Raw genomic sequence first — 115343 nt, forward strand, 5'->3', positions numbered from 1 at the left:
ACCTTCCGCAACGTCCCCACGCACGTCCTCGCCCGCAAGGTCCCGGTGACCACCGCACACGGCGTCGTCGAGGTCGACCTCGCCGACTCCGGCGCCTGCTACGTCTCCGTCCCCGCCCGCGCCCTCGGCCTCGACACCACCCCGGCCTCCCTGCCCGGACTCGTCCGGGCCGGACGGGAGATCCGCGCCGCACTCCCGGCGTACGACGTGTACGGCGTCATCCTCCACGAGGACCTGCCCGACACCCCCCACGGCCCGCGCCAACGCAACGTCACGGTCTTCGCCGACGGCCAGATCGACCGCTCGCCGTGCGGATCCGGCACCTCCGCCCGGCTCGCGCTGCTCGGCGAGGACGGACGCCTCGGTCCCGGCGACACCCTCACCCACGAGTCCGTCGCCGGCACCGTGTTCACCGGCCGCCTGCTGCCCGGCGGCGTCACCGAGGTCACCGGAACCGCGCACCGCACCGGCACCCACGCCTTCGTGCTCGACCCGCACGACGACCTGGGGACGGGATTCCTCCTGTGACCGACCTGCTCCTCGTCGACGCCCCGACCATGACCCGCCTCCTGTCCCCGGCCGCGACGGCCGACGTCCTCGCCGACGTGCTGCGCGCCGGATTCGACCCCGAAACGGCGCCGCACCGCACCGCCGTCCCCGTACCGGCCGGCGAACTCCTGCTGATGCCCGCCGCGTTCGGCGGGTACGCCGGAGTGAAGATCGCCGGTGTGGCCCCCGGCAACCCGGCCCTCGGCCTGCCCCGCATCACCGGCTCCTACCTGCTGCTCGACGGAACGAACCTCAGGCCCCTGGCCCTCCTCGACGGCGCGGCCCTCACCGAGCTGCGCACCCCGGCCGTCTCCGCGCTCGCCGTGCGCCGCCTCACACCGGACGACAGGCCGCTGCGCCTGGTGCTCTTCGGCACCGGCCCCCAGGCGTACGGACACCTGGAGGCCGTCCTCGCCGCCCGCGAGCTCGCCGGGGCCGTCGTCGTCGGGCGCAACGCGATCGGCGCGCGCGCCCTCGCCGGATACGCGCGGAGCCTCGGCGTGACCGCCCGCGTCGGCACGCCCGCCGACGTGGGCGAGGCGGACCTCGTCGTCTGCTGCACCACGGCCCGCGCGCCGCTCTTCGACGGGACGCGGGTGGCGCCCGGCGCCACCGTCGTCGCGGTCGGTTCGCACGAACCGACCGCCCGCGAGACGGACACCGCGTTCGTGGCGCGCGCGGAGGTGTACGTGGAGGCACGCTCCGCCGCCCTCCGCGAGGCCGGCGACCTGCTCGTCCCGACGGCCGAGGGAGCCATCGGGGAGGACCACGTCGCGGGCGACCTCGCCGACCTCGTCACCGGCCGCCGCACCCCGTCCCCGGACCGCCCGCGCTTCTTCAAGAGCGTCGGCATGGCCTGGGAGGACCTCGCGGTCGCCGCCGCCGTGTACGAGGCCGCCCTCGCCGGCTGAACACGGGAGACGCCCCGGCCCCGCGCACGCGGGACCGGGGCGTCTCCCTTCCTCAGGCCGGCTCGGGGAAGTGGCAGGCGACCTGCCGGGCCTCTCCCGGGGTGGCGATCCGCAGCAGCGGCGCCTCCGTGCGGCAGACCGGCTGGGCCTTGGGACAGCGGGGGTGGAAGGTGCAGCCCGGCGGGGGAGCGGCCGGGCTCGGCGGGTCGCCCGGCAGCGTGATCCGTTCCCTGGCCCGCTCGGCCGCCGGGTCGGGCAGCGGCACCGCGGACAGCAGCGCCCGGGTGTAGGGGTGGGCGGGAGCCGCGTACACCCGTTCCTTCACGCCGATCTCCACGATCCGGCCGAGGTACATCACGGCGACCCGGTCGCAGACCCGCTTCACGACCGACAGGTCGTGGGCGATGAAGAGGTACGCCAGCCCGAGCTCCTCCTGGAGCCGTTCCATCAGATTGACGATCTGCGCCTGCACGGAGACGTCGAGGGCCGAGACGGGTTCGTCGGCGACGACCAGCCGGGGGCCGGTGGCCAGCGCGCGGGCGATGCCGATGCGCTGCGCCTGCCCGCCGGAGAACTCGTGCGGGTAGCGGTCGATGTGCTCCGGGATCAGCCCGACCAGATCCATCAGCTCCCGCGCCCTTCTACGGGCGTCCGCCGCCGAACTGCCCTGCACCAGCATCGGGTCGGCGATGATCCGGGCCACCGACTGGCGTGGGTTGAGCGAGGAGTGCGGGTCCTGGAAGACCATCTGCATCTCGCTCCGCACGGGCTTGAGCGCCCGCTGCGAGAGATGGGTGAGGTCCCGGCCGGCGTAGGTGACGGAGCCCGAGGTCGGTTCCAGGAGCCGCACGATCATGCGGCCGGTGGTCGACTTGCCGCAGCCGGACTCGCCGACCAGGCCCAGGGTCTCGCCCTCGGCCAGGTCGAAGCCGACGCCGTCGACGGCCCTCACCGGCGCCGAACGGCGGCGCCCGGGGAAGGTCATGGTCAGATCGCGCACCCGCAGCAGCGGCGGCGTGGAGGTGTCGTCCGGCGCGGGCGCCGGGTGCGGCGGTGCCGCCTGGGCGGTGGTCATGAGTCGACCCCTTCGTACGGGGAAGGCGCGGCTGACAGCGCCGGGAACGACGGGAAGTGGCAGGCGGCGGCGTGGCCTTCGGGTCCGCCGAGCCCGGGGCGCCGGCTCGCGCACCGCTCCCGCTCCGCCTCCGTGCCGGCGGCGGCCCGCGCGCAGCGCGGAGCGAAGGCGCAGCCCGGCGCCGGTTCGAGGAGGGACGGCGGGCTGCCGGGGATCGCCCGCAGCGGTACGTCGTCGGGGTCGTCGAGCCGGGGCAGCGAGTCGAGCAGACCGCGCGTGTACGGGTGCGCCGGCTCGGCGAACAGCGTGTCCACCGCGGCCTGTTCGGCCGCCCGGCCGCCGTACATCACGAGCACCTCGTGGGCCACCCGGGCCACCACGCCCAGGTCGTGCGTGATCATCACGACGGAGAGCCGGCGTTCCTGCTGGAGCCGGGCCAGCAGGTCGAGGATCTGGGCCTGCACGGTGACGTCGAGCGCGGTGGTCGGCTCGTCGGCGATGAGCAGGTCCGGTTCGCAGACCAGCGCCATCGCGATCATCACCCGCTGGCGCATGCCGCCGGAGAACTGGTGCGGGTACTCGCCCACCCGGCGCTTCGGCTCGGGGATGCCGACCTCGGCGAGCGCCTCGACGGCACGGGCGCGGGCGGCGGCCCGCCGGGAGCCGAAGTGCACCCGGTGGTGCTCGGCGATCTGCTCGCCGACCGTGTAGTACGGGTGGAGGCTGGACAGCGGGTCCTGGAAGATCATCGCCATCCGGCGGCCGCGCAGCCGGTTGAGCTCGCGGTCCGGCAGGCCGACGAGCTCGCGCCCGTCGAGGGCGACGGAGCCGGAGACCTCGGCGCCGGTGTGCAGGCCCATGACGGCGAGCGAGGTCACGGACTTGCCGGAGCCGGACTCGCCGACGATGCCGAGGGTGCGCCCGTGCGGCACGTCGAAGGAGAGGGAGTCCACGGCCCGGACGGGGCCGCGCGGGGTCGGGAAGGTGACCGTGAGGTCGCGGACCCGCAGCAGGGGTTCCGGTGCGGCCATCAGTACCTCACTCGCGGGTCGACGACGGCGTACAGCAGGTCGACGGCCAGGTTGGCGACGACGATGAAGGCGGCGGCGAGCAGCGTCACTCCGAGGATGACGGGCTGGTCGCCGGTGCTGAGAGCGCCGTAGAACAGGCGCCCGACTCCGGGGAGGCCGAAGAGGGACTCGGTGATGACGGCGCCCGCGAGGAGCCCGCCGAGGTCCATGCCGAAGATGGTGAGGACCGGGGTCATGCCGGCCCGCAGACCGTGCTTGACGACGACGGTGCGGCGCGGCAGGCCCTTGGCGCGGGCGGTCCGGATGTACGGCTCCGCCATGGACTCGATCATCGAACCGCGGCTCTGCCGGGCGTACATGGCCGCGTACAGCACGGCCAGCGCCAGCCAGGGCAGCAGCAGGTTGGAGGCCCAGGACAGCGGGTCGGTGGTGAAGGGGACGTACTGCGGGTAGGGCAGCAGTCCGGTGAGCCGGATCAGCCCGTAGATGAGCAGCACCGAGGTGAAGTACACCGGCAGGGAGGCGGCGGCGACCGCGCCGACCATGAGGACCCGGTCGGTCAGGGTGTCCTTGCGGAGCGCGGCCGTGACCCCGGCGGTCAGGCCGAGGAGCAGCCACAGCACGGCGGCGCCGACGGCGAGCGAGGCGGAGACCGGCAGCCGGTCGACGAGCAGGTCCCAGACGGCCTCGCTGTTCTCGTAGGAGTAGCCGAGGCAGGGGAACTCGCAGTGCAGGGCGTACCGGCCGCTGCCCATGGTGCGGCCGGTGAAGACGCCGGTGACGAAGTCGCCGAACTGGCGCCACAGCGGGGCGTCCAGGCCCATGTGGGCGCGGATCGCCTCCAGGCGTTCGTCGCTGCACGCCTTGCCGCACGCGGCGGCGGCCGGGTCGGAGGGCAGCACGTAGAAGATCACGAAGGTGACGGCGGCGATCGCGAGGAGGACGCCGACCACCCCGAGCAGCCGGCGGCCGAGGTAGAGGATCACGAACGGCCCCCTCGTGGGTCGAGGATGTCGCGCAGGGCGTCGCCGACGAGGGTGAACGCGAGCACGGTGAGGAAGAGGCAGACGCTGGGGACGAGGAAGTACATCGGGTCGGTGTCGTAGTAGGCGACGCTCTCCGCGATCATCTGCCCCCAGGACGGGGTCGGCGGGCGGACGCCGACGCCGAGGTAGCTGAGGGCGGCCTCGGTGGCGATCATGCCGGGGATCATCAGCGTGGTGTACGCGATGACGGGTCCGGCGACGCCCGGGAGGATGTCGCGGGCGAGGATCCGCAGCGGGCCGGAGCCGCCGACGCGGGCCGCGTCGACGTACTCGCGGTGCTTGAGCGAGAGGGTCTGGCCCCGGACGACCCGGGCCACGCCGGGCCAGCCGAAGAGGCCGATGACCAGGATCATCAGGAGGGTGCGGTTGACGTCCCGGGCCACCGACATCATCGCGATCATGAAGATGAGGGAGGGGAAGGACATCGTGAGGTCCATCAGCCGGGACAGCACCGTGTCGGTGCGGCCGCCGAAATAGCCGGCGGCGGTGCCGGCGGCGGTGCCCGCCACCACGACGATCGCGGTGGCGGAGAAGGCGATGAGCAGCGACACCTGGGCGCCGTGCACGACGCGGGCGAACAGGTCGCGTCCGTTGACGGGTTCGACGCCGAGCCAGTGCTCGGCGGAGACCCCGCCGAGCGGCCCGATCGGCATGCCGCCGAGGTAGGGGTCGACGGCGGACTTGTCGAACTCCTCGGGGCCCCAGCCGCCGAGCGCGCCGATCAGCGGCGCGGCGACGGTCATCAGGGTGAAGAGGGCGATGACGGCGAGGGAGACCTTCAGCGAGGTGCGGCGGCGCAGTTCGGCGCGGACCGTCCGCCAGGCCCCGCTGCCGCCGGTCACCGGAGGGGAGGTGGTGGTGAGTGTCATGGGAGGGGCGGCCTTCAGTTCGCGCTCTTCGACGGGTCCTTGAGACCGACGGTCGCGTAGTCGAGCTGGCCGCTCCAGGAGGTGTGCCCGAAGGCGCCGGCGACGTTGGTGCCGATGAGCAGCGTGCGGCGCTTCGAGGCGCCGGGGGCGACCGGGGCCTTGGCGAGGATCTGCCCGTCGAGCTCCTGCCACGCCTTGTTGGCCTGGGCGCCGTCGGACAGGGCGGCGATCTCGTCCATCCGCTTCATGGTGGCGTCGTCCTTGAAGATCGAGTAGTTGCCGGTGTTCCCCTTCTCCTTGATGAAGCGCCCGTCGAAGACGAAGGGGAGGAAGGTGGAGCCGGACGGGTAGTCGGGACACCAGCCGGCGTAGACGAGGTCCGTGCGGCTCTTGGTGTCGCCGATGGTGTCGTAGAAGGCCGACGGGTCGACGGTCTCGATGGTCACCTTGATGCCGGCCCTGCCCAGGGACTCCTGGACGGCCTCGCCGATGCGCTTGTCGTTCATGGAGACGGTGAGGCGGGTGGAGAAGCCGTCGGCCTTCCCGGCCTCCTTGAGGAGCTGCTTGGCCTTCTCGACGTCGCCGGAGAGCGGGATCTTCAGCGTGTCGGGCTGCTTGCCGCCGGTGAAGAGGGCGCCGGGCATGGCGGCGGTGGAGGCGTCGACGACCGCCGGGCCGCCGGCGGCGGTGACGATCGCCTCGCGGTCGAGGGCGTACTGCACGGCCTGGCGGACCTTCAGGTCGTCGAAGGGGGCCCGGCCGGTGTGCATCTGGACCATCTCGGTGCAGCTGCTGGACTCGGCGAGCAGCCGGGCCTTCACGTCGGCCTCGGTGAGCACCTTGGAGATGGACTCGGGGCGGAGCTGCGCCCAGGAGACGGCCGAGGCGTCGGCGCCGGACGAGGCGATCAGGCGGTCGTCGATCTGGTTGCCCTTGAGGCCCATGGTGACGACGATCCGGTCCGGGTACGCCTTGCGGACGGAGTCGGTCGCGGGCTCCCAGTGGGTGTTGCGGACCAGGACGAGCTGCTTGTCGCGGGCGTACGTCTCGATCTTGTACGGACCCGAGGAGAATGGGCGGCTGTCGTACTGGAGACCCTTGTCCCGGGACGGCGGCACGGGGGCGAAGGTCGGCAGGGTGGCGGCGAAGGGGAACTCCGCGAAGGCCGTGTGCAGTTCGAAGACGATCGTGCGGTCGTCGGGGGTCTTCACCGAGTCGAGGTGCCTGCCCTCGGCCGGGCCCCGGTAGCCCTTGCCGCCGACGAGGTAGCGGGCCGCGTAGTCGGGGCCGCCGGGCAGGTCGGGGGAGAAGGACCGCTCGACGTTGTGCTTGATGTCCCGGGAGGTGATGGGGGTGCCGTCCTCGTACTTCAGGCCGGGCTTGAGGCGGAAGGTCCAGGTCTTGGCGCCGTTGGAGGGCGTGCCGAGGTCCTCGGCGAGGTCGGGGACCAGTTCGCTGCCCTTGGCGCCGGGCTGCGCCGCGTACGTGACGAGGGTGCGGTAGAGGAGCCGGGTGCCGAAGTCCATGTCGGGCATGACCCAGTTGCGGGCCGGGTCGAGGTGGGTGAAGTCCTGGTTGGACAGGACGGTGAGGGTGCCGCCCTTCTGCGGGGTGCCGCCGAGGACCGAGCCGTTGGTGGAGGTCGCGGGGTTCTTGCCGTCCCGGGGGCCGTCGGCCTTCTTGCCGTCGGAACAGCCGGTCACGCCGAGGGTCAGGGTCGTCACCAGGGCGGTGGCCAGGGTGTACGTGCGCTTGTTCATGGGTGGTCACTCCGGGAGCAGCGGTTCGGCCAGCCGGCGACGACTGGAATGTGACCGGTAACATAGTAATGTGAAATTGTACTGACAACCCATCGGCGACTCCGTTATCCATCCGTGTCCGGCAGGTCGCCCGGAGTCGCGTGCGGGGGCTGCGATGCTCCGCTGGGGTCTTGGCAATGCCAGTGCCATGTGAAATATTACTGCCGTGCCCACGAGAAAACCCTCGGATGTCATCGTCGTCGGCGCCGGCGTCGTCGGCGCGGCCTGCGCCTACTACGCCGCCCTCGCCGGCCTCTCCGTCACCGTCGTCGACCGCGGTCCCGTCGCCGGCGGGACGACCGGAGCGGGCGAGGGAAACCTCCTGGTCTCCGACAAGGAGCCAGGACCGGAACTCGAACTCGCCCTGCTCGCCACCACCCTGTGGCGGGAACTGGCCGACCTGCTACCGCCGCAGGTCGAGTACGAGGCCAAGGGCGGCCTCGTCGTCGCCTCGGGGGAGTCCGGGATGCGGGCCCTGCGGGAGTTCGCGGCCCGTCAGGAGAAGGCGGGCGTCACCGCCCGGGAGGTCACCGGGGACCGGCTCCACGATCTGGAGCCCCACCTCGCTCCCGGGCTGACGGGGGGCTTCCTCTATCCACAGGACGCCCAGGTGATGCCCGCCCATGCCGCCGCCCGGCTGCTGCGCGCCGGCGGCGACCGGATCCGGCTGCGCCTCGGGGAGGAGGTCACCGCACTGCTCACCGGCCCGGCCGGCGAGATCCTCGGCGTGCGGACCACGGCCGGCGACCTCCACGCCCCGCACGTGGTCAACGCCGCCGGCACCTGGGGCGGCGCACTCGCCGAACTCGCGGGCGTGCACCTTCCCGTACTGCCCCGACGGGGCTTCGTCCTCGTCACCGAACCGCTGCCGCGCGTGGTGCGGCACAAGGTCTACGCCGCCGACTACGTCGCCGACGTCGCCAGCGGCTCCGCCGCCCTCCAGACCTCGGCGGTCGTCGAGGGCACCCCCGCGGGACCCGTCCTGATCGGCGCCAGCAGGGAGCGGGTCGGCTTCGACCGGACGCTCTCCACCGAGGTGCTGCGCCGCCTCGCCGCCGGGGCCACCGCGCTCTTCCCCGTCCTCGGCACCGTGCGGGCCATCAGGACCTACCTCGGCTTCCGCCCCTACCTGCCCGACCACCTGCCCGCCATCGGCCCCGACCCGCGCGCCCCCGGCCTGCTGCACGCCTGCGGCCACGAAGGAGCGGGCATCGGCCTCGCGCCGGTGACCGGCCTCCTCGTCGCGGCCTGCCTGACCGGCGCCGAACCGGCCCTGGACATCCACCCGTTCCGCCCCGACCGCTTCCCCGCGCCCACGCCCGCGCCCTGAGGCACGCGCACACCGTCACGAGAGGAGGGCCCGTGGCCCGCACCCCCGCCGACCTCGTCGGCGCACAACCCGATCCGCCGTTCGACATCACCTTCGACGGCCGGCGCGTCACCGCCCTGCCGGGCCAGACCGTCGCCGCCGCCCTCTGGGGCGCCGGCATCCTCGCCTGGCGCACCACCCGGGACGGCGGCCGGCCGCGCGGCGCCTTCTGCGGCATCGGGCAGTGCTACGACTGCCTCGCCACCGTCAACGGCGAACCCAACCGCCGCGCCTGCCTGGTCCCCGCCCGCCCCGGCGACGCGATCACCACCCAGGAGGGGCACGGCCATGACCACCTCGCCGTCTGAACCGGGCGCACCGCGGGCGCGGAACGCGCGGGACGAGACGTACGACCTGGCCGTCGTCGGCGCGGGCTCCGCGGGGCTCGCCGGGGCCGTCACCGCCGCCGGACTCGGCCTCTCCGTCGTCCTCCTCGACGCGTCCGCCCAGACCGGCGGACAGTTCTACCGGCACCCCGCCCCCGCCCTGGGCGCCGTCCGGCCCGAGGCGCTCCACCACGACTGGTCCGCCTTCTCCGACCTGCGGCGGCGCCTGGCCGCGAGCTCCGTCACCCATCTGTCGGGCCACCACGTGTGGTCCACGGTCCGGGAGGCCGACGGCACGTGGACCGTGCACGCGGTCACCGGCGTGGACGGCGCCGCGGAGCGACCCGCCCGTGTACGGGCCCGGGCGCTGCTCCTCGCCACCGGCGCGTACGAACGCCAACTGCCCTTCCCCGGCTGGACCCTGCCCGGCGTCGTCGGCGCCGGCGGCGCGCAGGCCATGCTCAAGTCCGGACTGGTCCTGCCCGGCCGCCGCGTCGTCGTCGCCGGCAGCGGACCGCTGCTGCTCGCCGTCGCCTCGTCCCTCGCCGCGGCGGGCGCGCGGGTGCCCGCCGTGGTCGAGGCCGCCGGCTACCTGCGCTACGCCCGCAGCCCCCGGGCGCTCGTGACCAACCCCCGCAAGGCGGCCGAGGCCCTGGTGCACGGGGCCGCACTGCTCAGGCACCGCGTGCGGGTGCTGCCGGGCCGCGCGGTCACCGAGGTGCACGGCACCGACCGGGTGGAGGCCGTCACCGTCAGCCGGCTGGACGACGACTGGCGTCCCGTGCCGGGGACGGGCCGCCGCATCGCCTGCGACGCGCTGGCCGTCGGACACGGACTCGTCCCCCAGATCGAACTGGCCGCGGCCGTCGGCTGCGCCACCCGTCCGCTGCCGGACGGGACCCTCGGCCTCGCCCTGGACGACCTCCAGGAGACCTCGGTGCCCGGACTGTGGGCGGCGGGTGAGACCGGCGGCGTGGGAGGCGCCGAACTCGCCCGCACCGAGGGCGAGGTGGCGGGCATCGCGATCGCCGCCCGGCTGCGGGGCCGTCGGGGGGCCGCGGGCCGGACCTCCGGCCTCCGGCGCCGCCGGGACCGGATGCGGGCCTTCGCCGACGTGATGGCCGCGGCGCACGCCCCCGGCCCCGGGTGGACCGCCTGGCTGGACGACGAGACGGACGTCTGCCGCTGCGAGGAGGTGCCCGCCGGGCGCGTCCGCGAGGCGGTCGCCGACCTCGGGGCGCGGGACGCCCGGACCGTCAAGCTCCTGACCCGGGCCGGCATGGGCTGGTGCCAGGGGCGGATGTGCGGGACCGCCGTCGCCTGCCTCGCCGCGCGTGACGGCGCGGCCGAACCGCCCGCCGAGCGCCGCCCGTTCGCCGTCCCGGTCAGCCTCGCGGCGCTCGCCGCGCTCGAACCGGCGGCGGACACCCCGCCCCGCGAAGCTTCCTGACGCCTGTCCGACAATCCCTGGCCCCGTCCAGCGGAGAGGCCCTTGACCGGGCCTCTCTCTTGGTCCCTCTATAAAATGTCACACATTACAGAAAGGTCGTCGACATGACCACCACCACCTGGAACACCGACCGCCCCTGGCGCGGCATCATGGTCGCCACCACCCTCCCCTTCCGCGAGGACCGCTCCGTCGACTACGACGCCTACGCCGAGCACGTGGCCTGGCTGATCGCCAACGGTTGTGACGGGGTCGTCCCGAACGGCTCGCTGGGCGAGTACCAGACCCTCACCGACGAGGAGCGCGCCCAGGTCGTGCGGACGGCCGTCGCGGCGGCGGGTGACGGGGCGCGGGTCATGCCGGGTGTCGCCGCCTACGGCAGTGCGGAGTCGCGGCGCTGGGCCGAGCAGGCCGCCGAGGCCGGCGCCGGATCGGTCCTCCTGCTGCCGCCCAACGCCTACCGCGCCGACGAGCCGGCGGTACGCGCCCACTACGCCGAGGTCGCCGGGGCCGGGATCCCGATCGTCGCGTACAACAACCCGATCGACACCAAGGTCGACCTCACGCCCGCGCTCCTGGCGGACCTGTACGCCGACGGCAGCATCGTCGCCGTCAAGGAGTTCAGCGGCGACGTCCGCCGGGCCTACGAGATCGCCGAACTCGCCCCCGAGCTCGACCTGCTGATCGGTGCGGACGACGTCCTCCTGGAACTGGCCCTGGCCGGCGCCGTCGGCTGGATCGCCGGCTACCCCAACGCCCTCCCGCGCAGCTGCGCCGAGCTGTACCGCGCCGCCGTCGCCGGCGACCTCGCCACCGCCGCGCCGCTGTACAAGTCCCTGCACTCCCTGCTGCGCTGGGACTCCAAGACGGAGTTCGTCCAGGCCATCAAGCTCTCCATGGACCTCGTCGGCCGCCACGGCGGCCCGACCCGCCCGCCCCGCCACCCCCTCACCGGGGCGATCGAGGCCGCCGTGCGCACCGCCACCGAGAAGGCCGTCGCCGACGGCCACCGCTGACGCCCGCTCCCGCCGAAAGGAGTTCCGTGCGTACGCGTCACGTCTTCCACGCCGTCGACCCGCACACCGAGGGCATGCCCACCCGTGGGGTCACCGGTGGTGCCGGGGTCGTCCCCACCGTCACCGGCCACGTCCGGACCACCGGCACCGCCCCGTACCACCTCGACCCGCACGACCCCTTCCCCGGAGGCTTCCTCCCGTGACCGACGCACTGCCCCTCCTCACGTCCCGGAACCCCGCCGACCCGACCGACGTGCTCCTGCGGATCCCCACCCCGGGCGCCTTCGCGGCCGTCGACGCCGTCGAACGCGCCCGTGCCGCCCAGCCCGGCTGGCTGCGCGCGGGAGCCGGCGCCCGCTCGGCCGCCCTCGGCGCGGTCGCCGCCGGCATCGAGGCGGCGGCCGACGAGCTGGCCGCCCTCGCCGTCCGCGAGGTCGGCAAGCCGATCGCCGAAGCCCGGGCCGAGGTCGCCCGTACGGTCGCGATCTGGCGCTACTACGCCCAGGCGCCCTTCGGGCCCACGGGCGCCGTCCACGAGACCGCGGCGGGCGCCGGGCTGCTGATGACCCGGCGCCGCCCGCACGGCGTGGCCGGTCTCGTCACGCCCTGGAACTTCCCCTTCGCCATCCCGACGTGGAAGGCCGCCCCGGCGCTCGCGACCGGGAACACGGTCGTCCTGAAGCCGGCCCCCGAGGCCACCGCGTGCGCCCTGCGGCTCGCCGAGATCGTCCGGGGGGCCCTTCCGGAAGGGGTCTTCACCGTCCTCCCCGGCGGGGCGACCGAGGGCAACGCGCTCGTCTCCGCCGCCGACGTCGTCTCCTTCACCGGCTCCACCCCCGTCGGCCGGGCCGTCGCCCGCGCCGCCACCGCCCGGGGCATCCCCGCGCAGGCCGAGATGGGCGGCCTGAACGCGGCGCTCGTCCTGCCGGACGCGGACATCGAGCAGGCGGCCGCCCACATCGCCGCCTCCATCGCCGGGTACGCGGGCCAGAAGTGCACCGCCACCAGCCGTGTCGTCGCCGTCGGCGCGGCCCTCGACCCGCTGCGCGAGGCGCTCTCCGAAGCGCTGCGGACCCTCCCGGTCGGCGATCCCGCCGACCCGGCCACGGTCTGCGGTCCCCTCGTCCACGAGCACGCCCGCGACCGGGCGGTCGAGGCCGCCCGGGGGCTGTCCGTCCTCGCCGGCGGCACCGTGCCCGACAGGTCCGGCTGGTACGCGGCACCCACCCTGGTCGAGAAGGTCTCCCCGGGGCACCGGCTGCTGCGCGAGGAGGTCTTCGGACCCGTCGCCTCCCTGCTGGCCGCCGACGACCTCGCCCACGCGATCCGGATCACCAACTCCGTCCCGTACGGCCTGGTCACCTCCGTGCACACGGCCGACCTGAACACCGCCCTGCACGGCCTCGACCTGCTCGACACCGGCATGATCCGGATCAACGCCCCCTCCACCGGCGTCGACTTCCACCTGCCGTTCGGCGGCTCCAAGGAGTCCAGCCACGGGCCCCGCGAGCAGGGCGCGGCGGCCCTGGACTTCTACACCTCGGGACGGACGTACACCCTGGCACCCGCGGGCCCCGCGGCGTGACGACGTACGGTGGTGATGTCGGACGGAACGAAGGGATCACCACCGTCATGGGGCACCTGACCCGGCGCGACCTCAACGCCTCCCGGGAGCGGCTGCGCGACCAGGTCGCCCACGCCCTGCGCGCCGCCCTGATCTCCGGCGAGCTGCGGCCCGGGGTGGTGTACTCGGCGCCGGCGCTCGCCGAGGACTTCGGCATCTCCGCCACCCCGGTCCGCGAGGCGATGCTCGACCTGGCCCGGGAGGGCCTCGTCGAGCCCGTGCGCAACAAGGGGTTCCGGGTCACCGAGGTCGACGAGCGCGACCTCGACCAGTACAACGAGATCCGGGCGCTCATCGAGATCCCGACCGTCGGCAGGATCACCGGGGTCGCCGCCCGCGAGGACCTGGAGGCGCTGCGACCGGTCGCCGAGGACATCGTGCGCGCGGCCCGCGCGCACGACCTCACCGGCTACCTGGAAGCCGACCGGCTCTTCCACCTCGGCCTCCTCGGCCTCGCGGGCAACGAACGCCTCGTCGAGACCGTCGGCGACCTGCGCAAGCGCTCCCGCCTCTACGGACTCACCGCCCTCGACGAGCGCGGCGACCTCCTCCCGTCCGCCGAGGAGCACCTGGAGCTCCTCGACCTCATGCTCGCCGGCGACGCCCCGGCGGCGGAGGCCTGCATGACCAGGCACCTGGGGCACGTCCGCTCCCTCTGGGCGCAGAGCGACGGCCCGTCCGTGAGGTAGCCCGCGGAGACGCGCGGGCGAGGGTGCGGCGGGACGGACCGGCGGTGCGGAGCACCCGGTCACGCCATGTTCCCTCCCACCCGTACGAGGGCCGCTCCCGCAGCGCCCCGGAAGGAACCCATGAACCCCGCGTACGCGACCGTCGACCACACCTTCACCGTCCCCCTCGACCACGGCGACCCCGCCGGACCCACGATCCGGATCTTCGCCCGCGAGGTCGCCGACCCGGCCCGCACGGGTGAGGAACTCCCCTGGCTGCTCTACCTCCAGGGCGGACCCGGCGGCAAGTCGCCCCGCCCGTCCGCCGGTTCCCCCGGCTGGCTGCCGCACGCCCTGAAGACCCACCGGGTGCTGCTCCTCGACCAGCGCGGCACCGGCCGCTCCACCCCGGTCACCGCGCGCTCCGCCGCCGCGTTCGCCTCACCGGAGCGGCTGGCCGGACACCTGGCCCACTTCCGGGCGGACGCGATCGTCGCCGACGCGGAGCTGATACGCCGCGAACTCTGCGGCGACGCCCCCTGGGAGACCCTCGGGCAGAGCTACGGCGGCTTCATCACCCTCACCTACCTGTCCCGGGCTCCCGAAGGCCTGCGGGCCTGCTACGTCACCGGCGGGCTGCCCGGTCTGTCCGCCACCGCCGACGACGTGTACGCCCGCACCTACCCCCGCGTCCGCGACCGGGTCCTGGACTTCTTCGCCCGCTACCCGCAGGACGCGGGCCGGCTGCGGCGGATCGCGGACCTGCTCGCGGACCGTGAGGTCCGGCTGCCCGACGGCGACCGGCTGACCCCGCGCCGGCTGAGGACGCTCGGAATCGCGCTGGGCACGGGCGACGGATTCGAGCGCGTCCACTGGCTGCTCGACGAAGCGCTCGACGCCGACGGCGGGTTGACCGACACCTTCCTCCACCAGGTGATGTCCCTGACGGGCTTCGCCGACAACCCGCTGTTCGCCGTCCTGCAGGAGACCCTGTACGGGCAGGGGGCCGGGCCGACCGGCTGGGCGGCCGAGCGGGCGCTGGCCGGGCTCCCCGAGTTCGCCGAGGACGCCGACCCCCTGCTGCTGACCGGCGAGATGATGTACCCGTGGATGTTCCGCGAGATCAGGGGCCTGCGCCCCTTCGCGGACGCCGCGGACCTGCTCGCCGCCCGCACCGACTGGCCGGCCCTCTACGATCCGGACCGGCTCGCCGCCAACGAGGTGCCGCTCGCCGCGATCGTCTACCACGACGACATGTACGTGGACGCGGGCCTCTCGCTGGCCACCGCGCGCGGGATCGGCGCCGCGCGCGTCTGGGTGACGAACGAGTGGGAGCACGACGGCCTCTCGGCCTCCGGCGACCGCGTCCTCGCCCGCCTCATGGACCTGGCGGCCGGCCGCGCCCCCAGCAGCTGATCCACGGCGCGCGGGGAGGGGTCCCACCGGCCACGACAGGGTGAACGAAAGGGGCGAAAGGTTCGATGTGGCAGGATGCGGATCATGAGTTCGAGTACGGCGGCGATGGCACGGCAGTGGACCACCTGGGGGCCGGTGGTGGCGGCGCTTGCGCTTGTCGCGGCCTGGGGGCGCGACCTTCCCGGCTTCGCCGTCGGGCTCATCGCCCTCTGCCTGTTCGCCGCCGTCCTCGCCGCGGTCCACCACGCCGAGGTCATCGCCCACCGGGTGGGCGAACCCTACGGCTCGCTCGTCCTCGCGGTGGCCGTCACCGTCATCGAGGTCGGGCTCATCGTCTCCCTGATGGTGGGAGGCGGCGAGAAGACCGCGACCTACGCGCGCGACACCGTCTTCGCCGCCGTCATGATCACCTGCAACGGAATCGTCGGCCTCTCCCTCCTCGTCGCCGCGCTCCGCAACCGGGTGGCGGTCTTCAACGCCGAGGGCTCCGGCGGCGCGCTCGCCACGGTCTGCACCCTGGCCACCATGACGCTGGTCCTGCCGACCTTCACCACGAGCCACCCCGGCCCCGAGTTCTCCGCCGCCCAGCTCGTCTTCGCCGCCGTCGCCTCCCTCTGCCTGTACGCGGTGTTCGTCGGCGTCCAGACCGTACGGCACCGGGACTACTTCCTTCCCGTGCCGCGTCCCGGCCAGGACTCGGCGGACGACCACGCGGACCCGCCGACCCGGCGCGACGCCTGGACCAGCCTCGGGCTCCTCGTCGTCGCCCTCGTCGCCGTCGTCGGCAACGCCAAGCTGATCTCGCCGACCATCGAGGACGTCGTCCAGTCGGCGGGCCTGCCCAAGGCGGTCGTCGGCGTCGTCATCGCCCTGATGGTGCTGCTCCCCGAGACCCTCGCCGCCGTCCGGGCGGCCCGCAGGGACCGCGTCCAGACCAGTCTCAACCTCGCGTACGGCTCCGCGATCGCCAGCATCGGACTGACGATTCCGGCGATCGCGCTCGCCTCGATCTGGCTGTCCGGACCCCTGGTCCTCGGCCTGGGCGCGCTTCACATGGTGCTGCTCGTCCTCACCGGTGTGGTGAGCGCCCTGACCGTGGTGCCCGGACGGGCCACGCTCCTCCAGGGCGGCGTCCATCTCGTGATCTTCGCCGCCTTCGTCTTCCTCTCGTTCAGTCCGTGACGGACCCGGTCAGCCCCTGACGACCACCACCCGCAGCGCCGGCGAGCGCAGGATGTCCTTCTCGCAGAACCGGGAGGTCACCCAGCGCTCGCCCGAGTACAGCCGGGTCTGGTCGCTGTGGTGCGGCGACGCGGGGTTCGACGACTGGGAGTACGAGAGCAGTGTGCGGGCCACCGGGCAGCGGCCGCCGTCCCAGCCCACCGCCTGCACATGGCTGGTGCCGTGCGCGACCTCGACGTAGCCGCCGCCCGCCGCGCTCCACACGGACTCGGTCTTGTTCCACACGCCCAGCGACTCGGTCCCGCCGCTCACCGGGATCCGCTGCCCGTTCCGTACGACGAACTGGTGCTGCCCGAGGGGCGCGTCCAGCGGGATGCCCGCCGCCCGCAGCTCGGCCACGGCGTCCGCGAGGGCCTTGGCGAAGCCCGGCGTTCCGGTGTCGACGGTGTGCGGGGTGCGGACCGGGTCGGCCGCCGAGAACGGCACCTTCCACAGGTCGGCCGGCTTCACCGCCGCGGTGAACCGCCGCCAGAACCGGTCGAAGAGCAGGGCGCCCCGGCTGTCCGTGTCCACCGTCCGGTCCCAGGCCCCGATCACCCGGCAGGCCTCGGGATCGTCCGGCAGCGCCGTCGGGCAGGCCGCGGCCACGTCGGCCGCCGCCAGGTCGCCGGCCGGCGACCGGTCGGCGAACTGCTGGCGCTGGAGGTCGGCCACCGTCAGGTCACCGCGCGCGGCCATCGCCGCCACGTCCTCGACGCCGCCCCGGGTGCGCAGCGAGCGGGGGGTGGCGATGGTGCCGAAGATCCGCTCGTAACCGGTCAGCGGCCGGTCGGCGTTGGTCAGCCAGGCGCTGTCGTTGGAGTTCTCCACGTACGGGGTGTCGCGGAGCACCGGCATCCGCGCCGGACCGAAGACCCCCGGCTGGATTGCGTCCGGGTCCGAGCCGAGCGCGCAGTCGGAGCGCGAGCCGTCGAGCACGGCGACGCCCGACGCGGGGTACGTGGCCCGGCCGAGCGCAGTGGAGCAGCGCTGGGCCAGCTCGTCGGTGATCCGGGGGAGGACCTGCGACTGGCTGAAGAACGAGTGCCCGGCGGAGTCGGCCGCGACGGTGTTCACCCACGGGAGTCCCTGGGTGCGGCGCAGGGCGTCGGCGACGTCCCGCGTCGAGCGGGCCCTGCCGAAACCGAGGGCGGTGTCGGAGCCGCGGAGGTTGGCCGCGTTGGGGTCGTTGAGCGCGTACGCCGTCGTGGCGGTCCAGGGCAGCGGGAGCTGCGCGCCGAGGCCGCCGACGACCGGGCCGTACCGCGTCCACCACTGGGTACGGGTGACGGGGACGCCGTCCTTCACCGGCACGGTCACCGTGCGCGGGGTCATCCGCTCCGGCCGGCCGTCCACCAGGTAGGACGTGGGATCGCCGGGCGAGAGCGTCAACTGGTGCAGGTTGAGCGGCACTCCGGTGGCGACGGTGTGGCTCCAGGCCACCTTGTCGTTGAAGCCGATGTTGACGACGGTGGTGCCGAGCAGAGAGGCGCCCGACACGTTCAGCTCGCCGGGAATGGTCTGCTGCGACTGCCAGAACCGCCGCCCACCCTGCCAGGGGTAGTGCGGGTTGCCCAGCAGCAGCCCGCGTCCGTTCGCCGTGGTCGCACCGGAGAACGCGACGGCGTTCGAGCCCATGGTGGCGTTCTCGGCGGCGAACAGCTCCCTGGCGGCGGCCGCGGCGTCGTCCGGATCGGGGACGGCGCCGGGCGCCGAGGCGGACGCGGACGGGGGAGCGGCCGGCGGCCGGGCGGCGGTGATGCCGTCGACGGCACGGCCCTGACCGCCGAGCACCGACACGGCGAAGCCGCGCCGGGCCACGTCGAGCGCGCTCACCGGGCGCACCCAGTCGGCGCCCACGCAGGCGGGGTCGGTGATCCGGTTCTTCCGCAGCCAGGCGTTGTAACCGGCCGCCCAGCCGCGCATCAGCTCCTTGAGGTCGCCGCTGGGCCCGGCCGGCGCCGGCGTCCTGAGCAGCTCCTCGACCGTCCCCGCGTCCTTCACGCCGCGGAAGTACAGATCGCTGGAGAGATTCGTGGCGGCCGAGGACAGCGAGCCGTCCGTGGCGGCGTCCGGGCCGAAGTACCGGGAGCGTTCGCCGGTGACGGTGAGGAATCCGTCCGCGAGGACGCAGACCTGGTCGGCGGCCTGCGCCCAGCCCGTTCCGAAGCCGAGGTTCGCGTAGTCCTTCGCCACGATGTGCGGGATGCCGTACTCGGTGTACCGGATGACGGCCGACAGGCCCCGGTCGGAGGGGTGCCGGCCCCGGTCGCCGGAGTCGGCGGCCGCCGCGCCGGGCAGCGAGGCGGTGACGACGGCGAGGGCCGCGCCGGTGAGTGCCAGGTGTTTCAGACGGGTGCGGAGGTGCAACGTGCCTCCCAACGGGTCGAAGTGCACTGCGGGTCGGACCATGCACGCAGTCCCGCGCCCCCATGTCAACATCCCGTTCGGTATCCGAGGTCCGGGCATCTGCGGCGCGCGACGCGGTACTTGACCTTCCGCCCGTGCCGCGCGGAGGATCACCGCATGGACCGACTCCCCAGCCGTACCGTCGACGGCGTCCTTCGCGCGAGCGCCCGGCGCGTCCCCGACCGGATCGCCGTGCGGTACGCCGACCGGGCCTGGACGTACGCGGAGCTGGACGAGGCCGTCACCACCGCCGCCGCCGTCCTGCGCGAGCGGCGGCACGGCCTCGCCCTGCCGGAGTACGCCCGGGTGGCGACGTACGGCCACAACTCGGACGCCTACCTCATCGCGTTCCTCGCCTGCGCCCGGGCCGGCCTGGTCCACGTGCCGGTCAACCACCACCTGACGGGTGATGACCTCGCGTACGTCCTGGAGCAGTCGGACAGCTCGCTCGTGCTCGCCGACCCCGCCCTCGCCGACCGGATCCCCGACGGCTTCGCGGTCAAGGCGTTGCGGGACGCGTCCGGTTCGCTCCTCGACGCGCTCGCCGAACCGGAGCCGTACCTCACCGACCGCGACGCCCGTGACCTCGCCCAGCTGCTCTACACCTCGGGCACCACCGCCCTGCCCAAGGGCGCGATGATGACCCACCTGGCACTCGCGCACGAGTACGCGAGCGCCGTCGAGGCCCTCGACCTGAGCGAGGACGACCGGCCGGTGCACGCGCTGCCGCTCTACCACTCGGCGCAGATGCACGTCTTCCTGCTGCCCTACCTGGCGGTGGGCGCCGAGAACACGATCGTCGACGCGCCGGACCCGGCCGTCCTGTTCGACCTGATCGAGGCGGGCCGCGCGGACAGCGTCTTCGCCCCGCCGACCGTCTGGATCGCGCTCGCCAACCACCCGGAGTTCGACCGCCGCGACCTGTCGGCGCTGCGCAAGGCCTACTACGGGGCCTCGATCATGCCCGTCCCCGTCCTGGAGCGGCTGCGCGCCCGGCTGCCCGGCCTCGCCTTCTACAACTGCTTCGGCCAGTCCGAGATCGGCCCGCTCGCCACCGTCCTCGGACCCGACGAGCACGAGGGCCGGATGGACTCCTGCGGCCGGCCCGTGCGCCACGTCGAGGCGCGGGTCGTCGACGAGGACGGCAAGGACGTGCCCGACGGCACCCCCGGCGAGATCGTCTACCGCTCCCCGCAGCTCTGCGACGGCTACTGGCGCAAGCCCGACGAGACCAAGGCGGCCTTCCGGGGCGGCTGGTTCCGCTCGGGCGACCTCGCCGTCCGCGACGCCGAGGGGTACCTCACGATCGTCGACCGGGTGAAGGACGTCATCAACTCCGGTGGCGTGCTCGTCGCCTCGCGGCAGGTCGAGGACGCGCTCTACACCCATCCGGGGGTCGCGGAGGCGGCCGTCATCGGCCTCCCCGACGAGCGCTGGATCGAGGCCGTCACGGCCGTGGTCGTCCCGCGCGGCGAGGTCACGGAAGCCGAACTCCTCGACCACGCCCGCGAGAAGCTCGCCCACTTCAAGGCTCCGAAGCGGGTGATCCTCGTGGACGCGCTTCCCCGCAACGCCAGCGGAAAGATCCTCAAGCGGGAGCTGAGGGACCGCTTCGGCGCCCGGTGACACGTCACGCGCGGGCGCCGGCCGACCCGTTCGCGGCCGGCGCCCCGTGCCTCCGCTGGGGTGTCAGGCCGACCGTTCCTCTATCACGCAGAGGATGTTGCCCTCACTGTCCTTGAACCAGGCACCCCGCATGGTGTCCGACTCGACCACGCCGTCGACCGTCTTGATGCCGGGCAGGTCGTAGTCCTCGAACGTGACGCCCTTGGAGCGCAGGGCCGACATCTCCGCGTCGAGGTCGGCCACCTTCCAGCTCGCCAGGGTGTGCTCGGCCTTGCCGCCGTAAGGCGTCTCGTAGAGTCCGATCATGGTGCCACCGCACTCGTACCTGGTGTCCTCGGCCGACTCCCTCGTGAGGGGAAGACCGAGGGTCTCCGAGTAGAAGCGCTTGGCCCGGGCCATGTCGTTGACCGGAATGATCGCGGCGATGGGGGAGTCCGACAGCATCGCAACCACCTCCTCCCCCCAGGCTACGCGCGCCGGGGTCCACCCTCCGCTTGATCTTGCCGGCGGCCGTTCCCCGGCTCCGGGAAGCGACGGTTCCCGTCCTCCAGGAGACAAGATCGTCACGCTCTGTGGCGTGTTGGCTTGACGGCTGAACTTTCCAGTCATCCCGGGGGGGGGATAACCGTGAACCGTCGAAATCTGCTGAGGAGTGCTGTCGCGATCGGCATGGGGGCGCCGCTCGCCTCCCTCGCCGCAGCCACACCCGCGCACGCGGCCGGCAACTACGACGTGCTCGTGACGGAGCAGGTCAAGAACAAGGTCATGCTGTTCCGCGCGATCAATCTGTGGACGCCCGAGAACCTGGGCTGGGAGTGGGCTGCGCCCGCCCAGACGGCCTGGGAGCGGCTCATCGACGCGCGTTTTCGCGAGACCGACCGCTTCGGCTGGGTGTGCATGGTCTCCGCGAGCGGCGGCAAGGTCGGCATGGTCAACTTCGGTGACGACGACGCCCTGTTGTGGTCGGCGACCCGGGCGGGTGCCCTCACGCGGTCGAGTACCTCCGCAGCCACGGCATCGTGGTCGCGGCGTCGTCATTGAAGGTGTCGTCCACGTTGGACTACGAGGGCTACCTGTCCGTGTACGCCCCCACGAACGCCGACGACCCCGCCACGCTCGGCTCCGAGCCGGTCCAGCGGATCGAGTTCATGGGCGCCCACGGTCTCTGGTGGGACGGCTCGCACCTGTACGCCCTGGGTACGTGGACGCTCGTCAAGTACCGCGTCACCGGTTCGCTGAAGAACGCCCGCCTCGAACTCGTCCAGAAGCACACGTGGGCCACCGAGTTCGGCGGCCACAGCCTCGACATGGACTTCAGCGACCCGAGCAAGCTCGTCCTGAACGGCGCCCAGACCATCTGGACCGTCGACAAGACGGACGTCAGGGTGCTCACGAGCATCCGGCCGCAGAGCCCCGGTGTGAAGTCCTTCTCCCGTGCCGTCGACGGCGAGTCCTTCTGGATGCAGCCCATCGACGTGACGGACCCGGTACCGGGCGAGAGTCGCCGGTGGAACGAGTACGTGCAGTTCTTCGATCCCACCGGGAAGCCGAGCTACCGCCGCGGGCTGGACTACTACGGGTACGAGGGCCGCTTCTACCGCTCCCGGATCGCCAGCATCAGGCTCTCCTGAACCCCGGGGCCGCCAGGCCCCGCCCCGACGGTGAGCTCGCGGGGGCGCCGTGCCGATCACACCGGCCCGATCGGGACGGCACCTCCTACGGCTCCCTGAGGTCCACGATCCGCTTGATCTTGCCGACCGAACGCTCCAGCGTCTCGGGGTCGACCACCTCGACCGCGACGGACACCCCGATGCCGTCCTTGACGGCCGCCCCGATCGCCCGGGCCGCCTCGGCCCGTTCCCCGTCGGTCGCTCCCGCCCGGGCCTCGGCCCGTACGGTCAGGGCGTCGAGCCGGCCCTCCCGGGTGAGCCGCAGCTGGAAGTGCGGGGCGACCGCCGGGGTGCGGAGCACGATCTCCTCGATCTGGGTGGGGAAGAGGTTCACCCCGCGCAGGATGATCATGTCGTCGCTGCGCCCGGTGACCTTCTCCATCCGCCGGAAGACCCGCGCGGTGCCTGGCAGCAGCCGGGTCAGGTCGCGCGTCCGGTACCGGATCACCGGCATGGCCTCCTTGGTGAGCGAGGTGAAGACCAGCTCGCCCTCCTCGCCGTCCGGCAGCACCTCGCCCGTGAACGGGTCCACGACCTCCGGGTAGAAGTGGTCCTCCCAGATGTGCAGCCCGTCCTTGGTCTCCACGCACTCCTGGGCCACGCCGGGACCCATCACCTCCGACAGGCCGTATATGTCGACCGCGTCGATGGCGAACCGGTCCTCGATCTCCTTGCGCATCGCCTCCGTCCACGGCTCGGCGCCGAAGACCCCCACCTTCAGGGAGGTCGACCGCGGGTCCACGCCCTGACGCTCGAACTCGTCGAGCAGCGTGAGCATGTAGGACGGGGTCACCATGATGACCTCGGGCCGGAAGTCCTGGATCAGCTGCACCTGCCGGGCCGTCATGCCGCCCGAGGCCGGGATGACCGTGCACCCCAGCCGCTCCGCGCCGTAGTGGGCGCCGAGACCGCCGGTGAACAGGCCGTACCCGTAGGCCACATGGACCTTGTGGCCCGGTCGGACGCCGGCGGCCCGCAGGGAGCGGGCCACCACGTCCGCCCAGGTGTCGAGGTCGCGGTCGGTGTACCCGACGACGGTCGGCCGGCCGGTCGTGCCGCTGGAGGCGTGGACGCGCCGGATCCGGGACCGGTCGACGGCGAACATGCCGAAGGGGTAGTGGTCGCGCAGGTCCGACTTGGCGGTGAACGGGAAGCGGGCGAGGTCCGCGAGCGTACGGCAGTCGTCCGGGGTCATCCCGGCCGCGTCGAAGGAACGCCGGTAGAAGTCCACGTTCGCGTAGGCGTGCCGCAGGGTGGCGCGCAGTCGCTCCAGCTGGAGTGCCGCCAGCTCGTCCCGCCCGAGCCGCTCGCCGCTGTCCAGCAGTTCCGTCATGCGCCGCTCCTCCGTTGCCGTAAAACGGACTACCGATCATTCGGTAGACACGTTCCGGCCAGTTAAGCCGCCGACACCCCCGCCTTGGCAAGGGGGCGGATGAAGTTTTCCGCCTCGCACGGGCGCCGAGGGCCCGGCTGTCAGGTCTGCCAGTGGGCGGGGCGGTCGAAGGCGTCGGGGAGGCGGGTGGCGGCGTTGCCGCGGGCCGAGTTCAGCTGGGGCTGGGTGAGGAAGAGCGCGCCGGTCAGGTCCGCGCCCGAGAGGTCGGCGTCGCGCAGGTCGGCGCCGATGAGGTCGGCGAGCGACAGGTCGGCGTCCGTCAGGTCGGCGGCGATGAGCAGTGCGCCGCGCAGGTCCGCGCCGCGCAGCCTGGCGCCGCGCAGCCGCTTGCCGATCAGGTCCGCGCCGCGCCGGCTCTTCGGCTTCCCGCCGGCCGCGGCGCGGACCAGCTCGCTCGTCCGGAGCAGCAGGGGGTTCACCTCGGCCCGTACGGGGCCCACGTCGAGCTTCTCCAGTTCGGTGGGCGTGCCCCGGGTGAGTGCCTCGACGCGGGCCAGCGCCGCGCGCAGCTCGGCGTGGACGGGGCGGGCGGCCCGCAGCGCGAGGGCCTCGGTGAGGTAGCGCAGCAGCTCGTGGAGCTGGCGGACCACCGGGAAGACCTCGTACATCTGCCGCGCGGTCTGCGGAGCCTCGCGCCAGGACACGCCGCCGAAGGTCACCTGGGAGACGTGCTGGCCGGCGCCGAAGCAGTCGTACACCGTGCAGCCCTGGAAACCGCTCGGCCGCAGACGGGTGTGGATGCCGCAGCGGAAGTCCTCCTGGAGGTTCCGGCAGGGGTCGCCGGAGGACTTGTCCACGGCGAAGTCGGCCGACTTGGCGAAGGGCAGTGCCACACAGCACAGGCCGAAGCAGTTCGCGCAGTCGCCGCGCAGTGCGGCTTCCCGGATCTCGGGCACGGGGAAACGGTTCCTTCGCAGCTCGGGGACGGTCCGTCCACCGTACCGCGCTCTCCGTGAAACCCGTTGCGAAGATCGTCCGACCACGGCGAGGATCGGGGCCATGCCCACCTTCAGGACGTACGACGGGACCCGACTCGCCTACCACGTGCTCGGCGCGGGAGAGCCGCTCGTGTGCCTGGCCGGCGGGCCGATGCGCGACCCCTCGTACCTCGGCGACCTCGGTGGACTCGCCGCCCACCGCACCCTCGTCCTGCTCGACGCCCGCGGCACCGGGGCGAGTGACGAACCCGCCGACCCCGGCACGTACCGCTGCGACCGTCAGGTCGGCGACGTCGAGGCCCTCCGCGCCCACCTCGGCCTGGAACGCATCGACCTCCTCGGCCACTCGGCCGGCGGGAACCTGGCCACCCTGTACGCGGCCGCGCACCCCGAGCGGATCCGCTCGCTCGTCCTCGTCACCTCCGCGGGGCGGGCACTCGGCGTCGGCACCACCGACGAGGAGTGGGACGAGGCCGTCACGGTCTTCGCCGACCGGCCCTGGTACCGGGAGGCCCGGGCGGCGCTCGACGCGCTCGGGCCCGAGACGCCCTTGTCCCGCATGCACGACGTCACGGCCCCCTTCGCCTACGGCCGCTGGGACGCGGCCGCACAGGAACACGCCGCCGCCCAGACGTGGCAGGTGCGCTGGGACGCGGCCGCCGCCTACCACGGCGAGGGCGCCTACCGGCCGGAGCGGACCCGGCGCGACCTCACGGCGCTCACCGCGCCGGTCCTCGTCCTGGCGGGCGAGTACGACGCGGGGCCGACCCCGGCGAAGGCCGCCGAGGCCGCGGCCTGCTTCCCGCACGCCGAACTCGTCGTCCTGCCGGGCGCCGGCCACTTCCCCTGGATCGACGACGCCGACGCCTTCGTCCGCCCGGTCGCCGCCTTCCTCGCCCCCGAGGTGCGCACGGTCACCGTCGACGGCGTGCGCCTCGCCCACCGGGTCCTCGGTCCCGAGGACGCCCCGCCGGTCGTCCTGGTCCACGGCCGCGGCGAGAACCGCACCACCTGGACGGAGATCGCCGCCGACCTCGCCGCCGACCACCGGGTGTACGCGCTCGACCTGCGCGGCCACGGACTCAGCGACCGGCCGGGCCGCTACGGCTTCGACGACTTCCGCGACGAGCTCGGCGGCCTCCTGCGCGCCCTCGGCCTCACCGGCGCCACCGTCGTCGCCCACTCGATGGGCGCCGGTGCCGCGCTGCTCCTCGCCCAGCGCGAGCCCGGTCTGATCGGCCGGCTGGTCCTGGAGGAACCCCCCGGCTTCGTCCCGCTCGACCCGCCCCGCCCGCCCCCCGAGCGCCCCGAAGGCCCCCTTGCCTTCGACTGGGAGGTCGTCCCCGCCACCGACGCCCAGCTGAACGCGCCCGACCCCGCCTGGCGCCACGAGCTCCCGGCGATCACGATCCCCACCCTCGTCGTCGCCGGCGGCCCGGCCAGCCACATCGCGCAGGACCTCATCGCCGGGCTGGCCGAAGGCATCCCGGGCGCCCGACTCGTCACGATCGACGCCGGACACCTCGTCCACACCGATCGCCCCGCGGAATTCCTTTCGGCGGTAAGGGAGTTCGGCCTCCGTTGAGCGGTCTGCCTCCCGCCGCCGGGGCCGTGCGACTCAGCCGCCGTGGCGCTCCTGCGCGGCCATCACCTCGTCACCGTGCTCGAACGCCCACGCGCCGAACGCGTCGATGGGGCCGAGCAAGGACCGTCCCAGGTCGGTGAGTTCGTAGGCGACGCGGGGCGGGGGGCCGGCGTCGGCGCGCCGCTCCACCAGGCCGTTGAACTCCAGCCGCCGCAACGTCTCGGTGAGCACCTTGGAGCTGATGCCACCGATCCGGCCGCGCAGTTCGCCGTGGCGGCTCGGACCGCCGCGGAGCGACCAGAGGACCACCGAGTTCCAGGTGTTGGCCAGCAGGTCGAAGGCGAGGCGGGCGCGGCAGTCGGCGAGGTATCCGTCGGAAGTCACGTACCAGATGGTGCCCGACCGGCTTCCTAATGTCGTTCTCGAGGCCCGGGAAGTGCCGGGACGGGGCGGCGCCGTCCGGCGGCGCGGAGAGAGGACGGGACGATGAGGATCGGCGTACTGGGGACGGGCGACATGGCGGACGCCCTCGGCACCCACTGGGCACGGGCGGGACACGAGGTGCTCCTCGGAGGCCGCGACGAGGGCGGGGCCCGGGATCTCGCGGCGCGCGTGGGGCACGGGGCCCGGCACGGGAGCCTGCGCGAGGCCGCCGGGTTCGGGGACGTGGTGCTGGCCGCGCTGCCCTACGGAGCCGGGGCGGAGGTCGTGGCGGCGGTCGCCGACTCCCTGACCGGGAAGGCCCTGCTCGACTGCTCCAACCCCGTGGGCCCCGGCTTCCGGCTGCTCACGGACGGCGGTCCCTCGGCGGCCCGCCGGCTCGCGGACGCGGCGCCCGGCGCGCATGTCGTCAAGGCCTTCAACCTCTGCCACGAGGACGTGTGGCGCATGACCCCGCCCGTCTTCGACGGCCGGCCCCTGGCGGTCCCGGTCTGCGGCGACGACCCCACGGCGCTCGACCTCGCGGGCCGCCTGGTGCGGGACGCGGGCTGTGTCCCCCTGTCCGGCGGCGGCCTCGACCGGGCCGGCCTCCTGGAGGCCACCGCCGCCCTCTACATCGGGCTGTGGGTCGCCGAGGGCGCGGACGTCCAGGCGATGGCCCCACCGCTCGCGTACGCGACGGGGCCGCGGGGCGCCTGACGGCCGACCGGGCCCGGAGATTTTCCGGACACCCCCAGGGGGTGTCTTGCCGGGCTCGCGGGGTCCGGCCTGACCGGCAGGACACCCCCTAGGCTGCACGGATGACGACCGGGACGGCATCGCGCCACACACGGACAGGCGACCCGGTGCTCCTCTGAGCACCGTACGGGCCGCAGCGGGCCCCCTGCACGACCGAAGGGCTCGCGCCGCGGCGCCATCGGCGCCGGCCGCCCCCCGGCGGACCGCATCTGACGTGCGCGGCCCCTCCGGGCCGGCTGACCACGGCCACGGACCACATGGTCGAGCAGCGCTCCTTCACGGACGGGAACACGGCGTGGGGGCACTGCACCGACGACACCGACTCCGTCGTCGTCCGCGTCGAGCCCGTGCCGGCCTGCTGCGCCTTCTGCGTGCTCCGTTCATGAGGAGACGGGAGGGAGGAGACCGGCGTACGGCACGGGAAGTGGCGGCCGTACCGGTCTTGCGGCACGGCCGCCACTCACGCGCGTACCTCCCCGCCGAGGCGGGGAGGTACGCGCGTGAGTGGGCGGGACCGAGGTGTCCGCGTGCGGAGTTCCGTCAGGTGCGGGGCGAAGCCGCGCCGGGCGTGCCGGACGCCTCGGCCGGGGCCGTCGAGAGGGGCTCGGCGATGTCCTCCAGGGAGCGGCGTTCCGCCTTGACCGCGAGGAAGGCCGCCACGATTCCGGCCGCGCACATGAGGCCGGCGCCGATCTGGAAGGCGAGGACGGTCTCCGACGGGATGCCGGACTCGGTGAGCTTGGCGAAGATCAGCGGGCCGCTGATGCCGCCGGCCGCGGTGCCGATCGCGTAGAAGAAGGCGATGGCCATGGCGCGGGTCTCCATCGGGAAGACCTCGGAGACGGTGAGGTAGGCGCTCGACGCGCCGGCGGACGCGAAGAACAGCACGACGCACCAGCAGGCCGTGAGCGTGGTGGCGCTGAGGACGCCGCTGCCGAACAGCCATGCCGTGCCGAAGAGCAGGAGGCCGGACAACAGGTACGTGGACGAGATCATGACGCGGCGGCCGACCGTGTCGAAGAACCTGCCGAGGAACAGCGGGCCGAGGAAGTTGCCCGCGGCGATGACGGCGAAGTAGTAACCCGTCCGGCCCGTGGGGACGTCGAAGAAGGTGGAGAGGATGGTGCCGAAACCGAAGGTGATGGCGTTGTAGAGGAACGCCTGGCCGATGAAGAGGGAGAGGCCGAGGACGGTGCGCCGCGGGTAGCGGCGGAAGACGGTCTTCGCGATGAGTCCGAAGCCGATGCTGCGTCGCTGGTGGATGGTGATCTCGCCGGCGGGCTCCGGCAGCGGGCGGCCGTGTTCCTCCTCGACCTCGCGCTCGACGGTGGAGACCAGTTCCTCGGCCTCCTCGCCGCGTCCGTGGATGAACTGCCATCGTGGGCTCTCGGGGACGTGCCGTCGGACCAGGAGGATCACCAGGCCGAGGACGACGCCGAGGGCGAAGCTGAGCCGCCAGCCCATGTCGAGGGCGAAGATGTCGGTGTCCAGCATCACGATGGAGAGCAGCGCTCCGCCGATGGCTCCGAGCCAGTAGCTGCCGTTGATGATGAGGTCGACGCGGCCCCGGTAGAGGGAGGGGATCAGTTCGTCGATCGCCGAGTTGATGGCCGCGTACTCGCCGCCGATCCCGAAGCCCGTCAGGAAGCGGAAGAGGAAGAACCACCAGGATTCCATCGACAGGGCGGTGAGGGCGGTGGCTCCCAGGTAGACGGCCAGCGTCACCATGAAGAGCTTCTTGCGGCCGTAGCGGTCGGTCAGCCAGCCGAAGAACAGCGCTCCGGAGCAGGCGCCGGCGACGTACAGGGCGGCGGCCGTTCCGGTCACCTGGGCGGCGGTGATGTCCAGGCCGCTGCCGCTCTCGGCGAGACGGCCGGCGATGTTGCCGACGATGGTGACTTCGAGGCCGTCCAGGATCCAGACGGTCCCGAGGCCGATCACGATCATCCAGTGCCAGCGCGACCAGGGCAGGCGGTCCAGTCGGGCCGGTACGGCCGTGGTCACGGTTCCTGTGGCTGCGGGTACGGACGTGCCCCGCCTCGTGTCTTCGGTCATGTCTCCCTTTCTCCAGGCGCCTTCCTGCGGGTGCCCCGCTCCGAAGGGGGCATGCCTGCAAGGATCCGGACGCCGTCTCCGGTACGGGGGTGTGCGGGACGCCCGCCCACGCGACCACCCGTGACGCGGGAGGCCCCGGGCCCGGAATCGGGCCCTGGTGAGGGCTGTCCGGATGGCGGACGGCCGGTTGTAGGGTGTCCGCCATGCCCTGCGTACTCGTGGTCGAAGACGACCCCAGCATCCGTGCCTCGCTGATGGAGATCCTCGCGGAGCACGGCCATGCGGTGCGCAGCACGGGCGATGGGTTCGGCGCCCTGCGCGAGGTCGCGCAGGGCTCGTTGGACGCGGTGGTGCTGGACCTCGGCCTGCCCGATCTGGACGGCGGCGACGCGCTGCGCATGATCCGCGGGATATCGAACGTGCCCGTGGTCGTCGCGACCGCCCGCGACGACGAGAGCGAGATCGTCAAGCTCCTGAACGCGGGCGCCGACGACTACCTCGTCAAGCCGTTCTCCGGGGCGCAGCTCCTGGCCCGGCTCTCGGCGGTGCTGCGGCGCACCGCGGTCCCCGCCGCGGTCGCCGGGCAGGCCCCACCCGCCGATCCGTCGAGTCCGGTGACGGTCGGTGAGCTGACCGTGGATCCGCCGGCGCGTTCGGCTTATCTGGCGGGGCGTGAACTGGTCCTCACCCGCCGGGAGTTCGATCTGCTGGCCTTTCTCGCCCGGCACGCCGGCACGGTGGTGTCCCGGCACCGGCTGCTCGCGGAGGTCTGGCAGGAGTCCTACATCGAGGACCAGACCATCGACGTGCACGTGTCGGCGCTGCGCCGCAAGCTCGGCGAGCGGGCCTCGGCACCGCGCTATCTGCGCACCGTGCGCGGGGTGGGCATCAAGCTGGTGGCGCCGCACTGAGGAGGGGCTCAGGAGGGAGTGCCGAAGTCCTGGGTCCACCAGGGGCCTCCGTCGGTGCTGACGCCGACGCCGATCTCGGTGAAGCCGCAGTTGAGGATGTTGGCCCGGTGGCCGGGGCTGTGCATCCAGGCGTCCATGACGGCGGCCGCGTCGGCCTGTCCCTCGGCTATGTTCTCGCCGGACCGTGACCAGGTGTATCCGGCCGCCTCGATGCGGTCCTGCGGCTGGGAGCCGTCGGTTCCCGTGTGGGAGAAGTTGCCGGTGGCGGCCATGTCGTCGGTGTACTCCTGGGCCGCCTCGGCGAGGTCCGCGTCGACCGTCAGGGCCTTGCAGCCCGCCGCGGCGCGTTCGACGTTCACGAGGCGTACGACCTCCTCGGCCTCGCCGCCGCCCGCCGGGCGCGTACCGCTGTCGGGCTCGGTGGCCGACGGCTTCGCGGTGGCCGGGGGCGCGGGCCTGGGCTTCCGCGCGCCCTGGGACGGGGAAGGTCCAGCCGCCCTGGCGGTGGCCGAGGGCGGTGGGGCGGCCGAGGGGGTCGTCGGCGTGGTGGAGAGGGTCGTCAGGGTGTGCGGGGCGGCCGACGGGGACGTCGGTGCGGTCGGCGATGCGGTGGGCGGCGGCCCGGTGGTCGGCGTCGGGTCGGGCGAGTCGCCGCCCATGGCGACGGATTCGGCCTGGCCGTGCGCGGAGCCGGCGAGTTCGGCGCCTGCCAGGCAGGCGCCGGCGACGGCCAGGACGCTGAGGCCCGCCACGGCGGCTGTGACGCGCGGGCGACGCGGGGCGCGGTGTCCGCGACGTCCGTGGGCGGCTCGGGAGCTCATCTCGGTTTCCTCCAGGGGGTGTACGGGTGCGGTGGCGGGGCCGGCCCGGGTCCGCGTCGGCTCGGGCGGGTTTCGTGCGGCGGAGAGGGTCCGCCGGCGCCGAGACGGGAGCGTAGGCGTGCCGAAGCTGCGAGAACGCCGTCTGAGGGATGCGCTCAGGAGGACCTGAGCAACAGCTCAGGTTCGTGACCGGCTCGGGGCGGCCGCCAGGTCGGGCCGCCGGTCGCGGCCGGCCCGTACGGGACGCGTGCGCCTCTCCGCGAGCGAGCGAGGGCGGGGTGGGTGGTGCGGTGGGCGTCGGCCACACTGATGCGGTGCCACGCCTCCTGCGCTATCTCCTCATATGGCTGTCGTGCACCGCGGCCAGCGTCACCGCGGTGATGCTCACGGTGTACTTCGTCGTCGGCCTGACCCGACCGACCCCGCCCGCCGCGCGGTCGGTCCAGGCGGTGTACCCCTCCCCGTCCGTGCTCGTCGGGTGCCGGCCTCGTCCGTCGCGACCAGGCCGAAGGCGCCCACCACCACGCCCGCGTCCCCCTCGTCGCCGCCGACCACCCGTACGCCCTCGCCGTCGCCCTCGGCCACGCGGGCGCCCGTCACGTCCACGCCCCGGCCGTCGGCTTCGAAGTGCAGCGGCGGTCCCGGGTTGCACACGGTCCCCTCCGAGGGGGGCAAGGTCACCGTCCAGTACGGCCGCGACAGCGTGTGCTTCGTCTCGGCCGTTCCCGACCCGGGGTTCCGCACGAGCACCGGTCAGAGCGATCCCGGCACGCTGGTGGTCGTCTTCACCAGCGACGACCACCGTTCGCAGATCACGGCGACCGTCGTGCCGACGGCGCAGGCCAGCGTGCGCGAGACCCGGTTGTGAGTCCTCGGGCAGGCGCCGCGGGCGGCCGGAGAACCCCTGGTGGAGGGCTCGCGGTCGCGAACCTGAGCAGTTCCTTAAGCGTGCCTGATGGGTGGCATCAGGACGGTCCAGGACGCGTTTTCGGCCCCTAGGCTCACGGGCGGTCAGGACGATCGCTCCGGCCCCGGCGGACAGGACGCCGGGCCGCGTCCTGCGCCCGCTCCGGCATCGGCCGCCTCCAGGCCCCGGAGAGCTCACCGACACAAGGGGTTGATCCGTCATGGCCGCACACCGGCGCAAACGACGCACCGCCGGCATCCAGGGCCTCGTCCGCTTCTCGGCCGTCTCCCTCACGATCGCCTCCGCCGCCGTCGCCACGGCCTGCGGAGTGGGCGGCTCGAAGAACGACGCGGCGCAGAACGTGTCCGTGGCGGCGGCCCCCGACGCGCCCGCCGACCAGGGCACCGGCGCCCCGACGCCCATGGAGGCGGCGACGGCATCCGCCTCGCCCACCGCCGCCGCGACGTCGGTCCCGCCGACGTCCCGGCCGAGACCTTCCGCCTCCTCGCCCGTGGCCGAGCGTCCCGCGGAGACGACGAAAGCCGCCCCCCGCCCCGCCAGGACGACCGCCCCTCCCGTCCCGACCAGGCCCGCCGTGGAGAGGAGCGCTCCCGCCTCCGGCTCCTCGGGCTTCACCAGCGGCTACCCGACCGGTGCGGACGCCCGTGGGGCCGTCAAGGCCGCGGTCGCCGCCGCCAAGGCCGACGGCAAGAAGGTGCTGATCGACTTCGGCGCCAACTGGTGCGGCAACTGCAAGGCCGCCGACCGGGTGTTCGCCACGAGCGGTGTGGGGGCGCTCCTGGACGCCTCGTACCACGTGGTCAAGGTCGACATCGGCAGCCAGGACCCCTCGGCCTTCGACCTCCTGCGCGACTACTGCTCCGGCGAGGGCGCGTACAAGATGCCCGTCCTGGTCGTCCTCGACGGCAACGGCGAGGTGGTGACCGAGACGCACTCGACCGGCAACCCCGAGCTGACCGAGACGGGCCTCGGCGCGTTCCTGCGGAAGTGGGCCTGATGACGGCCCGCGGCCACAGACGCGGCGCGTCGGCGACGGTCGCCCTGTTCCTCCTCGCCCTCGCGGCCACCGGCTGCGGCGGGGGCGCCGTGGCGGGGGCGGACGGCGGCGCGCCGGGAGCGGGCACCGCCGAGACCGCGGCGGTGCTGCCGGTCGCCGAACGCCCTTCCGCGCCCGCCGTCTCCGGCCGGGACCTCACGGGCCGGGACCTGGCGCTGCGCTCGTACCGCGGCAAGGTCGTCGTCCTGAACGTGTGGGGTTCCTGGTGCGCCCCCTGTCGCGCCGAGGCCGCCGACCTGGAGGCGCTGCGCGGTGCGGCGGCGCCGCGCGGCGTGGAGCTCCTGGGCGTCAACGTCCGCGACCGTTCCACCGGGCCGGCCCGGGAGTTCGAGAGGACCTATGGTCTGCGGTACCCGAGCATCCACGATCCCGACGGAAAGCTGCTACTGGCCTTCCCGCCCGCGCTGCTCAACCCGCAGGCCATCCCTTCCACCCTGGTCATCGACCGGCAGGGCCGGATCGCCGTCGCCGTCTCCGGGCCGGTCACCCGCGCGCGGCTGGAGCCCCTCGTCGACCGGGTCGCCGGGGAGGACGCATGACCGGCCCCACGTGGGCGACGCTCGCCGCCGGGCCGGCCGCCGGCGCGGTGTCGGGCACCCTGCTCCTCGCCGTGCCGGTGGCCGTGGCCGCGGGCCTGGTGTCCTTCCTCTCCCCGTGCGTCCTGCCGCTCGTGCCGGGCTATCTGAGCTACGTCACCAGCCTGTCGGTGTCCGACCTCGCCGAGGCGGACGGCGGGCGGCGCGGACGGATGGTCACCGGAGCGGCGCTGTTCGTCCTGGGTTTCAGCGGCGTCCTGGTGTCCGGGGGCGCCCTGTTCGGCTTCGTCGGGCGCAACCTGCTCGCCCACCAGGACGGCATCACGCTGGTCCTCGGCCTGTTCACCGTCGTCATGGGCCTCGCGTTCGCGGGCTGGCTGCCCGGCTTCACCCAGCGCGAACTGCGCAGCCACCGCCGGCCCTCCTTCGGCCTGGCCGGCGCGCCCCTGCTGGGCGTCGTCTTCGGCGTGGGCTGGACCCCTTGCATCGGGCCGACCCTGGCCGCCGTGCAGGCCCTGGCCTGGAACGAGGCCAGCGCCGGGCGCGGCGCCCTCCTCATGGTCTGCTATTGCGTGGGGCTGGGCGCGCCCTTCCTGCTCACCGCACTCGCCTTCCAGCGGGCCCTGCGCGCCTTCCGATGGGTCAGGAACCATCACGGGACCGTCATGCGGGCCGGCGGCGCGCTTCTGGTCCTCGTCGGCGTCCTGCTGGTCACCGGCCTGTGGACCGATCTGGTGTACGCGTTGCAGGTACGGCTGCAGGGCACGGCCGCGGCCCTGTGAGCGCCGGCACCCGAGTGCCACCGCCACGCGCCGGGAGGGCCCGACTCCCCCCGCGCACCGGACGGCTGCACCCCCCCGTACCCAAGAGGACCGGTCGCGCCCCCGGCGTGCGGCCCACCTCCCCGAAACACGAGAAGAACCCGGAAAGACGACATGAGACACCCCATGGCCTCTCCCCACCCGGCCCCCCGCCTCTCCCGCGCCGCGCGCACGCGCCCCGCCTGGGCCGCGGCCGCACTGCTGGCCGCCGCCTCGCTGACCGGCTGCGGCCAAGGGCCCGCGCCGTCGCACGCCGCCGCCGTGACGGAGTTCAACGAGAACGGCGTCACCGTCCGGCTGAGCGTGGCCGACTGGAAGTCCGACGCGGGGACCCTGGTCGCCACGTTCACGCCCGACGAAGCCGGCTTCCACCTCTACAGCACCGCGCTCCCCGCCGAGGGCGTCGAGGGGGTGGGGCGGCCGACCGGGGTCCGTCCCGCCGGTTCGGTCGCCACCGCCGGTGAGATGACGGTGGACAAGCCGGTCAAGAGCATCACGGTGCCGGGCGTGCGCGCCGCCGTACCGGTCTACCCCGACGGCCCCGTCACGGTGACGCTGCCGATCCGGGCGACCGCTCCGGGCGAGGCGAAGGTGCTGATCGGCTATGCGAGCTGCAGTTCGACCGGGGGGTGTACGATCCCGGTGGCCGACCGGGCGGTGTCCCTGCGCACCGGCGAGGACGGCCTGTCGTTCGGCACCTCCTGAGGGCCCGTCGTCCCGGATCACGGGGCCGGTGAGGGCATGCGCCACTCCCGGAGGACGTCGTACCGGGAGACCCTCCGGCGGCCCGTCGCCCGGACCCCGGACCCGCATCCCCCGACCGTGGCGCTGGGCGCACGGCTACCCGTTGGAGCGCTGCACCCGTGAACCGAGGGCCCCGAAGACGCCGCGCCGAGCCCGGGGCCTCGCGGTGAGGCGTTCCCTGGCGGGCGTGGCCCTGGCCGTCACCTCCATGGTGGCGCTGTCGTTCCTGATCCCGCTGGGGCTGCTCGTGATGTCGCTCGCCCGCGAGCAGAGCATCACGGCGGCCGAGCAGAGCGCGGCGGCGATGGCGCCGATCCTGGCCCTCACCACGGACGCGGCCGAGCTGCGCGAGGCGGGGGCGGGGCTGCGCGCGGCCGAGCACATGGTCATCCATCTGCCGGACCACAGCACGGTCGGCGGCGCGGGGCACGCTCCGCCGGATCTGCTGGGCCGGGCCGAGGAGGAACGCGAGTCCATCTCCCGGGACGTGCCCGGCGGCTGGATCTACCTGCAGCCGGTGATCCTGCCCCAGGACCGGGTGGCGGTGGTGGAGAACTTCGTGCCCGACGACGACCTGACCCGTGGTGTCGTCCTGTCGTGGAGCGTCATGGCCGGTCTGGCGGTCGTCCTGCTCGGCGGCTCCGTCCTGGTCGCCGACCGCCTCGGCTCCGCCGTCGTCACGGCGGCGAAGCGGCTGGCCGAGGCGTCACGCCGGCTCGGCACGGGCAACCTCGACACCCGCGTCCAGCCGAAGGGGCCGCCGGAACTGAAGGAGGCGGGCACGGCCTTCAACACCATGGCCGACCGCATGACGGACCTGCTCGCCGTCGAACGGGAACTGGTCGCCGACCTGTCCCACCGGCTCCGCACCCCTCTGACCGCCCTGCACCTGGCGGTCGAGCGGATCGCGCCGAGCGCCGACACCGGACGCATCCAGACGGCCGTCGCCGAACTGGAGCGGGAGCTCAACGCGATCATCGCCGAGGCTCGCACGCCGCTCGCCGTCGGCCCGATGGGCCGGGCGCTGCGGGGCGAGGAACCGCCCGACGGGCCGCGGGAGGGCGGGGACCGCTGCGAGGTCGCCGACGTCGTCCGTCGGCGCGCGGCCTTCTGGGCCGTGCTCGCGGGTCAGCAGGACCGTCCCTGCACACTGCAGATCACGGACGAGACGACCCCCGTCCGCCTCCCCGAAGCGGACATCACGGCCGTCGTGGACGCGCTCGTGGGCAACGTCTTCCGGTACACCTCCCGGGGCACCGCCCTGGAGGTCTCCGTGTGCCGCACCGCCCACACCGTGGAACTGATCGTTCACGACGCCGGCCCCGGCATCGCCGACCCGGACGGTGCCCTCGCCCGCGGCGGGAGCACGGGCTCCACCGGCCTCGGGCTCGACATCGCCCGTCGCGCGGCCCTCGCCGCCCGGGGCGCCGTCCGCATCACGCGCGGTCCCCTGGGCGGTGCCCGCGTGGCGGTCACGTTCCAGCTGTCGACGGACCCGGCGCCGGGGCGTCCGCGCTCGCGCCGCAGGGGTCGGAGGGCGGCCGCGGCTCGGACGGCGCCGGGTGCGGCGGGCGACTGACAGCTGCCGGCGCCGGGCCGGATGGGCAGGCCCGTGCGGGACCGGCACCAGGTCGTGAACGGTGTCTTGTGGAAGCTGTCCACCGGCGCCGCCTGGCGCGACCTGCCCGAACGCCACGGGCCGTGGAAGACGGTCTACGAACGCTCCCGGCACGGGCCCCAGGGGGTGTCCTGTCGATCAGGCCGGGCCCGGGGGCGTCGGGTCCGGTGACGTGTCGGCCTCGATCGCCACCGCGCGGGCCCAGCGGTAGTCGGCCTTGCCGCTGGGGGAGCGCTCGATGCGGTCGGCGAGGACGAGTTGGCGGGGGACCTTGTAGCCGGCGAGACGGGACCGGCAGTGGGACTGGACGGCGGCGAGGTCCAGGGGCGGTGCTTCGGGGCGGAGCTGGACGACGGCGGCGACGTGGTTGCCCCAGCGGGCGTCGGGGACGCCGGCGACGAGGGCGTCGTAGACGTCGGGGTGCGACTTGAGGGCCTGCTCCACCTCTTCCGGATAGACCTTCTCGCCCCCGGTGTTGATGCACTGGGAGCCGCGGCCGAGGACGGTGACCACGCCGTCCTCGTCGACCGTGGCCATGTCGCCGAGCAGGACCCAGCGCACCCCGTCCCGCTCGAAGAAGGTCTCGGCGGTCTTGGCGGGGTCGTTGTAGTAGCCGAGCGGGACGTGGCCGCGCTGGGCGAGGCGGCCGGTCTCGCCCGCCGCGACGGGGGCGAGGGTCACCGGGTCCACCACCTGGGTGCGTTCGTTGACGTGGAGCCGGAAGCCCCGGTCCGGTCCGGAGTCGTCGGTGGCCCGGCCGTTGGAACCGGACTCGGTGGAGCCGAAGTTGTTGAGCAGCAGCACGTTCGGCATGAGCTCCTGGAGCTGGGCCCGCACGGTGTCGGACATGATGGCCCCGGAGGAGGACAGGCTGAAGAGGGCGGACAGGTCGGTGCCCTTGAGCGGCCCCCGCAGCGCGTCCACGAGGGGGCGCAGCATCGCGTCGCCGACCAGGGAGATGCTGGAGACCTTCTCCTTCTCCAGCGTGCGGAGGACCTCCTCGGGCACGTACTTGCGGTGCAGGACGACCCGCTGGCCGTAGTCGAAGGCGATGAACGCGGTGAGGGTGGACGTGCCGTGCATCAGCGGCGGCGCGGGGAAGAACGTGATGCCGGCGCCGCCGGCCGCGACGCGTTCGGCCAGTTCCTCGGGGCGCTTGACGGGTTCGCCCGACGGGTCGCCGCCGAAGAGGCCCGCGAAGAAGAGGTCCTCCTGGCGCCACAGGACGCCCTTGGGCATCCCGGTGGTGCCGCCGGTGTAGATGATGAAGAGGTCGTCGGCCGAGCGGGGGCCGAAGCCGCGCTCCGGTGAGCCGGCGGCCTCCGCCTCGGTGTACGCCACGCAGTCGAGCGGCGGTGCCTCCTCGGGAGGGGTCCCGACCCGGACGAGGTGGCGCAGTTTCGAGGTCTGCGGCAGCGCCGCCGCGACCCGCTCGGTGAACTCGGCGTCGAAGACGAGCGCGGCGAGGTCGGCGTCCCGGTAGAGGTAGACGAGTTCCTCCTCCACGTACCGGTAGTTGACGTTGACGGGCACGATCCGGGCCTTGAGGCAGGCGAGCACGGTCTGCAGGTACTCGACGCCGTTGTACAGGTGGAGGCCGAGGTGTTCGCCGGGCCGGATGCCCGCGTCGATCAGGTGGTGGGCGATGCGGTTCGCGGCCGCGTCGAGCCCGGCGTAGGTGAGTCGGCGTTCCTCGCCCGTCCCCGGGTGGTCGACGTACACCAGCGCCTCGCGGTCGGGGACCACGTCGACCACCGATTCGAACAGGTCGGCAAGGTTGTACTCCACCGTTCCTCCTGACGCCGGCTCGCGCTGACTCGCATGGACGTGGCGGTCATTAGAGCGCCGACCGGTCACCGGGGGAAGGGGATGGGCAGAAGAATCTGACTGAGTGTCAGAAAACTATTGAACTGGACCCCCGGCTCCTGCAACCTGTTCCAGAACTGGAGACGGGAGACCCCCATGGGCGGTACCGAACACCTCAGCGTCCGGCGCGAAGGCGCCACGCTCGTCCTCACCTTGAACCGGCCCGAGGCCAAGAACGCCCTCTCGCTGCCGATGCTCGTCGGCCTCTACGACGGCTGGCTGGAGGCCGACGCCGACGACACCGTCCGCTCGGTCGTCCTCACCGGCGCCGGCGGCGCGTTCTGCGCCGGAATGGACCTCAAGGCCCTCGCCGGTCAGGGCATGGCGGGCGAGCAGTACCGGCACCGGCTCAAGGCCGACCCCGACCTGCACTGGAAGGCGATGCTCCGCCACCACCGCCCCCGCAAGCCGGTCATCGCGGCCGTCGAGGGGTACTGCGTCGCCGGCGGCACCGAGATCCTCCAGGGCACCGACATCAGGGTCGCCGGCGCCTCCGCCACCTTCGGCCTCTTCGAGGTCAGGCGCGGCCTCTTCCCCATCGGCGGCTCCACCGTGCGCCTGCCCCGCCAGATCGCCCGCACCCACGCCCTCGAGATGCTCCTCACCGGCCGCCCGTACACCGCCGACGAAGCCGCCCGCATCGGGCTCGTCGGCCGCGTCGTGCCCGACGGCACCGCCCTCGGCACCGCCCTCGACATCGCCGAGCGGATCAACGCCTGCGGCCCGCTGGCCGTCGAGGCCGTCAAGGCGTCCGTGTACGAGACCGCCGAGATGACCGAGACGGAGGGGCTCGCCGCCGAACTGGAACGGGGATGGCCGATCTTCGACACGGCGGACGCGAAGGAGGGGGCGAAGGCCTTCGCGGAGAAGCGGCCGGCGGTCTACCGGCGGGAGTGAGCAGCGGCCTCCCCCCCGTCCCCCCTGCCGTCCGCCACCTAGGAGCCCGTACATGACCGTCACCCCACCGCCGGAGATCCTCCGCGCGCCCCTCGTCGTCGAGTTCCCCTTCACCCGCTCCCTCGGCCCCGTCCAGTCCGCCTTCCTCACCGGCCTGCGGGAGCGGACCGTCCTCGGCGTCCGCACCGAAGGGGGCCGGGTGCTGGTCCCGCCCGTCGAGTACGACCCCGAGACCGCCGCCGAACTCCACGAGCTCGTCGAGGTCGGGGCCACCGGCACCGTCACCACCTGGGCCTGGAACCCGGAACCCCGCCGCGGCCAGCCGCTCCCGACGCCCTTCGCCTGGGTCCTGGTCCGCCTGGACGGAGCGGACACCGCCCTGCTGCACGCCCTGGACGCCCCCGGTCCCGAGGCCGTCCGCACCGGGCTGCGGGTACGGATCCGGTGGGCCGCGGAACGATCCGGCGCGATCACGGACATCGCCTGCTTCGAGCCGTACGACGGCGCCCCGGACACGGACCCGCACGACCACGACGGGACCTTCGAGGACCCCGTCACCGGCATCGTCGCCCCCGCCCGCCTCGACTACACGTACAGCCCGGGCCGCGCCCAGACCCGGTACCTGCACGCGCTGGGGGAGCGCCGCACCGTCGGCGAACGCTGCCCGTCCTGCGAGAAGGTGTACGTGCCGCCCCGGGGCGCCTGCCCCACCTGCGGGATCGCCACCACCGACCGGATCGAGGTCGGACCGCGCGGCACGGTCACCACCTTCTGCATCGTCAACATCAAGGCGAAGAACCTCGACATCGACGTCCCCTACGTCTACGCCCACATCGCCCTCGACGGCGCCGGGCTCGCCCTCCACGGCCGCATCGCCGGCATCCCCTACGACCAGGTCCGGATGGGCCTGCGCGTCGAACCGGTGTGGAGCGAGGGCGGGCGCTACCCCGACCACTACCGGCCCTGCGGCGAGCCCGACGCCGACTACGACACGTACAAGGAGCTGCTGTGACGCCGGACCGAGAGGTGGCCATCGTCGCCTTCGCGCAGAGCGACCACCTGCGCCGCACCGACGACCTCTCCGAGGTCGAGATGGTCATGCCCGTCCTCCACGAGGTGCTCCGGCAGACCGGCCTGAAGACCGCCGACATCGGCTTCACCTGCTCCGGTTCCTCCGACTACCTCGCCGGCCGCGCCTTCTCCTTCACGATGGCCCTCGACGGCGTCGGCGCGTGGCCGCCGATCTCCGAGTCCCACGTGGAGACGGACGGCGCCTGGGCGCTCTACGAGGCCTGGGTCAAGCTGCTCACCGGCGAGGCCGACACCGCGCTCGTCTACGCCTACGGCAAGTCCTCGCCGGGCTCCGTCCGCGACGTCCTCACGCGCCAGCTCGACCCGTACTACCTGGCTCCCCTCTGGCCCGACTCCGTCGCCCTCGCCGCCCTCCAGGCACAGGCCCTCGTCGACGCCGGCGCCACCGACGAGCCCGCCCTCGCCGCGATCGCCACCCGGAGCCGCGAGGACGCGCGGGGCAACCCGCACGCCCAGCTGCCCGGCGCCCGGCCCCAGGGCGACTACGTCGTCAGGCCCCTGCGCACCGGCGACTGCCCGCCGATCGGGGACGGGGTCGCCGCCGTGATCCTCGCCGCCGGGGACCGGGCCCGCGAACTGTGCGACCGTCCCGCCTGGATCCGCGGCATGGACCACCGCATCGAGGCGCACTCCCTCGGGGTCCGCGACCTCACCGACTCGCCCTCCACCCGCCTCGCGGCGGAACGCGCCGGCGCCTTCGACCGGCCCGTCGACACCGCCGAACTCCACGCGCCCTTCACCTCCCAGGAAGTCGTCCTCGCCCGGGCCCTCGGCCTCGACGACGGCGTCCGCGTCAACCCCTCCGGCGGCGCCCTCGCCGCCAACCCCGTGATGGCCACGGGACTCGTCCGACTCGGCGAGGCCGCCGCCCGCATCCACCGGGGCGAGTCCGACCGGGCCCTCGCCCACGCCACCTCCGGCCCCTGCCTCCAGCAGAACCTGGTCGCCGTCCTGGAAGGGGACCCCCGTGCCTGAAGAGCCAGTCGCCGTCGTCGGCATCGGCCAGACCAAGCACGTCGCCGCCCGCGGCGACGTCTCCCTCGCCGGCCTCGTCCGCGAGGCCGCCGTGCGCGCCCTCGCGGACGCGGAACTCGGCTGGGCGGACATCGACGCCGTCGTCATCGGCAAGGCCCCCGACTTCTTCGAGGGCGTGATGATGCCGGAGCTGTACCTCGCCGACGCGCTCGGCGCGGTCGGCAAGCCCATGCTCCGGGTCCACACGGCCGGTTCGGTCGGCGGCTCCACCGCCCTCGTCGCGGCCAACCTCGTCTCCGCCCGCGTGCACCGGACCGTCCTCACCCTCGCGTTCGAGAAGCAGTCCGAGTCCAACGCCATGTGGGGCCTCTCGCTGCCCGTCCCCTTCCAGCAGCCGCTGCTCGCCGGCGCCGGCGGCTTCTTCGCCCCGCACGTGCGCGCGTACATGCGCCGCACCGGCGCCCCCGACGCCATCGGCTCGCTCGTCGCCTACAAGGACCGGCGCAACGCGCTGAAGAACCCGTACGCCCACCTCCACGAGCACGACCTCACCCTGGAGAAGGTGCAGGCCTCCCCGATGCTCTGGGACCCCATCCGCTACTCCGAGACCTGCCCGTCGTCCGACGGCGCCTGCGCGATGGTCCTCACCGACCGTACGGGCGCCGCCCGTTCCCCCCGCCCGCCGGCCTGGGTGCACGGCGGCGCCATGCGCAGCGAGCCCACCCTCTTCGCGGGCAAGGACTTCGTCTCCCCGAGGGCCGGCCGGGACTGCGCCGCCGACGTGTACCGGCAGGCCGGCATCACCGATCCCCGGCGCGAGATCGACGCCGTCGAGATGTACGTGCCGTTCTCCTGGTACGAACCGATGTGGCTGGAGAACCTGGGCTTCGCCGCCGAGGGCGAGGGTTGGAAGCTCACCGAGGCCGGGGTGACCGAACTCGACGGCGACCTGCCCGTGAACCCCTCGGGCGGCGTGCTCTCCACCAACCCCATCGGCGCCTCCGGCATGATCCGCTTCGCCGAGGCCGCCCTCCAGGTACGCGGCGGAGCGGGCGAGCACCAGGTCGACGGCGCCCGCCGGGCGCTCGGCCACGCCTACGGGGGCGGCGCCCAGTTCTTCTCCATGTGGCTCGTGGGGGACACCCCGCCCACCACGTGAGCCCACCGGCCGGGACGGCGCCTACCCTGGCGCCCATGAACGCGGAACGTGATCTGACCCGGCTCCTCGCCGGGATGCGGCCGGAACTCGAACCCGGCCGGTACGTCTTCACCACGGTGGAGGGCCCCGCCCCGGCCGGGGTCGCCCCGGTGGTCACCGTCGCCGAGCGCGAGGGCCTCACCCTCGTCGTACGGCAGGAGGAGGCGGACGCCGCCGGTCTCGCGTACGACTACGTGGCAGGCTGGATCACCCTCCGGATCCACTCCGCCCTCGACGCCGTCGGCCTCACGGCCGCCGTGGCGGCCGAGCTCGCGGAGGCGGGCATGAGCTGCAACGTGGTGGCCGGATTCCATCACGACCACCTGTTCGTGGAACACGCGCGGGCCGAGGAGGCGTTGACCGCTCTGGGCCGACTCGCGCAGCGGTCGGGAAGCTTCCACGATTGACCGTCACATACGGTGCCAACCGGCGTACGCTGGGGCTTTCGCGGGGCCACCCGCCAGGCGTCCTCCCCTCGTGCGCCGGGCGTACGCCCCCGGTGTGGGGGTGGAACGTGGCACGACAGGGTGGCCGACCGGCCCGTCAGGGTTTCGGCCTCTTCGAACGCGAGGCGGCGCTCACGGCGGCCGAGGACGCGCTGGACCTTCTGACCGGCCTGTCCGACGACCCGCCCTGGCCCGACCCCGTCCCCGTGCCCCTCCCCGCACCCCGCGGCGCCCGGGGTCCCCACCTCGTCGCCGTCCCCGACACACCCGCCGCCCACGGCGACCGCGAGGACACCGGCCCGGGAGACGGCGGGCCGCCCCGGGGCGGCCGTCCCTCGCCCGACCGCGACCGCCCGGCGGAAGCGACCGGCCACCCCGCCGACCGGGCACCCGACCGCCCCCGTACGGCGCGCCGCGGCGGCATCCTCGCGTACGCCGCGCCCGCCGGGCTCGGCAAGACCACCCTGCTCGCCGAGATCCGGCGCCGCGCGGCGACCCGGGGATGCACCGTGCTCTCCGCGCGCGGCGGCGACCAGGAACAGCGGGTCGCCTTCCACGTCGCCCGCCAGCTCCTCCAGCCGCAGCTGGCCCACGCCACCGACGCCGAACTGCGCGAACGGCTCGGCTCCTGGTACGACATCGTCGGCCCCGCGCTCGGGCTCCGCGCCGCCGCCGAGGGCTCGCCGCCCGACCCGCAGGGCCTGCGGGACGGGCTCGACTGGGTCCTGACCCACCTCGCCGTACGGCGCGCCCCGCTCGTCGTGGTCCTCGACGACGTCCACTGGGCCGACCCCGAGTCCCTCGGCTGGCTCGCCGCCTTCGCGCCCCGCGCCGAGGAACTCCCCATGCTGCTCGTCGTGGCCTACCGCCCCGACGAACTCCCGGACGAGGGAGTCGAGTTCACCGGACACAGGTCCGGTCGCCGACCGCTCGGACTGGCCCCGCTCACCTCCGAGGCCATCGCCGACCTCGTCCGCGACCGCGTCGGCGCCCACGCCGACGACACGTTCTGCCGTGAATTCCGGACCGTCACCTCCGGCAACCCCTTCGAGGCGGTCGAACTCGCGGCCAAGGTCCGCGACCACGGCCTGGAACCCACCGCGGGCGGCGCCCACGAACTCCGCGACCTCGCCGCCGCGCTCAAGGGCAGCGGTCTCGTCACCCGTCTGGAACGACTCGGCACCCAGACCGTGCGCCTGGCCTGGGCCTGCGCCGTCCTCGGCACCGAGATCTCCCCGCAGCTCGCCGGCGCCGTCGCCGGCCTCGGCGGCGAGGCGGTCGCCGACTGTGCCGAGCGGCTGCGCGAGGCCCGCGTCCTCGCCGAGGCAGACGGCCCCGACGCCCCTCTCGAATTCGTCCACCCCCTCATCGCCACCACCGTCTACCGGTCCATCCCCGCCGCCACCCGCGTCGCCCTGCACGGCCAGGCCGCCTGGTGCGTCGTCGACGCCGGACTCGGCCCCACCGCCGCCGCCCGGCACCTCCTGGAGACCCACCCCGAAGGCGACCCCTGGGTCGTCGGCAGACTCCGCGCCGCGGCCGGCGAGACCCTCCGTGCCGGCGCGCCCGACGCGGCCCGCCGCTTCCTCGCCCGCGCGCTGCGCGAGCCTCCCGCCGCCGACGAGCGGGCGGCCGTCCTCTTCGAGCTCGGCTGCTCCTCTCTGCTCACCGAGCCCGCCACCACCGTCAACCACCTGCGGGCCGCGCTGGAGGAGCCCATCGCCGACCCGACGCTCCGCCACGGCATCGTCTACCGCCTCTCCCAGGTACTCGCCCACAGCGACCGCCTCGTCGAGGCGTCCGAGCTCCTGGGCCGCGAGGCCCGGCAGACCACCGACGCCCGCAGCCGACTGCGGATGCAGGCCGAGAAGTTCATGTGGGACGCCTTCCGCGCCGACGAACCCGAGTCGCCGGCCCGTTCCCGCCGCCTCACGGCCCTCGCGGACCGCCTCACCGGCCGCGACCTCACCGAGCGGTACATCATCGGCCTGCGCGCCTGGGACGCCACCCTGCGCGCCGAACCCTCCGCCGTCGCCCTCGCACACGCCGAGCGCGCCCTCGAAGGCGGCCTCAGCTGGGCGGACGAGAGCCGGGGCTTCGAGGTCCCGGTCCTCACCGCCCTCACCTTCCTGTACGCCGACCGCCCCGGCCGCGCCGAGGAGCTCTTCGCCGCCGGCACCGCCGAGTTCGAGCGCCAGGGCTGGCGCGGCGCCCACCTCTCCTTCGCGTACACCCTCCTCGGCTACATCCGCTACCGGCGCGGCCGGCTCGTCGAGGCCGAGGACTTCGTCCGGGCCGGGCTGCGCCTGTCCGAACGCGTCGGACCGCGCACCCCCGCCCAGTGGTACGCCGTCGGCGTCATGATCGAGGTGCTGCTCGCCCGCGGCCGCGTCGCCGAGGCCGCCCGCATCGCCGACGCCCACGACTTCGGCGAGCCCTTCCCCGCCGCCGTCACCTTCCCCGACTCCCAGACCGTCCACGCCGAACTCCTCCTCGCCCGGGGACGCACCGAGGAGGCGGCCGCCGAGCTGGCCGCCGTCGGCCGCCGGCTCGACCCGCGCGGCATGCGCAACCCCGCCTGGTGCCCCTGGCAGCTCCACCTGGCCGTCGCCGAGGCCGCCACGACCCCCGTCACGGCCCGGCGGACCGCCGAGGACGCGGTCGCCCGCGCCCGCCAGTACGGCGCGCCCTCCGCGATCGGCTCGGCGCTCCGGGTGACCGCCGAGGTCTCCGAGCCCTCCGCGCGCGTGAAGCTCCTGGAGGAGTCCGTCGACTGGCTCGACCAGTCACCCGCCGCGTACGAGCTGGCCCGCTCCCTCGTCGCGCTCGGCGCAGCCCTGCGCCGCACCGAACGCGCCGGGGAGGCGGCCGAGCACCTGTACCGGGGCCTGGAGGCCGCCCAGGACTGCGGCGCCGACGGCCTCGTCGAGGAGGCCCGCGCCGAGCTCGCGGCGGCCGGACTCCGCCCGCGTCCGCTGCACCCCGCCGGCACGGACGCGCTCACCGCCCGTGAGCGCGCAGCCGCCGAGCTCACCGTCCGCGACCGGGACGCGGCCGCCGTCCTCGGCGTCGACGCCACGGGGCTCGGCCGGCTCCTCTCGGCCGTCTACCGGAAGCTCGGCACCGACCGCACCGGCCTCGCGCAGGCCCTCCGCAACGCCGACCACCGGCCCGGGGAGCCCGGCGGGGAGGGCTGAGCGTCCGTGGCCGCCCGGCGCGTCGCATCGTGCGCCGGGACACGTACCATGGCCGTATGTCCTTCCTCCGCCGCCGCAGCGCCGCCACACCCGCGGGCCCGGACTTCGACGTCCTGGCCATGGATCCGGGAGACTGGCCCGGCAATCTCGGCGCCGGCCTGCTGCCCGCTCCCGACGGCTCCTGTCAGGGCGTGTTCCTCCGGTACGACCTCTTCGGGGGCCGCGGCCCCGCGATGATCATCGGCAACCTGCCCGAGGGCTCGCCCGCGCGCGAGCTCGCCGACGGGCAGATCCCCTTCGAGGTGGCCCAGCTCCTCGCGGCCCTGGAGAACGACGAGCCCGTCGAGGTGCTCGACGCCGAGGACCTCCCCGTCATGCAGGGCGACAACCTCCTCATCGTGCGGCGGCTCAAGCTCTCCGAGAGCCGCATCTCCTGCGTCCAGTTCGACCGCAGCGACAACGTCCTCGTGACGATCGCCAGTTGGGACCGGCCGATCACCGACGACCTCTACGCGCTGCTCAAGCCGCTGCCCGCCGAGCTGTTCCAGCAGGGCTGACGGGGGAGCGGGGGCCGATGAGCGCGCGCGTCGACAGCTGGATCTGGGCGGTCCGTCTGACCAAGACCCGCTCCCAGTCCGCCGCGGCCTGCCGCGCCGGACACGTGAAGGTCAACGGCGAGCGGGCCAAGCCCGCGCAGCCGGTGAAGCCCGGTGACGAGGTCCGCCTCTTCCACGGCGGCCGGGAGCGGATCGTCGAGGTCAAGGAGCTCCACACCAAGCGGGTCGGCCCGCCGGTCGCCGCCGAGGCCTACGTGGACAACAGCCCGCCCCCGCCGCCGCGCGAGCACGTCGCCGTCGCCGCCGTCCGCGACCGGGGCGCCGGCCGGCCCACCAAGCGGGACCGCCGCGAACTCGACGAACTGCGCGGCCGCCGGCCCTGATCCGACCGCCCGAAGGCCTCCGGGATCCCGTCCCGGAGGCCTTCGGCGTCTGTCAGCGCACCCCCGCGCCGAGCAGCCCGGAGATCCGCGCCGCCGAGGTGCCGAGACCCGAGGGCCCGCGCCGCAGCAGCGCGCTGCCACTGCCCGCGCGCACGTCCTCGGCGCCGTAACGCCGGACCTTCCGGTGCCAGTTCAGGACACCGGCGAGCCAGTCCTCCAGCTCCCGCAGATACGCCTCGAACGCCGTCCGGCCCGCCGCGTCCAGACCGAAGTCCTCGTAGAGCAACGGCACTTCACGCTCCTTCAGGTGCTCGTACTGGCGCAGCCGGCCCCGCATCAGATCGGCGACCATCGCCACCGCTGTCGGGTAGTCGCAGTCGAAGAACTTCTGGAGCACCAGGACACCGTTGTGCACCTCGCCCTCGACCTCGATCTCCTTCTGGTACGAGAAGAGGTCGTTGATCAGGGCGCCGTAGTCCATCACCGCGTTCTCCAGGCTGCGCACCGTGCCCGACCGGAACAGCTCCGCAGGCAGCGTCGCGTCCTGCCGCAGCCGGCACAGCAGCATGGTCAGTTCGGAGCCGAACGTGCTGCGCCGCATCTCGACGTAGTCCACCGGGTCGGGCACCCGGTGCTGCACCACGTTGTGCATCTCCCACATCCAGCTGTCGAGCATCGCGTCGAGCGCGGTCCGCAGCTGTGCCCGGGCCCCCGGGGCCATCGGCGCGGCGGTCCGCTCCCAGACGTCCGCGAGCGCGCGCTCCAGCGGGTTCGCCGCGCCCGCCGCACCCGCCGACGGCACGTCGAGCGGCATGCACGCCTTGAGCCGGTCGGTCTGCTCCTTCGCACCGGCCAGGTTGCCGACCCGTCCGAAGAGGGCCGGGTAGTAGTCGTCCGCGTAGGTCCCCCACGTCAGCCAGTCGGCGCTGAGGCCCAGTTCCTCCGCGGACGCGTCCGGATCGAGCCCCGCCGCGCACAGCGCGAGGTCGAAGCCCTCGGCCATCGATCGGTCCCACAGGTCGTCGAGGAGCCCCATGCGCTCGGCCCAGTCGACCGTGTGCCGCCGGGCCTCCCCGTGGTGGGGGTTGAGCGTGAGCGGGTACGGCAGGTCGAGCTCGGGCAGCAGCGACGGCCCCACGTGCTGGTGCGGCGCGTGCGTGAACGCCCGGTGCCGCGCGGCCGCGGGGCGCCCGAAGAGGGTCCGGACGTCGAGCGCGGAGGTGCCGAGGATCCCGTCGAGCCGCGAGGGCCCCGCGACCATGCCCTCGTTCATGTAGCGGCTGGAGCGCATGTGCCACTCGTGGCCGCCGGACTGCCAGTCCTGGAGCCCCTTCGCGTAGGCCGCCACGGCCGCGCACTCGGCCGGGCTCAGGCCCTGCTCGGCGGCGAGCAGCGGCACCTCGGTCAGGGCCGTGTTCTCGAACTGCTGGACCCGCGAGGTGAGCAGGTCGTTGACGGCGTTCGCCGCCTCCTGGGTCGTGCAGCCGAGGAACCGCTCCAGGACCAGGACGCCGTTGCTGTTCTCGCCCTCGTCCTCCACCTCGCGCTGGTACGAGAAGAGGTCGTTGCGCAGGTGCACGGCGTCCGAGAAGGAGTCCCTGAGCACCCGCAGCGGCCGTGAGTACGCCACCCGGGCGGGGACCTCGGCCCCCGCCGCGTATTCGACGAGGCCGGCCGACCAGGGCGCGCCGCCCACCTTGCGACGCATCTCGATGTACTCGAGGGGGTTGGCGATCCGTCCCTCGTTGATGTTGTCGAGCTCCCAGAGGGACTCGTGGAGCAGGTGCTCCGTCGCCTCGGCGAACCGCACGCGCCAGCCCTCGGACATCGCGGGAACGGTACGCCGCCAGAGGTCCGCCAGGCCCGCCTCGACGGGGTTGGTCGGCTCGGGCATCCCGGTGGCCGGGTCCGCCGGCATGAACCTCGGCAGCCGGTCCAGATACGTCTTGCTGCCCGCCCGGTCCTGGGTCCGCTTGAAGACCTCGAGGAAGTGGTCGTCGAAGAAGAAGACCCAGGTGTACCAGTCGGTGACGAGGTCGAGGGCCTCCCCGTCGCAGTCGGGGTGGGTGTACGAGCAGAGCAGGGCGTAGTCGTGCGATTCGAGGTCGTGCTCCTCCCAGACCCCCGAGCCCTCCAGCATCCCCATCGCGCGCGCCCACTCACGCGTGTGCGTGCGGGCGCCCTCCACATGGGGGTTGAGCCGAGCCGGATACGGAACATAGAAATCCGGCATAACGAAGGGCTGAGGCATGTGCTGAGGGGCCTTCCGGTGAGCAGGGGCTCTGTGCGGGCCCAGCCTTACCCGTCGCCCGGACGGCGCACACGATCTCCGGAATAGTCGTATGAACGCCGAAGGGGTGGCGCCGGATCGTCCCTCCGGCACCACCCCTCGCCTTTCGGCCAGCCTCCGTCAGACCCGGAAGACCCGCACGTCAGCGGCCTTCACGAACGCGACCCGGTGGCCGAACTGGATCTGGTAGTACTCCTCCTGGCCCCGGACGACCTTGTGCCCCGTCGGATCGAACACCGGCGCGAAGTAGTACTCGCCCGGAGTGCGGCCACCCACCACGTACCGCTGACCGGCGAGCAGCCTGTACGGCAAGGGCGACACCGACTGCACCGGCACGCCCACCGGGTACGCCGACGCCTCCGGATACGCCCGGCCGTACACCGGCACCTCAGCGAGCCCCTCCCGCGGCGTCAGCACCGTTCCCCGCGCGTTCACCGCCGTCGGCTCCTGCCGGGGGTTGTGGAACCAGGCCTTCTGGCCGAGGTACCAGATCGCCGTCCAGTCGCCCAGGCGCTCCGCCACCGCGTAGCTCTGCCCCGTGGAGGCACGCGCCCCGGTGTCGTTGACCCCGTCGGTCGAGTCCTGTCCGCCCGGGCGCAGACCGATGTCCTTCACCAGGGGCGCGTCGGCGCTCGGAGCGGTGTGCAGGCGCACCGCCCCGCTGCCGTGCGGCGCGCACGCCACCCCCGCCGTCGCGCAGCCCGTGTAGACCGGCCGGTTGACGCCGTACTCGGGCCGGACCGTCACCACGCCCGCGTGCGGCCCGGCGCTCGGCGTGATCGGACGGCCCAGCAGCCGGAAGTAGTGCGCCCAGTCCCAGTACGGCCCGGGGTCCGTGTGCATGCCCTTGATCGTGGAGGTCACGGTGCCCGGCACGTTGTCGTGCCCCAGGACGTGCTGCCGGTCCAGCGGGACGTCGTACCGGTCGGCGAGGTACCGCACCAGGCGCGCCGACGTCCGGTACATCGCCTCCGTGTACCAGGAGTCGGGCGCGGTGAGGAAGCCCTCGTGCTCCAGCCCCACCGACTTGGCGTTGACGAACCAGTTGCCCGCGTGCCAGCCGACGTCCTTCAGCGGCAGGTGCTGGGCGATGTGCCCGTCGGAGGAGCGGAGCGAGTACTGCCACGAGACGTACGTCGGGTCCTGCACCAGCTTCAGGGTGACGTCCCAGGTGGCCTCGGTGTCGTGGATCACGATGTAGTCGATCGACTGGGACTCCGGCCGGTTCGCCTTGTCGTGGTTCCCGTAGTCGCCGTCCCCGAACTCCTCGTACGGCGCGGGGATCCACTCGCAGGCCACCGAACGCGGGCACTCCACCGGGCCGCCGGCCGGCCGCCGCAGGCCGAGGCCGTCCACCTGCTCCGTCGCGGGCTCCACCGCCGGGGCGGCGGCGAGCGTCACCACCTGTCCGCTGTCCGTCGTTCGCGACTCCCCGGTCCGGATCACGTCGAACACGTCGTTGGCGTACGCCGAGGCCGTCGCCGAGTCGTCGGCCCCGGAGTACGCCGCCACCGCCCCGTACCAGTCCGCCGGGTCCGTGCTGGCCGGCAGCCCGGCCTCCCGCTGTGCCGCCGCGAGCAGCACGGCCCCGCCCTCGATGTTCGCGGCCGTGCCCGTCCGCAGCTCCTCCGCCGGGATCCCGGACAGCGCGGAGGCCCGTTCCAGGGTCCGCAGCCGTGGGGGCAGCGACTCCGCCGCCGGGACCGGCGCCCCGGCGCCGGACCGCACCGCCCGAGAGGCGTCGCCGCGCGCGTCCTCCTCCCCGTCGGAATGGTGCGGAGCGGCCTCGGTCAGCGCCGTCACGGCGTCCGTCAGGTGCATCGGCCCGTAGCCGCCGGTCACGCTCGGCGCCCCACCGTGCCCGTCCCACCGCGACTGCAGGTACGAGACGGCCAGCAGCACGCTCTCGGGCACGCCGTGACGCGCCGAGGCCCGCGCGAACTGCCCCTGGAGGGTGCCCGCCTCGGGTGCGTCGGCCCCCGCCGGCGGAGCCGCCGAGAGCAGGGGGAACAGCAGGGCGGCGGACGCCACCGCGCCCACCGCCCTCGGCACACGGTTCGGTGACGTACGTCTGCGGGAAGCGGAACGGAGCAAGGCAGCCTCCAGGGGATGGGGGTGACACCGGGGCGTGCGGGACCGAACCCGTACAGGGGTATCGGCTCCCGGACGATCCGTCAATCACGCCTGCGTCCACGGAAGTTCCCACGTCAGGACGGGAATGGAGGCCAAGTGGCGGAGTTTCGCGGGGACGGGTCCCGGGCCTGGGACGCGTCAGTGGAGTGGACCAATGACCGCACGGCCGCGACATCCCGCGGAAGACACGAGCCGGTGCGCCGCGTCCCGGTGTGTCGGCACCGGGCGCACGGCGCACCCCCCGTGTCGTCGGTCGGGCCCGCCCCTTCAGCGCGTCCCGACCGCCGCGCGCACGGCCCGCCGTGCCATGGCGCAGTCGTCGTGCAGCCGCCTCAGGAGCAGCCGCTGTTCCTCGCCGGGGGCGAGCGCCCCGGAGGGCACCGGCACGGAACCGGCCGGCGGCGCCTCCTTCATGGTGCGCTGCACCGCCGTCTCGTAGGTACGGATCTCCCGCGTCAGCACGATCATCAGGTTGACCAGGAAGGCGTCCCGGGAGGCCGGTCCCGCCTGCTGGGCGAGCTGACTGATCTGGCGCCGGGCCAGCGGCGCGTCACCGAGCACGGCCCACAGCGTCGCCAGGTCGTAGCCGGGCAGGTACCAGCCCGCGTGCTCCCAGTCGACGAGGACCGGACCGGCGGGGGAGAGCAGGATGTTGGAGAGCAGGGCGTCACCGTGACAGAACTGCCCCATGCCCTGCCGCCCGCCCGCGTGCGCCAGACCGTGCAGCAGCTTCTGCAGGTCGTCCCGGTCCCGGTCCGTGAAGAGACCGAGCTCGTGGTAGCGCGCGATCCGGGTGCCGTAGTCCAGCGGCGCGTCGAACGTCCCGGCCGGCGGGCGCCAGGCGTTCAGCCGGGCCACCGCGCCGAGCGCGGCCCGCACGTCGGCCCGCGGCGGGGCCTCCACGGGGTGGCGCGAGAGCGCCGCCGCCCGTCCGGGCATCCGCTCGATCACCAGCGTGCAGTTCTCCGGGTCCGCCGCGACGAGGCGCGGCGCCCGCACCGGCGGACGGTGGCGGACGAAGGACCGGTAGGAAGCTATTTCGTGCCGGAACCGCTCGACCCACGCGGGGGAGTGGTCCAGTAAACACTTGGCGACCACGGTCATCCGCCCGGTCGTTCCGACGATGAGCACGGAACGGCCGCTGCGCCGCAGCACCTGCACCGGGTTGAACTCCGGGCAGATCCGGTGGACCGACGCGATCGCCATCTTCAGCTGCGCCCCCTGGGGGCCGGACAGATCGATTCTTCCGCTCACCGGCTGGGTACCGGTGCCGCCCGCCCAGCGCCTGGGCCGGACGGCCTGGGTCACGGGGGCGAGGTACGGACCGGCGCCGGCCGGGACGATGCGGTGCTGCGGCCGGGGCGGGGCGGACACGGAGGACGATGCTGTGTACATGGAGGTGACAGATCCCTTCGTGTGCCGACGAGTTGCGTGCGTCGCCCCGCCCGCTCCCCGGTCCGCACCCTGGGGAATGAGGGCCGGTCGGCGGTGCGGGGTGGCGCGTTCATACCTGACACCCGGGCGCGGGTGGCGGAACATCGGGCGCACCCTGGCGAACCCTGGCGAATAGTCGCCAGCCCTATGACAGGGGGTTACTGTCAACTCAGCCGAGAACCTGGGGGCTTAGACGTGACCGGACAAACCAACACCCGCCTGGCGGACCTCTTCGGCCTGGCCGGCTGGTCCAAGGGCGAACTCGCGAGACTCGTCAACCGGCAGGCGGCGGCCATGGGCCACCCCCAGCTGGCGACCGACACCTCGCGGGTGCGGCGCTGGATCGACCGGGGCGAGACGCCCCGCGATCCCGTTCCCCGGGTGCTGGCAGCACTGTTCACCGAGCGACTCGGCCGTGTCGTGACCATCGAGGACCTCGGGTTCGTACGACACGGGCGCGCCGGCAAACGGCAGGACGTCAGGAAGACGGAGAACCCTGACGGGCTGCCCTGGGCACCCGATCGTACGGCGGCGGTCCTCACCGAATTCACGGGAATGGACCTCATGCTCAACCGACGCGGCCTGGTGGGCGCGGGTGCCGCGCTCGCCGCCGGTTCCGTACTGACCAACGCCATGCACGACTGGCTGCAGACCGACCCCTCCCGCAAGGGCGCGGTTCCGCGGGCCATCGATCCCCTCCACGCCGACCCCGCCGGGTTCGACCGCTACGAGGCCGCCCCCATCGGGTCGGAGGAGATCGAGGCCCTGGAGCACTCGGTGGAGGTGTTCCGAGCCTGGGACGCCTCCCGGGGCGGCGGTCTCCAGCGCAAGGCCGTGGTGGGCCAGCTCAACGAGGTGGGCGGCATGCTCGCCTACCGTCACGCCGACCACCTCCAGCGGCGCCTGTGGGGCGTCGCCGCCAACCTCGCCGTCCTCGCGGGCTGGATGTCGCACGACGTCGGCCTCGAACCCACGGCGCAGAAGTACTTCGTCATCGCCGCCCACGCTGCCCGCGAGGGCGGCGACCGGCCCCGGGCCGGCGAGGCGCTGTCCCGGGCCGCCCGCCAGATGGTGCACCTGGGACGGCCCGACGACGCCCTCGACCTCATGAAGCTGGCCAAGGCCGGCGCGGGGGAACGGCTGCTGCCCAGGACCCAGGCCATGTTCCACACGATCGAGGCCTGGGCGCAGGCGTCGATGGGGCGCGGGCAGGCCATGCGCCGCACCCTCGGCGAGGCCGAGGAACTGTTCGTGTCCGACCGGCGCGACGAGAAGCCGAGCTGGATGCAGAACTTCGACGAGGCCGACATGCACGGCATGCAGGCCCTCGCCTACCGCACCCTCGCCGAGCACGACCCCTCCGCCGCCGTCCCCGCGCAGCGGCACGCCAAGCTGGCCATCGAACTCCGGCACGGCGGACACGACCGGTCGAAGCTCTTCGACCACATCTCGCTCGCCTCGGCCTGCTTCATCGCCGACGATCCGGAACAGGCGGACCGGTACGCCCGGCTCGCCCTCATGTCCATGGGGGACACCTCGTCCCACCGGACCTGGGACCGGCTCCGGGAGATGTACCGGCTCACGGGCCAGTACGCCGGCTACTCGCGGATCGAGAACCTGCGCGAGGAGATCGAGCTCGCCCTTCCCCGGTCGCCGGTCAACCGCCCGCGCACCGGGCAGGCCTGAACCCGGGTGGGCGGGGCCTGAGGGAAACGGGCCCGGTGGTGACCGGGGGAGGCCGACGCCGTCGCGCCGGGGTCGGAGGTGCGGGGCCGTAGGGCCCGAATCAGGGACGGGCCGCTCGGCCCGGCGCCTGTGGGCGGCCGGAGGCACCCGGCGGGCACGGCCCGGAACGTCCGGTGACCGCCCGGGACGGTGCGGGCAGGGCCCGGGCGGCTCAGTGTCCGGCCCGGACCACCATCACGCAGGCGTCGTCCTCGCGCTGCTCCTCGCCGAACTCCGCGACCACCGCGCGCACGGCGTCCTGGGCGTCCCGGGCCCCGGCGAGCCGGGGCCCGAGGGCGAGGAGTCGTCGCGTGGCGGTGTCGTCCCCGAAGTCCCCGGCCGCACCGCCGGCGCGGGTCAGTCCGTCGGTGTGCAGGACGAGCACGTCTCCCGGGAACAGCCGGGTCTCGGCCTCGCCGTACACGGCTCCGGTCGTCGCCCCGAGCAGGACCCCCTCGGGGCGCCGCAGTACGTGCCCCGTCCCGTCGCGGAACAGCAGCGGGGCGGGGTGGCCTGCCTGCGCCCAGGTCAGCGTCTGGGCGACGGGGTCGTACCGGCAGCACATCGCGCTGCCGAGCGCGGGCTGCACGGAGGTCTCGAGAAGCTGGTTGAGATGGCCCATCAGGGCGGCGGGCCGGATCCCGGCGACGGCCATGCCGCGCAGCGCGCCGAGGAGCATGGCCATGGAGGAGGTCGCGGCGACCCCGTGGCCGGTCAGGTCACCGACGGTGAGCAGCGCGTCCCCGTCCGGCAGGGCGAGCGCGTCGTACCAGTCGCCGCCGATCAGACCGGTGGTGGCGGCGGGCAGGTAATGGGCGGCGACGTCGAGCGGGGCGGGGCCGTCGTGGGCGAAGCGGAGCGAGCCGCGCCACGGCGGGAGGACCGCCTCCTGGAGCTCGACGGCGACCCGGCGCTCGGTCTGCTCGATCTGGCGGCTGCGCTCCAGGCTGTCCCGGCTCTCGCGGACCGCCCGCTGGCTGCGCCGGAGCTCGCTGACGTCTCGTAAGACGGCCCACATGGAGGCCGTGCAGCCGTAGTCGTCGAGCACCGGTTCGCCGGTCATGTGCACCGTGCGCACCCGGCCGTCGGTCCGGACGATGCGGAACTCGCCGTCGATCGGCTTCCCGTCGATCAGGCAGTCGGTGACCATGCCCTGGAGGACCGGCTGGTCCTCGGCGAAGACCATCGAGGGCATCTCGTCCAGCGACATCGGCCCGCTCTCGTGGGCGCGGCCGAAGATCTCGTACAGCTCCTCCGACCAGCTGACCTCGTCGGTCAGCAGGTTCCACTCGGCGCTGCCCACCCGGGAGAGCAGCGAGCCGGTGCGGTACGGGGCGGCCTGGCCGTACGCGGTGCCGGGGTCCGTCGCGAGCGCGGCGTCGAACGCGCCGTCGTACCCGTCCTCCGCCTCGCCGCCGGGCTTCTCGTCGGGTACGAGCTCCGCCGGGACGCCCGCCCGCAGCTGCCCCAAGTGGGCGCCCAGGTCGTCGAGTTGGTGGACCGCGAGGTCGCACAGGGCGCGCTGCCACCGCTGCTGGGGGTCGTCCTCGTTCGCCACGGCGTCCCGGCGGACGGCGTCGACCTCGCCGCGCAGGCGGCGGGTCTGCGAGATCAGCGCGTCCACCGCGCCCGGCTCCGGCGGTTGAGCGGGGCGGTCCGCGAACAGATGGGACGGCATGTCGAACTCCGATACAGGCGCGGCCAGGTGTGAAGGGGAGGCCCGTGTACGACTGTGGCACAGCCCGGCACAGCCCGTAAGGGATTTGGCAACACTCGATCCGGTGGTGCTTCCGGCATATGTCAAAGGCCCACCGATTATCGGCCAGGGTGCGACGCGTTACGGTGCTGGGGTGGTGAACGACGACGGGAACGGCACGGTGGGCACGCGCACGGCGGTCACGGGCGAAGCGGTCACGGCCGCCGGAACGGCGGCGACGAACGGACGAACGGACGCTCGTACAACGGTCGCGCGTGCGACCGGAGCCGCGGCTGTCGGCGGCGCGGTCGCCACGGCCGGCGGCACCGCCGCGGTGGGTACGGCCCTGCTGCTCGCGGCCGCGCCCGCGGGGCGTGGCCGCGCCATGGACGCCGCGTCGGTGCTGCCGGCGCTCGCCGCCGTACCGCCCGGGGTCCTCACCGGCACCACCACCGCCACGGTCGTCGAACTCGCGGACCCGCTCGACCCGCAGACCGTCCTGACCCGCCTGCGCGCGGCGGCGGCGAACCCCGGCCCCCTGGTCGTCTGTCTCGCCGGGCAGCTCCACCTCGACCGCCGCCAGGAACTGCCGCACCTCGCACTCGCCCGCACCACCGCGGCCACCCTCCGCTACACGGCACTGCCCTGGCACTGGCTCGCCGGCGAACTCGGCGCACGGCCGCCCGGCACCACGACCGTCGTCGCCGACCTCGCGGCCGGCCCCGACGTCTGGCAGCGCCTCACGGCCGTACCCGAACTGCTCCACCTCGGTCCGGGAACCGCCCTCTACGGCCGGGTGACACCGGCGCCGCGCCGGGGCGAACCCGCGACCCCCGACTACCTCCGCGCCTGGGCGGAGCTCTGGCGCTCCGGCGCACGGCTCCCGCACGCCACCCTCCACGCCGAGGCCGCCGCGGGCACCGCCCCGGCCACCGCGGAGTCCCGGTTCCTCGCCCCGGCGCCCCCCGCCCCCGCCGCCGCGCCGCAGGATCCGCACCCCGCCATCCTCGCCGCGGCCATGGCCGGGCGGCACGGGGAGGCGGCGACCGTCGCGGCGGCCTGGGAACACGATGCCCTCCGCCGCCACGGACCGCACTCGGCGGAGGCCGTGCACTGGACCGAGGTACGGGCCGACCTCGCCCGGCTGGCCGGTGAACCCGCCCGCAGCTGCGAACTGTGGATCGCCGCCGCCGAAGCCCGGCTCGCGCTGCGGCAGCGCCCCGACGACCCGGACGTCGAAGGCGCCGTCGACCGGGCCCACCACCAGTGGGAACAGATCGCCGACCCCGCCCGCGCCCGCACCCTCGGCCCCACCCTCGTCGCCCTGCGCCGCCACGTGCCCGGCCGTCAGCCCGGAGCACTCGCGGCCCTCACCCGCCGCATGGGCTGAACCGGCACCGGCCGTCCGGGCCCGCCCGCCGGACGGCCCGGACGGACGACCCCGTCCGCCCGCCGGACGGCCCGGCACGGACCCGCCGCCGGAGCGCCCCGGCACTGCCCCTCACCGAGAACCGAGAAAGGCACCGTGTGACCTCGCTCGCCACCGCCCAGCGTTCGCTCGCCGATCCGTCCGTGCGCCATCCGCTCTGGCCGCCGCTGACGCGCGGTTGTCCCGTCACCTCGACGGACGAGGTGGCGTACCCCCTCGACATCGACTACGCCTACGACGAGGTACCGGCCGACCTGTTCAGCCGCCCCGCCGCCCACGGTCTGGAGCGGTGGGCGCCGCTGTTGCCGCCCCTCGCCGCGCCCGGCCTGGGGGAGGGGAACACGCCGCTGGTCGAGCTCGCCGACGGGATCTGGATCAAGGACGAGTCCCGCAACCCCACGTGGAGCCACAAGGACCGGCTGAACCGGGTGGCGGTCAGCGCGGCCGTCGCGTCGGGCGCGCGCGGCATCGTGGTCTCCTCCTCCGGCAACCACGGCGCGGCGGCCGCCGCCTACGCGGCCCGCGCCGGGCTGCCGTGTGCCGTGTTCACGTCCCCGGACGCGCCGCCCGCCGTCGCCTCGCACCTGCGCGCGTACGGGGCGACCGTGCTGACCGTGCCGCGCGAGTCGGTCCGCCCGCTGATGCGCCGGATCGTCGGCGAGCTCGGCTTCCAGAGCGTCAGCAGCGTCACGGACTCCGCCCACACCGGGCACCCCTTCGGCCCCGAGGGTTACAAGACCCTCGCCTACGAGATCGCACTCGACCTGGGACGGGCCCCGGCGGCCGTGCATCTCCCCACGGGTTACGGGGAGTTGCTCTTCGGCGTGGCGAAGGGGTTCCGGGAACTCGCCCGGCTCGGCGTCACCGACTCCGTGCCCCGCTTGTACGCGGCCGAGCCCGCCGCCGCGGGCGCCCTCACCGAGGCCCTCCGCACCGGTCGGCCCGTCGCCCGCGTCCCCGTCGGCCCCACCGTCGCCTACGCCATCGACTGCGAGATCAACAGCTACCGGGGTGTCCTCGCCGTCCGGGAGACCGGCGGCGCCGCACGAACGGTGACGGACCGGCAGATGGCTTCTGCGCAGGCCGAGTTGGCCGCACACGGACTCTGGTTCGAGGCCTCCTCCGCCGCGGGCCTCGCCGGCTTCCGCGCGCACGGGCCCCACGAGACCGACGGACCCGTCGTGTGCGTGGCCACCTCCAGCGGCTACAAGGACGTCGACACCGCCCGGCGCACCTACGCGCCGACGGCCCCGGACTGGCCGTCGATCAAGGCCGCGCTCACGGAGCCGGGGCATCCGAAGTGAGGACGTGAGGGGACCCGTAGCGCACCCTCGTCCTCCGGGGCCGGGGCATTCGAAGTGAGGACGTGAGGGGACCGGACCCCCGTACCGCACCCCCGTTCCCCCGTTCTCCACAACCGTGCCACCGGGGTCCCGGACCCGCCGACGCCGCATCGCCACAGGGGAGTACACCGATGAACACGCCGCGACCACCGTCGTCGCCCGCGCCGTCCGGAGCGGGAGGCACCGACAGACCGCCCGTCCGCGTGGGAGCCCTCGCCCCGCTGACCCTGCCCGGCTGGGTCGAGGCCGGCCGGCACCTGCTCGCCGGAATCGAACTGGCCGTCGCCGAGGTCAACGGCGGCGGCGGGATCGACGGCAGACCGCTGGAGCTGGTGGTCCGGGACACCGCGGCCGATCCGCGGCGGGCCGCGGCGGTCGTGGAGGAACTGGCCGGACTGGGTGTGGTCGCCGTGGTCGGCGAGTACCACAGCGTCGTCGCCCGCGCCGCGGCCGCGCGGGCGGACGCCCTCGGTGTGCCGTTCCTGTGCGCGTCGGCGGTGCTCGACGCACTCACCGACGCACCGACGGAATGGGTCGCACGCGTGGCCCCGGCACAGTCCCGCGGCTGGCGGATCTACGCGGACTTCCTCCTCGGCGCGGGCCGCCGCCGGATCGCCGTGGCGACCCAGCCGAGCGTCTACTGGGCGACCGGCACCCGCATCCTGCGGGAGCACCTCGCCCCCCACGGCGGGACCGTCGTCGAACTCGACGCGCACGCGCTCGCCCCCGAGGCCCTGTGCGACGCGCTCGTCGAGCGGGGCGCCCAAGCGCTGCTCCTGCTGGTGGGCCATCCGGAGCCGGCGGTGCCGATCGTCCGGGCCGTCCGCGGCGACCGGCGGCTCGCCGAGCTCCTGATCGGAGCTCCCGCGGGACAGCCGGAGTTCGCCGGATGGGCCGCGGCGCTGGGCGAGGACGGCGCCGGGATCCCGTTCCTGCGCTACCTGCCGGAGAGCCTCGGTCCGCTCGGCGAACGCGTCGGCAGGGAACTCCGCGAACAGCTCGGCACAGAGCCGTCCTTCGTCGCCTACGAGGGCTGGGACACCGTCACCGTCCTCGCGGAGGCGCTGCGCGCGCACGGCACGGACCGGGCGGCCGTCGCCGCGTCCTGGCCACGGGTGGCGGTCGACGGCACCCGCGGTCCGATCCGGTTCTCCCGACCGTCCGGCATCGACGTGTGGCAGTGGGCCTGGCCTCCGGTCCAGGTCGTCGACCGGGACCCGGCGGCCCCCGGTGACCTGCGGACCCTCCACACGGGATGAGCGACCGCGGCGACGTCCGGAAGGCGCGGAATGCCCGAACACGGGGGCGAGTTGATCACGGCATGACCAAGCCCGCGGATCCCCGGGGCCGCGCGGCCCCGGGACGAGGGCCCGTTCCTGTGGCAGCCGGTCGACGAGCGCCGCGTCGTCATCCGCCTGAAGGTGTCCCACCCGTACGGGACGGCGCTCGACGTCGACGGCTGAGGGCGTTCCCGGGCCCGGGCGCGCCCACCCGGACCGTGACGGGCCGGCCGGCGGTGTTTGACCTTGACACGGTGACAAGGTCTTCACTGCTTGCCAGGAGGTGGTCTCGATGACGATCACGAGGCAGGACACGGAGGGCGCGGGAGCGCTGCGGCAGCTCGGGGACGCTTCGTCCTCGGTGCGGCTGAGGGCCGCGCTGGCGCTGGGCACGACACCCGACCCGGGCTTCGTCGGCAAGCTGGTGGAACGGTGCGCCATCGAGCCCGAGTTCTTCGTCCGCGACATGCTGACCTGGGCGCTCACCCGGCACCCGGTGTCCGTGACGCTCCCCGAGCTCCTGCGCGAACTGCGCTCGGAGCGTGCGCAGGCGCGGAGTCAGGCGCTGCACACCCTGTCCAAGATCGGGGACCGGCAGGCGTGGCCGGAGATCACCCGGACGCTCCTGACCGACGCGGACGACGAGGTGGCGCGGAGTGCCTGGCGGGCCGCGGTGGTGCTCGCGCCCGAAGGCGAGGAGCCCGCCCTGGCCGAGGTACTGGCGACCCAGCTCGGGCGCGGCGAGCGCGAGACGCAGCTGAGCCTCAGCCGGGCGCTCGTCGCGCTCGGCGAGCCGATCGAGCCCGCTCTGCGCACCGCGACGACGGCACCCGACCCCGGCGTGCGGGCGCACGCGCTCGCCACGCTGCGGCTGCTGCGCGACCCGGACACCGGATTCGGCCACGCGATCGAGGAGGCGAAGCGTGTCGTCGCTCTGGGCGGCTCGGACCGGGAGGGACGATGAGGCGTGTTGATCGGTGAGGTGGCGCGACGCTCCGGGGTCAGTGCCCGCATGCTCCGGCATTACGAGTCGCTCGGCCTGGTGCGGCCCTCCGGCCGTACGGGCTCCGGCTATCGAGAGTACTCCGGGGACGACATCCGGCGGATCTTCCACATCGAGAGCCTGCGGTCGCTGGGACTCTCGCTGCGCGAGATCGGGCGCGCCCTCGACGACCCCGGGTTCGCGCCCTCGGAACTCGTCGGCGACCTCGTCCGCCGGACGCGCGAACGGATCGCGGCGGAGACCGAGTTGCTCACCCGGCTGCGCCGGATCGACGCCGCGGAGCCCGGGGGCTGGGAGGACGTCCTCCAGGTCGTCGCGCTGCTCCAGGCGCTGGGCTCGCAGAGCGCCGACGTGCGCCAGCGCGCGGCCCTCGCCGCCGACGACGTTCCGGTTCCGGTGGAGGCGCTCGTCGACGCGGTGCTGAACGAGACGGAACCGAACGTCGCCGGAGCCCTTCGGTGGGCGCTGGCGCGATCGGGCGACGGCGTCCCGGCGCTCCTCGCCCGCGGCCTCGACTCACCGGTGGCCGCCGTGCGGGAGCGTGCCGTGCGCTCCCTCGCCGAGCTCGCGGTCCTTCCCGCCGACGAGGCCACCGACCGGTTGCGGCAGTCCCTCGCGCACCCCGACGCCGTCGTCCGAGGCCAGGCGGCCCTGGCGCTCGGGACGCACGGCGTGGCCGACGCGGTCCCCACGCTCGTCGACATGATCGTGGAAGGACGGAACGACACCGACGCGGCCGACGCGCTCAGCGTCCTCGCGAGCGACGCCCCGACGGCGGACCGCATCGCGAGCCGGCTCCTCGACCGCCTCGCCGACGCCGCCACCGGGGCCGCCGCCCGCGGCCGGCTCACCCAGGCCCTCGACTCCGTCCCGGGGCCGAGGGCGGCAGCCGCCCTCCTCGCCCTGTCACAGGACGAGGACCGCGCCGTCGCCCTGACCGCCACGTACCTCCTCCGCCTCCGCGACGGGCGGTGACCCCGCCGCCCGCCGCCTCTTTGGAAGGCCCGGCGGGCCGCCGATCAGGCTGCGACGGCCGCGGAGCCGACGAACCGTCCGCCGACGGATCCCAGGACCTGTCCGGAAAGTCCCGCCAGGCTCGCGGCGCCGGGGAGTGCCGGCCGTCGCCGCGACCACGCTGATCGCCGCGGGACCCGCCCTGCGCGGCCTCGTCCCCGTCATCCGCGGCGGCGGCCCGGAGTACCGCTGCCCCGCTCCCGGCCGCGCTCCCCTCCTGAGATGATCGGAGACGTGACCGTCCTCCCGCACTCCGGCCCGCAGCCGCTCGTCACCGAGCGGCTGGTCCTGCGGCCCGTCCGGAACGGTGACGTACCGGCCGTGACGCGGCTGTGGACCGATCCCGACGTACGGCACCACCTCGGCGGTCCCGTCATCGAGTCGGTCGTCCGGATACGGCAGCGCCGGATCGTCGGGGCGCCCGGCTTCCACGCGGTGGTCCGGGCCGAGGACGGCGTGCTCCTCGGCCTCGTCACCGTGGAGGACGAGGGGTGGGGCGGCGAGACGGAGGTCTCGTACCAGTTCCTTCCCGAGCACTGGGGGCGCGGTTACGCGCGCGAGGCCGTCGGCGCGGCCGTCGCGCGGGCCCTGGAGACCGCGCCCAGCGTGGTCGCGGTCACCCAGGAGGCCAACCACAGGTCCCGTCGGCTCCTGGAGGCCGTCGGCCTGGAGCACGCCGAGTCCTTCGTGGAATGGGACGCCCACCAGGTCCTGTACCGGCGGCGCCGGAACGCCGACGCCCGCCCCGAGGACGTGCCCCGCGTCCTCACCGCCGCCCGACCGAGGACCTGACACCGGGTCCCGACGCCGGTACCGCGGCCCGCAGGGCCTGGCAACCGGGCCTCCGGACCCGGCGAACCCTTCGGCTCAGCGCCGCCCCTCGCCCGCCGCCAGCGCCGTCACCGCCCGCTCCAGGCGGGCCGCCCTCGTCCTGGCCGTGCGGGCCTGCAACAGGCTGAGGACCACGAGGTAGCGGTCGGTCTTGCCGAGGGCCTCGAAGGCCTCGGCGGCCCGGGGGTCGGCCGCCAGGGCGGCCGCCAGGTCGTCGGGCACGGTGGCGTCCTTCTGGGAGGGGTACGCGGCCTCCCAGCGCCCGTCCCGCTGCGCGGCCCGCACCTCGGCGAGGCCCGGCTCGCGCATGCGGCCGGCGGCGGTGAGTGCCTCGACCTGGCGCACGTTGACCTGGGACCAGAGGCTGCGGGGCCGGCGAGGCGTGATCTTCTGGAGATAGGTCCGCTCGTCGCGCGTGATGCGCTTGCCCGTGATCCAGCCGTACACCAGCGTGCCGTCGAGGATCTCGTCAGCGGTCGGCGACGGGAGCTCCGCGCCCTTCTTCGCGAGCAGGAGCCAGATGCCGGGCGTGTCCCCGTGGTGCGTCTCCAGCCAGGCCTCCATCTCCTTGCCGTCGCCGAAGGCCATGACCGCGAGCCCCTCGACCGTGTCCACCGGTTCCACCGGAAGATCCCCTCCCCGTTCCGTCCCGAAGCCGCCGGTGACCCGGGCGGCTTCCCGTGCCGACCACCCTAGGCACCCCGGACGGGTCCTGGACGCGGCTTCGCACCGAACGCGCGCGCTGCGACGCGGCTTCGCACCGAGCACCCGCGCGGCGGGACGGCGTACCATCTGCGGGTCCGTCCGGCAGGGGGTCGGCGTCCAGCCGGCGGCCGTACCGGGACGCCCGAGCCGAGGAGTTCCGCCCGCATGTCCTTCCTGGTGATCGGCGAGTGCGTCGCCGACATCGTCCGCGCCCCCGGCACCGCCGACCGCGTCCATCCGGGCGGCAGCCCCGCCAACGTCGCGTACGGCCTCGCCCGGCTGGGCCGGGAGGTCACCCTGCTCACGCAGCTCGCCGACGACGACGCCGGGCGGCTGATCGGCGACCACCTCAGGGGGGCGGGCGTACGGGTGGAGGTCGGCGGCGTACCCGTCCGTACCCCGTCGGCGGTCGTCGGCCTCGACGCGCAGGGCCGGGCCACGTACGCCTTCGACATCGCCTGGACGCTGGAGGCGGAACCCGCGCGGCCCGACCCGGCGCCCGCCCACGTCCACATCGGATCCATCGCGGCCGTGACCGAACCCGGCGCGACGGCCGTGCTGGCCCTGGTCGAAGGGCTTCGGGGCCGGGCCACGGTCAGCTACGACCCGAACGTGCGTCCCGCACTGATGGGGGACCACGCCGAGGCGGTCGCACGCGTCGAACGCTGTGTCGCCCTCAGCGACCTGGTGAAGGCCAGCGACGAGGACCTCGCCTGGCTCTACCCGGGCGAGAACCCGCGCGCGGTCGCCGCACGATGGCTCGACCTCGGCCCGGAGGCCGTCCTGGTCACCAGCGGCGCCGACGGCTCGCTCGCCGTCACCCGCCGGGCCACGGTCACCGCGAACGCGCCGGCGGTCTCCGTCGTGGACACCGTCGGCGCGGGCGACTCCTTCATGTCCGCCGTCCTCGACACCCTCGCCTTCCGTGCCGGGGCGGACCTCGACGGGCTCGGCGCCGAGTACCTCGCCCGGCTGCTGCGGAGGGCGGCCGCCGCGGCGGCCGTCACCGTGTCCCGGGCCGGGGCGCGGCCGCCGGACCGGGACGAACTGGACGCGGCGGGCGAGGAGTGCGACGTCGTCGTCAGATCCGTGCGTGTGTCGTGATGTCCGACGTGAACTGCTCGATCATGTCCGGCGTGACCGTCGGCCGGCACTGCCCGATCGCCGCCAGGTAGTCCGCCGTGCTCGCGCCCGGCACCGGGTCGTCCCCGCCGCGCCCGCCGGCGGAGATCAGGTCCCGCTCGAAGGAGGCCTGAGCGGCGATCCGGGCCGCGTGCTCGATGTCGGCGGGGGTGAACAGGTCGCTCGCCAGGACGAGTTCGTCGATGTCGACGTCCGTGCGCCCGTCGGTGTAGCGGGCCCAGATCGCCGCCCGCGCCGCCTTGTCCGGCGTACCGATCGGGATCAGGTAGTCGAACCGGCCGGGGCGCAGGAACGCCGGGTCGAGGGAGCGGATCGAGTTGGTGGCGCAGACGAGGAGACGCTCGTCGCGCTCCCTGAACCCCGGTATGAGCTTGAGGAGTTCGTTCGTCACCCCGTGCATGCCGCCGGGCTGCGCGGGCTCCGAGCGGACCGGGGCGATCTCCTCCACCTCGTCGATGAAGACGAGGGCCCGTTCCAGCTCGGCGATCCGTGCGAACGCGGACCGCAGGGCGGCGGCGAGGTTCCCCTCGTCGGCGAGCCGGGACGGCAGGATCTCGACGAACGGCCAGCCGAGCCGGGAGGCGATCCCGCGCGCGAACGTCGTCTTCCCGGTGCCGGGCGGGCCGAACAGACAGACCGCCCGCGGCGGCCGCACGCCGTGCCGGGTGGCCCGCTCCGGCTCGGCGAGTGGCAGGACCACCCGCCGCTCGATCAGGTCCTTCTCGCGTTCCATCCCGGCCACCTTCGCCCACAGGTCGCCGGGCAGCAGCCGGCCGCCCAGGTCGTCGAGGAGCCCGGCGGCGGGGCCGTGCAGCGGCTCCGCCTTCTCGAAGTAGGCGACGGCCGGCCGGCGCGTGTACCCGGCGTTCAGCAGCCCCTCGCCGAGGAGTTCCTCCTCCGGCAGCACGTACGCGATCCGCCCGACCCGAGCGGCCACGAGCCGCCGCTCCAGCTCCACGAGCAGGGCGCTGGCGAGGCCCCGGCCTCGCCACGCCGACGAGATCGCGACGCGCATGACCCACGCCCGCTCCCCGGAGACGCAGGCGAGCGCGGCCCCGATGGGCACGCCCTGGTGGACGGCGACCACGGCCGGCTCCCTGCTGGTGAGGGCGCCGATGCACTCGGCGAGCGAGAACACGGACTCCTGCCCGAGCTCGGCGGTGGTGTCGATCAGATGGACGACAGCGGCGAGATCGCTCTCGCGGTAGTCGTGGATGTGCCAGTTCACCGGTGGTTCCGCCCCTCGTTGGTGCCGTCGCGTCCCGTGCGGCGAGGCTAGGCGGGGCGACGGGAGCGGGTCCTGCGCCACGGTGCACAAGGCGGCACGGCCAAACGCTCCGTACCGGCTCTATGCACGCGCTCCGTGCACCGGCGCGAGCCCCGGGAGTGCATCTCCCGGAGACCGACGGGTGATGGGTGACGGGTGACGGGTGAAGGGCGACGGGTGACGGGAGGACCGTCGGCCGTTCCCGGACAGGAACGGTGAACGGCGACACCTCCGGGGGATGAAGGTGCCGCCGTTCCAGGAGAGGATCAACGGATGGGTGGTGCGGGGGACGCGTGGTGATCAGGTCGTCATCCTCCGCTTGGACATGAGCAGCCCGCCGGCCGTGAGCGAGAACAGGCACACGCACGCACCGGTGATCACGTTGCTGAGGATCATGCCCGTGTCGGGGTTCCGCGCGACGACCCACGGGGAGACGATCAGCCACACGCCCATGAGCAGTACGACGAAGTTCAGGTCCTGCGACCGCTCGGGAGCCATCGACATACACAGGCCGAGGACCGCGAGTGCGATGCCGACGACCAGGTTGCTGATGGCGAGTTCCGGTTGGGCGGCGGAGAAGTGCACCGTCCACGCGGAGATCGCGGCGTAGACGCCGGCGAGGATCACGAGTTCCTCGACCGCCGCGACACCTCGGGTCTGGAGCATCCGGGCGTACCTGTCCCGCATCTCCGGCGCGTCGGGGTGCCCCGCGATATCACCAGGACGGTGAGAGACGTCGGCCATACGACTCGCCTCCTTCGGCGTGATGGACGTCTGACCGCAGTGGCGGCATTCTTTGCCGCGTTTTCATTGTGCGCTTATCTGTCCTTTATGTGTAGGTCTGACCGGTACGGGATGTCTACAGAATTCGGGCCGGCGATATGCCGGGATCCGCCAAGCGCGGGGCCTCGGCCCCGAAAATCTCGATGCAGAAGCGAACCGCCGCCGCGCAGGGGTGAGGGCGCCGGTCCCGGCGTAGCCTGGAAGAGGACTCGGGGGCCCGCCCTTTCCCCGCCGGGAGTGCAAGATGGCCGGCATCGTACGGAAGAGCTTCGACGAAGCGGACGAAACCCGTTCCTTCGAGGACGACAAGGGCAGGCTCGACCTGCTCACCAGTGACGACGGCTCGGTGGGTCGTGCCGTCTTCGAGCCGGGCTGGCAGTGGTCCAAGCACGTCAAGCCGATCGCCGGCACCGACAGCTGTCAGGCGTCGCACGTCGGATACGTCGTCAGCGGCCGGATGAAGGTCGTCATGGACGACGGCGAGTCGGCCGAGTTCGGCGCCGGCGACTTCATGCGGGTCACCCCCGGGCACGACGCCTGGGTCCTCGGCGACGAACCCTGCGTCGCCCTGGACTGGGTCGGCTTCACCGACTACGCCCTGCCGGCCTCCTCCTGACCCCGCCCCTCCTGTCCGACGGCCCCCGCCGTGGGTGCCCGTGGTGTCCCGCCCTTCTCGCCGGTGAGGACCACGAGCACCCGGGCGGGGCGCTCGTCATGCGCCGGCCGACTCCTTCGCGGCGGCCGACGGGACGGCCTCGGCCGACGGGACGGCCTTGGCTGACGGGGCGGCCTCGGCCGACGAGGCGCCGGAGGCGATGCCGAAGCCCGGCTCCGGGACCGTCTCGGGTGCGAGCAGCACCGAGGAGCGGCCGTCGACGCCGACCGGCACGTCGCCGTCGATGGTGACCCGGCGCAGCTTGCGGTCGTGGTCGTCGGAGTCGTCCACGCCGTAGTGCTGGGTGGCGCGGTTGTCCCAGATGGCCACGTCGCCGACCTGCCACTGCCAGCGCACGGTGTTCTCCGGGCGCTCGACGTGCGCCTGGAAGAGCGAGAGCAGTGCGCGGGAGTCGGCTCCGGTCAGGCCGCTGATGCGCTGCACGAAGTTGCCGAGCAGCAGCGTGCGTTCACCGGTCTCCGGGTGGACGCGCACCACGGGGTGCTCGGTGAGGTACTTCGTCGACGCGAAGACCTTGCGGAACTGCTCCAGCTGCTCCGGCAGGACACCGGGACGCAGGGCCGCGTAGTCGTAGTCGTTGGAGTGCACGGCGCGGAGGCTGTCGGCGAGGGCCCGCAGCGGCTCGGGGAGCTTCTCGTACGCCGTCGCCGTGTTGGCCCACAGGGTGTTGCCGCCGTAGGGCGGGATGACGACCGCGCGCAGGATCGAGAAGGCGGGGTAGGCGGGGACGAAGGTCACGTCGGTGTGCCACTGGTTGGCGCGGCCGCCGTAGTCCGAATCGATCGGGAAGGAGTAACGTCCGTCGGCCGAGGGGACGGTGGGGTGCGCGACGGGCGTGCCGAGGAGCCGGCCGAAGGCCTCGTGGTCCTCCTCGTCCAGGTGGTCCTGGCCGCGGAAGAAGACCACCTTGTGGGCGAGGAGGGCGGCACGGATCTCGGCGACGGTCTCGGCGGGCAGGTCGCCGCCGAGGCGGACGCCGGAGATGACGGCGCCGAGGCGGCCGCCGACCTTCTGAACGGTGATCGTGGTGGTGGCGGTGGACATGGCGGGTCCTTTCGGAGGGCGGGGCCGCTCCGGAATTAATTCCGGAGCGGAAGTAATCAGCTGACGGGACGTCGCGTTCGAAGCACGGATGCAGGAACGCCATGAGAGGTGCGAGGCCCGCGAGCGGGAGTGGGGATCACGAGCGGGACTGGCGCCCTGTACGCGAGCGGGACTGGCGCCCCGTACACGAGCGGGGCTGGTACCCCGTAGGTGAGCGGGATCGGCACCCCGTACGCGGGCGGGACTGGTGCCCACGAGCGGGACGAGCGCCAGGTGTGGTCCGGGAGTGCGACGGGTGCGTGCCGGGTGGCGGAGGGGTGTGCCCCGTCAGGTGGCGAACGCGGGATCGCGGGCGGTGAACCGACCACGCGAGGAGGTCGCGAGGATCAGGCGCCGTGGAGGGCGGGACAGGAGGAGGTCGCGAACATGTCCCGGAGCCTCGCAGTGGCCGCCGCCGCACGTCAAGCGACCGCCCGCTCCCCGAACGGCCCTCCCCGGTGGTTGAATCGGCGCCTGCCCCGGGGCCCCGCGCCCCACCCTCGTACCGCTCCGGACCGCTTCCGACCTGGGGCGATCCCGCGCCCGAGCGAGGTCGCAGCCCTCCCGGAAGCCCGGACGGGGGCCGCGCCACATTCGGCCCCGGGAATTCACACCGCCGCAACAGTGATCACCGCCGCACAGTGATCAGAGTGTCCATCAGGAAAGCGACGAGAGAGGCCCCCATGACCACCACCCCGCACGGCCCCCGGATGGCCGGTGACGGACGGCGCGAGGCGAACGCCGCCAGCGTGCTGCGGACCGTCCTCGACCACGGACCGGTCGCCCGCGGCGCCGTCGCGCGGCTCTCCGGCCTCAGTCCGGCCGCCGTCTCCCGGCAGGCCACCGACCTCGCCCGCCTCGGCCTCCTGCGCGAACTGCCCGAACTCGCCGGCGGCGGGGGAGTGGGCCGGCCCCGGATGCCCGTCGACCTGCACGTCGGGCCCTCCGGCGGCCCCGTGGCGGGTGGTGTCCACCTCGGTGTCCCCGCCTCGACGTTCGCCCTCGTCGACCTGCGGGGCCAGGTCCTGGCCCGCCGTACCTTTCCCCATGGCGGCGTCGCGCCGGACGTCCTGCCGTCGACCGTCGCCCGCGAACTGCGCGGTTTCCTCGACGAACACACGCGGGGGCGGCCGCTGTTCGGCGTCGGTGCCGCGGTCGGCGGGTGGGTCGACCCCGCCGAAGGCGTGGTGGTGCGGCATGACGCCTTCGGCTGGCGCCGTCGGCCGCTCGCCGCCGAACTCGCCCGCGGCCTGGGCGGGCGTACGGTGCGCGTCGACAACCACGCCCGCTCCATCGCGCAGTCGGAGATCCTCTTCGGGCGGCCCGCCGCCCGTCGCAGCCTGGTGCATCTCTTCGTCGGCAACGTCGTCGACGCGGCCGTGGGCCTCGCCGGCGTCGTCCACCAGGGACCGGGGGCGGCGGCCGGGGACGTGGCCCACCTGCCCGTCCCGGACTCCACCGCCCTCTGCCCCTGCGGGCGTTCGGGCTGCCTGGAGGCGACCGCCTCGAACGCCGCCGTCGGGCTCACCGCCGTACGCCGCGGCATCGTGCCCGAGCCCGACACCTCCCTGGTCGTGGACGCGGCGGCGGCCGGGGACCGGCGCGCCGACCGGCTGCTGCGCGAACGGGCCCGGGCGGTCGGCCGCGCGGTCGCCCTGCTCCTGGACGTCCTGAACCCCGATCTGGTCGTGGTGACCGAGCAGTCCAGCGTGCTCGAACCGGACTACCTGGAGGAGATCCGGGGCGCCGCGATCGACCTCTCGCACGTCTGCGACGACCCCGAACGCATCGTCAGTCCACATGCCGGACCAGCCACGCTGCCCGTCGCGGCGGGCACGGTTCTGCTGAATCCCCTGTTCAGGAGGCCTTTTGAGACGGTCGGCGAGTGGACGAGTGAAGAGGGTCGTGTCTGATGTCGTCTCAGAATGCGGTCAACCCCGGTTGACCGCCCCGCGAAGCCGCTGTCATATTGCTCCCGTGAATCCGGACATGCGCCTCATCTCCCGCAGGCACGTCGACCTCTGTCGGCAGGCCAGCGCGGTCTGTGCCGTCCGCGTCTGACCCCGGCGGCCCTCCCGGCGCCCGACCCCGGCGCCGGTCGCCGTAGCCGCCCCGACCACCTCACCGCCCCCGCCGCTCCGAACGCGGGCGGTCCGCCGTTCCCCGTCACGCGGCCCCGTCGTGCTCCGCTCGACTCGCCGACGGCCGTGGACGCGCGGCCCGCTCGTCGAGCGCCGTCGTGGTCGAGCGAAGCCGTGCTCGCCTGACGTCCTGACGTCCTGACGTCCTGACGTCCGGACTGAGGTCCTGAGGTCCTGAGGTCCTGAGGGTCCTGACGCGGTGAGGCCATGACGCCGTGACCGCGCACCCCGTATCGCCCACGACGTCGCACACCCTTCCGTTCTTCCGTACGCCCCGGCCTCGCTCCGCGCGACCCGTGGCCGCCCGCCCGCCCTCCCTCCCTTACTTACTTCCTCCCTTCCTTCCGCAGCGGAACGAATCCGTGCGCCCTGCGGCCTTCTCCCTTCACAGGCAGGCATCGATGACCGAGCTGTACTCCTCCACGCCCTCCGCCCTGACCCGGCGCACCACCCTGCGCGCCGCGGGCGGCGGCACCCTGCTGTTCGGCCTCGGCCTCGCCGGCTGCCGCTCGGCGGTCTCCGAGACCGGGGCGCCCGCCGGCAAGGCGGGAGCGGAGCCCCGCCGGGGCGGTACCCTCACCGTCGCCGTCAACACGGACTTCACGCCCAGCCTGCTGTTCGCCCAGAGCGGGCAGTCGCTCCAGCACCGGCTGATCTACAACACCCTCACCCGCTACGACGACCGGTTGCGGCCGCAGCCGGAACTCGCCACCTCCTGGCAGTACGCGGAGGGCGGCCGGTCCGTCACGCTCAAGCTGCGCGAGGGCGTCACCTACCACGACGGACGGCCGTTCACCGCCGACGACGTGATCTTCGCGGTGAAGAACCTCCAGAACCCGCTCAGGGCAGCCCAGCTGAGAGCGACGGCGGCGGCCGTGACCGGTTTCGAGAAGCGCGGCGACCACGAGCTGGTCCTCAAGCTCGCCCACCCGGTGAACAACCTCTTCGACCTCTTCGAATTCATGATCATCACTGACCGGCACAGCGTCGAGGACGCCGTCAGCGGCAAGAGGCTGAACGGCACCGGGCCGTTCCGGCTCACCAAGTGGAGCCCCGGAGCGGGGCTCGGCCTCACCCGCAACGAGACGTACTGGCAGCCCGGCCGTCCCTACCTCGACGCGGTCGAGTTCCGGGTCGTGCCCCAGGCCGACGCGCTGCTCTCCTCTCTCCGCAGCGGGCAGTCCCAGCTGTCCTTCAGCGTCCCCGGCAAGAACCTCGGGGTCGTCAAGTCCACCCCCGGGCTCGCCGTCAGCGAGTACTCCACCGGCGGCGGGGCCTACTACCTCGGCGTCAACACCACCGTCGCGCCGCTGGACGACAAGACCGTCCGGCAGGCCCTCGCCTGGGGCATCGACCGCGAGCGGATCCTCAAGCAGGTCCTCGGCGGCTACGGCCTCGCCTCCGCCACCCCGTGGCCCAAGTCCTCGCCGGCCTTCACCGAAGCGGGCCGCACCCACTACACGTACGACCCCGGCAAGGCCCGCGAGCTGCTCAAGTCCGCCGGGCACACCCGGCTCGACCTGCCGCTGCTCCACGTCAACCTGCCCGGCGAGACCGCGGTCGCCGAAGCCGTCCAGTACGACCTGAAGCAGATCGGCGTCCAGGCCACCCTCCAGCCCACCGACCCGGCCACCGCGCAGAAGCACCTCATCGCCCAGACCATGCCCGGCCTGTGGACCATGGGCCACGGCTTCGCCCAGGTCCAGCCCTCCACCCTCGCCGTCAGCGCCTACCCCTTCAACGAGGCCAAGAACACCTCCAGGTTCCGCTCCGCCGCCTACACGAAGGTCGTCCGGGAGGCCTGGACCGGACCCGCCACGGGAGCCGGCGCCAACACCCTGCGGCAGCGGATCACCGACACCCTGCTCGACGAGGCGTTCATCATCGACCTCGTCATCCGCGGCTCCGTCCAGGTCTCCTCCGTCAAGCTCCGCGGCGTCACGCTCAACAAGTTCTCCTACCTCAACCTCGACGACGCCCATCTGGTGGACTGACGTGCGCCGCTACCTGCTGCGGAGACTTCCCTCCGCCCTCCTCGTCCTCCTCGTCGCCTCCTTCCTCGCCTTCGCCCTCCTCCGCCTCGTCCCGGGCGACCCCGCCGCCGTCCTCGCCGGCCCCGACGCGAGCCCCGCCACCGAGGCCGCCATCCGAGCCCGGCTCGGCCTCGACGAGCCGCTGCCCGCCCAGTACCTGCGATGGATCGGCGGCCTCCTCACCGGAGACCTGGGCCCGTCCTACGCGATCGGCGGCCAGACCGCCGACCTGATCGCCGACGGGCTCGGCGCCACCGTCGAACTGACCCTCGGGGCCCTGCTGTTCGTCGTCGCCCTCGGAGCCGCCTTCGGCATCCTCGGCGCGACCTCCCGCAACCGCTGGATCCTCGGCACCGTACGAGTGCTCACCACCGGAGCCCTCGCCGTCCCGCCCTTCGTCACCGGCGTCCTCCTCGTCCTCGTCTTCGCCGTCCTCCTCGGCGTCCTGCCCCCGGGCGGCCGCGTGCCCCTCCTCACCGCACCCGACCTCGGCGTCCAGTACCTGCTGCTGCCCGCCCTCTGCCTCGCGCTGCCGAGCGCCGCCGTCCTCGGCCGCTACCTCAAGGACGGCATCGAACGGACCCTCGCCGAGGACCACATCCGCACCGCGACGGCCGCCGGCATCGCGCCCCGCCGCCTGCTCTGGCGGCATGCCCTGCCGAACGCCCTCCCGCCCGTCGTCACCCTCCTGGGCATGCAGACCGGTCACCTCCTCGGCGGCGCCGTCCTCGTCGAGGCGATCTTCGCCTGGCCCGGCCTCGGCTGGCTCGCCGAACAGGCCCTGGCCCGCCGCGACTACCCCGTCGTCCAGGACCTCCTGCTGCTCCTCGTCACCGTCTTCGTCCTCGTCCAGCTCGTCACCGACCTCGTCCACGCCTGGCTCGACCCCCGAATCAGGTGGGAGTGACCGCCATGACCACCCTCGCCGCCCGCAAGCAGGCCCCCGCCCGCGAACCGGCCCCCGCCCGCAAGCCACGCCACCCCTACCGGGCGGCCCTCGCCACGGCCCGTGGCCGGACCGGACTCGCCCTCGTCGGGCTCGTCGTCCTCGCCGGGTTCCTCGCCCCGCTCCTCGCCGGCCACGGGCCGACCGACCAGAGCGCCCTCGCGCTCGCCGGACCAGGCACGCCCGGCCATCCGCTCGGCACCGACGACCTCGGCCGCGACCTCCTCGCCCGGCTGCTGTACGGCATCCGCGCGGACCTCGGCATCATCGCCGTCGCCGTACCGCTCGGAGCCGCCCTCGGCTGCCTCCTCGCGCTGGCCGCGGCCACCCACCCGGTCGCCGACACCGTCGTCCAGCGTGCCTTCGACCTGATCCTCGCCTTCCCCGGGCTGATCCTCGCGCTCGCCGTCACCGCGGTCCTCGGACCCGGCCGGCTGCCCGTGATCCTCGTCATCGCGCTCGCCGAGATCCCCGCCTTCGGGCGGCTCCTGCGCACCGGCATCCTCGTCCAGAGCGGCCGGGAGTACGTGACCGCCGCCCGCGTCGGCGGCACCTCCGGACGCCGGATCCTCACCCGCCACATCCTCCCCAACGCCGCCGACCCGCTCGTCGTCCAGATCGCCGTCTCCCTCACCGTCGCCGTCTTCCTGGAAGGCGCCATGAGCTTCCTCGGCGTCGGCGTCCGGCCCCCCGAACCCACCCTGGGCGCCGTCCTCAGCCAGTCGATGCCCTACCTCGCCCAGGCCCCGCACTTCGCCGCCGGACCGCTCGTGACCGTGACCACGCTCGTCCTCGGCCTCTCCCTGACCGCCGAGGCGCTGAACCGGGAGATACGCCGATGACCGCCCCACTCCTCGAAGTACAGGGTCTGGACGTGGAGTTCACCACTCCCGGCGGCGGTACCCTGCACGCCGTCCGGGACGTGTCCTTCATCCTGCGCCGGGGCGAGACCCTCGCCGTCGTCGGCGAGTCCGGCTCCGGGAAGTCCACCACCGCCCTCGCGCTGCTGCACATGCTCCCCGGCACCGGACGGATCACCGGCGGCTCGGTCCGCCTCGACGGCGAGGAGCTGACCACGGCGGGGGAGGAGCGCCTGAGGGCCGTACGCGGCGCCCGCGTCGGCATGGTCTTCCAGGACCCGATGACCGCCCTCAACCCGGTCCTCACCGTGGGCCGCCACCTCGACGAGGTGCTGCGGGCGCACGGCGAGCGGAACGCGAGGACCCGTCGCGCCCGCGCCGTCGAACTGCTCCGGCTCGTCGGCATCCCCGACCCCGAGCGCCGCCTCGACGACCATCCCCACCGGTTCTCCGGCGGCCAGCGGCAGCGCGTCCTGATCGCCATGGCCCTCGCGGGCGAACCCGACGTCCTCCTCGCCGACGAACCCACCACCGCGCTCGACGCCACCGTCCAGGACCAGATCCTCACCCTTCTCGGAGAACTCACCCGCACCACCGGCACCGCGCTCGTCCTCATCACCCACAACATGGGCGTCGTCGCCCGCGCCTGCGACCGCGTCCTCGTCATGTACGGCGGCACGGTCGTCGAGGACGGCCCCACCGCCGACGTCCTCACCCGCCCACGCCACCCCTACACCGCGGGGCTCCTCGCCGCCGTCCCCCGCCTCTCCGCCCCCTCCGGCACCCGCCTCACCGGCATTCCCGGCACCCCGCCCGACCTCGCCCTCCCGCTCACCGGATGCGCCTTCGCCGCCCGCTGCGCCCTCGCCGAGGACCGCTGCCACACCACCGCCCCGCCGCTCGCCGCCGTCACCGACACCGTCCGCGCCGCCTGCCTCCCCGCCGCCGAACGCGGCGAACCGCTGCCCCCGCCCCCGCCGCCCGCGCGGATCGACCGCCCCGCCCCCGGCGCCGTCGTCCTGACCGCCGAAGGGCTCAGCAAGACGTACCGCGGCCGCGGCCGCCGTTCCTTCACCGCCCTCGACGGCGTCTCCCTCACCCTCGCCGCGGGGGAGACCCTCGGCATCGTCGGCGAGTCCGGCTCCGGCAAGTCGACCCTCGCCCGGGTCCTCGCCCACGCCCACCCGTCCGACGGCGGCCGGATCCTCCTCGACGGCGAGGACGTCACCCGCCCCGGCCGCAAGGAGCTGCACGCCGTACGCCGCCGCGTCCAGATGGTCTTCCAGGACCCGTACGCCTCCCTCAACCCCCGCATGACCGTGGGGGAGATCGTCGCCGAACCGCTGCGCGCCTTCGGCGTCGGCACACCCTCCGAGCGCGCCGAACGGGTCGCGGAGCTGCTGCGCCTCGTCGGCCTCGACCCGGCCGCCGCCGACCGCCACCCCCGTGCCTTCTCCGGCGGCCAGCGCCAGCGCGTCGGCATCGCGCGCGCCCTCGCCCCCGGACCGGACGTCCTCATCTGCGACGAACCCGTCTCCGCGCTCGACGTCTCCGTCCAGGCGCAGATCGTCGGCCTGCTCACCGACCTCCAGCGTGACCTGGGCCTCGCCCTCGTCTTCATCGCCCACGACCTGGCCGTCGTCCGTCAGGTCAGCCACCGCATCGCCGTCATGCACGAGGGCCGTGTCGTGGAGACCGGCGACGCCGACGACCTCTGCGAACACCCCCGCGACCCCTACACCCGCGCCCTCCTCGCCGCCGCGCCCGAACCCGTACCGCTGACGGCCGCACCCGAGGCGGTGTCCGCGTGACCGCCTGCTGCACCCCCGGCCGCGGCTGTACGGGCTCCGCCGGCCCCCCGGCGACACCGGAGCTCCTGCCGCCGCCGGCCGTACGCACCGCACCGGCGCCCCACCCCATGGTGGAGCTGCCGGGCGGCACGTTCCGGATGGGCGACGCCTTCGACGAGGGATACCGCGCCGACCGGGAGGGACCGGTGCGGGAGGTGACCGTCGCCCCCTTCGCGATCGACGCCACCGCCGTCACCAACGCCCGCTTCGCGCGGTTCGTGACGGCCACCGGGTACCGCACCGACGCGGAACGCCTCGGCTCCTCCTTCGTCTTCCACCTCCTGCTCCACCCTGCCGCCGAACGCCACGTCCTCGGCCGGGTCCCGCGGGCGCCGTGGTGGCTGGGTGTCACCGGTGCCTCCTGGCACGCGCCCGAAGGCCCCGGGTCCGACCTCGAAGAACGCGCCGACCACCCTGTCGTGCACGTCTCGCACGACGACGCCCTCGCCTACTGCGCCTGGGCGGGCGACCGGCTGCCGACCGAGGCCGAATGGGAGTACGCGGCCCGCGGAGGCCTCGACGGAGCGCGCTACCCGTGGGGCGACGACCTCACCCCCGGCGGCCGCGAGAGGTGCAACATCTGGACCGGCGACTTCCCGCACCGCTCCGACCGGCCCGGAGGCCGTACCGGAACCGTCCCCGTCACCGCGTACCCGCCCAACGGCCACGGTCTGCACAACACCTCGGGCAACGTCTGGGAGTGGTGCGCGGACGCCTTCGGCCCGGGAGAGCGCGTCATCCGCGGCGGCTCGTACCTGTGCCACGCCTCCTACTGCAACCGCTACCGGGTCGCCGCCCGTTCCCACAACACGCCCGACTCCTCGACCGGCCACGGCGGCTTCCGCACCGCCCGCACGCTCCCCCCGGAAGGACCCGCCTCCCCATGACCACCGGCACCCCGCCCCGCCCCACCGAGCCGGAGAACGCCCGGCGCGAGAACACCCGGCCCGAGAACGTCGGGGCCGAGAGCACCCGGCCCGAGAGCACCCGGCCCGTGGACACGCGACGCGACCCCTACGAGGGCTTCCCCGGCCGGATCGGTCGCACCTTCGCCGACTCCGAGCCCGCCTGGCCCACCCGTACCACCCCGCCGGCCAAGGCCCCCAACATCGTCGTGGTCCTCGTCGACGACATGGGGTTCAGCGACATCGGCCCCTTCGGTTCCGAGATCCCCACACCGGTCCTCGACGGCCTGGCCGACGCGGGCGTGCGGCTCACCAACTACCACACCATGCCGCTCTGCTCGCCGGCCCGCGCTGCCCTGCTCACCGGCCTCAACCCGCACCGCGTCGGCTACGCCATGGTCGCCAACGCCGATCCGGGGTTCCCCGGCTACGGCATGGAGATCGCCGACGACATCCCCACCCTCGCCGAACTCCTCCACGACGCCGGCTACGCCACCTACGCCGTCGGCAAATGGCACCTCGTCCGCGACTCCGCCTCCCACGCGGCCGACCACCGGGGCAACTGGCCGCTCCAGAAGGGCTTCGACCGCTACTACGGCGTCCTGGAAGGCCTGACCAGCCTCTTCCACCCGCACCAGCTCGTCCGGGACAACAGCCCGCTCGACGTCGACGATTTCCCCGACGACTACTACTACACCGACGACATCACCGACGAGGCGATCGCCATGGTGAAGTCGCTCCGCGCCCACGACCCGGACAAGCCCTTCTTCCTCTACCTCGCCCACAACGCCGTCCACGGCCCCCTCCAGGCCAAGGCCGAGGACATCGCCCGCCACCGGGGCCGCTACGACGACGGCTGGGACGCCCTGCGCGAGCGGCGGTTCGCCGCCCAGCTCGCCGCCGGACTCTTCCCGCCCGGCACCGAACTGCCCGAGCGCAACAGCGAGGCCGGACTCGACGTCCCCGCCTGGGACTCCCTCACGGACGGACAACAGCGGCTCTACGCCCGCTACATGGAGGTCTACGCGGCCCTCGTCGACAACATCGACCAGAACCTCGGCCGGCTCACCGACACCCTCGCCGCCCTCGGCGAACTCGACAACACCATCATCGTCTTCACCTCCGACAACGGCGGCACCGGCGAGGGCGGCCTCGAAGGCACCCGCTCCTACTTCAGCCGCTTCGTCCACCACCCCCGCCTCCCCGGCGACTGGAACCCCGACGTCGACCGCGACCCCGACCTCATCGGCGGGCCCCGCAGCCTCGTCCACTACCCGCGCGGCTGGGGCATGGCCTCCAACACCCCCTTCCGCCTCTACAAGGGCCACACCTACGCGGGCGGCGTCCGCGTGCCCTTCGTCCTGTCCTGGCCCGACGGAGTAAGGGACGGCCGGCTCGGCACCGGCCTGCGCCCCCAGTACCAGTACGTCACCGACATCGCCCCCACACTCCTCGGACTCGCCGGCCTCACCCGCCCCGGGACCCGCCGGGGCGTCCCCCTCCAGGAACCCGACGGCACCGACTTCGCACCCGTCCTCACCGACCCCGCCCACGCCTCCACCCACCCCGAGCAGTACTGCGAGATGACGGGCAACCGCAGCCACTACCGCGACGGCCACAAGCTCGTCACCCTCCACCGCCCCGGCACGCCGTACGACGACACCGAATGGGCCCTGTACGACATCCGGACCGACCCCACCGAGATCCACGACCTGGCCGCCGAGCGCCCCGAACTCGTCAAGGAGCTGTCGACGGCCTGGGAGGAGGCGGCCTGGCGCAACGGAGTCTTCCCGCTGCCCGACCACAGCGGCGCCCTCGCCCGCCGCGACCCCGCCGAACAGCGCCTCGGCCGCCCCCTCACCCTGCTGCCCGGCACCCCTGAACTGGAGCGCTACCGCTCCTCCCGGCTCGTCTCCCTGCGCTCCTTCGAGATCGCCGTGTCCGTCGACGAGACCGGTGACGGCGTCCTCGTCTCCCACGGCGACCAGGGCGGCGGCTACAGCCTGTACGTCGAGGACGGCCGCCTCGCCTTCGCCTACAACGAGTACGGCACCCTCCACGAGACCGACGCCGGCCCCCTCGCCGCCGGACCCCACGCGATCCTCCTCGCCGCCACCGCCGAGGAAGGGCTGCGCTGGCGGTTCACCGTCACCGTCGACGGCGAACTCCGCGCCGCACCCGACCCCGTCCACCAGCTCATCGGCATGGCCCCCTTCCAGGGCATCAGCGTCGGCATCGACCGCAAGTCCCCCGTCTCCTGGCCCCTCTTCGAACGCCACCGCTCCTTCCGCTTCACCGGTCGCCTCCACTCCGTCACCTACCGCCCCGGCGCCCCGGGGCCCGACGCACCCGAGACGATCGCCGCCGCGCTGAAGGAGGCCGCGGCCTCCTTCGAATGACGAGAGGGGCGCGGGACCTGCCGCCAGGGGGTGTCCTGCCGATCAGGCCAGGCCCCGCGAGCCGGGCCCGGTCGGCAGGACACCCCCAGGGGAAAACCCCAGGCCGAACGGCGCGCCCCCCAGGCACAATGCCCTCATGACGCACGATCTCCCGACCCCCGCGCACGACCACCGGCACCCCGACGTCGCCGAGGCCGTCGCGGGCGAACTCCGCCTCCTGGAACCGGTCGTGCGCGCCTCCCGCACCCTCTCCGCCGCGCTCCTCGCCCCCGACTTCGTCGAGGTCGGCTCCTCCGGCCGCCGCTGGACCCACGCGGAGATGCTCGCGGCCCTCCCCGACATGACCGGCAGCACCGACGGCGACCCGCGCATCGAACCCGGCCCCGTCACCGGCGTCCTCCTCGCCCCCGGCCTCGTCCACCTCACCTACGAGACCCTCCACGACGGCCGCCGTGCCCGACGCAGCTCCCTCTGGCGCCGCGACCCCGGCGCCGCCCCCGACGCGCCCCTGCGCATGTACTACCACCAGGCCACGCCCGTACCCGAGTCCGTGGTCTGAGGGGTGTCCGAAAGGACCGGGACGATGCCCGCCGATCACCTGTCGACCAGAGCCCGCGAGCTGTGGGAAGGCCTGGCCGGCGTACCGGTGTCCTTCCCGTCGGCCGGCGGTGTGCGTGTGGTCGTCTCCCCGGAGTCGGGGCTGTGCCCGCCGCGCTGGACCGGCGTGGTCGTCCTCGACGGCGCGGCGATCGCCACCGCCCCGAGCGAGGACACCGCCGCCGTGGTGCGCGCCGCGCTGAACGGACGGCGGGTGGACGTCGACGCGATCCGTGACGCCCTGCCCGCGACCACGGTCCTCGGCCCCGCCGTCCTGGCGTACCTGCCGGCGGAACGCTTCCGTCCGGCCGCCGACCCGGCGACGGTGGAGCGAATGACCTGCCGCCACGAAGCCCTGCGTGCCCTCGAAAGCCTGGCCGGCCGCGGCGACGCCGACGAAGCCGCCCTCGACGGCATCACCTCGCCCGCCTTCGTGGTCCGCGAACTCGGCGAGGTGGTGGCCGCGGCCGGCTACCAGGCCTGGCCGCACCGGACGGCCCACCTCGGCGTTCTGACCGCACCGGCCGCGCGCGGGCGCGGACTCGCCCGCCGCGCGGCGTCGGCGGCCGTGGCCCACGCGCTTGCCGCCGGCCTCCTGCCCCAGTGGAGGGCCCGTCCGCCGGCATCCCGGCGGGTGGCCGCCGCCCTGGGTTTCGAGGAGCGGGGGGCCCAGCTCTCCGTCGAGATCGTGCCGAAGAACCCCGGCTAGTGCTCTGACCGCACAGGTTCGCCGGGTGGGTGGTCGTGGCGGTCGGATGTGGGTGACGTTCGATCCGATCGCTGGAGGTGCGGTGGCCGAGCCTGTCCGTGTGCGCAGACAGACCGATCAGGAAGGACAGAAGCTGCAGCAGATCGTGCGCCGGGGCAGCACCAGTTCGGTGCGTTACCGGCGTGCGATGATGCTGCTGGCCTCGGCGGGCGGGAACCGGGTGCCGGTGATCGCCCAGCTGGTGCGGGCCGACGAGGACACCGTCCGGGATGTGATCCACCGGTTCAAAGAGATCGGCCTGGCCTGCTTGGACCCTCAGTGGGCGGGAGGCCGTCCCCGCCTGCTCAGCACTGACGACGAGGACTTCGTCGTCCAGACGGCCACCACCCGCCCCGCCAAGCTCGGCCAGCCCTTCACCCGCTGGTCACTGCGCAAACTCGCCGCTGGCCTGGCGCACGCAGGAGTCCGTGGTCATCGGGGAAGTCTCGCGCACCCTGATCGTTTCACGCTCCCGTTTCCCTGTGCAGTCCGCGCGGCGACTCAGCGGCCGTGACGGCAGAGGATCGCGGCGGACCGGCGACGGGACCTCTACAGTGGCCGCTTCCCGGATGGTCCAGCCTTCGTGCTCACCCCGGTTGCGCCTTTCGCCGGGTCGGAAACGTTTCGGCTTCGTCCCTTCGGGCGGAACCCGAGTCCGGGATGCGGACGGGCGGCCACACCTGCTGGCACGATGCGGCAGCGAATGATCCCTTGCTCCGTACTCGCCTGGTTGGCGCGCTAGTAGGGGATTCGCGTGCATGCGGGAGGCAGAATGCCGAATTCCACCCCACCATCCTCCACCCCACCTTCCACCAGCCTGGCCGCCCCAGCGGCCGCTCCGCCGTCACTCCGGCGGTGTCTCGGACGGCGCCTGGTCGCGGTCGCCACGGCGACCGCCCTGCTCCTGCCCGGCCTGTGGCTGATGCCCGGGCTACCGGCGCCGGCCGCGGCCGCCGACCCACCGCCGCTGGCCATGACTGTCACCGTCAGCCTGGACTGGTTCGAGCGCTTCGAGGTCCCGGACGACGGCATCGACGAGGAAGGCGAGTTCTACCCGGAGGTGAAGATCGGGGACAACGCGCTCCAGACGGGCCGGCTCGTCTCCGACGACGCCTTCCACGCCGGCACCATCCCGAACCCGTGGGTCTTCACGCAGCAGGTCACCCTTTCCGGCGACCGGACCACGTTCCCCGTCGGCGTCCAGATCAAGGACGAGGACGGTGGAGCGAACGTCGCGGACGACCGGATGGACATCAGCCCGCAGAACCAGGACATCGACCTCAACCTCACGTACAACGCCCTCAACGACACCTGGACCGGGGACTCGCTCGCGTACGGGTTCATCCCCCCGGACCCGCCGTGTGACGACCGCGACGGGAACCCGCAGGGCCAGGTGTGCGCCGTCGGTGAAGGCGACCCGAATTTCCCCAACGCCGGCGACGGCAAGCGGGCCGCGGTCGGCGTGACCATCACCACCAGCAACCACAGCGACGCCGACCAGGACGGCATCGCCGACCGCTACGAGCGCTTCGGCGTGCGCAACCCCGACGGTTCGATGGCCGTCGACCTGCCGTCCCTCCAGGCAAACCCGCTGCACAAGGACATCTTCGTCGAACTCGACTACTCGGCGGGATCGCAGCCGTCCCACGAGGCGGTCCAGGCGGTCGAGCACGCCTTCGCGGTGGCCCCACTGTCCAACCCGGACGGTGCGGACGGCATCACGCTGCACGTCGACTCCGGAGGCCTGCACGACAGGCAGGCCATGGAGGGCCCGCCCGAAGGCACCTGCACCGACGGACTGGACAACGATGGCTTCAGCGGTGCGGACGGCGCTGATCCGGACTGCAGCGACCGCGAACTCGGCGTCGAGGACTTCAGGGTGGCCACCTGCAGCAACGGCATCGACGACGACACGGACGGCAGGCCCGACGAGCAGGATCCGGACTGCATCGTCGGCGACGACCTGGGGGGCGGCAACCAGATCGCGTTCCCGCTGAACAACTGCGCCGACAGGGACTTCGACACGGAGTACTACAACACGAAGGCGCGCAACATGCAGCTGCTGCGTCGGAAGGTGTTCAACTACGTCCTCTTCACCACTCCGAGCGCCGGGTGCGCCGCAGGCGGTCTGGGCTCTATTGGCGGGACGGACATCATCCTCTACCGCGCCGACGCCGGGGGCCTCATGCACGAGCTCGGCCACAACCTCGGGCTCGGCCACGCGGGCACGGACGCGAGGCCCAACTGCAAGCCGAACTACGTGAGCGTGATGAGCTACTCCATGTCCGAGGGCATCCCGCGCGTGGGCGGTGGGCACGTCGTCGACTTCTCCCCGGCCCGGATCACCCTGTTCGGCCGGCCACCCGGCGACAACCTGCCGGGCCGGTCCCGGGAGGTGCTGCCCGACCTCAAGGAGGACGACCTCCACGAGAGCATCGTGCTCGACCCGCAGGACGGGGTGAACCAGTTCGTCTTCCTGGACGGTGCGGGTGCCGTGCGCACCGTTCCCCTGAACCGGAATCCGGACTGGAACGGCGACAACTGGCCGGGCTTCGGCGACGACGGCGACGCGAAGCAGATCGTCAACATCGACGCGATTACAGGCCAGGCGGACTGCGCCAACATGACCACTGACGAGTTGCTCAAGGGCCACAACGACTGGGCCCGAGTCAAGGAATTCATGCCGAACCGCCTCACCGGCGGAGCGGCGGCGGCGAACGAGGACCCGCCCCTGCCGACCGCTGAGGAGGCGGCTCGGATCCGCGGACTCCGCAACACCACCGACCTCACCCTGGCGCTCACCGACGCACCGGACCCGGTCGCCGCCGGCGAGCGCCTGACCTGGACGGTCGGCGTCACCAACAAGGGACCGAACTCCTCCACGTCCACCCAGATCACGACCGAGCTGCCGGCCGACATCACCGACCCCACCACTACCGGCCCCTGCGTGGTCTCCGGCCGGACGGTCACCTGCAACCTCAGCGAGGTGCCGCAGGGAACCCACCGGGAATACAAGATCAGCGCCCAGGTCCCGGCCGACCTGGTCTACCGCAACGGCGGTCCGAAGACGATCACGGCCACCTCCACCGTGGCCAACCTCGCCGGCCCGGACGCGCAGCCGGCCGACAACACCACTACCTCCGACACCAGGGTGATCGCGAAGGCGGACGTACGGATCACCGATGCCCGGGCCACCGGCCCCCTGGAGGTTCTCATCGGCGAGCCCGCCACCGCCTCGCTGGAAGTCACCGTCGCCAACGCCGGCCCGTCCAGCCCGATCGACACCCTGCTGACCACCACGGCCCCCGCGGACGCCGGCGTCACCGTCACCCCCGCGACGCAGACTGCACAGCAGACGGCGCTGCGCGTGGGCACGCCGCAGAAGGCCACGTACGCGGTGCAGCTCGCGTGCACCTCGCCGGGCCTGAAGCAGGTACGCCTGGACTCCCGCCTGGCGCTCAAGAACGCGGAGGACGTCGACCCGGACCCGAGCAACAACACCGCCTCCACCTCGTTCCGGATCGACTGCGTGGTGCCGATCGCGGTCAACGTCCGGCCGGGCGGCTTCCCGAACCCCGTCAACCTCAACACCGACGCCACCCTGGCCGCGCTGACCACCCGGGTCGGCGAGTACGGCCTGCCACTGGCCTTCAACGCGACGGCGATCGACGTGTCCCAGACGTACTGGGGCCTGCGGGAGCGGCTGTTCAACACCGCCACCCCCGCAGGCGCCCGGGAGGTCCACGGCAGGGGCCACCCCGGTGACTCCTACGAGCTGGACGAGCGCACCCGCGACGGCGACACCGACAACGTCATGCACTTCAAGCCCAGTGAATCGGGACTGACCCTTGCCTCCACCCGGGCCTGCCTGAAGGGCAAATACCGGGCCGCGGGCGGCCAGGTGTACACGTTCCTGGGCTGCGACTCCGTGAGGGTGGTGAACTGACGCCCGACGCGGAGACCTGAACGTGCCGCAGGGCCCCACCTCCGGGTGGGGCCCTGCGGCGGTCGGCGACGGGCACGGCCCTGCGGCGGCCGTCCGGCGCCCTGGTATCCGCCATCGGAGACCGTCACCCCGGCCCGGGTCGCCGGCCAGGCCTTGAACGCGTTCTGCTTGAACCGTGCCGACAGCAGCCGTTCGACCGGGCGGCTCACGGGTGTGCCCGGCAAGGGCAGCTCCGTGTGCGTGGCGGGCCGGGTCAGGTCATGGGCCGCTTTCGCCGCCGGGGACAGAGAACGGCTACTACGACAAGGACGCGGACGAGAACCTCGACTTGCTCGGCATGGTCCGCAGCGCGGAGCGGGGACCCCAAGATCCGCGAAGAGAAGGCCACCAAGTCGATCTCCAGGAGTTCCTCAACTACTTCACCGGTGCGAAAGCCCACGACGTGACCCGCTTAGACCCGGGCCGGTACGGCGGGGGTCTCGCCTGCGGCCTCTCCCAGGGCCTCGACGGCGACCAGGCGGTGTGCGCCTGGAGCGACGCCACCAGCTCCGGCGCGGTCCGGATCGTGCAGTCGACTACCCTCGCCGACGAAACACAAGCTCAAGTGCCTTGACCAGTGTCGACGGGGGCGGGTTCGGAGCTGAACGAGCCCTGGCGAGGGCACTGCTAACCAGAGGCCTAACTGATCGTTTCAGAATGAAACGCTTGGCCAGAGAGTTGCGCGCTGAGATGATGCGGACTCGGCTGCGTGGTGGGGGACGGGGACGCCAGATGACGCGATGGCAGCTCTTGCATGGAGACGTCCTGGTCGGTGAGCTCAGTGAGTACGGTTGTGATCAGCCGTTCTTCCTGGCGCGCTTCGCCCCGGGGCCGGGCTGGGAACGCGTGAGGTCGTTGTTCGAGGCATGGGCGGCCTATGAGGGCCCTGACCCTGATGGGCACAGGTTCGTCGCCCTGGCCAAGCCGTTGCAGGATCTGGGGCTCACGCTGGCTCCAGTTGAGGGTCGGCCTCCGTTGCAGCTCTTCAAGGACTGCATCGTGCGTATCAACGGGTCTGAGGCCCGTCTACGCTACTGACCGGGCGATTGGCCGCGCTGGAGCTGGCGGAGGCATATGAGGCTGCAGGCCAGTTCGAGCAGGCCCTGGTGGAGATCGGCGCGTCGTTCGTAGCGGGTGCGGAGCCGTTTGAACCGGTGCAGCCAGGCGAAGGTACGCTCGACCACCCAGCGCACTTTGCCCAGTCCGGAGCCGTGGGCGACGCCGCGTCGGGCGATCAGGGGTTTGATGCCGCGCTTCCACAGCAGGCGGCGGTACTTGTCGTAGACGTAGCCCCGGTCGGCATACAGACGCCGGGGCTTGCGGCGGGGACGTCCCCGTCGGCCCCGGATCGCCGGGACAGCGTCGAGCAGCGGCAGGAGCTGGGTGACGTCGTGCCGGTTCCCGCCGGTCAGCGTGACAGCGAGCGGGGTTCCGTGCCGGTCGACGATCAGGTGGTGCTTGGAGCCGGGGCGGGCACGGTCGACGGGCGAGGGGCCGACATGATCCCCCCTTTCGAGGGCCCGGACATGCGAGCCGTCCACGGAGCAGTCGTCCAGGTCCAGCAGGCCGGCGCGGCGCAGCTCGCTCGACAGGGCAGCGTGCAGGCGCGGCCAGACGCCGGCCTCGGTCCCATCCCGCAGCTCAACTCATTCAGGACGTCCAGCGTCTCGTCGACGTACCGCCAGGCGGTGGCCTCGGACATCCCGGCGGCGGCTCGGTTTCGCGCATGCGGACAGCGGTCATTCCTGCTCGGTAGCATGCATACCATTGCATGAACGGCATCCAGGCCGGGCTTTCAGACCGCCCACCAGCGGAGATGCCGCCAGGTCGTCTGGTTCCGCGAGGACGCGGAGCCGTCGGGTGCTGGGGAGGTACAGAGAAACGGGGGGTGCGGCATGCATCGGCGGGTGCTACTGGGTCGCGATACGGAGCGTCGCACGCTGGCTGCCCTGGTGGAGCAGGGGGCCGCCGGTTCGGGCGGCGCTACGGTGATCACCGGGGCGCCGGGGATCGGCAAGTCGACGCTGGTCGCGGAGGCCGCGGCCGCGGCAGCACGCGGCGGGACCCGTGTGATCACCGCTGTGGGGGTCCAGTCGGAGGAAGACCTGCCCTGTGCCGGCCTGCACCAGTTGGTGCACCAACTACGCGACGGAATCGACGACTTGCCGGGACGTCAGCGCACCGCGCTGCTCGCGGCCGTCGGGCTCGTCGACGAGGCCGTACCCGATCTGTACCTCGTCGGCTTGGCCGCGCTGACCCTGCTGACGGACGCGGCGGCGAAGGCGCCCCTGCTGGTGGTCGTCGAGGACGCCCACTGGATGGACCGTGCCAGCCTCGATGTGCTCGGGTTCGTGGCGCGGCGGATCGAATCCGACCCCCTCGTTCTGGTCGCCGTCACCCGGCGCCTCGACGACCGCCTCAGCAGTGCCGGCCTGTCTGTGCTGCACCTGGGCCCGCTGACGGACGAGGTGTCGGGTGAGGTGCTGGACGCGGTGGCCCCCGGACTGGGACAGCAGGTCAGACGGCGGCTGTTGGAGGAGGCCGCCGGGAACCCGCTGGCACTGACCGAGCTGCCGGTTGCGCTGCAGTCGGTCGGCGGGGCGTACGCGCTCAATCCGGGTCCGCTGCCGCTGACCGCGCGGCTGGAGCGGACGTTCACGGCACGGGTCTCCCGCCTGCCGGCCGACACCCGTGCGGTCCTGCTCCTCTCGGCCCTCAACGGTGACGGGACGATGGACGAATGCCTCGCCGCGGCGACCCGGATGCTCGGGACGGCGGTCGGCGTCGGTGCTTTCGAGGCGGCGATCGACGCGGGCCTGGTGGAGGCCCAGGGGCTGGCCTTCAGGCACCCCCTCATCCGCTCGGCGATGCACCACGCCGCCACCGCCGTGGAACGCCAGGCCGCGCACGCCGCGCTGGCCGCCTCGCTCCAGGGGCAGCCCGATCGGCAGGCATGGCACCGTGCCGCCGCCACCGCCGGTCTCGACGAGAGAGTGGCACGGGATCTGGACTCCACTGCCGGCAGAGCCCTGCGGCGAGGCGGTGTCGCCGCAGCTCTCGCTGCGCTGAGACGGGCGGCGGAGCTGACGAAGGACCCCTCCGCGCGGGCGGACCGGCTGCTCCGGGCGGCGGAGCTCGCACTGGAGTCGGGCCAAGGAGACGTCGCGACGCATCTGCTGACCCAGGCGCGCTCACTGGACCTTTCGGCACGGGACCAAGGCCGCGCGGCCTGGGTCAGCATCGCTCTGGCCGAGGGGACGCGGGGCGAGGGCGCCGCGGCCGCCGAGCTGGCCGAGCTGGCGGTCGAGATCGCCGCCGGCGGCGAGTCGACACTGGGGCTGCGCATGCTGTGGAGCGCGGTCCTGCAGTGCTTCTGGGGAGAGCCGGGCCCGGCCGCCCGCGAGCGGGTCGCCGCCGCTGCCGACCGGATGCCCGTGCCCGCCGACAACGCCGATCTGGTCGCTCTGCGGGCGTACTCGGCGCCGGTCGAGCGTGGGGAAGGGGCCATGGAGGGCTTGGCGAGTCAGCTGGAGCGCTCATCGGAGAACGCGGAGGGGGACCAGCTCCTGGGCGCCGCCGCCGTGACGGTGGGCGCTCCCGCCCTGGCGAGACGGTTGACGGCGAGGTCGCTGGACGCCCTGCGAGCGCAGGGCAGGCTGTCGATGCTGGCCCGCGCCCTCTGCGTCCAGGCGGGGAGCGCCGCACGGCTGGGTGACGTGCGCGCTGGTTCCCTCGCCGCGGAGGAGGCCGCGTCGCTCGCCCGCGAGACCGGTCAGCCTCTTGTGCACGCGATGGTGAATGCCATCCGCGCGCAGCTGGCCGCCGTCAACGGCGACCCGGCGGCAGAGGCATGGGCGGCGGAAGCCGAACGCGAGGCCCTTCCCAGCGGAGGGCGCCCGGTACTGGCCATCATGCAAATGGCCCGCGGGCAGGCGGCCCTCTGCCAGGGCCGCTACGGCGACGCGTTCGGCCACCTGCACCGCGTCTTCGACCCGACCGACCCCGCCTTCCACCCCTGGCTGCGCTTCTACGCGGTCGCGGAGCTGGTCGAGGCGGCGGTGCGCAGCGAATCCGCGGGGGTGGCACGCGACATCGTGCGGGAGCTGACCCCGCTCGGGGAATCGACGTCTTCGCCCGCCCTGCTCTGCGGGTTGCGACTGGGCCGGGCCCTGCTGAGCCCGCAGGATGCCGCCGAGCCGCTGTACAGGGCGGCCCTCGACGCCGTCCCCACGGACTGGCCGTTCGAGGGGGCGCGGGCGCGCCTCGCCCTGGGCGAGTGGCTGCGGCGTCACCGGCGGCCCGCGGAGTCCCGCGTCGCCCTGCAGGCCGCACGCGAGATCTTCGACGCCCTCGGCGCGTCGGCATGGGCGGAGCGGGCACGGCAGGAGCTGCGCGCCGCGGGCGCGTCGTCCCCGCGCCAGGATCCGGCCGCGGTCGACCGACTGACCTCGACCGAGCTGCATGTCGCCCAGCTCGCCGCGCAGGGTCTGACGAACCGGGAGATCGGCGAGCGGCTGTACGTCTCGCCCCGGACGGTGAGCACCCATCTCCAGCGGATGTTCCCCAAACTGGGGGTCACGTCCCGCGGCGAACTCGCCGCGGTGCTCGGCGGCACGACGACGTACCCCGAAAGCGCAGCGTCATGACGTACGCGAAAGACGCAGCACCATGACGTACGTCGAAGCCGTAGTCCGACGGACGCGGTCCGGCCTGCTTGATTCCTAGGTTTGTGCCATGCCCGGTGCGCACACGGCGGACGGGCGGGAAGGCACACCATGGGAACCATCACCGTCGGCACCGAGGGCTCGACCGGCATCGACCTCTACTACGAGGACCACGGGACGGGGCAGCCGGTCGTCCTGATCCACGGCTACCCGCTGGACGGGCAGTCGTGGGAGAAGCAGACCGATGCGCTGGTCAAGGCCGGCTACCGCGTCATCACCTACGACCGCCGTGGCTTCGGCCGGTCGAGCAAGACCATGACGGGCTACGACTACGACACCTTCGCCGCCGACCTGGACACCGTACTGACGCAGCTGGACCTGCGTGACGTGGTTCTCGTCGGGTTCTCGATGGGCTCGGGCGAGGTCGCCCGCTACCTCAGCGTCCACGGCTCGGAGCGGGTGGCGAAGGCGGCGTTCCTCGGTTCGCTCCAGCCGTTCCTGCTGCAGACGCCGGACAACCCCACCGGTGTGCCGCAGAGCGTCTTCGACGGCATCGCGGAGCAGGCGGAGGCCGACCGCTACGCCTGGTACGAGAGCTTCTTCGTCGACTTCTTCAACACCGACGAGACGCTCGGGTCGCGGCTCAGCGAGGCCGCGCTGCGGGCGAACTGGGCCACCGCCATCGACTCGGCGCCCATGGCGGCGTACGCGTGCGTCCCGGCGTGGCTGACGGACTTCCGGGCCGACGTGGAGCGCATCGACGTGCCGTCGCTGATCCTGCACGGGACCGCCGACCGCATCCTGCCGATCGACGCCACGGCCCGCGAGTTCCGCCGCCGCCTGCCCGAAGCGCGGTACGTCGAGATCGACGGCGCTCCGCACGGGCTGCTGCTCACCCACGCGGCCGAGGTCAACGCCGCCCTGCTCGACTTCCTCGCCGCCTGAGAGCCGGCGCCTGTCACGAAAGGACCGCACTCCTGTGCCGGTTGTCAACAACCCTCTGCCCGAGCGCGACCGCGAGACCGCGGGTGCAGCGCTGCAGGCGACCCTGGCCGACCTTCTCGACCTGTCCCTGGTGGCCAAGCAGGCCCACTGGAATGTGTACGGCCCGCGCTTCCGCTCGGTCCACCTCCAGCTCGACGAGGCCGCCACCGTCGCCCGGAACCACGCCGACACGGTGGCCGAGCGCGCGGCCGCCCTGGGCGTCAGTCCGGACGGACGGGCCGGGACCGTTGCGGGAACCAGTGGCGTGCCCGCCCTTCCGCCGGGCTGGACCAAGGACAGCGACGCCGTCGAGGCCTTGGTGTACGCGCTCTCCGCCGTGACCGAAAGGCTGCGTGAGCGCATCGTCGCGATGGGCCCGGTGGATGTCGTCACCGAGGACCTCCTCGTCGGACTCACGGCCGATCTCGAGAAGCAGAGCTGGATGTTCCAGGCGGAGAACCGGGTCTGATGGGGGAGAAGAGCATGGGTGTCGAGGGCACGAGCACCGACCGGTTCGAGCCGGTACGGGCGGCGCTGGTGGCACACCTCGAAGCCGGCGAGGAGCTGGGGGCGTCGATCGCCGTCGATGTGGACGGGGTCGTGGAAGTCGATCTCTGGGGTGGCCACGCGGACGCGGCGCGGACCGTTCCGTGGCACCGGGACACGTTGGTGAGCATGTGGTCGACCACGAAGACCCTCACCAATCTCGCGGCTCTCATCCTCGTCGACCGGGGCGCGCTGGATCTGCACCGCCCGGTCGCGCACTACTGGCCCGAGTTCGCCGCCCAGGGAAAGGAGCACATCGAGGTGCGGCACGTTCTGGCCCACACCTCGGGACTCTCCGGCTGGGAGCAGCCCTTCTCCATGGAGGATCTCTATGACCGGCCCACCGCGAGTGCCCGGCTGGCCGCGCAGGCACCCTGGTGGGAGCCGGGCTCCGCGTCCGGCTACCACGTCCAGACCCAGGGGCAGTTGGTGGGAGAGCTCGTCCGGCGGGTCAGCGGCCGCAGCCTGACAGAGTTCGTCGCCACCGAGATCGCCGAACCGACGCAGGCCGATGTCCAGATCGGCGCGCGACGGGCCGACTGGCCGCGTATCGCCGATCTGGTGGCCCCCTCGCAGCCGGGCGGTATACCCACGGGTCTTGATCCCGAGGGGATCTTCACCAGGACGCTGCTCGGAAGCCCCGCGCGCGACGAGCACGTCGACACCCCGCAGTGGCGCTCCGCCGAACTCGGAGCCGTCAACGGACACGGCAACGCACGAGGCCTGGCCCGAGCGCTCTCCGTCATCTCGCGGCGCGGCCAGGTCAACGGCCGCCGACTTCTCTCCGAGGAGACGGTGGACAAGGTGTTCGACGTCCAGGCCGACGGAGTCGACCTGTTCCTGGGCGTCCCCGTCCGCTGGGGCATCGGCTACGCACTCGCCGATCCGAGGACGATGCCGCACATGCCCACCGGGAAAATCTGCTTCTGGGTCGGCAGGGGCGGGTCGATCGTCATGATGGACCTCGACCGGCGCGTCACGTTCTCGTACACGATGAACCGGGTGGGCGACGGGATCCTCGGCTCGGAGCGCACGCACATCTACCTCAGGCGCGTCTACGAAGTCCTGGAGGGTACCGGCTGAGGTGTGGCCGTAGGCTCCGCGCGGGGGAGCCTACGACACACCGCCGAACGTGCCGTCAACCGCCTCAAGCTCTTTCGCGCGGTTGCCACACGCTGCGGGAAACGGCTCCGTATCCACCTCGACACCGTCGCACTCGCAGCACTCATGATCTGGCGCCGCACATGGACCATGGTCCGGGAAACATTGCGCAGGAACGCGAGTGAGCGGCCGTCATCCGGCTGAAGGGGAGCTCGCTCCCCCATCCGGTCGAGGCTTCCGCGCCCACCATGCGACGCGGCAATCGTCACGAAGAGCGAGGGCTACGGCACCACCTCGGCCCTGGGCTCGATCACGTGGAAAAACCGCTGCCCGTGGCACGTCGCACCGCCCTCCATGTCCGCGAACCAGCAGTCCGCCAGCGGCTGAATCGGTCCGGTCGCCCCAGGAGGACGGCGCTCCTCGCCCGGTGGAAGGGCGAGGGCGAAGCCTCAGGACCACCCTCGGGCCGCAGCCCGGCAGCCGCTTTCCTGGCCGCTGCCCACCAGGGCTCCGATCCGCGCTGCTCACGCGGTGTAGACGGACACCCGTCAATTACGTACCGGCGAAACGACCCGGGCCCCGTTCCTCGACGCACCCAGCTGCCTCGCCTTTCGGTCCGTCGAGCACCATTCATCGAACAAGAGGGATTTCACCCATGCGCAAGACCCACCCCGTCCGTCCGGGCAGCAGATCCGTACTGCTCGGTGTCACCGCGGCCGTCGGACTGTCCGTCGCCGCCGTCACCCTGCCCGCTGCGGCAGACGCCACGCCCCACCACCCCGTACGTCCGACGATCGTGCTGGAACACGGAGCGTTCGCCGACGCCGCGAGCTGGGACAGTGTCGTCGCCCGGCTGCAGCGCGCGGGCTACCCGGTGGTGTCCGCCGCCAACCCGCTGCGTGGTCCGGCGAGCGATGCCGCTTACCTGCGCAGCGTCCTCGACCACATCGACGGGCCCGTAGTCCTGGTCGGCCACTCCTACGGCGGCACCGTCATCAGCCAGGCCGCTGCGGGCCTCGAAGGCAAGGTGAAGGCGCTGGTCTACATCGCGGCGTTCCTGCCGGACGAGGGCGAAAGCTCGATCGGACTGACGGACAAGTTCCCCGGCAGCACCCTCGGCCAAGCCGTCGAGTCCGTCCACTACGTCCTGCCTGACGGTGATCAGGGCGCGGACGTGTACATCAAGCCGGAGAAGTTCCGCAGCCAGTTCGCCGCAGACGTGCCGAAGGACAAGGCCAGGCTCATGGCTGCGGGGCAACGTCCGATCGCTGCCGCCGCTCTGGAGGAGAAGTCCACCCAGGCCGCCTGGAAGACGATCCCCTCCTGGTCACTGGTGACCACGGAGGACCGCAACATCCCAGTGGCTGCCCAGCGCTTCATGTCGGCCCGCGCCCATGCCCGCACGACGACCATCGACGCGTCACACGCGGTATCCGTATCCCGCCCCGAGACCGTCACCCGCATCGTCGAGCAGGCGGCCCGCACGGTCCGATGACCGAGGGCCCCGCCCTGTCGCTCACCGCACGTCCCCGCACAGCGGGTCTGATACGGGTTCGGGTGACAGGCTGACCTGCCCCACCAACGCGGTTCCAGTTCTGGTGACCGAACCTCTTTCATCCTGTGCTGGAGGGCGAAATGGGCCGGTCAGCGGGCGTGGTGACGAGACAGAGCCCCTGGTCGTCGGCGTGGTGATTCCGCTCACCACGCCAACGACCGAAGGGGCCCTGAAGGTTTTCGTATCCTGCCGTGCTCGGCGGACGGCTCGCATGTCCGGGCCCTCGAAAAAGACTTCACTCCCGTAGGCCGCAAAGTCCACATCGACCTCAATGCCGTTGTCGCACACGAGGCGCCACCCTGCCCCATGAACGGTGCAGGAGTAGGCGCCGACCTGCCCGCTTCGGCTGATCCGGCGCGAACGGGCGAGGCCGAGGACATCTGCCAGTCGCTCAAGCGACGGGATCGCCACCCTCATGGCCTCGTCAATCGTGTTCAGAGCGTGGACGTAACCGAGCACGAGGTCCCGTGCAGCCCCAACACGTTCCATACGACGCCATCCCCCTTGAGCCCGTGAGTGAAGGGATCCTTCCACGGGCCGCCGGCGTCTCCGCAGGACAGCATTCTGAAACGATCAGTAGTTGGGGGTGACGCTGCCGTCGTACACGTGGTCCGGGGTGATGATCCGGGTGACCGCACGGGCGAGCAGGGTCGACGGCTCCTGGTTGTCGACGCGGCGGATGTCCGTGTTCATCATCAGGACCAGGGTGGCCTTCTGCGACGGCAGGTAGACGGTGACGGTCTCGTAGCCGGGGATGGAGCCGTTGTGTCCGATCCATCCGTCGGTGTCGAGGATGCCGAGGCCGTAGCCGGTGCCGGGGAAGCCCGTCGGGAGGGTCTTCATGCGCTGCGCCTGGGTCGCGGGGCTCAGCAGCTCACCGGTGGCGAGGATCTTCGCCCAGCGGCGCAGGTCCTCGAGGTCGGAGATCATCGCGCCGGCCGCCCACGCCCAACTGGGGTTCCAGTCCGTGGCGTCCGCGACGGCGCCGCTCAGTGTCTGGTCGGTGTAGCCGCGCGGGTGCGGCTCGGGGAACTCGGAGCCCGGCGGGAACAGCGTGTGCCGCAGGTGGGACGGGCGCAGCACCCGGTGGTGGATGACGTCGGCGAGCCGGTGACCGGTGACCTTCTCGATCACGAGGCCCAGCAGGACGAGGTTGGAGTTCGAGTACTCGAACTCCGCGCCCGGCTCGAAGGTGTTCTTGTGCTTCATGCCGTACGCGAGGGCCTCCTCCGGCGTGAAGGAGCGCTGCGGGTCGCTCAGCAGGTCGTGGATGAAGTCGGGATCGGAGGTGTACGGGAACAGCCCGCTGCGCATCTCCGCCAGGTGGCGCAGGGTGATGTGCCCGCCGTTGCGCACGCCCTTGACGTACTTGGCGATCGGGTCGTCCAGACCGACCTTGCCGTCGTCCACGAGCTGGAGCAGCGCGGTGACCGTGAACGTCTTGGTCTCGCTGCCGATCCGTACGACCGAGTCCTCCCTCATCGGCTCCCCCGTCGCCGTGTTCGCGACCCCGGTCGCCCGGACGTACTTCCCCTTCCCCGGCATCCACACCCCGACGACCACACCGGGAATCCCCGCCTGCTTCCGCACGTCCTCGATCGCCTTGTCCAGCCGCGCCTCCATCTCGGGGCCCAGACCGCCCGGCGGGCAGTCCCCCTGCCCGTGGCGGTCGGCGACCGCCGCGTGCACCACGGGGGCCGGAGCCACCGCCATCGGGGCGAGTACGGACGCCACGAGCAGCGTCGCGGCGAACAGACGTCGGGTGGGGATACGTCGCATCTCGGGCGCCTTCTCCTGATCGGGAAACGGACGGCCACATCACCATCCCGCCCCCGGCCCCGCGTTCCCCTCCCGCCCACATCGCCCCGAGTCCACTCGTTCGGAGCCGCGGAGCCCGTCCCGGCCGCCGCACGGTCCTCAGCCCCGCGCCATGTGCTGTGCGAGCGCCTCCAGCCCCGCGCGGTGGCCGTACGGCGCCGGCGGCCTGCGCGGCGGCCCGCGCGAGGGGGCCGGGGTCCCTAACCGAACGCGTCCGTCACGCAGTCGGCGGCGCAGTGCCGGTGTGCGAAGCGCCGGCGCAGGGCGGCCGCCGCGTGGCGGGGTTCGACGGTGTCGTAGCCGTAGTGCTCGCGGGCGAGGCGGACGACGGCCTCGACGGTGACGATCGCGGGCTCGCCGTCGCCAGCGGAACGGCGGGCCGCGGCGATGGCCTGGTCGGCGGCGCGCTGGAGGGCACGGACGTAGTCGCGGTGGGCGATCCGGCGCGCCCGGGAGGCGGCGAAGGGCCGTACGGCCCGGCCCTTCCACAACAGGCCCGCCAGGATGAGCCCGACGCCCACGACGCCGACGAGCACGCCCACGAGGGTGTCGAGGTTCCACCGCATGGCCGGCCCCCTCCTGATTTCACGGCTCGGCCCGAGTCTAGGGGGTGCCCTGCCGGTCGGGCCGGACTCCCGGGGCCTGCATGGCACCCCTTAGGGGTGCCGGTGGCGCGGGCGCGCCCAGGCGGGTGCCCAGACGTCGGTGGCCGGGGGGAGACCGTGCGGGGTGGCGGCGAGGTGGTCGCGGAGGACGACGAGGGCGGGGTGGGGGTTGTCGACGGCCCAGAGGAGGGAGTGGGGGTAGACGAGGGTGGGGCCGTGGACGGCGATGCGGCGGAGGTCGTGGGTCTCGGGCCAGACGAGGCGGGTCCGGGCGCCGACGAAGGTGGCGAGGTCGGGGGAGTCCGCCACGGTGTCGAGGAGGGGTTCGGTGCCGAAGTCGGGGCCGGTCACCTCGATGGCGAGCCCGAACTCGGCGGCGAGGTCGGCGTAGTACGCGGCCCACTCCGTGCCGCTGACGATGCCGGGCACCCAGATGCGGTGTCCGGCGAGCCGCGCGGGCGCGACCTCACGGGCGCCCGCGAGGGCGTGCGCCGGTCCGGTGAGGAGCTGGAGCGGTTCGTCGAGGACCGGGAGGGCCTCGATCCCCTCGGGGAGGCGGCTGCCGGGCATGGTCACGGCCCGGAAGGAGGCGTCGATGGTGCCGGCCCGGAGGGCGGCGACCGCGGCCTCGGCGTCGAAGAGCGTCACGACGTCGAGCTCGATCCGGGGGTGGGCCCGGTGGAAGTCGCGGAGCAGGCCCGCCGGGGCGAGGCGCCGTCCGAGCACGTCCACCCGGAGCGCGCGTCGGCCTGGTCGCACGGACGCGACCGCGCGTGCCTCGGCCCGGAGGAGGGCGCGCGCGTGCGGCAGGAAGGCCTGCCCGTCGATCGTGACCCGGGCCCCGCCCGCGGTGCGGGTCAGCAGGCGGACGCCGAGGTCCTTCTCCAGCGCGGCGACGCGCTTGGACACGGCCTGCTGAGTGATCGACAGCTCGTCGGCGGCCTGGCGGAACCGGCCCGAGTCCACGACCGCGAGGAAGGTGCGCACCGCTTCGAGATCCACGGACGGCACTGTACGCCGACAACCCGGGGTTGTGGCGTGACCGGCTCGCGGTTGTTTGATCCCGGTCTCCTCGGCCGGATTTGATGGTGGTGGTCGACGCGTGGTTGTCGGACCGGTCGGCGAGAGGGGTGGGCGAATGGCGGGCGGGGTGTCCCTCGGGAGGGACTTCGGGTGGCTCTGGGGGGCGTACGCGGCGAGCACCCTGGGCACCTGGGTGGCGTTCAACGCCTTCCCGCTCCTCGCGATCACCGTCCTGCACAAGGGTTCCGCGGAGGTCGCGGCGCTCGCCGCGGTCGGCGCCGCGGTGGGCGCGGCGGTCGCGGTGCCGCTCGGTCCGTGGGTGGAGTTCCGCCGCAAGCGACCGGTGATGGTCGCGATGGACCTCGTGCGGTGCGCCGCGCTGCTCGGTGTCGCCGTCGCGTACGCGCTCGGCCGGCTGGGGTTCGGCCACCTCCTGGTCGTCTCCGTCGTCGTCGCCGGGGCCGACATCACGTTCGGGGCCGCCTCGGGTGCCTGCCTCAAGGGGCTCCTCCGCCCCGAGGACCTGCTGCGCGCCCAGGTCCGGCTCGAATCCACCACCTGGACGGCGACTGTCCTCGGACCCCCGCTCGGCGGTGCTCTGCTAGCGCTGTTCGGTCCTGTGGCGACGGTGCTGGCGGACGCCGTGAGCTATCTGTTCTCGGCGGCCGGCATCCGCGCGATCGGGGCGGCCGAGGCGCCTCCCGAGCGACCCGCGCGCGTACGGAACCGACCGAGGCTCCGCGACCTGGCCGTCGGGTGGCGCCACATCCTCGGTCACCCGCTGCTGCGTCCGCTCTTCCTCAACGCGGTGCTCGTCAACGGGCTGATCATGGCGACCGCGCCGCTGCTGGCCGTCCTGATGCTGGGGCCGCTGGGCTTCGCGCCGTGGCAGTACGGCCTCGCCTTCGCCGTCCCCTGCCTGGGCGGGCTCGTCGGCTCGCGACTGGCACGGCCCCTCGCCGCGCGGTACGGGGGGCACCGGGTGCTGCGGGTCGCCGGTGTGCTGCGCGTGTGCTGGCCGGTCGGCCTGGCCTTCGTGCACCCCGGCGTCACGGGGTTGCTGCTCGTGATGGGTGTGGAGTTCGCGCTGATCGCCTGCGCGGCCGTGTTCAACCCGCTGCTGGCGGCCCGCCGCCTCGAGCTGACGGCGACCGACCGGGTCGCCCGGACGCTGACCGCCTGGTCGGTCACCGCGAAGGCTTCGGTGGCGGCGCTGACCGCGTCGTGGGGCCTCCTCGCCGGCCTCGTCGGCCCACGGGCCGCGATCGCCCTGGCGGGCGTCCTGCTCCTGGCCACCCCGCTGCTGCTCCCGCGCGGCGACCGCCTCCCGGCGGCGGGGAGCGAGGCGGGGCGGCGGAAGGAGGAAGAGGCGGGGCGACGGAAGGAAGGAGGGGCGGGGTGGCGGGATTGACACGTGTAAGTGAGCGGTGACACGCTCCTTGCCCGGCCCCCGGCCCTTCCCGGTCCCGCGGCGCCCCGTGCAGAAGGAGCAGCACCCCATGAGCACCACCGTCACCACCGCCCGAGGGCCCGTACGCGGCGAGCGCCGTGCCGACGGCAGCCTCCGCTTCCTGGGCATCCCGTACGCGCAGCCGCCGGTGGGCGACCTGCGGTTCGCCGCGCCCGTACCGCCGGAGCCCTGGTCGGAGCCGCTCGACGCCACCGCGTACGGGCCGACGGCGCAGCGCCGCCCGTTCGCCGAGGTGACGACGATCCCCGAACCCTCGATCCCCGGCGCCGGCGTCCTGAACCTGAACGTCTTCACGCCCGACGCCGCCCCCGCGGCGGGCCTGCCGGTCCTCGTGTGGATCCACGGCGGCGGGTACGTGGCCGGCTCGGCCGCCAGCCCCTGGTACGACGGTGCCGCGTTCAACCGCGACGGCGTCGTCGTGGTCTCGTTCGGCTACCGGCTCGGCATCGAGGGCTTCCTCCACCTGGAGGGTGCTCCCGACAACCGGGGCGTCCGGGACTGGATCGCCGCCCTCGAATGGGTGCGGGACAACATCGCGGCCTTCGGCGGCGACCCGGCCAAGGTGACGATCGCCGGCCAGTCGGCGGGCGGCGGCGCCGTCCAGACGCTGCTCGCCGTCCCGGCCGCCAAGGGCCTGTTCCGGGGCGGTATCTCCGTCTCCGGCGCCGTCCTGACCCCCGACGGTCCCGAGGTGGCCCGCGCCGCGGCCCGCCTCTTCACCGCGCGCACCGGGATGCCGGCCGGCGCCGAGGCGCTGCGGGACCTGACCGACGAGGAACTCCTCGACCTCCAGGACCGCCTGGCGGAGCCCGGACCGGACCGCGAGGGCCTGCCGCCGATGCTGGCCCTCGCCCCCTTCGCGGACGGCGAGCTGATCCCCGTACCCGTGCGCGACGCCCTGACGGCGGGGGACGCGGGCGCCGACGTCCCGCTGCTGCTCGGCTTCACCGAGCACGAGTTCACGATGGTTCCCGCGCCCGGCCCCGACGGTCCGCCGCTCCCCGTCCTGCTCGGCGGCCTCGGTCTCGACCCCGCCCGCACCGGCGCGTTCGCCGAGGCCTACGCGGCCGACGGCGAGGCCCTGCTGTTCGGCCAGGCACTGACCGACGCCACCTTCCGCGCCCCGAACCTCGCCGTCGCGGACGCCCGCGCCGCCCGCGAACGGCCCACCTGGTTCTACGAGTTCACCTGGCGCTCCCCGGTCACCGGCCTGGCCTTCCACTGCCTCGACCTGCCCTTCGCCTTCGACGTCCTCGACTCCGAAGGCGTACGCGAGGCGGCCGGTGACGCGCCGCCCCGTACCCTCGCCGACGCCCTGCACCGCGCCTGGGTCTCCTTCGTCACCGACCAGGACCCCGGCGACGACTGGCCGCGCTACACCGCCGACACGCGCGCCACGATGGTCTGGGACGCGGAGCCGCGGATCGTCGCCGACCCGCTCCGCCGCGTCCGCGAGCTCTGGCTCGACTGAGGCGGGGCGCCCGGTTCGCCCGAGGGGGCGGGCCCGGACCGTGTCACACGTTCTTCACACGCCGTGCATGGTCCGCCGGGCCGGGCGCCACGATGATCGATCGTGCGCCGGGTCCCGGACCGTACGCCAGGGCGGTCCGGGACCCGGCGTGCGCCCCGTCAGCCGTCGCCGCCGCCGGGGCCGCGAGGCGTGCGCGCCCGTGTAGGGCCCGGGCACCACCGACGCCCGCCGAGGCATGACCACCCCCCGCACGGGGCATTCCCAGCATCGGGCCCAGCCCACCGCACCCGCCACGGACGGACAGGACCGCCAGATGCCCATGGACTTCGCCGACCTCCCCACGCCACTGATCGCCGATGCCTGCGTGCGCCTCGGGGAACCGCTGCGGGCCGCGCCCGCCGGGATCTCGTCCGTCGTGCCGGGGCAGCGGGTCTCCGGACGGGCGTTGCCCGTGCGGCACTACGGAAGCGTCGACGTCTTCCTGGAGGTCCTGGCGCGTGCCGAGGCGGGGGACGTCCTGGTGATCGACAACGGCGGGCGGCGGGACGAGGCGTGCATCGGAGACCTCGCCGTGCTGGAGGCGGAGGCGGCGGGTGTCGCCGGGGTCGTGGTGTGGGGTCTGCACCGCGACACCCCGGACCTGGTGGAGATCGGGGTGCCCGTGTTCTCGTACGGCCGGCACGCGCCCGGTCCCGTGCGGCTGGACGAGCGGGACGCGGACGCGCTGACGGCCGCGCGGTTCGGAGGGTTCGCGGTGAGCGGGGACGACTTCGTCTTCGCCGACGACGACGGGGTGCTCTTCGTCGCGGGCGCCCGGCTTGAGGCCGTGTCGGCGACCGCGCGGAACATCTTCCGGACGGAACGCGAACAGGCACGCCGCATCAGGGCCGGCGAGACACTGAGGGAGCAGACCCGGTTCGACGCGTACCTGAAGGGGCGGGAGGAGGACGCCTCGTACACCTTCCGGCGGCATCTGCGCCGGATCGGCGGGGCGATCGAGGAGTGAGCCCGGACGGGCGCGGCGCGGGCCGGGCGCGGCCGGGCGTCAGCCCTCGAAGCCGACGGTGCCGTCCGGGAGGACGGCCTCGACGCGCGCGCCGTGCTCGACGGTTCGGCTGACGGTGCAGAACTTCTCGTGGGTCAGGCGGACGCCGCGGGCGAACACCTCCGCGGCCTTGGGGTTGTTGTCCGGCAGGTCGAACTCGTAGCTGACCCTGATGCGACCGATCCGGCCGTCGTCGTCGGGGCCGGACACCGACTCCACGACGATGCGCAGGTCGTCGTGGTCGACGGCTCGCGCGGTCCGGTCGACGACGAGACCGCCGCAGCCGCCCATGGCGGCGAGCAGCAACTCGACCGGGGTGAAGGAGGGCTGGGCGTCGGCGTCGTCCGCGGTGGCCATGCGCACCTCGGCCCCCCGGTCGTTGCGGGCGGTCCAGTTCCGGTAACCGGTGCGGACGGTCTCGATGCGGTAGTCGGCCATGACGGGGGTGCTCCTCGCTCGTACGGTACGGTCGCCGCCACGCAACCCCACCGTCCGCGCCCGGCCAAGCGGACGCGCCGGGCGCACGCGGCGGCACCGGGTCAGTATCCGTGCCGACGACCGGGAGCCGTACCGGCGCGGGCCCGGACGACCGTGCCCCAGGCCTCGGCGACCGCGCCCCAGACCGTGCGGAGCGCGGGTTCCGCACGCCGTACGGACGCCACCGCGGCCTCCGGGGAGCCGCCCGAGGCGCGGACGTCGTCGCCGTCGCCCGCCGCCCACTCCGCGACGGTCCCGGCGTCGACCTCCGGATGGAACTGCACGCCCCACGCCGCCGTTCCGGCGCGGAAGGCCTGGACCGGGCAGTCGTCGCCGGTGAGGAGCGGTACGGCGCCGGGCGGGAGGCGGTCTATCTCGTCCCAGTGCCACTGCGCGGCGAGGGCGCCGTCCGGTACGCCGCCCAGTACGGGGTCCGTCGTGGCGGCGGGCAGCCGGCGCACGGGTACGGCGCCGACTTCGGGGCCCTGGGGCCGTCGTGTGACGGTACCGCCGAGGGCGTGGGCGAGGACCTGGCCGCCGAGGCATATCCCGAGCAGGGGCACCTCGTCGGCCACGGCCTCGCGGACGAGGGCGCGGACCCGCGGGAGCCATGGCGCGGCCCCGTCGTCCTCGCAGTTGGCCGAACCGCCGAGGACCAGCAACCCGGCGTGGCCGCGCAGCGTTCGCGGCAGCGCCTCGCCCCGCCAGGCCCGCACCACGTCGAGCCGGAGTCCGGTGCGCAGGAGGTGTTCGCCGACGAGGCCGGGCCCGGCCTCCCGCTCGTGCTCCACCACGAGGACGGCGGGCACCGCGCCCCCCGCCGGCCGGACCGTCGCGCTCGTTCCGGTCGTCACGGTCGCCTCGATCGTCATCGTCGTGCCCCTCCGCCCGTCGTCCCCCGGGATTCCGTCGTCCCCTGGGATTCCGTCGTACGTCCGACCTTCCGAGGATCTCCGATGAACCGCCGCGGCGGGACCCCTCGTCGCCCACTTCGTGCGGAGGAGCCGCCCCTTCGTGCGGAGGAGCCGCCTCTGCGTGCGGAGGAGCCGTCCCTTCGCGCGGAGGAGTCGTCCCGCCCACCGCGTCTGAGTAGCCGGATGCGCGCGCCTGAGTACGCCGACCGATACGCCGCCGGCCGCCCCCTGGTGGACTGTGGGCATGACTTCCGAAGCCCGGCGCAGCCGCCCCCTCCAGCACGTCACCGCCACCGGTGCGGCTCTCGCGGTGGCCCTCGGCCCGCTGGTGATCGGTGCGCTGATCGCCCGCTCGGTGGGCGGTGACCCGATGGTCTCCGTCAACGCCTTGATCGCGGGCGGCGGCCAGCGGGCGCGGGTCTCCCGGGCGCAGCTCCGCTCGGGCGCCGGGCGGGCGCTGGGGGCCCGGCGCGGGCCGCGGATCCGGCGGGCGTCGGGCGGCCCGGGCGACGGCGGGCCCCTGCGACGGCGTCGTCCGCGCCGAACGGCTCCCGGAGGTACGCCGGATGAGCGATGATCGTCGCCCTGAGGATACCCGGCGGTAGCAAGCCGGGGTCATGGCGAAAGGGCACACCGAATGGCGAGGCGGCACCCCGGGCGGGACGACCACACGAGCGGCACCGGGGACGGGGGCGCGAGTCCGGCGGACGGGGACCGGCCCGGCATCGACCGGCGCCGGTTCCTCGGTTACGTGCTCGCCGCGCCCACCCTCACGGTGGCGGCGCAGATCGGCGCCGAGGCGCTCGTGCCCCGGCAGGCACAGGCCGCGGCGCCGGCGCTGGTGCCGTCGCTGCCGGGACCGGCCGAACTCCTCGACCTGAACGAGCTGCTGACGCTCGCCGCGCTGCCCACCAGCAACCTCATCACGATCCGCATCGACGCCGAGGGCACGGCCCACTTCGCGCTGCCCCGCGCCGAGGTCGGCCAGGGCGTCACCACCTCCAGCGCCATGATCGTCGCCGAGGAGCTCGACCTTCCCCTGGACAGGGTGAAGGTCACCCTCGCCGACGCGCGGCCCGAGCTGCTCTTCAACCAGCTGACGGGCGGCTCCAACACGACGTACTCCACCTACACGCCGATCCGGGTCGCCGCCGCGGTCGCGCGCGGTCGTCTGCTCCAGGCCGCCTCCCTGGTCCTCGGCGAGGCCGTCACCACCCTCACCACGAAGGCGGGTGCCGTCCTCTCCCCGACCGGGGCGCTGCTCGGATACGGCGAACTCGCCGCCAGGGCCGCCGCCGTCACCGACTCCGCGGTGGAGGTCACCCTCAAGGATCCGGCCCGCTTCCGGGTCGTCGGCACCGGTCAGCGACGGGTGGACGCGCTCGACGCGGTCACCGGGCGCAAGAAGTTCGCCATGGACCTCCAGGTTCCCGACGCCCTGCCGACCATGGTGTGCCGCCCGCCCACCATCAACGGCACGGTCCGATCGGTGGCCAACCTCGCCGAGGTCCGGGCCATGCCCGGGGTCACCGACGTCGTCACCGTCTCCACCGGCGTGGCGGTCCGCGCCCGCACCTTCGGCCAGTGCGTCGACGCCGTACGGGCCCTGGTCGTCACCTGGGGGCCCGGCACCGCCGAGGGCGCCTCCGACGCCACCGTCCTCGAGGAGCTCCGCCGCGCCGAACTGCCGCTGGTGGTTCCGGCCCTGCCGCTCCTCACCAAGGCCGTCGACGCCCGCTTCACCTTCCACTTCGCCAGCAACGCGGCCCTGGAGACCAACTGCGCCATCGCCGACGTGCGCCGGGACTCGGCGGAGATCTGGGCCTCGCTGAAGGCGCCGATCGTCGCCCAGGAACAGATCGCCCTCAAGCTAGGCCTGCCGCCCGGCGCCGTCCGCGTACACGTCACCGAGGGCGGCGGCTCCTTCGGCCGCAAGCTGTTCGCCGACGCCGCCCACGAGGCCGTCGAGGTCTCCCGGGCCATGGGCAAGCCCGTCAAGCTGATGTGGCACCGCACCGACGACTTCCGGCAGGGCCGTACGCACCCGATGTCGACCTCACGGGTACGGGCCACGTACGCGCTCGGCGAGGTCCTCACGTACGAGCAGCGCCACACCTCCGTCGCCACCGACTTCGGCCACGGCGTCGGCGAGGTCCTCACGGCGGAGGCGGCCAGACTGCCGGTCGGGGACGCCGCCTTCTCCCAGACGATGTTCCAGCTCACCCAGATCAGCCCCTACCACCTCGGGGTCACCACCCAGCTGCTCTCCGAGACGGACGAGGGCTTCAACACGGGCTCGATGCGGAACATCTACTCGCCCAACGTCCGCTGCGCCCAGGAACTCGTCATGGACGAACTGGCCAGGAGGATGGGCCAGGACGGGTACGCGCTGCGCCGCCGGCTCGTCAAGGACGCGCGGGCCCGCGCCGTCCTCGACAAGGTCGCCGAGGTGGGGGAGTGGGGCCGGACCATGGCGGCCGGCACGGCCCAGGGCATCGCCGTCCACACCGAGTACCACTCCGCGGTCGCGGTCCTCGCGGAGATCGACTGCCGGCCCGGGACCACCGGCCGGAAGATCCCGAACGCGTACACCGGACCGCGGGTGACCAAGGTGGTCTGCGCCGTCGACGTCGGTCTCGCGGTCAACCCGCGGGGTCTGGAGGCCCAGATGATGGGCGGGATCGCCGACGGCATCGCGATCACCCTGACGTCCGGACTCCACCTGCGTGACGGGCACTTCCTCGAAGGCAGCTGGGACCAGTACTTCTACACCCGCCAGTGGAACACCCCGCCCGAGCTGGAGATCATCGTGATGCCCCCGACCGGCGACAAGCCGGGCGGCGCGGGCGAGCTGGCGGTCGCCGGCGCGATGGCCGCCGTCGCCTGCGCCTACGGCCGGGCGACCGGCACGATGCCGACGGTCTTCCCCGTCAACCACGCGGAGCCGCTCGCCTTCACCCCCCTGCCGACCGTCCCGCCCGTCCCGGCCTCGCCCACCGACGGCCGCGACCGCACCATCTGAGAGCTGGAGTCCCCGTGCCGCAGCACACCTTCATCCTGAACGGCAAGGCCGTCACCGCCGACGTCGAGGGCGACGTCCGGCTCCTGTGGGTCCTGCGTGACGTCCTCGGCGTCACCGGCCCCAAGTACGGCTGCGGGGTCGGCGTCTGCCGGGCCTGTACGAGCCACCTCAACGGCAAGGCGTTCACACCGTGCGCCGTGCCGGTCGAGGACCTCGCCCCCACCGACGAGGTCACCACCATCGAGGGCCTCGCCGACACCGTCGACGGCGAGCTCCACCCGATGCAGGACGCCTGGCTCGACCTGGACGTCGCCCAGTGCGGCTACTGCCAGCCCGGCCAGATCATGACCGCCGTGGCGACCGTGCGCCGCGCGCGCGAGGCCGGCCGGGAGGTCACCGAGGCCGACCTCGACGCCATCCGGAACATCTGCCGGTGCGGCACCTACCACCGGATCCGGCAGGCCGTCCTCGAAGGCGCCCGCAGGATGGAATGACCGGTAGTTCGTACCGCGAAGACCATCCGTTGGTGTCGCGAAGGCATTCCGTTCGCATGGCGAAGGACGATGGCGGAACGACGAGCGCGGTGACCGCGCCGGCGCGCGGCGCCTTTCCGGTGAACGCGGTCTACGCGGACGCGGGCCGAGCGTACGGGCCGACGCCGCAGCAGGGGCAGTTGCTCTGCGTGCTGATGCCCGGCCCCTCCGGGACGGGCGGGCCCGGCGCCACGCTGGGGCTCGCCGGGTCCAGCCTGACGGGGCCTGGTGGACCGCACCTCCCGCCTCGGCTTCGTCCACCGCGAGCCCGGCCCCGACGACCGCAGGGCCGTGCGGGTGGCGCCACCGCAAGGTCCGGGAGGTGTCCCCCTACGACGAAGGGGCCGAGCGCTTCTCCCGTACCGCGTCCAGGTACTCCGCCACGGCGTCCCGGTTCCGGGTCAGGCAGCGGATCCGGTCGGTCATCCGGTCGCGTTCGTCCTCCAGCGTCGCCAGCATCTCCGGGGTCGCGTCGGGGAAGTGGATGATCCTCGGCTTGTTCAGACAGGGAAGGATCTGCTTGATGATGCGGGTCGGCAGCCCGGCGTCGAGGAGCCCCCTGATCTGCAGGACCCGGTCGACGTTCGGCTCGTCGTAGACGCGGTAGCCGTTCGGCAGCCGGTCCGCGACGATGAGGCCCTGCTCCTCGTAGTAGCGCAGCAGTCTGCGCGGTGTTCCGGTGCGCTCCGACAGCTCGCCGATCCGCATGGAAGCCCCCTCCGGGCGATCGCTTGACCTTCACATCGATGTGAGGGTTCGAGCATACGGAGCATGAGCCACGACACGTCAGGGGCGGCCGGTCCGGTGACCCGCGCGCCCGAACCCGGCGAACACCGCGCGACCACAGGCCGGTTGCCGCTCCCCGCCCTGCTCGCCCTCGCCACCGCCGTCTTCGTCACCGGCCTCACCGAGACCCTCCCGGCCGGCCTGCTGCCCGCGATGAGCGCCGGGCTCGGCGTCGGCGAGGCCGCGACGGGCCAGTCGGTGACCGTCTACGCCCTCGGCACCGCCCTCACCGCGATCCCCCTGGCCGCCCGGACCGCCGCGTGGCGCCGCAAGCGCCTGCTGCTCACCTCGGTCGCCGGATTCGCCGCCGCCAACACCGTCACCGCCGCCTCCTCCTCGTACGCCCTCACCATGGGCGCCCGGTTCCTCGCCGGAGTCGCGGCGGGCGTCGCCTGGGCCCTGCTCGCCGGATACGCCCGCCGACTCGCCCCCGCGCACCTCCAGGGCCGCGCGGTCGCCGTCGCGATGACCGGCATCCCGCTCGCGCTCTCCCTGGGGGTGCCCGCAGGCACCTTCCTCGGCGAGGCCGCGGGCTGGCGGACGTCCTTCGCCGCGATGACCGCGATCGCCGCCGGACTCCTCGGCTGGATCGCGCTCGCCGTCCCCGACCTTCCCGGCGAACCACGCGGCGCCCGCGCCCCGGCGGTCCGGACCCTCCGGGTCCCCGGCGTCCTCCCGGTCCTCACCGTCACCTTCGTCCTCGTCCTGGCCCACACCGTGCTCTACGCCTACGTCGCCGCCTACCTGGGCCACGTCGGCCTGGGCGGCTCCACCGGACTCGTCCTGCTGGTCTTCGGCGCCGCCTCGCTCGCCGGCATCGGGGTGACCGGCCGTCACATCGACCGCGGGCTGCGTGCCCTGACGCTGGCCGGGACGCTCCTCGTCGCCGTCGCGGCCGCCGCTCTCGCCGTGCCGGCCGGGAGCACCGCCCTCGTCCTGGTGGCCGCCGCCCTGTGGGGGCTCGGCTGGGGCGGGGCGCCCACCCTGCTGCAGACGGCCGTCGCCGAGGCGGGCGGGGACGCCGCCGACACCGCCCAGACGATGCTGGTCAGCCTCTGGAACGCGGCCATGGCGGCCGGCGGCCTGGCCGGCGGTCTTCTCCTCGACCTGCTCGGCGCGGGCGCCCTGCCCTGGAGCGTGCTCCTCCTGCTCGTCCCGGTCGTGGCCGTCGTGGTGGGAGCCCGCGCCCACGGCTTCCCCGTCCGGCGCCGTGACGGCTGAACCGCGGACCCGACGCGACGGACGCGGGCCCCCACCGAGGACGGTGGGGGCCCGCGTCGCGAGGGGGACCGGTCAGACGGCGGGCGGAACGCGGGGCGCGCGGCCCGTGCCACGCGTCAGCACGTACCCGCCGATGCCGGCGAGCGCGGCGAGGATGCCGCCCGCCGCCGTCCAGAGCCAGCGGTCGGACCACCAGCCGGAGGACCAGCCGTCCTCCGGGGCCGCGGCCTCGACGGCGGTGCGCCGGCCCGCCTCCTCGTCGGCCTCCGCCTGGTCGGCGGTGGTGGCGCCGGGCACCAGCGGCGCGCCGAGCGACCCGTCGGTGGCGTAGGCGCCGCCCTTGTCGACGGTGTCGACCCCGATCCGGGCCGTGAACGGCTGTCCGAGGTCCTCCTCCGGCAGGCCGGTGACGGTGAGGCGGACGTAGTAGCTGCCGGGCAGCGGGTCGTTCGCCCAGGCGTCGGCCGACGCGCGGACCGGCCGCAGCACACAGGCCAGCTCTGCGGTCGCGGCCTCCTGCGCGGCGGTACGGGACTGCATCCCGTACATGCACGGCTGCCGCCTCCGCAGGCCGTCGTACACGTCGATCCGCCAGGTGGCGGGCCCGTGCCGCAGGGCGGCCTCGGGCAGCGTCACCGTCGCCCTGACGGTCGGCCGCTGTCCGGTGTCCGCGGGGAACACCCAGTACAGGTAGTCACCCGTGGCGGCCTGCGCGGTGGCCTGCTGCCCCGGCAGGAACCGGGCGGCGGTGCGGAACGTGGTTCCGGCCTCCGTCGGGCCCGACCCCGTGCCCGCGCTCGCGCTCGGGTCCGCGGTGGCGGAAGGGGAGTCGGCCAGAGCGCCGGGCGCCGCGAGACCGAGCAGGGCGGCGCCCGCGAGCGCGGCCGTGGCGAGCATGCGTACGGTACGCATCAGTGGGTCCTCCAGACAGCGACGCGCCAGCGGGACAGCCAGCCCCAGACCAGACCGGCCAGGAATCCGACGAGCACGAGCGCGCCGAGCAGCCACCAACCGCGGCCGAGGCCGAACGAGGCCACGTCGGAGGCGGTCGAGGGACCGTCGACGACGTCCACCGTCAGCTCGATGGGCATGCCCGGCGTCGTCTTCACCGACGGCGGCGCGGAGAAGGAGTTGCTCACCTGGAGGCAGACGGTCTCGGCCGCCGGCTTGGCGTCCCCGGGCCCGTCGTCGAGGTCCGGCTTGGGGTAGCGCAGACCGGTCGAGATCACGTCCGTGCGCCCGTCGCCCGCCTCGGAGCCGCGGACGATCTCCCGGCCGTGCAGCGTGACGGCCCGCAGCAGCACGCCGTAGTCGTCGTTGACGGCCCGGTCGGCCGACACGCTGACGGAGGCGCGCAGTTCCTGACCGGGCAGCAGGTCCACCCGGTACCAGCGGTGCTCGCCGAAGGACTCGCGGTCCGTGTACAGGCCGGGCTTCAGCTGCGGGGCCTTGTCGCACCGCGCCGCGCCCTCCGTGGCCACGGGGGTGACGACCGGGTCGGCCGCGCGGTCGACCAGCTGACGGACGCGCCGGGAGAGGTCCTCGGTGCGGTGGATGGAGGTGTACGTGCCTCCGGTCGCCTCCGCGATGCAGGTGAGCTGCTGCCTCGTCTTGGCGTCGGGCACCAGGCCCAGGGTGTCGATGACGAGGTGGATGCCCTTGGCCGCGATCTCCCGCGCCACCTGGCAGGGATCGAGCGGAGCGCAGGTGTCCTCGCCGTCCGTGATGAGCACGATCCGCTTGGTCGCCCCGTCGTCGCCGAGGTCGTCGGCCGCGCCGAGCAGCGCCGGCCCGATCGGCGTCCAGCCCGTCGGGGCCAGGGTGGCCACCGCGGTCTTGGCCTCGGTCCGGTCCAGCGGCCCGACCGGGTACAGCTGCCGGGTGTCCTTGCAGCCGCGCTTGCGGTCCTGGCCGGGGTAGTCGGCGCCCAGGGTGCGGATGCCGAGCCGGACCTCCTCGGGCACCGCGTCCAGGACCTCGTTGAAGGCCTGTTTGGCCGCCGCCATCCGGGACTTGCCGTCGATGTCCTTGGCCCGCATGGAGCCGCTGACGTCGAGTACCAGCTCGACCTTGGGGGATTCCTTGGCCGGCTCGTCGGCGGCCGCGCCCGTCGGCAGGAGCGCGACGCTCAGGGCGGCGAGCAGCGCGCAGGCCCCGGTCGCCAAGCGTTTTCTCGTGATCATCGCCGGATCGTATTGATGATTCTCCGACAAACCCAAATCAGGTCTGTCTGTTGGAGAACCCGACGAGGCGGCCGCCTCGCCGACCGGTCGCGACCCAGGGGCGTCCGCCCAGGTCGCCGCAGGTCAGCCGCCGGTCAGCGGTGCTCGGGGTTCGGGAACTCCGGCTTGCGGCCGGCCTCCCAGGCCGTGCGCTGGTCGCCGTGGGCCGGGATCCCGCCCGCCCGCGTGAGCACGACGGCCGAAGCTTTCTGGAGCGTTCCCGTCCCTCCGGGGTCACGGGTGAACGGCTGGGACCCGGTGGCGGCCCGCTCCGGCGGCGACTTCCGCCTCGGGACGGACGCGTGTTCGAAGGCGGGTGCTTGATAATGATCGCGGCGCGGTTGGGGTGAAGCACGGCGGTGCGACAACCCGGCAGGGGCTGGTGCGCTGCTGAATCGAAGTACGGGGGATCGCATGGAATTGCCGGTTGCGTCAGGTGCTGTCGCGGCGCGTGAGGACAGGTTCGACTGGTTTTGTGAAACGGTGTCCACCGAAGTGATGCCCATCATGCTCAGTACCCGGCATGCGGCCGGCTTCCGGGCGGGCATCACCTACCTGGATCTCGGCGTGGTGCGCCTGGCAGCTGTGGCTTCCTCGCCGGTGCTCTCGCGCCGCACCTCGGCTCACGTCCGGCGTGGCGATCCCGAGCACCTGCAGCTGGCCCTCATCACGCAAGGTGGCTTGCGCATCTCCCAGCGACGCAACGAATCGGTCGTCGCGGGAGGACTCGTGCTGACCGACACCTCACGGCCGAGCGAGGGGGAGTGCACCGGCGAGCAGATCGAGTCGGTGGTCCTGCAGATTCCCCGTCAGGCCCTGGCGCTGCGGTCGGATCGTCTGGACCGCCTCCTCGCGCAGAGCCTGGCCGCGCACGAGGGGTCCGGGGCGATCCTCGCCGACTTCCTGAAGACGCTGCTCTCGTACGGCCCGGGCTGTCGTCCGGAGGAGCTGAACGGGATGGGTTCCGTCGCTCTCGAACTGGCCACCGCGTTCCTCGCGCGGCAGCTCGGTGACCCCGGCGAGGCGCCCGCCGAGGCCCGTGCCCAGGAGACACTGCAGCGGATCCACCGCTTCATCGAGAACAATCTCGGCGACCCCGGGCTGACTCCCCGGATGATCGCCGACCGGCACAACATGTCCCTGCGGCATCTGTACAACCTCTACGCCGACCAGCCTCTGACCATCGCGGCCCGCATCCGCCGAAGCCGGCTGGAGCGCGCCCATGCCGACCTCGCATGCGGAGAACTGAGCAGCCGGCCCGTTCAGGTGATCGCGGCCCGCTGGGGTTTCCCCAGCCCCACCGGTTTCAGCCGGGCATTCCGCGAGGTCTACGGGATCACCCCTACCGAACACCGAACGTTCTCCCTGGGGAGCAGCGGCACGCAGGGGACGGAAACCCTGCACGCCACGCACACCACCACGGACTGCGCGGACCTACATTCTCCGCTGGAGACAGCGTCACGGTGTGAACGGAGCCACGGGACGACAGTCCGGCGAGGCGCGTCGATTTCTCCGCGTGCCACCGACAGTGGCAGCGGCCTGTGACAGCCGAGTCTCCCTGCCTCTCGCTTTCCGCGAGGAGGTATCCGAGATCCGTCCTAATGGGGGATGCATGAGCTTGCGCAAAAAGGTCGCCACCACCGTCGGGGCCGCTGCCCTGGCCGTCGCGGGGGTGTTGGGTTCTGCAGGTCAGTCGGTCGCCGGATCGAACGGTCAGCAGATCCACTTCCACGACACCAGCACCGTCGTCTACTCCATCCGCATCGAGGGCTACAACCAGAACGGCGAATCGGTGTCGGGCTGCTTCGTCACGCCGAGCCGGGACACCTGGATCAGCGGCTGGTGGTGGAGGGGAGAGGCCAGGGTCACCTTCTACCGGAACAACTCCTGCTCCTTCGCCACGTATTACGGTGACACGATCGTGTCGGTGCCCACGCAGCAGAGCGGAGACTGGACGAGCGTCTACTCCTGACCGCCCCGTTGTGCGGCCGCGCCGAGCGGGTGGGCACGGGGGAGGCCCCGGGGCCCCCGGGCCCGCCCCCGCCCCCGCGCCCGGGCCGCCGGCCGCCGCACAGGTCTCGCGGTACTCGTCCGGCTCGAAGCCCAGCGGACCGGCCGCCCAGGCGAGTTCGAGACGCGGTCGCGTGCGGTCACGAGCGTGTAGTGGGTGCCGGGTCACGTGAGGCGGTCCATGGTCTGGAGGAAGCCGCCGGCCGGCCGTATGAGGCCCGGCGCAGGCGGGCGGCCCGGCTGCCGGTTTCGCCGGGTCGGCGTGCGGCACACCCCGTACCAGCGCAGGGGGTCGTGGACGGGTCCGTTGCTCACGGGCCCTGTCCGCGGCGACCCTGTCGGACTTCCGGGGGGCCTGCGCGGCCCGAGATCCCCTGTGAACGCGGGTACGCACCGGGTGGAGAACCTCGTCGACCGATCTGCCGGTGGTGACGCTCCATCTGTCACCCCACCCGCTGAATCGGTCAGGCAGAAGCGTTCCGCGGCGGCTTGAGGCTGCTGAACGCGGCCCCGGCGACCAGGACCACGACGCCGGCCAGGAGGGCGGCCGTGCTGGCTGCCGGGTGCAGGACGACAGCCCACGGTTGCGCGATGCCGCCGCCGCTCTTCCATCCTCCGACGGCGAGGACCAGCGGTACAGCGGTGAGGACCGGGGCTGCGATCCGCGCGCCGGTGAGCGGGTTGAGGGCGAGTGCCAGGCCGAGGTAGAAGGCGGTGTTCCGGCCGATCGACAGGGCCACCGGCTCGGCGCCCGCGAAGTGTCCGAGGACGGCCATGCTCAGGGCGAGGGTCGCGCAGCCGACGGCGAGGAAGGTGTCGAAGCGGTGGACCGCCCGCACGGCGACCGCTTCGCCGGCGCCCCGGGCACGGCCGGTGAAGGCGAGCCATGTCACGGCGGGGACGACGGTGATCAGTGCCGCGAGAAGGAAGTGCCCTGCCCCGCCCACCATCGCGGGTACAGGGAGGACGCTCTGTCCGAATGCCAGGCCTGCGCCGGCCGTCACGGCGGTGACGGCGGCGAGGGTGGGCACGTCACGGGATACGGCCCACCAGTTCACCGGCCTGCTCCTTCAGGGTTCAGGGCCGGCTTCTGGTCGCAGCCGGCGAGTGCGGCCCGGTTCGTGTCGTACCAGGCACGCTGACGATCGGAGGGCAGCGTGAGGACCCTCCCGGCGAGCCTGGCGTCGTCGGGGGAGACCCGGCCCGGGACCGGTGCCGGAGGGGCGTGGGTGGCGATGCCGGTCAGCCATGCGGTGAGCGGTCCCCGTGCGGGGAACGCCGGGTACCTGTGACTGATTCGGGCGCACGTGGGGATGGGGGGCAGCAGGGTGTTGGCGAGGTTGACGGTGATGTCCTGCTCGCGTACCTGACCCCTGCCTCCGAAGCCGGCCTGTCCGGGCCTGAGGACGCGGTTCTGGGTGAGGGAGGACGGCACGGGAAGGCCGGCGTCCTTCAGGCGTCCGCTGTAGGCGCGGGTGGTCGCGGCGATCCGGGCGCGTTCCGGAGTCTCGGGCCACAGGCACACTTCCGGGACGCCGGCGCCGTCGCAGACCAAAGCGTCGGGGTTCCGGTCGAGGACCGGGTCGTAGTCCATGTGCGCGACCAGGAAGCCCGAGGCCACGGACGCGGCGACCAGGACGGTCACAGGCTTCCAGAGGCTGGACCGGGCGATCGCGAGGAGGCACGCGGTGACGATCCCGCCGGCGAACAGGAGCGGGGCCCACACGGCCATGGGGTCGATGACCGAGCCGACCGAGCAGCAGCTGTCGTAGGCGCCGGCCACGAGGTGGCGGGGCCACGGGGTGTCCCAGGATCCGGGGAACGCGGTCAGGCAGAACCCGGCGACCATCGCCAGCGGCGCAGCCGCGAGCTGCGGAAGGCGCCCGCCCAGGAGGTACCCGGCCAGCGTGGCGGCCGCCATCAGCAGCGCGTACACCACGAACATGCCCAGGTGGGAGAACGAGGGAAGCGTTCCCGCGGCCGAGACCGCGACACCGACCGCGATGAGCATCCCCACCACGCCCATGGCCCACACCGGGACCAGGAGCGGCAGCGCGATGGCGAGGCGACCGCGGGAGGGAGCCTGCCCGAAGATGTTGCCCCGGCGGAGGCGTGCGCTCTCCCACGCGCCGCTTGCCGCGCACGCGGCCGCGGCGAACGGGATCGTGTAGGAGGCGTTGCCGAGGACGGACGGCCCGTAACCGGGGACGGTGCCCAGGGTGATCGGCTCCGACAGGAGCAGCAGGACGTAGGCGGCGAGGAAGACGAGCATGAGTCCGGCGGAGGACGACCGCAGGAGGGTGGTGG

The 115343-nt window shown here is 73.4% G+C and carries 99 protein-coding genes and 4 pseudogenes (2 of these 103 cut by a window edge); 70 read left to right on the plus strand and 33 right to left on the minus strand.

The window, feature by feature from the left end:
• Positions 1–528, plus strand: partial view of a proline racemase family protein gene (locus tag AC067A_RS26480; protein ID WP_479244987.1) — the 3' portion only. Its footprint begins 432 nt before the window's first position; the window shows 528 of its 960 coding nt (coding positions 433–960); its start codon lies beyond the left edge, outside the window; its stop codon occupies positions 526–528.
• A 29-nt stretch (positions 529–557) separates the two neighbouring features.
• Positions 558–1460 (plus strand): ornithine cyclodeaminase family protein, encoded by a 903-nt coding sequence (locus tag AC067A_RS26485; protein WP_479245082.1) that lies wholly within the window; start codon positions 558–560, stop codon positions 1458–1460.
• Between the two features lie 52 nt (positions 1461–1512).
• Here the strand turns inward: AC067A_RS26485 and AC067A_RS26490 are convergent, their stop codons facing one another.
• From AC067A_RS26490 to AC067A_RS26510, 5 genes are read right to left on the minus strand one after another with little or no spacing between them, the layout of a single operon-like run.
• Positions 1513–2535: an ABC transporter ATP-binding protein gene (locus tag AC067A_RS26490; RefSeq protein WP_479244988.1), complete on the minus strand. Its 1023-nt coding sequence runs from the start codon at positions 2533–2535 to the stop codon at positions 1513–1515.
• Positions 2532–3566: an ABC transporter ATP-binding protein gene (locus tag AC067A_RS26495; RefSeq protein WP_479244989.1), complete on the minus strand. Its 1035-nt coding sequence runs from the start codon at positions 3564–3566 to the stop codon at positions 2532–2534. The genes AC067A_RS26490 and AC067A_RS26495 overlap by 4 nt, the downstream gene beginning before the upstream one ends.
• Positions 3566–4552, minus strand: coding sequence for an ABC transporter permease (locus AC067A_RS26500; protein ID WP_479244990.1), 987 nt, complete (start codon positions 4550–4552; stop codon positions 3566–3568). The genes AC067A_RS26495 and AC067A_RS26500 overlap by 1 nt, the downstream gene beginning before the upstream one ends.
• Entirely contained in the window at positions 4549–5481 is a 933-nt protein-coding gene (locus AC067A_RS26505; protein ID WP_479244991.1) for an ABC transporter permease, read from the minus strand. The genes AC067A_RS26500 and AC067A_RS26505 overlap by 4 nt, the downstream gene beginning before the upstream one ends.
• Positions 5482–5495: 14 nt before the next feature.
• A complete protein-coding gene (locus tag AC067A_RS26510; protein ID WP_479244992.1) occupies positions 5496–7241 on the minus strand; it encodes an ABC transporter substrate-binding protein in 1746 nt (581 codons plus the stop codon).
• A 205-nt stretch (positions 7242–7446) separates the two neighbouring features.
• On the opposite strand from AC067A_RS26510, the gene AC067A_RS26515 reads away from it, so the two are divergent.
• The 9 genes from AC067A_RS26515 to AC067A_RS26555 all read left to right on the plus strand — a co-directional run bounded on the left by AC067A_RS26515 (position 7447) and on the right by AC067A_RS26555 (position 16328).
• On the plus strand, positions 7447–8610 hold the full coding sequence (locus tag AC067A_RS26515) for an NAD(P)/FAD-dependent oxidoreductase (RefSeq protein WP_479244993.1): 1164 nt from the start codon (positions 7447–7449) through the stop codon (positions 8608–8610).
• A 32-nt stretch (positions 8611–8642) separates the two neighbouring features.
• Positions 8643–8957, plus strand: coding sequence for a (2Fe-2S)-binding protein (locus tag AC067A_RS26520; RefSeq protein ID WP_479244994.1), 315 nt, complete (start codon positions 8643–8645; stop codon positions 8955–8957).
• Positions 8938–10425: an FAD-dependent oxidoreductase gene (locus tag AC067A_RS26525; RefSeq protein WP_479244995.1), complete on the plus strand. Its 1488-nt coding sequence runs from the start codon at positions 8938–8940 to the stop codon at positions 10423–10425. Before AC067A_RS26520 ends, AC067A_RS26525 begins: the two co-directional genes overlap by 20 nt.
• Positions 10426–10529: 104 nt before the next feature.
• Entirely contained in the window at positions 10530–11438 is a 909-nt protein-coding gene (locus tag AC067A_RS26530) for a dihydrodipicolinate synthase family protein (protein ID WP_479244996.1), read from the plus strand.
• Positions 11439–11464: 26 nt separating this feature from the next.
• On the plus strand, positions 11465–11641 hold the full coding sequence (locus tag AC067A_RS26535) for a hypothetical protein (RefSeq protein ID WP_479245086.1): 177 nt from the start codon (positions 11465–11467) through the stop codon (positions 11639–11641).
• A complete protein-coding gene (locus AC067A_RS26540; protein WP_479244997.1) occupies positions 11638–13023 on the plus strand; it encodes an aldehyde dehydrogenase family protein in 1386 nt (461 codons plus the stop codon). The genes AC067A_RS26535 and AC067A_RS26540 overlap by 4 nt, the downstream gene beginning before the upstream one ends.
• Positions 13024–13070: 47 nt before the next feature.
• A complete protein-coding gene (locus tag AC067A_RS26545) occupies positions 13071–13751 on the plus strand; it encodes a GntR family transcriptional regulator (RefSeq protein ID WP_479244998.1) in 681 nt (226 codons plus the stop codon).
• Between the two features lie 120 nt (positions 13752–13871).
• A complete protein-coding gene (locus tag AC067A_RS26550) occupies positions 13872–15146 on the plus strand; it encodes an alpha/beta fold hydrolase (RefSeq protein ID WP_479244999.1) in 1275 nt (424 codons plus the stop codon).
• Between the two features lie 84 nt (positions 15147–15230).
• Positions 15231–16328: a calcium:cation antiporter gene (locus AC067A_RS26555; RefSeq protein ID WP_479245000.1), complete on the plus strand. Its 1098-nt coding sequence runs from the start codon at positions 15231–15233 to the stop codon at positions 16326–16328.
• Positions 16329–16337: 9 nt separating this feature from the next.
• Here the strand turns inward: AC067A_RS26555 and AC067A_RS26560 are convergent, their stop codons facing one another.
• Complete coding sequence (locus AC067A_RS26560; RefSeq protein ID WP_479245001.1) at positions 16338–18737, minus strand: penicillin acylase family protein; 2400 nt, start codon at positions 18735–18737, stop codon at positions 16338–16340.
• Between the two features lie 156 nt (positions 18738–18893).
• Here AC067A_RS26560 and AC067A_RS26565 point away from each other — a divergent pair, with 156 nt between their 5' ends.
• Positions 18894–20402 (plus strand): fatty acyl-CoA synthetase, encoded by a 1509-nt coding sequence (locus tag AC067A_RS26565; protein WP_479245002.1) that lies wholly within the window; start codon positions 18894–18896, stop codon positions 20400–20402.
• A 63-nt stretch (positions 20403–20465) separates the two neighbouring features.
• On the opposite strand, the gene AC067A_RS26570 is transcribed toward AC067A_RS26565, so the two are convergent.
• On the minus strand, positions 20466–20846 hold the full coding sequence (locus AC067A_RS26570; RefSeq protein WP_402465191.1) for a VOC family protein: 381 nt from the start codon (positions 20844–20846) through the stop codon (positions 20466–20468).
• A 183-nt stretch (positions 20847–21029) separates the two neighbouring features.
• Between AC067A_RS26570 and AC067A_RS26575 the strand changes: the two genes are divergently transcribed.
• Together AC067A_RS26575 and AC067A_RS26580 are read left to right on the plus strand one after the other, a co-directional pair.
• Positions 21030–21443, plus strand: a complete 414-nt coding sequence (locus AC067A_RS26575) for a hypothetical protein (RefSeq protein WP_479245003.1) — start codon at positions 21030–21032, stop codon at positions 21441–21443.
• A 2-nt stretch (positions 21444–21445) separates the two neighbouring features.
• Positions 21446–22033: a hypothetical protein gene (locus AC067A_RS26580; protein WP_479245004.1), complete on the plus strand. Its 588-nt coding sequence runs from the start codon at positions 21446–21448 to the stop codon at positions 22031–22033.
• Between the two features lie 85 nt (positions 22034–22118).
• On the opposite strand, the gene paaK is transcribed toward AC067A_RS26580, so the two are convergent.
• Both paaK and AC067A_RS26590 read right to left on the minus strand, forming a co-directional pair.
• On the minus strand, positions 22119–23405 hold the full coding sequence (gene paaK / locus AC067A_RS26585) for a phenylacetate--CoA ligase PaaK (RefSeq protein ID WP_479245005.1): 1287 nt from the start codon (positions 23403–23405) through the stop codon (positions 22119–22121).
• Positions 23406–23545: 140 nt separating this feature from the next.
• Positions 23546–24361 carry a pentapeptide repeat-containing protein gene (locus AC067A_RS26590; RefSeq protein ID WP_479245006.1) on the minus strand — a complete coding sequence of 272 codons (816 nt, stop codon included), beginning with the start codon at positions 24359–24361 and terminating at the stop codon, positions 23546–23548.
• 103 nt (positions 24362–24464) lie between these two features.
• Here AC067A_RS26590 and AC067A_RS26595 point away from each other — a divergent pair, with 103 nt between their 5' ends.
• A complete protein-coding gene (locus tag AC067A_RS26595) occupies positions 24465–25988 on the plus strand; it encodes an alpha/beta fold hydrolase (RefSeq protein ID WP_479245007.1) in 1524 nt (507 codons plus the stop codon).
• A gap of 33 nt (positions 25989–26021) precedes the next feature.
• Here the strand turns inward: AC067A_RS26595 and AC067A_RS26600 are convergent, their stop codons facing one another.
• The gene (locus AC067A_RS26600; RefSeq protein WP_479245008.1) at positions 26022–26372 is read right to left on the minus strand and encodes a winged helix-turn-helix transcriptional regulator; all 351 of its coding nucleotides are present in this window, start codon (positions 26370–26372) and stop codon (positions 26022–26024) included.
• Positions 26373–26474: 102 nt separating this feature from the next.
• Between AC067A_RS26600 and AC067A_RS26605 the strand changes: the two genes are divergently transcribed.
• Together AC067A_RS26605 and AC067A_RS26610 are read left to right on the plus strand one after the other, a co-directional pair.
• On the plus strand, positions 26475–27128 hold the full coding sequence (locus tag AC067A_RS26605; RefSeq protein WP_479245009.1) for an NADPH-dependent F420 reductase: 654 nt from the start codon (positions 26475–26477) through the stop codon (positions 27126–27128).
• A 296-nt stretch (positions 27129–27424) separates the two neighbouring features.
• On the plus strand, positions 27425–27553 hold the full coding sequence (locus tag AC067A_RS26610; RefSeq protein ID WP_479245010.1) for a hypothetical protein: 129 nt from the start codon (positions 27425–27427) through the stop codon (positions 27551–27553).
• Between the two features lie 154 nt (positions 27554–27707).
• On the opposite strand, the gene AC067A_RS26615 is transcribed toward AC067A_RS26610, so the two are convergent.
• Positions 27708–29222: an MFS transporter gene (locus tag AC067A_RS26615; protein WP_479245011.1), complete on the minus strand. Its 1515-nt coding sequence runs from the start codon at positions 29220–29222 to the stop codon at positions 27708–27710.
• A 203-nt stretch (positions 29223–29425) separates the two neighbouring features.
• On the opposite strand from AC067A_RS26615, the gene AC067A_RS26620 reads away from it, so the two are divergent.
• Positions 29426–30133, plus strand: a complete 708-nt coding sequence (locus AC067A_RS26620; protein WP_328490405.1) for a response regulator transcription factor — start codon at positions 29426–29428, stop codon at positions 30131–30133.
• Positions 30134–30141: 8 nt separating this feature from the next.
• Here AC067A_RS26620 and AC067A_RS26625 read toward each other — a convergent pair whose 3' ends face one another.
• Positions 30142–30954 carry a CAP domain-containing protein gene (locus AC067A_RS26625; RefSeq protein WP_479245012.1) on the minus strand — a complete coding sequence of 271 codons (813 nt, stop codon included), beginning with the start codon at positions 30952–30954 and terminating at the stop codon, positions 30142–30144.
• 646 nt (positions 30955–31600) lie between these two features.
• Here AC067A_RS26625 and AC067A_RS26630 point away from each other — a divergent pair.
• The 7 genes and pseudogenes from AC067A_RS26630 to AC067A_RS26660 all read left to right on the plus strand — a co-directional run.
• Positions 31601–31822, plus strand: coding sequence for a hypothetical protein (locus AC067A_RS26630; RefSeq protein WP_479245013.1), 222 nt, complete (start codon positions 31601–31603; stop codon positions 31820–31822).
• 259 nt (positions 31823–32081) lie between these two features.
• On the plus strand, positions 32082–32879 hold the full coding sequence (locus tag AC067A_RS26635; RefSeq protein ID WP_479245014.1) for a thioredoxin family protein: 798 nt from the start codon (positions 32082–32084) through the stop codon (positions 32877–32879).
• Positions 32879–33478, plus strand: a complete 600-nt coding sequence (locus AC067A_RS26640; RefSeq protein ID WP_479245015.1) for a TlpA family protein disulfide reductase — start codon at positions 32879–32881, stop codon at positions 33476–33478. The genes AC067A_RS26635 and AC067A_RS26640 overlap by 1 nt, the downstream gene beginning before the upstream one ends.
• Positions 33475–34257: a cytochrome c biogenesis CcdA family protein gene (locus tag AC067A_RS26645; protein WP_479245016.1), complete on the plus strand. Its 783-nt coding sequence runs from the start codon at positions 33475–33477 to the stop codon at positions 34255–34257. Before AC067A_RS26640 ends, AC067A_RS26645 begins: the two co-directional genes overlap by 4 nt.
• 165 nt (positions 34258–34422) lie before the next feature.
• Entirely contained in the window at positions 34423–35001 is a 579-nt protein-coding gene (locus AC067A_RS26650; RefSeq protein ID WP_479245017.1) for a protein-disulfide reductase DsbD domain-containing protein, read from the plus strand.
• A gap of 205 nt (positions 35002–35206) precedes the next feature.
• Complete coding sequence (locus tag AC067A_RS26655) at positions 35207–36619, plus strand: HAMP domain-containing sensor histidine kinase (RefSeq protein WP_479245018.1); 1413 nt, start codon at positions 35207–35209, stop codon at positions 36617–36619.
• Between the two features lie 3 nt (positions 36620–36622).
• Positions 36623–36769 (plus strand): annotated as a pseudogene (locus tag AC067A_RS26660) (transposase); the annotation flags it as partial.
• Between the two features lie 27 nt (positions 36770–36796).
• Here AC067A_RS26660 and AC067A_RS26665 read toward each other — a convergent pair.
• Positions 36797–38446: an acyl-CoA synthetase gene (locus AC067A_RS26665; protein ID WP_479245019.1), complete on the minus strand. Its 1650-nt coding sequence runs from the start codon at positions 38444–38446 to the stop codon at positions 36797–36799.
• Positions 38447–38620: 174 nt separating this feature from the next.
• On the opposite strand from AC067A_RS26665, the gene AC067A_RS26670 reads away from it, so the two are divergent.
• From AC067A_RS26670 to AC067A_RS26705, 8 genes are all read left to right on the plus strand, one after another.
• Positions 38621–39421 (plus strand): crotonase/enoyl-CoA hydratase family protein, encoded by an 801-nt coding sequence (locus tag AC067A_RS26670; protein WP_479245020.1) that lies wholly within the window; start codon positions 38621–38623, stop codon positions 39419–39421.
• A 52-nt stretch (positions 39422–39473) separates the two neighbouring features.
• Positions 39474–40433 carry a Zn-ribbon domain-containing OB-fold protein gene (locus AC067A_RS26675; RefSeq protein ID WP_479245021.1) on the plus strand — a complete coding sequence of 320 codons (960 nt, stop codon included), beginning with the start codon at positions 39474–39476 and terminating at the stop codon, positions 40431–40433.
• A complete protein-coding gene (locus AC067A_RS26680) occupies positions 40430–41488 on the plus strand; it encodes a thiolase domain-containing protein (protein ID WP_479245022.1) in 1059 nt (352 codons plus the stop codon). The genes AC067A_RS26675 and AC067A_RS26680 overlap by 4 nt, the downstream gene beginning before the upstream one ends.
• Positions 41481–42647, plus strand: coding sequence for a thiolase domain-containing protein (locus AC067A_RS26685; RefSeq protein WP_479245023.1), 1167 nt, complete (start codon positions 41481–41483; stop codon positions 42645–42647). The genes AC067A_RS26680 and AC067A_RS26685 overlap by 8 nt, the downstream gene beginning before the upstream one ends.
• 35 nt (positions 42648–42682) lie before the next feature.
• A complete protein-coding gene (locus AC067A_RS26690; RefSeq protein ID WP_479245024.1) occupies positions 42683–43093 on the plus strand; it encodes an ACT domain-containing protein in 411 nt (136 codons plus the stop codon).
• A 461-nt stretch (positions 43094–43554) separates the two neighbouring features.
• Positions 43555–46329, plus strand: a complete 2775-nt coding sequence (locus AC067A_RS26695; RefSeq protein WP_479245083.1) for an ATP-binding protein — start codon at positions 43555–43557, stop codon at positions 46327–46329.
• Positions 46330–46385: 56 nt separating this feature from the next.
• On the plus strand, positions 46386–46886 hold the full coding sequence (locus AC067A_RS26700) for a hypothetical protein (RefSeq protein ID WP_479245025.1): 501 nt from the start codon (positions 46386–46388) through the stop codon (positions 46884–46886).
• A gap of 17 nt (positions 46887–46903) precedes the next feature.
• Positions 46904–47269, plus strand: coding sequence for an RNA-binding S4 domain-containing protein (locus tag AC067A_RS26705; protein WP_033205850.1), 366 nt, complete (start codon positions 46904–46906; stop codon positions 47267–47269).
• A 52-nt stretch (positions 47270–47321) separates the two neighbouring features.
• Here the strand turns inward: AC067A_RS26705 and AC067A_RS26710 are convergent, their stop codons facing one another.
• The 3 genes from AC067A_RS26710 to AC067A_RS26720 all read right to left on the minus strand — a co-directional run bounded on the left by AC067A_RS26710 (position 47322) and on the right by AC067A_RS26720 (position 53087).
• Entirely contained in the window at positions 47322–49520 is a 2199-nt protein-coding gene (locus AC067A_RS26710) for a terpene synthase family protein (RefSeq protein WP_479245026.1), read from the minus strand.
• A 159-nt stretch (positions 49521–49679) separates the two neighbouring features.
• Positions 49680–51599, minus strand: coding sequence for an N-acetylmuramoyl-L-alanine amidase (locus AC067A_RS26715; RefSeq protein ID WP_479245084.1), 1920 nt, complete (start codon positions 51597–51599; stop codon positions 49680–49682).
• A 360-nt stretch (positions 51600–51959) separates the two neighbouring features.
• Positions 51960–53087, minus strand: a complete 1128-nt coding sequence (locus tag AC067A_RS26720; RefSeq protein ID WP_479245027.1) for an aminoglycoside phosphotransferase family protein — start codon at positions 53085–53087, stop codon at positions 51960–51962.
• 234 nt (positions 53088–53321) lie between these two features.
• Between AC067A_RS26720 and AC067A_RS26725 the strand changes: the two genes are divergently transcribed.
• Entirely contained in the window at positions 53322–54812 is a 1491-nt protein-coding gene (locus AC067A_RS26725; RefSeq protein WP_479245028.1) for a DNA-binding protein NsdB, read from the plus strand.
• A 211-nt stretch (positions 54813–55023) separates the two neighbouring features.
• On the opposite strand, the gene AC067A_RS26730 is transcribed toward AC067A_RS26725, so the two are convergent.
• Positions 55024–56529, minus strand: a complete 1506-nt coding sequence (locus tag AC067A_RS26730; RefSeq protein WP_479245029.1) for a PP2C family protein-serine/threonine phosphatase — start codon at positions 56527–56529, stop codon at positions 55024–55026.
• Positions 56530–56701: 172 nt separating this feature from the next.
• Here AC067A_RS26730 and AC067A_RS26735 point away from each other — a divergent pair, with 172 nt between their 5' ends.
• The 7 genes and pseudogenes from AC067A_RS26735 to AC067A_RS26765 all read left to right on the plus strand — a co-directional run bounded on the left by AC067A_RS26735 (position 56702) and on the right by AC067A_RS26765 (position 63408).
• Positions 56702–57937 (plus strand): hypothetical protein, encoded by a 1236-nt coding sequence (locus tag AC067A_RS26735; protein ID WP_479245030.1) that lies wholly within the window; start codon positions 56702–56704, stop codon positions 57935–57937.
• A gap of 137 nt (positions 57938–58074) precedes the next feature.
• A complete protein-coding gene (locus tag AC067A_RS26740) occupies positions 58075–59280 on the plus strand; it encodes a threonine synthase (RefSeq protein WP_479245031.1) in 1206 nt (401 codons plus the stop codon).
• 170 nt (positions 59281–59450) lie between these two features.
• Positions 59451–60578, plus strand: a complete 1128-nt coding sequence (locus tag AC067A_RS26745; protein WP_479245032.1) for an ABC transporter substrate-binding protein — start codon at positions 59451–59453, stop codon at positions 60576–60578.
• Positions 60579–60656: 78 nt separating this feature from the next.
• A pseudogene (locus AC067A_RS26750) lies at positions 60657–60782 on the plus strand (PPOX class F420-dependent oxidoreductase); the annotation flags it as partial.
• A gap of 109 nt (positions 60783–60891) precedes the next feature.
• A complete protein-coding gene (locus AC067A_RS26755; protein ID WP_479245033.1) occupies positions 60892–61563 on the plus strand; it encodes a HEAT repeat domain-containing protein in 672 nt (223 codons plus the stop codon).
• 3 nt (positions 61564–61566) lie between these two features.
• Positions 61567–62577 carry a MerR family transcriptional regulator gene (locus tag AC067A_RS26760; RefSeq protein WP_479245034.1) on the plus strand — a complete coding sequence of 337 codons (1011 nt, stop codon included), beginning with the start codon at positions 61567–61569 and terminating at the stop codon, positions 62575–62577.
• A gap of 261 nt (positions 62578–62838) precedes the next feature.
• Positions 62839–63408: a GNAT family N-acetyltransferase gene (locus tag AC067A_RS26765; protein ID WP_479245035.1), complete on the plus strand. Its 570-nt coding sequence runs from the start codon at positions 62839–62841 to the stop codon at positions 63406–63408.
• Positions 63409–63483: 75 nt separating this feature from the next.
• On the opposite strand, the gene AC067A_RS26770 is transcribed toward AC067A_RS26765, so the two are convergent.
• Positions 63484–64035, minus strand: coding sequence for a YdeI/OmpD-associated family protein (locus AC067A_RS26770; protein ID WP_479245085.1), 552 nt, complete (start codon positions 64033–64035; stop codon positions 63484–63486).
• Between the two features lie 282 nt (positions 64036–64317).
• Here AC067A_RS26770 and AC067A_RS26775 point away from each other — a divergent pair, with 282 nt between their 5' ends.
• A complete protein-coding gene (locus AC067A_RS26775; RefSeq protein ID WP_479245036.1) occupies positions 64318–65256 on the plus strand; it encodes a carbohydrate kinase family protein in 939 nt (312 codons plus the stop codon).
• Here AC067A_RS26775 and AC067A_RS26780 read toward each other — a convergent pair.
• Together AC067A_RS26780 and AC067A_RS26785 are read right to left on the minus strand one after the other, a co-directional pair.
• On the minus strand, positions 65234–66523 hold the full coding sequence (locus AC067A_RS26780) for an ATP-binding protein (RefSeq protein ID WP_479245037.1): 1290 nt from the start codon (positions 66521–66523) through the stop codon (positions 65234–65236). The genes AC067A_RS26775 and AC067A_RS26780 overlap by 23 nt on opposite strands.
• Before the next feature lie 339 nt (positions 66524–66862).
• Complete coding sequence (locus AC067A_RS26785; protein WP_479245038.1) at positions 66863–67306, minus strand: SPW repeat protein; 444 nt, start codon at positions 67304–67306, stop codon at positions 66863–66865.
• A gap of 283 nt (positions 67307–67589) precedes the next feature.
• On the opposite strand from AC067A_RS26785, the gene AC067A_RS26790 reads away from it, so the two are divergent.
• Complete coding sequence (locus tag AC067A_RS26790; protein ID WP_479245039.1) at positions 67590–67961, plus strand: cupin domain-containing protein; 372 nt, start codon at positions 67590–67592, stop codon at positions 67959–67961.
• A gap of 96 nt (positions 67962–68057) precedes the next feature.
• Here the strand turns inward: AC067A_RS26790 and AC067A_RS26795 are convergent, their stop codons facing one another.
• On the minus strand, positions 68058–69065 hold the full coding sequence (locus AC067A_RS26795) for a TauD/TfdA dioxygenase family protein (protein WP_479245040.1): 1008 nt from the start codon (positions 69063–69065) through the stop codon (positions 68058–68060).
• Between the two features lie 722 nt (positions 69066–69787).
• Here AC067A_RS26795 and AC067A_RS26800 point away from each other — a divergent pair.
• The 13 genes and pseudogenes from AC067A_RS26800 (at position 69788) to AC067A_RS26860 (ending at position 86142) form a co-directional block, all read left to right on the plus strand.
• Positions 69788–71017, plus strand: a complete 1230-nt coding sequence (locus AC067A_RS26800; protein WP_479245041.1) for an ROK family protein — start codon at positions 69788–69790, stop codon at positions 71015–71017.
• A gap of 76 nt (positions 71018–71093) precedes the next feature.
• On the plus strand, positions 71094–71165 hold the full coding sequence (locus AC067A_RS26805; RefSeq protein WP_329625827.1) for a putative leader peptide: 72 nt from the start codon (positions 71094–71096) through the stop codon (positions 71163–71165).
• Positions 71166–71646: 481 nt separating this feature from the next.
• Entirely contained in the window at positions 71647–73239 is a 1593-nt protein-coding gene (locus AC067A_RS26810) for an ABC transporter substrate-binding protein (RefSeq protein ID WP_479245042.1), read from the plus strand.
• Position 73240: 1 nt separating this feature from the next.
• Complete coding sequence (locus tag AC067A_RS26815) at positions 73241–74185, plus strand: ABC transporter permease (RefSeq protein WP_479245043.1); 945 nt, start codon at positions 73241–73243, stop codon at positions 74183–74185.
• A complete protein-coding gene (locus tag AC067A_RS26820) occupies positions 74182–75066 on the plus strand; it encodes an ABC transporter permease (RefSeq protein ID WP_479245044.1) in 885 nt (294 codons plus the stop codon). The genes AC067A_RS26815 and AC067A_RS26820 overlap by 4 nt, the downstream gene beginning before the upstream one ends.
• Positions 75063–76895 (plus strand): ABC transporter ATP-binding protein, encoded by a 1833-nt coding sequence (locus tag AC067A_RS26825; RefSeq protein WP_479245045.1) that lies wholly within the window; start codon positions 75063–75065, stop codon positions 76893–76895. Before AC067A_RS26820 ends, AC067A_RS26825 begins: the two co-directional genes overlap by 4 nt.
• Complete coding sequence (locus AC067A_RS26830; RefSeq protein ID WP_479245046.1) at positions 76892–77821, plus strand: formylglycine-generating enzyme family protein; 930 nt, start codon at positions 76892–76894, stop codon at positions 77819–77821. The genes AC067A_RS26825 and AC067A_RS26830 overlap by 4 nt, the downstream gene beginning before the upstream one ends.
• Positions 77818–80238 (plus strand): arylsulfatase, encoded by a 2421-nt coding sequence (locus AC067A_RS26835; protein WP_479245047.1) that lies wholly within the window; start codon positions 77818–77820, stop codon positions 80236–80238. The genes AC067A_RS26830 and AC067A_RS26835 overlap by 4 nt, the downstream gene beginning before the upstream one ends.
• Before the next feature lie 136 nt (positions 80239–80374).
• A complete protein-coding gene (locus tag AC067A_RS26840; protein ID WP_479245048.1) occupies positions 80375–80797 on the plus strand; it encodes a nuclear transport factor 2 family protein in 423 nt (140 codons plus the stop codon).
• Positions 80798–80821: 24 nt separating this feature from the next.
• Complete coding sequence (locus AC067A_RS26845) at positions 80822–81544, plus strand: GNAT family N-acetyltransferase (protein ID WP_479245049.1); 723 nt, start codon at positions 80822–80824, stop codon at positions 81542–81544.
• Positions 81545–81626: 82 nt separating this feature from the next.
• Positions 81627–81995 (plus strand): annotated as a pseudogene (locus AC067A_RS26850) (helix-turn-helix domain-containing protein); the annotation flags it as partial.
• Between the two features lie 561 nt (positions 81996–82556).
• On the plus strand, positions 82557–85529 hold the full coding sequence (locus AC067A_RS26855) for a hypothetical protein (RefSeq protein WP_479245050.1): 2973 nt from the start codon (positions 82557–82559) through the stop codon (positions 85527–85529).
• Between the two features lie 337 nt (positions 85530–85866).
• Complete coding sequence (locus tag AC067A_RS26860) at positions 85867–86142, plus strand: hypothetical protein (RefSeq protein ID WP_479245051.1); 276 nt, start codon at positions 85867–85869, stop codon at positions 86140–86142.
• A 457-nt stretch (positions 86143–86599) separates the two neighbouring features.
• On the opposite strand, the pseudogene AC067A_RS26865 reads toward AC067A_RS26860, so the two are convergent.
• A pseudogene (locus AC067A_RS26865) lies at positions 86600–87208 on the minus strand (IS5 family transposase); the annotation flags it as partial.
• 255 nt (positions 87209–87463) lie between these two features.
• On the opposite strand from AC067A_RS26865, the gene AC067A_RS26870 reads away from it, so the two are divergent.
• The 5 genes from AC067A_RS26870 (at position 87464) to AC067A_RS26890 (ending at position 94358) form a co-directional block, all read left to right on the plus strand.
• The gene (locus tag AC067A_RS26870) at positions 87464–90214 is read left to right on the plus strand and encodes an ATP-binding protein (protein ID WP_479245052.1); all 2751 of its coding nucleotides are present in this window, start codon (positions 87464–87466) and stop codon (positions 90212–90214) included.
• Between the two features lie 129 nt (positions 90215–90343).
• On the plus strand, positions 90344–91177 hold the full coding sequence (locus tag AC067A_RS26875; RefSeq protein ID WP_479245053.1) for an alpha/beta fold hydrolase: 834 nt from the start codon (positions 90344–90346) through the stop codon (positions 91175–91177).
• A 34-nt stretch (positions 91178–91211) separates the two neighbouring features.
• Positions 91212–91685 carry a Dps family protein gene (locus tag AC067A_RS26880; RefSeq protein WP_479245054.1) on the plus strand — a complete coding sequence of 158 codons (474 nt, stop codon included), beginning with the start codon at positions 91212–91214 and terminating at the stop codon, positions 91683–91685.
• Complete coding sequence (locus AC067A_RS26885) at positions 91685–92845, plus strand: serine hydrolase domain-containing protein (protein WP_479245055.1); 1161 nt, start codon at positions 91685–91687, stop codon at positions 92843–92845. Before AC067A_RS26880 ends, AC067A_RS26885 begins: the two co-directional genes overlap by 1 nt.
• A 673-nt stretch (positions 92846–93518) precedes the next feature.
• On the plus strand, positions 93519–94358 hold the full coding sequence (locus AC067A_RS26890; RefSeq protein ID WP_479245056.1) for an alpha/beta fold hydrolase: 840 nt from the start codon (positions 93519–93521) through the stop codon (positions 94356–94358).
• A gap of 21 nt (positions 94359–94379) precedes the next feature.
• Here AC067A_RS26890 and AC067A_RS26895 read toward each other — a convergent pair whose 3' ends face one another.
• The 4 genes from AC067A_RS26895 to AC067A_RS26910 all read right to left on the minus strand — a co-directional run bounded on the left by AC067A_RS26895 (position 94380) and on the right by AC067A_RS26910 (position 97843).
• A complete protein-coding gene (locus AC067A_RS26895; protein WP_479245057.1) occupies positions 94380–94907 on the minus strand; it encodes a DUF6896 domain-containing protein in 528 nt (175 codons plus the stop codon).
• Positions 94908–94991: 84 nt separating this feature from the next.
• Positions 94992–96197 carry a serine hydrolase domain-containing protein gene (locus AC067A_RS26900; RefSeq protein WP_479245058.1) on the minus strand — a complete coding sequence of 402 codons (1206 nt, stop codon included), beginning with the start codon at positions 96195–96197 and terminating at the stop codon, positions 94992–94994.
• A 239-nt stretch (positions 96198–96436) separates the two neighbouring features.
• Positions 96437–96802, minus strand: a complete 366-nt coding sequence (locus AC067A_RS26905; RefSeq protein ID WP_479245059.1) for a hypothetical protein — start codon at positions 96800–96802, stop codon at positions 96437–96439.
• Positions 96803–96892: 90 nt separating this feature from the next.
• Positions 96893–97843 (minus strand): LysR family transcriptional regulator, encoded by a 951-nt coding sequence (locus AC067A_RS26910; RefSeq protein WP_479245060.1) that lies wholly within the window; start codon positions 97841–97843, stop codon positions 96893–96895.
• Positions 97844–97979: 136 nt separating this feature from the next.
• Between AC067A_RS26910 and AC067A_RS26915 the strand changes: the two genes are divergently transcribed.
• From AC067A_RS26915 to AC067A_RS26925, 3 genes are all read left to right on the plus strand, one after another.
• Positions 97980–99275: an MFS transporter gene (locus AC067A_RS26915; protein WP_479245061.1), complete on the plus strand. Its 1296-nt coding sequence runs from the start codon at positions 97980–97982 to the stop codon at positions 99273–99275.
• A gap of 88 nt (positions 99276–99363) precedes the next feature.
• A complete protein-coding gene (locus AC067A_RS26920; protein WP_479245062.1) occupies positions 99364–100806 on the plus strand; it encodes a carboxylesterase/lipase family protein in 1443 nt (480 codons plus the stop codon).
• A 313-nt stretch (positions 100807–101119) separates the two neighbouring features.
• On the plus strand, positions 101120–101812 hold the full coding sequence (locus tag AC067A_RS26925) for an RraA family protein (protein ID WP_479245063.1): 693 nt from the start codon (positions 101120–101122) through the stop codon (positions 101810–101812).
• A gap of 39 nt (positions 101813–101851) precedes the next feature.
• On the opposite strand, the gene AC067A_RS26930 is transcribed toward AC067A_RS26925, so the two are convergent.
• Positions 101852–102289, minus strand: coding sequence for an OsmC family protein (locus AC067A_RS26930; RefSeq protein WP_479245064.1), 438 nt, complete (start codon positions 102287–102289; stop codon positions 101852–101854).
• 101 nt (positions 102290–102390) lie between these two features.
• Entirely contained in the window at positions 102391–103200 is an 810-nt protein-coding gene (locus AC067A_RS26935; RefSeq protein WP_479245065.1) for a type 1 glutamine amidotransferase, read from the minus strand.
• 286 nt (positions 103201–103486) lie between these two features.
• Here AC067A_RS26935 and AC067A_RS26940 point away from each other — a divergent pair, with 286 nt between their 5' ends.
• From AC067A_RS26940 to AC067A_RS26950, 3 genes are read left to right on the plus strand one after another with little or no spacing between them, the layout of a single operon-like run.
• Entirely contained in the window at positions 103487–103819 is a 333-nt protein-coding gene (locus AC067A_RS26940; protein WP_479245066.1) for a hypothetical protein, read from the plus strand.
• A gap of 60 nt (positions 103820–103879) precedes the next feature.
• Entirely contained in the window at positions 103880–106264 is a 2385-nt protein-coding gene (locus AC067A_RS26945) for a molybdopterin cofactor-binding domain-containing protein (RefSeq protein WP_479245067.1), read from the plus strand.
• 14 nt (positions 106265–106278) lie between these two features.
• A complete protein-coding gene (locus tag AC067A_RS26950; RefSeq protein WP_479245068.1) occupies positions 106279–106758 on the plus strand; it encodes a (2Fe-2S)-binding protein in 480 nt (159 codons plus the stop codon).
• Positions 106759–107127: 369 nt separating this feature from the next.
• Here AC067A_RS26950 and AC067A_RS26955 read toward each other — a convergent pair whose 3' ends face one another.
• Positions 107128–107505 carry a MerR family transcriptional regulator gene (locus AC067A_RS26955; protein ID WP_479245069.1) on the minus strand — a complete coding sequence of 126 codons (378 nt, stop codon included), beginning with the start codon at positions 107503–107505 and terminating at the stop codon, positions 107128–107130.
• Positions 107506–107568: 63 nt separating this feature from the next.
• Between AC067A_RS26955 and AC067A_RS26960 the strand changes: the two genes are divergently transcribed.
• Positions 107569–108804: an MFS transporter gene (locus tag AC067A_RS26960; RefSeq protein WP_479245070.1), complete on the plus strand. Its 1236-nt coding sequence runs from the start codon at positions 107569–107571 to the stop codon at positions 108802–108804.
• Positions 108805–108876: 72 nt separating this feature from the next.
• Here AC067A_RS26960 and AC067A_RS26965 read toward each other — a convergent pair whose 3' ends face one another.
• Complete coding sequence (locus AC067A_RS26965) at positions 108877–109716, minus strand: hypothetical protein (protein ID WP_479245071.1); 840 nt, start codon at positions 109714–109716, stop codon at positions 108877–108879.
• Positions 109716–110987, minus strand: a complete 1272-nt coding sequence (locus AC067A_RS26970; RefSeq protein WP_479245072.1) for a VWA domain-containing protein — start codon at positions 110985–110987, stop codon at positions 109716–109718. The genes AC067A_RS26965 and AC067A_RS26970 overlap by 1 nt, the downstream gene beginning before the upstream one ends.
• 453 nt (positions 110988–111440) lie before the next feature.
• On the opposite strand from AC067A_RS26970, the gene AC067A_RS26975 reads away from it, so the two are divergent.
• Both AC067A_RS26975 and AC067A_RS26980 read left to right on the plus strand, forming a co-directional pair.
• Complete coding sequence (locus AC067A_RS26975; RefSeq protein WP_479245073.1) at positions 111441–112571, plus strand: AraC-like ligand-binding domain-containing protein; 1131 nt, start codon at positions 111441–111443, stop codon at positions 112569–112571.
• 67 nt (positions 112572–112638) lie between these two features.
• Positions 112639–112998 (plus strand): hypothetical protein, encoded by a 360-nt coding sequence (locus AC067A_RS26980; RefSeq protein ID WP_479245074.1) that lies wholly within the window; start codon positions 112639–112641, stop codon positions 112996–112998.
• A gap of 502 nt (positions 112999–113500) precedes the next feature.
• Here the strand turns inward: AC067A_RS26980 and AC067A_RS26985 are convergent.
• Positions 113501–114094 (minus strand): hypothetical protein, encoded by a 594-nt coding sequence (locus AC067A_RS26985; RefSeq protein WP_479245075.1) that lies wholly within the window; start codon positions 114092–114094, stop codon positions 113501–113503.
• Positions 114091–115343: the 3' portion of a DUF7224 domain-containing protein gene (locus AC067A_RS26990; RefSeq protein WP_479245076.1), read on the minus strand. 7 nt of this gene lie beyond the right edge of the window; only the last 1253 of its 1260 coding nucleotides appear in the window; the start codon falls outside the window, past its right edge; it ends in the stop codon at positions 114091–114093. The genes AC067A_RS26985 and AC067A_RS26990 overlap by 4 nt, the downstream gene beginning before the upstream one ends.

It is taken from the genome of Streptomyces sp. NPDC043176 (genome assembly GCF_056436715.1).

What these genes read in the sequence shown, in the direction of transcription:
- AC067A_RS26485 (WP_479245082.1), top strand. Translation starts at nt 558, where the DNA reads ATGACCCGCCTCCTGTCCCCGGCCGCGACGGCCGACGTCCTCGCCGAC.
- AC067A_RS26490 (WP_479244988.1), bottom strand. Translation starts at nt 2,535, where the DNA reads ATGACCACCGCCCAGGCGGCACCGCCGCACCCGGCGCCCGCGCCGGAC.
- AC067A_RS26495 (WP_479244989.1), bottom strand. Translation starts at nt 3,566, where the DNA reads ATGGCCGCACCGGAACCCCTGCTGCGGGTCCGCGACCTCACGGTCACC.
- AC067A_RS26505 (WP_479244991.1), bottom strand. Translation starts at nt 5,481, where the DNA reads ATGACACTCACCACCACCTCCCCTCCGGTGACCGGCGGCAGCGGGGCC.
- AC067A_RS26510 (WP_479244992.1), bottom strand. Translation starts at nt 7,241, where the DNA reads ATGAACAAGCGCACGTACACCCTGGCCACCGCCCTGGTGACGACCCTG.
- AC067A_RS26525 (WP_479244995.1), top strand. Translation starts at nt 8,938, where the DNA reads ATGACCACCTCGCCGTCTGAACCGGGCGCACCGCGGGCGCGGAACGCG.
- AC067A_RS26530 (WP_479244996.1), top strand. Translation starts at nt 10,530, where the DNA reads ATGACCACCACCACCTGGAACACCGACCGCCCCTGGCGCGGCATCATG.
- AC067A_RS26545 (WP_479244998.1), top strand. Translation starts at nt 13,071, where the DNA reads ATGGGGCACCTGACCCGGCGCGACCTCAACGCCTCCCGGGAGCGGCTG.
- AC067A_RS26550 (WP_479244999.1), top strand. Translation starts at nt 13,872, where the DNA reads ATGAACCCCGCGTACGCGACCGTCGACCACACCTTCACCGTCCCCCTC.
- AC067A_RS26555 (WP_479245000.1), top strand. Translation starts at nt 15,231, where the DNA reads ATGAGTTCGAGTACGGCGGCGATGGCACGGCAGTGGACCACCTGGGGG.
- AC067A_RS26565 (WP_479245002.1), top strand. Translation starts at nt 18,894, where the DNA reads ATGGACCGACTCCCCAGCCGTACCGTCGACGGCGTCCTTCGCGCGAGC.
- AC067A_RS26570 (WP_402465191.1), bottom strand. Translation starts at nt 20,846, where the DNA reads ATGCTGTCGGACTCCCCCATCGCCGCGATCATTCCGGTCAACGACATG.
- paaK (WP_479245005.1), bottom strand. Translation starts at nt 23,405, where the DNA reads ATGACGGAACTGCTGGACAGCGGCGAGCGGCTCGGGCGGGACGAGCTG.
- AC067A_RS26595 (WP_479245007.1), top strand. Translation starts at nt 24,465, where the DNA reads ATGCCCACCTTCAGGACGTACGACGGGACCCGACTCGCCTACCACGTG.
- AC067A_RS26605 (WP_479245009.1), top strand. Translation starts at nt 26,475, where the DNA reads ATGAGGATCGGCGTACTGGGGACGGGCGACATGGCGGACGCCCTCGGC.
- AC067A_RS26610 (WP_479245010.1), top strand. Translation starts at nt 27,425, where the DNA reads ATGGTCGAGCAGCGCTCCTTCACGGACGGGAACACGGCGTGGGGGCAC.
- AC067A_RS26615 (WP_479245011.1), bottom strand. Translation starts at nt 29,222, where the DNA reads ATGACCGAAGACACGAGGCGGGGCACGTCCGTACCCGCAGCCACAGGA.
- AC067A_RS26620 (WP_328490405.1), top strand. Translation starts at nt 29,426, where the DNA reads ATGCCCTGCGTACTCGTGGTCGAAGACGACCCCAGCATCCGTGCCTCG.
- AC067A_RS26625 (WP_479245012.1), bottom strand. Translation starts at nt 30,954, where the DNA reads ATGAGCTCCCGAGCCGCCCACGGACGTCGCGGACACCGCGCCCCGCGT.
- AC067A_RS26635 (WP_479245014.1), top strand. Translation starts at nt 32,082, where the DNA reads ATGGCCGCACACCGGCGCAAACGACGCACCGCCGGCATCCAGGGCCTC.
- AC067A_RS26640 (WP_479245015.1), top strand. Translation starts at nt 32,879, where the DNA reads ATGACGGCCCGCGGCCACAGACGCGGCGCGTCGGCGACGGTCGCCCTG.
- AC067A_RS26645 (WP_479245016.1), top strand. Translation starts at nt 33,475, where the DNA reads ATGACCGGCCCCACGTGGGCGACGCTCGCCGCCGGGCCGGCCGCCGGC.
- AC067A_RS26650 (WP_479245017.1), top strand. Translation starts at nt 34,423, where the DNA reads ATGGCCTCTCCCCACCCGGCCCCCCGCCTCTCCCGCGCCGCGCGCACG.
- AC067A_RS26670 (WP_479245020.1), top strand. Translation starts at nt 38,621, where the DNA reads ATGGGCGGTACCGAACACCTCAGCGTCCGGCGCGAAGGCGCCACGCTC.
- AC067A_RS26675 (WP_479245021.1), top strand. Translation starts at nt 39,474, where the DNA reads ATGACCGTCACCCCACCGCCGGAGATCCTCCGCGCGCCCCTCGTCGTC.
- AC067A_RS26690 (WP_479245024.1), top strand. Translation starts at nt 42,683, where the DNA reads ATGAACGCGGAACGTGATCTGACCCGGCTCCTCGCCGGGATGCGGCCG.
- AC067A_RS26700 (WP_479245025.1), top strand. Translation starts at nt 46,386, where the DNA reads ATGTCCTTCCTCCGCCGCCGCAGCGCCGCCACACCCGCGGGCCCGGAC.
- AC067A_RS26705 (WP_033205850.1), top strand. Translation starts at nt 46,904, where the DNA reads ATGAGCGCGCGCGTCGACAGCTGGATCTGGGCGGTCCGTCTGACCAAG.
- AC067A_RS26710 (WP_479245026.1), bottom strand. Translation starts at nt 49,520, where the DNA reads ATGCCTCAGCCCTTCGTTATGCCGGATTTCTATGTTCCGTATCCGGCT.
- AC067A_RS26720 (WP_479245027.1), bottom strand. Translation starts at nt 53,087, where the DNA reads ATGTACACAGCATCGTCCTCCGTGTCCGCCCCGCCCCGGCCGCAGCAC.
- AC067A_RS26730 (WP_479245029.1), bottom strand. Translation starts at nt 56,529, where the DNA reads ATGCCGTCCCATCTGTTCGCGGACCGCCCCGCTCAACCGCCGGAGCCG.
- AC067A_RS26745 (WP_479245032.1), top strand. Translation starts at nt 59,451, where the DNA reads ATGAACACGCCGCGACCACCGTCGTCGCCCGCGCCGTCCGGAGCGGGA.
- AC067A_RS26755 (WP_479245033.1), top strand. Translation starts at nt 60,892, where the DNA reads ATGACGATCACGAGGCAGGACACGGAGGGCGCGGGAGCGCTGCGGCAG.
- AC067A_RS26765 (WP_479245035.1), top strand. Translation starts at nt 62,839, where the DNA reads ATGATCGGAGACGTGACCGTCCTCCCGCACTCCGGCCCGCAGCCGCTC.
- AC067A_RS26770 (WP_479245085.1), bottom strand. Translation starts at nt 64,035, where the DNA reads ATGGCCTTCGGCGACGGCAAGGAGATGGAGGCCTGGCTGGAGACGCAC.
- AC067A_RS26775 (WP_479245036.1), top strand. Translation starts at nt 64,318, where the DNA reads ATGTCCTTCCTGGTGATCGGCGAGTGCGTCGCCGACATCGTCCGCGCC.
- AC067A_RS26785 (WP_479245038.1), bottom strand. Translation starts at nt 67,306, where the DNA reads ATGGCCGACGTCTCTCACCGTCCTGGTGATATCGCGGGGCACCCCGAC.
- AC067A_RS26790 (WP_479245039.1), top strand. Translation starts at nt 67,590, where the DNA reads ATGGCCGGCATCGTACGGAAGAGCTTCGACGAAGCGGACGAAACCCGT.
- AC067A_RS26795 (WP_479245040.1), bottom strand. Translation starts at nt 69,065, where the DNA reads ATGTCCACCGCCACCACCACGATCACCGTTCAGAAGGTCGGCGGCCGC.
- AC067A_RS26800 (WP_479245041.1), top strand. Translation starts at nt 69,788, where the DNA reads ATGACCACCACCCCGCACGGCCCCCGGATGGCCGGTGACGGACGGCGC.
- AC067A_RS26810 (WP_479245042.1), top strand. Translation starts at nt 71,647, where the DNA reads ATGACCGAGCTGTACTCCTCCACGCCCTCCGCCCTGACCCGGCGCACC.
- AC067A_RS26825 (WP_479245045.1), top strand. Translation starts at nt 75,063, where the DNA reads ATGACCGCCCCACTCCTCGAAGTACAGGGTCTGGACGTGGAGTTCACC.
- AC067A_RS26835 (WP_479245047.1), top strand. Translation starts at nt 77,818, where the DNA reads ATGACCACCGGCACCCCGCCCCGCCCCACCGAGCCGGAGAACGCCCGG.
- AC067A_RS26840 (WP_479245048.1), top strand. Translation starts at nt 80,375, where the DNA reads ATGACGCACGATCTCCCGACCCCCGCGCACGACCACCGGCACCCCGAC.
- AC067A_RS26845 (WP_479245049.1), top strand. Translation starts at nt 80,822, where the DNA reads ATGCCCGCCGATCACCTGTCGACCAGAGCCCGCGAGCTGTGGGAAGGC.
- AC067A_RS26855 (WP_479245050.1), top strand. Translation starts at nt 82,557, where the DNA reads ATGACTGTCACCGTCAGCCTGGACTGGTTCGAGCGCTTCGAGGTCCCG.
- AC067A_RS26860 (WP_479245051.1), top strand. Translation starts at nt 85,867, where the DNA reads ATGGTCCGCAGCGCGGAGCGGGGACCCCAAGATCCGCGAAGAGAAGGC.
- AC067A_RS26870 (WP_479245052.1), top strand. Translation starts at nt 87,464, where the DNA reads ATGCATCGGCGGGTGCTACTGGGTCGCGATACGGAGCGTCGCACGCTG.
- AC067A_RS26875 (WP_479245053.1), top strand. Translation starts at nt 90,344, where the DNA reads ATGGGAACCATCACCGTCGGCACCGAGGGCTCGACCGGCATCGACCTC.
- AC067A_RS26885 (WP_479245055.1), top strand. Translation starts at nt 91,685, where the DNA reads ATGGGGGAGAAGAGCATGGGTGTCGAGGGCACGAGCACCGACCGGTTC.
- AC067A_RS26890 (WP_479245056.1), top strand. Translation starts at nt 93,519, where the DNA reads ATGCGCAAGACCCACCCCGTCCGTCCGGGCAGCAGATCCGTACTGCTC.
- AC067A_RS26895 (WP_479245057.1), bottom strand. Translation starts at nt 94,907, where the DNA reads ATGGAACGTGTTGGGGCTGCACGGGACCTCGTGCTCGGTTACGTCCAC.
- AC067A_RS26900 (WP_479245058.1), bottom strand. Translation starts at nt 96,197, where the DNA reads ATGCGACGTATCCCCACCCGACGTCTGTTCGCCGCGACGCTGCTCGTG.
- AC067A_RS26905 (WP_479245059.1), bottom strand. Translation starts at nt 96,802, where the DNA reads ATGCGGTGGAACCTCGACACCCTCGTGGGCGTGCTCGTCGGCGTCGTG.
- AC067A_RS26915 (WP_479245061.1), top strand. Translation starts at nt 97,980, where the DNA reads ATGGCGGGCGGGGTGTCCCTCGGGAGGGACTTCGGGTGGCTCTGGGGG.
- AC067A_RS26920 (WP_479245062.1), top strand. Translation starts at nt 99,364, where the DNA reads ATGAGCACCACCGTCACCACCGCCCGAGGGCCCGTACGCGGCGAGCGC.
- AC067A_RS26925 (WP_479245063.1), top strand. Translation starts at nt 101,120, where the DNA reads ATGCCCATGGACTTCGCCGACCTCCCCACGCCACTGATCGCCGATGCC.
- AC067A_RS26930 (WP_479245064.1), bottom strand. Translation starts at nt 102,289, where the DNA reads ATGGCCGACTACCGCATCGAGACCGTCCGCACCGGTTACCGGAACTGG.
- AC067A_RS26935 (WP_479245065.1), bottom strand. Translation starts at nt 103,200, where the DNA reads ATGACGATCGAGGCGACCGTGACGACCGGAACGAGCGCGACGGTCCGG.
- AC067A_RS26940 (WP_479245066.1), top strand. Translation starts at nt 103,487, where the DNA reads ATGACTTCCGAAGCCCGGCGCAGCCGCCCCCTCCAGCACGTCACCGCC.
- AC067A_RS26945 (WP_479245067.1), top strand. Translation starts at nt 103,880, where the DNA reads ATGGCGAGGCGGCACCCCGGGCGGGACGACCACACGAGCGGCACCGGG.
- AC067A_RS26955 (WP_479245069.1), bottom strand. Translation starts at nt 107,505, where the DNA reads ATGCGGATCGGCGAGCTGTCGGAGCGCACCGGAACACCGCGCAGACTG.
- AC067A_RS26960 (WP_479245070.1), top strand. Translation starts at nt 107,569, where the DNA reads ATGAGCCACGACACGTCAGGGGCGGCCGGTCCGGTGACCCGCGCGCCC.
- AC067A_RS26965 (WP_479245071.1), bottom strand. Translation starts at nt 109,716, where the DNA reads ATGCGTACCGTACGCATGCTCGCCACGGCCGCGCTCGCGGGCGCCGCC.
- AC067A_RS26970 (WP_479245072.1), bottom strand. Translation starts at nt 110,987, where the DNA reads ATGATCACGAGAAAACGCTTGGCGACCGGGGCCTGCGCGCTGCTCGCC.
- AC067A_RS26975 (WP_479245073.1), top strand. Translation starts at nt 111,441, where the DNA reads ATGGAATTGCCGGTTGCGTCAGGTGCTGTCGCGGCGCGTGAGGACAGG.
- AC067A_RS26980 (WP_479245074.1), top strand. Translation starts at nt 112,639, where the DNA reads ATGAGCTTGCGCAAAAAGGTCGCCACCACCGTCGGGGCCGCTGCCCTG.